At 63.9% G+C, this 115,343-nt stretch carries 87 protein-coding genes and 10 pseudogenes (1 of these 97 running past the window's edge); 72 read left to right on the top strand and 25 right to left on the bottom strand.

Translation table 11 applies throughout. From position 1 onward, the window contains the following. From D6C00_RS03710 to D6C00_RS03670, 13 genes and pseudogenes are all read left to right on the top strand, one after another. On the top strand, positions 1-858 hold the 3' portion of the coding sequence (locus D6C00_RS03710; protein ID WP_158675276.1) for an OmpP1/FadL family transporter. The gene continues 585 nt to the left of window position 1, outside the view; the window shows 858 of its 1,443 coding nt (coding positions 586-1,443); its start codon lies beyond the left edge, outside the window; it ends in the stop codon at positions 856-858. A gap of 172 nt (positions 859-1,030) precedes the next feature. Continuing rightward, the gene (locus tag D6C00_RS03705) at positions 1,031-1,942 is read left to right on the top strand and encodes a hypothetical protein (RefSeq protein WP_206609497.1); all 912 of its coding nucleotides are present in this window, start codon (positions 1,031-1,033) and stop codon (positions 1,940-1,942) included. A 287-nt stretch (positions 1,943-2,229) separates the two neighbouring features. Further along, positions 2,230-2,832, top strand: a pseudogene (locus tag D6C00_RS16540) (methyl-accepting chemotaxis protein); the annotation flags it as partial. Positions 2,833-2,899: 67 nt separating this feature from the next. After that, the gene (locus D6C00_RS16535; protein WP_317623005.1) at positions 2,900-3,274 is read left to right on the top strand and encodes a methyl-accepting chemotaxis protein; all 375 of its coding nucleotides are present in this window, start codon (positions 2,900-2,902) and stop codon (positions 3,272-3,274) included. 296 nt (positions 3,275-3,570) lie between these two features. Further along, positions 3,571-3,954 carry a HAMP domain-containing protein gene (locus tag D6C00_RS15670; protein ID WP_194073933.1) on the top strand — a complete coding sequence of 128 codons (384 nt, stop codon included), beginning with the start codon at positions 3,571-3,573 and terminating at the stop codon, positions 3,952-3,954. After that, positions 3,935-4,279: pseudogene (locus D6C00_RS16530) on the top strand (methyl-accepting chemotaxis protein); the annotation flags it as partial. The gene D6C00_RS15670 and the pseudogene D6C00_RS16530, both read left to right, overlap by 20 nt. Positions 4,280-4,346: 67 nt before the next feature. Beyond that, the gene (locus tag D6C00_RS15960; RefSeq protein WP_241546936.1) at positions 4,347-4,640 is read left to right on the top strand and encodes a hypothetical protein; all 294 of its coding nucleotides are present in this window, start codon (positions 4,347-4,349) and stop codon (positions 4,638-4,640) included. Between the two features lie 279 nt (positions 4,641-4,919). Continuing rightward, positions 4,920-5,402: an efflux RND transporter periplasmic adaptor subunit gene (locus D6C00_RS15955; protein ID WP_241546784.1), complete on the top strand. Its 483-nt coding sequence runs from the start codon at positions 4,920-4,922 to the stop codon at positions 5,400-5,402. Between the two features lie 101 nt (positions 5,403-5,503). Then, positions 5,504-5,956, top strand: a complete 453-nt coding sequence (locus tag D6C00_RS15950) for an efflux RND transporter periplasmic adaptor subunit (protein ID WP_241546783.1) — start codon at positions 5,504-5,506, stop codon at positions 5,954-5,956. Next, positions 5,953-9,172 (top strand): annotated as a pseudogene (locus D6C00_RS03685) (efflux RND transporter permease subunit). Before D6C00_RS15950 ends, D6C00_RS03685 begins: the two are co-directional and overlap by 4 nt. Before the next feature lie 132 nt (positions 9,173-9,304). Next, complete coding sequence (locus D6C00_RS03680; RefSeq protein ID WP_125180365.1) at positions 9,305-10,216, top strand: selenium metabolism-associated LysR family transcriptional regulator; 912 nt, start codon at positions 9,305-9,307, stop codon at positions 10,214-10,216. 272 nt (positions 10,217-10,488) lie between these two features. Then, positions 10,489-10,869 carry a Crp/Fnr family transcriptional regulator gene (locus D6C00_RS03675; RefSeq protein WP_125180364.1) on the top strand — a complete coding sequence of 127 codons (381 nt, stop codon included), beginning with the start codon at positions 10,489-10,491 and terminating at the stop codon, positions 10,867-10,869. Between the two features lie 11 nt (positions 10,870-10,880). After that, positions 10,881-11,965, top strand: a pseudogene (locus D6C00_RS03670) (AI-2E family transporter). A 200-nt stretch (positions 11,966-12,165) separates the two neighbouring features. Here D6C00_RS03670 and D6C00_RS03665 read toward each other — a convergent pair. The 4 genes from D6C00_RS03665 to D6C00_RS03650 are packed head-to-tail and all read right to left on the bottom strand — an operon-like array spanning position 12,166 to position 15,739. After that, entirely contained in the window at positions 12,166-13,569 is a 1,404-nt protein-coding gene (locus D6C00_RS03665; protein WP_125180363.1) for a PhoH family protein, read from the bottom strand. Between the two features lie 4 nt (positions 13,570-13,573). After that, the gene (locus tag D6C00_RS03660) at positions 13,574-14,095 is read right to left on the bottom strand and encodes a peroxiredoxin (protein WP_125180362.1); all 522 of its coding nucleotides are present in this window, start codon (positions 14,093-14,095) and stop codon (positions 13,574-13,576) included. Between the two features lie 34 nt (positions 14,096-14,129). Continuing rightward, on the bottom strand, positions 14,130-14,660 hold the full coding sequence (locus tag D6C00_RS03655) for a glycine cleavage system protein R (RefSeq protein ID WP_125180361.1): 531 nt from the start codon (positions 14,658-14,660) through the stop codon (positions 14,130-14,132). Then, on the bottom strand, positions 14,657-15,739 hold the full coding sequence (locus D6C00_RS03650; RefSeq protein ID WP_125180360.1) for a galactose-1-phosphate uridylyltransferase: 1,083 nt from the start codon (positions 15,737-15,739) through the stop codon (positions 14,657-14,659). Before D6C00_RS03650 ends, D6C00_RS03655 begins: the two co-directional genes overlap by 4 nt. A 159-nt stretch (positions 15,740-15,898) precedes the next feature. On the opposite strand from D6C00_RS03650, the gene dapA reads away from it, so the two are divergent. The 8 genes and pseudogenes from dapA to D6C00_RS15410 all read left to right on the top strand — a co-directional run bounded on the left by dapA (position 15,899) and on the right by D6C00_RS15410 (position 25,173). After that, entirely contained in the window at positions 15,899-16,780 is an 882-nt protein-coding gene (gene dapA / locus D6C00_RS03645) for a 4-hydroxy-tetrahydrodipicolinate synthase (protein ID WP_125180359.1), read from the top strand. A 26-nt stretch (positions 16,781-16,806) separates the two neighbouring features. After that, a complete protein-coding gene (gene bamC / locus D6C00_RS03640; RefSeq protein WP_125180358.1) occupies positions 16,807-17,934 on the top strand; it encodes an outer membrane protein assembly factor BamC in 1,128 nt (375 codons plus the stop codon). Positions 17,935-17,955: 21 nt separating this feature from the next. Next, positions 17,956-18,711, top strand: a complete 756-nt coding sequence (locus tag D6C00_RS03635) for an MBL fold metallo-hydrolase (protein WP_125180357.1) — start codon at positions 17,956-17,958, stop codon at positions 18,709-18,711. Between the two features lie 237 nt (positions 18,712-18,948). Further along, positions 18,949-22,846, top strand: a pseudogene (gene purL / locus D6C00_RS03630) (phosphoribosylformylglycinamidine synthase). 293 nt (positions 22,847-23,139) lie between these two features. Then, a complete protein-coding gene (gene msrP / locus D6C00_RS03625; protein WP_125180356.1) occupies positions 23,140-24,072 on the top strand; it encodes a protein-methionine-sulfoxide reductase catalytic subunit MsrP in 933 nt (310 codons plus the stop codon). Continuing rightward, complete coding sequence (locus tag D6C00_RS03620) at positions 24,072-24,296, top strand: GDCCVxC domain-containing (seleno)protein (RefSeq protein ID WP_125180355.1); 225 nt, start codon at positions 24,072-24,074, stop codon at positions 24,294-24,296. The genes msrP and D6C00_RS03620 overlap by 1 nt, the downstream gene beginning before the upstream one ends. After that, positions 24,274-24,921, top strand: a complete 648-nt coding sequence (locus tag D6C00_RS03615; RefSeq protein ID WP_125180354.1) for a protein-methionine-sulfoxide reductase heme-binding subunit MsrQ — start codon at positions 24,274-24,276, stop codon at positions 24,919-24,921. Before D6C00_RS03620 ends, D6C00_RS03615 begins: the two co-directional genes overlap by 23 nt. Before the next feature lie 75 nt (positions 24,922-24,996). Further along, positions 24,997-25,173 carry a PA3496 family putative envelope integrity protein gene (locus D6C00_RS15410; protein ID WP_158675275.1) on the top strand — a complete coding sequence of 59 codons (177 nt, stop codon included), beginning with the start codon at positions 24,997-24,999 and terminating at the stop codon, positions 25,171-25,173. Between the two features lie 18 nt (positions 25,174-25,191). On the opposite strand, the gene D6C00_RS03610 is transcribed toward D6C00_RS15410, so the two are convergent. The 3 genes from D6C00_RS03610 to ettA form a co-directional block, all read right to left on the bottom strand. Beyond that, the gene (locus D6C00_RS03610; RefSeq protein ID WP_125180353.1) at positions 25,192-26,040 is read right to left on the bottom strand and encodes a LysR family transcriptional regulator; all 849 of its coding nucleotides are present in this window, start codon (positions 26,038-26,040) and stop codon (positions 25,192-25,194) included. A 371-nt stretch (positions 26,041-26,411) separates the two neighbouring features. Next, positions 26,412-28,388 (bottom strand): multicopper oxidase family protein, encoded by a 1,977-nt coding sequence (locus tag D6C00_RS03605; protein ID WP_125180352.1) that lies wholly within the window; start codon positions 28,386-28,388, stop codon positions 26,412-26,414. A gap of 200 nt (positions 28,389-28,588) precedes the next feature. Continuing rightward, complete coding sequence (gene ettA / locus D6C00_RS03600; RefSeq protein WP_125180351.1) at positions 28,589-30,253, bottom strand: energy-dependent translational throttle protein EttA; 1,665 nt, start codon at positions 30,251-30,253, stop codon at positions 28,589-28,591. 190 nt (positions 30,254-30,443) lie between these two features. Between ettA and D6C00_RS03595 the strand changes: the two genes are divergently transcribed. From D6C00_RS03595 to D6C00_RS03545, 11 genes are all read left to right on the top strand, one after another. Continuing rightward, on the top strand, positions 30,444-30,905 hold the full coding sequence (locus D6C00_RS03595; protein WP_125180350.1) for a DUF5615 family PIN-like protein: 462 nt from the start codon (positions 30,444-30,446) through the stop codon (positions 30,903-30,905). Between the two features lie 129 nt (positions 30,906-31,034). Beyond that, positions 31,035-32,291, top strand: coding sequence for a serine hydroxymethyltransferase (gene glyA / locus D6C00_RS03590; protein ID WP_125180349.1), 1,257 nt, complete (start codon positions 31,035-31,037; stop codon positions 32,289-32,291). An 86-nt stretch (positions 32,292-32,377) separates the two neighbouring features. Then, positions 32,378-32,881: a transcriptional regulator NrdR gene (nrdR, locus tag D6C00_RS03585; protein ID WP_125180348.1), complete on the top strand. Its 504-nt coding sequence runs from the start codon at positions 32,378-32,380 to the stop codon at positions 32,879-32,881. Positions 32,882-33,129: 248 nt separating this feature from the next. Next, on the top strand, positions 33,130-34,257 hold the full coding sequence (gene ribD / locus D6C00_RS03580; protein WP_399360090.1) for a bifunctional diaminohydroxyphosphoribosylaminopyrimidine deaminase/5-amino-6-(5-phosphoribosylamino)uracil reductase RibD: 1,128 nt from the start codon (positions 33,130-33,132) through the stop codon (positions 34,255-34,257). A gap of 323 nt (positions 34,258-34,580) precedes the next feature. Continuing rightward, the gene (locus tag D6C00_RS03575; protein WP_125180347.1) at positions 34,581-35,237 is read left to right on the top strand and encodes a riboflavin synthase; all 657 of its coding nucleotides are present in this window, start codon (positions 34,581-34,583) and stop codon (positions 35,235-35,237) included. A gap of 147 nt (positions 35,238-35,384) precedes the next feature. Continuing rightward, positions 35,385-36,488: a bifunctional 3,4-dihydroxy-2-butanone-4-phosphate synthase/GTP cyclohydrolase II gene (gene ribBA / locus D6C00_RS03570; protein ID WP_125180346.1), complete on the top strand. Its 1,104-nt coding sequence runs from the start codon at positions 35,385-35,387 to the stop codon at positions 36,486-36,488. Between the two features lie 210 nt (positions 36,489-36,698). Next, entirely contained in the window at positions 36,699-37,175 is a 477-nt protein-coding gene (ribH, locus tag D6C00_RS03565; protein WP_125180345.1) for a 6,7-dimethyl-8-ribityllumazine synthase, read from the top strand. 1 nt (position 37,176) lies between these two features. Then, complete coding sequence (gene nusB / locus D6C00_RS03560; RefSeq protein ID WP_125180344.1) at positions 37,177-37,674, top strand: transcription antitermination factor NusB; 498 nt, start codon at positions 37,177-37,179, stop codon at positions 37,672-37,674. A gap of 7 nt (positions 37,675-37,681) precedes the next feature. Next, positions 37,682-38,653, top strand: a complete 972-nt coding sequence (gene thiL, locus D6C00_RS03555) for a thiamine-phosphate kinase (RefSeq protein WP_125180343.1) — start codon at positions 37,682-37,684, stop codon at positions 38,651-38,653. A gap of 247 nt (positions 38,654-38,900) precedes the next feature. Beyond that, entirely contained in the window at positions 38,901-39,386 is a 486-nt protein-coding gene (locus D6C00_RS03550) for a phosphatidylglycerophosphatase A family protein (protein WP_125180342.1), read from the top strand. Between the two features lie 274 nt (positions 39,387-39,660). Next, positions 39,661-40,290, top strand: a complete 630-nt coding sequence (locus D6C00_RS03545; protein WP_125180341.1) for a VPLPA-CTERM sorting domain-containing protein — start codon at positions 39,661-39,663, stop codon at positions 40,288-40,290. 78 nt (positions 40,291-40,368) lie between these two features. Here D6C00_RS03545 and folE2 read toward each other — a convergent pair whose 3' ends face one another. The 5 genes from folE2 to D6C00_RS03520 all read right to left on the bottom strand — a co-directional run bounded on the left by folE2 (position 40,369) and on the right by D6C00_RS03520 (position 44,731). Beyond that, positions 40,369-41,196, bottom strand: a complete 828-nt coding sequence (folE2, locus tag D6C00_RS03540) for a GTP cyclohydrolase FolE2 (protein WP_177433197.1) — start codon at positions 41,194-41,196, stop codon at positions 40,369-40,371. A 3-nt stretch (positions 41,197-41,199) separates the two neighbouring features. Beyond that, positions 41,200-41,583: a 6-carboxytetrahydropterin synthase QueD gene (gene queD, locus D6C00_RS03535; RefSeq protein ID WP_125180340.1), complete on the bottom strand. Its 384-nt coding sequence runs from the start codon at positions 41,581-41,583 to the stop codon at positions 41,200-41,202. A 46-nt stretch (positions 41,584-41,629) separates the two neighbouring features. Beyond that, on the bottom strand, positions 41,630-43,531 hold the full coding sequence (dxs, locus tag D6C00_RS03530) for a 1-deoxy-D-xylulose-5-phosphate synthase (protein ID WP_125180339.1): 1,902 nt from the start codon (positions 43,529-43,531) through the stop codon (positions 41,630-41,632). A gap of 74 nt (positions 43,532-43,605) precedes the next feature. Beyond that, positions 43,606-44,511, bottom strand: coding sequence for a (2E,6E)-farnesyl diphosphate synthase (ispA, locus tag D6C00_RS03525; RefSeq protein WP_125180338.1), 906 nt, complete (start codon positions 44,509-44,511; stop codon positions 43,606-43,608). Further along, complete coding sequence (locus D6C00_RS03520; RefSeq protein WP_125180337.1) at positions 44,498-44,731, bottom strand: exodeoxyribonuclease VII small subunit; 234 nt, start codon at positions 44,729-44,731, stop codon at positions 44,498-44,500. The genes ispA and D6C00_RS03520 overlap by 14 nt, the downstream gene beginning before the upstream one ends. Positions 44,732-45,473: 742 nt before the next feature. Here D6C00_RS03520 and D6C00_RS03515 point away from each other — a divergent pair. The 13 genes and pseudogenes from D6C00_RS03515 to D6C00_RS03455 all read left to right on the top strand — a co-directional run. Continuing rightward, on the top strand, positions 45,474-46,382 hold the full coding sequence (locus D6C00_RS03515) for a restriction endonuclease (RefSeq protein ID WP_125180336.1): 909 nt from the start codon (positions 45,474-45,476) through the stop codon (positions 46,380-46,382). Between the two features lie 133 nt (positions 46,383-46,515). After that, a complete protein-coding gene (locus D6C00_RS03510) occupies positions 46,516-47,565 on the top strand; it encodes a DUF262 domain-containing protein (protein WP_125180335.1) in 1,050 nt (349 codons plus the stop codon). Further along, positions 47,558-48,208 carry an MAE_28990/MAE_18760 family HEPN-like nuclease gene (locus D6C00_RS03505; protein ID WP_125180334.1) on the top strand — a complete coding sequence of 217 codons (651 nt, stop codon included), beginning with the start codon at positions 47,558-47,560 and terminating at the stop codon, positions 48,206-48,208. Before D6C00_RS03510 ends, D6C00_RS03505 begins: the two co-directional genes overlap by 8 nt. A gap of 721 nt (positions 48,209-48,929) precedes the next feature. After that, positions 48,930-49,349, top strand: a complete 420-nt coding sequence (locus D6C00_RS03500; protein WP_125180333.1) for a rubrerythrin family protein — start codon at positions 48,930-48,932, stop codon at positions 49,347-49,349. An 82-nt stretch (positions 49,350-49,431) separates the two neighbouring features. Continuing rightward, a complete protein-coding gene (locus D6C00_RS03495) occupies positions 49,432-50,775 on the top strand; it encodes a heterodisulfide reductase-related iron-sulfur binding cluster (protein ID WP_125180332.1) in 1,344 nt (447 codons plus the stop codon). A gap of 217 nt (positions 50,776-50,992) precedes the next feature. Next, complete coding sequence (locus D6C00_RS03490; RefSeq protein ID WP_125182344.1) at positions 50,993-51,574, top strand: DUF3501 family protein; 582 nt, start codon at positions 50,993-50,995, stop codon at positions 51,572-51,574. A gap of 76 nt (positions 51,575-51,650) precedes the next feature. Further along, on the top strand, positions 51,651-52,223 hold the full coding sequence (locus D6C00_RS03485; protein WP_158675274.1) for a CNP1-like family protein: 573 nt from the start codon (positions 51,651-51,653) through the stop codon (positions 52,221-52,223). A 24-nt stretch (positions 52,224-52,247) separates the two neighbouring features. Then, on the top strand, positions 52,248-54,140 hold the full coding sequence (gene parE / locus D6C00_RS03480; RefSeq protein ID WP_125180330.1) for a DNA topoisomerase IV subunit B: 1,893 nt from the start codon (positions 52,248-52,250) through the stop codon (positions 54,138-54,140). A 305-nt stretch (positions 54,141-54,445) separates the two neighbouring features. Continuing rightward, positions 54,446-56,698, top strand: a complete 2,253-nt coding sequence (gene parC / locus D6C00_RS03475) for a DNA topoisomerase IV subunit A (RefSeq protein WP_125180329.1) — start codon at positions 54,446-54,448, stop codon at positions 56,696-56,698. A 54-nt stretch (positions 56,699-56,752) separates the two neighbouring features. Further along, positions 56,753-56,995: a hypothetical protein gene (locus tag D6C00_RS03470; protein ID WP_125180328.1), complete on the top strand. Its 243-nt coding sequence runs from the start codon at positions 56,753-56,755 to the stop codon at positions 56,993-56,995. A gap of 202 nt (positions 56,996-57,197) precedes the next feature. After that, positions 57,198-62,006 (top strand): RHS repeat-associated core domain-containing protein, encoded by a 4,809-nt coding sequence (locus D6C00_RS03465; RefSeq protein ID WP_125180327.1) that lies wholly within the window; start codon positions 57,198-57,200, stop codon positions 62,004-62,006. A gap of 13 nt (positions 62,007-62,019) precedes the next feature. Then, positions 62,020-62,322, top strand: a complete 303-nt coding sequence (locus tag D6C00_RS03460) for a hypothetical protein (RefSeq protein ID WP_125180326.1) — start codon at positions 62,020-62,022, stop codon at positions 62,320-62,322. Between the two features lie 55 nt (positions 62,323-62,377). After that, a pseudogene (locus D6C00_RS03455) lies at positions 62,378-62,764 on the top strand (transposase); the annotation flags it as partial. Positions 62,765-62,808: 44 nt separating this feature from the next. Here the strand turns inward: D6C00_RS03455 and D6C00_RS03445 are convergent. From D6C00_RS03445 to D6C00_RS03430, 4 genes and pseudogenes are all read right to left on the bottom strand, one after another. Then, a pseudogene (locus D6C00_RS03445) lies at positions 62,809-66,247 on the bottom strand (EAL domain-containing protein). A gap of 92 nt (positions 66,248-66,339) precedes the next feature. Next, complete coding sequence (locus D6C00_RS03440) at positions 66,340-66,660, bottom strand: tetratricopeptide repeat protein (RefSeq protein WP_125180322.1); 321 nt, start codon at positions 66,658-66,660, stop codon at positions 66,340-66,342. 8 nt (positions 66,661-66,668) lie between these two features. Beyond that, entirely contained in the window at positions 66,669-67,412 is a 744-nt protein-coding gene (locus tag D6C00_RS03435) for a hypothetical protein (RefSeq protein WP_125180321.1), read from the bottom strand. Then, a complete protein-coding gene (locus D6C00_RS03430; RefSeq protein WP_158675272.1) occupies positions 67,409-68,938 on the bottom strand; it encodes an adenylate/guanylate cyclase domain-containing protein in 1,530 nt (509 codons plus the stop codon). Before D6C00_RS03430 ends, D6C00_RS03435 begins: the two co-directional genes overlap by 4 nt. 168 nt (positions 68,939-69,106) lie before the next feature. On the opposite strand from D6C00_RS03430, the gene htpX reads away from it, so the two are divergent. Beyond that, a complete protein-coding gene (gene htpX / locus D6C00_RS03425; RefSeq protein WP_125180319.1) occupies positions 69,107-69,994 on the top strand; it encodes a protease HtpX in 888 nt (295 codons plus the stop codon). Positions 69,995-70,208: 214 nt separating this feature from the next. Next, positions 70,209-71,455 (top strand): annotated as a pseudogene (locus D6C00_RS03420) (DUF1015 domain-containing protein). A gap of 35 nt (positions 71,456-71,490) precedes the next feature. Here D6C00_RS03420 and D6C00_RS03415 read toward each other — a convergent pair. Then, positions 71,491-73,581: a putative bifunctional diguanylate cyclase/phosphodiesterase gene (locus tag D6C00_RS03415; RefSeq protein ID WP_125180318.1), complete on the bottom strand. Its 2,091-nt coding sequence runs from the start codon at positions 73,579-73,581 to the stop codon at positions 71,491-71,493. A 219-nt stretch (positions 73,582-73,800) separates the two neighbouring features. Between D6C00_RS03415 and D6C00_RS03410 the strand changes: the two genes are divergently transcribed. Then, on the top strand, positions 73,801-74,322 hold the full coding sequence (locus D6C00_RS03410) for a GNAT family N-acetyltransferase (protein WP_125180317.1): 522 nt from the start codon (positions 73,801-73,803) through the stop codon (positions 74,320-74,322). A gap of 118 nt (positions 74,323-74,440) precedes the next feature. Here the strand turns inward: D6C00_RS03410 and D6C00_RS03405 are convergent, their stop codons facing one another. After that, the gene (locus tag D6C00_RS03405) at positions 74,441-76,240 is read right to left on the bottom strand and encodes a hypothetical protein (protein ID WP_125180316.1); all 1,800 of its coding nucleotides are present in this window, start codon (positions 76,238-76,240) and stop codon (positions 74,441-74,443) included. Positions 76,241-76,411: 171 nt separating this feature from the next. Next, a pseudogene (gene epmB, locus D6C00_RS03400) lies at positions 76,412-77,424 on the bottom strand (EF-P beta-lysylation protein EpmB). 35 nt (positions 77,425-77,459) lie between these two features. Here epmB and efp point away from each other — a divergent pair. The 19 genes from efp to dauA all read left to right on the top strand — a co-directional run bounded on the left by efp (position 77,460) and on the right by dauA (position 95,317). Next, entirely contained in the window at positions 77,460-78,029 is a 570-nt protein-coding gene (efp, locus tag D6C00_RS03395) for an elongation factor P (RefSeq protein WP_125180315.1), read from the top strand. Between the two features lie 150 nt (positions 78,030-78,179). Continuing rightward, a complete protein-coding gene (gene epmA, locus D6C00_RS03390) occupies positions 78,180-79,157 on the top strand; it encodes an EF-P lysine aminoacylase EpmA (protein ID WP_125180314.1) in 978 nt (325 codons plus the stop codon). Positions 79,158-79,452: 295 nt separating this feature from the next. Further along, entirely contained in the window at positions 79,453-80,580 is a 1,128-nt protein-coding gene (locus tag D6C00_RS03385) for an ABC transporter permease (protein ID WP_125180313.1), read from the top strand. Continuing rightward, complete coding sequence (locus D6C00_RS03380) at positions 80,580-81,353, top strand: ABC transporter ATP-binding protein (protein WP_125180312.1); 774 nt, start codon at positions 80,580-80,582, stop codon at positions 81,351-81,353. The genes D6C00_RS03385 and D6C00_RS03380 overlap by 1 nt, the downstream gene beginning before the upstream one ends. A gap of 12 nt (positions 81,354-81,365) precedes the next feature. Further along, positions 81,366-82,298: an MlaD family protein gene (locus D6C00_RS03375; protein ID WP_125180311.1), complete on the top strand. Its 933-nt coding sequence runs from the start codon at positions 81,366-81,368 to the stop codon at positions 82,296-82,298. Beyond that, on the top strand, positions 82,295-82,924 hold the full coding sequence (locus D6C00_RS03370; RefSeq protein WP_125180310.1) for an ABC-type transport auxiliary lipoprotein family protein: 630 nt from the start codon (positions 82,295-82,297) through the stop codon (positions 82,922-82,924). The genes D6C00_RS03375 and D6C00_RS03370 overlap by 4 nt, the downstream gene beginning before the upstream one ends. Continuing rightward, positions 82,917-83,645 (top strand): tRNA (cytosine(32)/uridine(32)-2'-O)-methyltransferase TrmJ, encoded by a 729-nt coding sequence (gene trmJ / locus D6C00_RS03365; RefSeq protein ID WP_125180309.1) that lies wholly within the window; start codon positions 82,917-82,919, stop codon positions 83,643-83,645. Before D6C00_RS03370 ends, trmJ begins: the two co-directional genes overlap by 8 nt. Before the next feature lie 77 nt (positions 83,646-83,722). After that, positions 83,723-84,538, top strand: coding sequence for a serine O-acetyltransferase (gene cysE, locus D6C00_RS03360; protein WP_125180308.1), 816 nt, complete (start codon positions 83,723-83,725; stop codon positions 84,536-84,538). Positions 84,539-84,604: 66 nt separating this feature from the next. Beyond that, positions 84,605-85,096, top strand: a complete 492-nt coding sequence (locus D6C00_RS03355) for a Fe-S cluster assembly transcription factor (protein WP_125180307.1) — start codon at positions 84,605-84,607, stop codon at positions 85,094-85,096. A 95-nt stretch (positions 85,097-85,191) separates the two neighbouring features. Then, complete coding sequence (iscX, locus tag D6C00_RS03350) at positions 85,192-85,392, top strand: Fe-S cluster assembly protein IscX (RefSeq protein WP_125182343.1); 201 nt, start codon at positions 85,192-85,194, stop codon at positions 85,390-85,392. A 128-nt stretch (positions 85,393-85,520) separates the two neighbouring features. Next, positions 85,521-85,952, top strand: coding sequence for a nucleoside-diphosphate kinase (ndk, locus tag D6C00_RS03345; RefSeq protein WP_125180306.1), 432 nt, complete (start codon positions 85,521-85,523; stop codon positions 85,950-85,952). A gap of 51 nt (positions 85,953-86,003) precedes the next feature. Then, positions 86,004-87,113, top strand: a complete 1,110-nt coding sequence (rlmN, locus tag D6C00_RS03340) for a 23S rRNA (adenine(2503)-C(2))-methyltransferase RlmN (protein WP_125180305.1) — start codon at positions 86,004-86,006, stop codon at positions 87,111-87,113. A 20-nt stretch (positions 87,114-87,133) separates the two neighbouring features. Then, positions 87,134-87,853, top strand: coding sequence for a type IV pilus biogenesis/stability protein PilW (gene pilW / locus D6C00_RS03335; RefSeq protein WP_158675271.1), 720 nt, complete (start codon positions 87,134-87,136; stop codon positions 87,851-87,853). A gap of 7 nt (positions 87,854-87,860) precedes the next feature. Then, positions 87,861-88,850, top strand: a complete 990-nt coding sequence (locus D6C00_RS03330; protein ID WP_125180303.1) for a helix-turn-helix domain-containing protein — start codon at positions 87,861-87,863, stop codon at positions 88,848-88,850. 39 nt (positions 88,851-88,889) lie between these two features. Next, positions 88,890-90,170 (top strand): histidine--tRNA ligase, encoded by a 1,281-nt coding sequence (gene hisS, locus D6C00_RS03325; protein ID WP_125180302.1) that lies wholly within the window; start codon positions 88,890-88,892, stop codon positions 90,168-90,170. A gap of 10 nt (positions 90,171-90,180) precedes the next feature. Then, complete coding sequence (locus D6C00_RS03320; protein ID WP_125180301.1) at positions 90,181-90,837, top strand: YfgM family protein; 657 nt, start codon at positions 90,181-90,183, stop codon at positions 90,835-90,837. Then, entirely contained in the window at positions 90,837-91,985 is a 1,149-nt protein-coding gene (gene bamB / locus D6C00_RS03315; RefSeq protein ID WP_125180300.1) for an outer membrane protein assembly factor BamB, read from the top strand. Before D6C00_RS03320 ends, bamB begins: the two co-directional genes overlap by 1 nt. A 133-nt stretch (positions 91,986-92,118) precedes the next feature. Continuing rightward, on the top strand, positions 92,119-93,537 hold the full coding sequence (der, locus tag D6C00_RS03310) for a ribosome biogenesis GTPase Der (RefSeq protein WP_125180299.1): 1,419 nt from the start codon (positions 92,119-92,121) through the stop codon (positions 93,535-93,537). A gap of 55 nt (positions 93,538-93,592) precedes the next feature. After that, entirely contained in the window at positions 93,593-95,317 is a 1,725-nt protein-coding gene (dauA, locus tag D6C00_RS03305; RefSeq protein WP_241546782.1) for a C4-dicarboxylic acid transporter DauA, read from the top strand. A gap of 161 nt (positions 95,318-95,478) precedes the next feature. On the opposite strand, the gene D6C00_RS03300 is transcribed toward dauA, so the two are convergent. The 3 genes from D6C00_RS03300 to D6C00_RS03290 are packed head-to-tail and all read right to left on the bottom strand — an operon-like array spanning position 95,479 to position 99,374. Beyond that, positions 95,479-96,108: a hypothetical protein gene (locus D6C00_RS03300; protein WP_125180297.1), complete on the bottom strand. Its 630-nt coding sequence runs from the start codon at positions 96,106-96,108 to the stop codon at positions 95,479-95,481. 39 nt (positions 96,109-96,147) lie between these two features. Beyond that, a complete protein-coding gene (locus D6C00_RS03295) occupies positions 96,148-98,685 on the bottom strand; it encodes an ABC transporter permease (protein ID WP_125180296.1) in 2,538 nt (845 codons plus the stop codon). Beyond that, positions 98,685-99,374, bottom strand: a complete 690-nt coding sequence (locus D6C00_RS03290) for an ABC transporter ATP-binding protein (protein ID WP_125180295.1) — start codon at positions 99,372-99,374, stop codon at positions 98,685-98,687. The genes D6C00_RS03295 and D6C00_RS03290 overlap by 1 nt, the downstream gene beginning before the upstream one ends. Between D6C00_RS03290 and D6C00_RS03285 the strand changes: the two genes are divergently transcribed. The 3 genes and pseudogenes from D6C00_RS03285 to D6C00_RS03275 all read left to right on the top strand — a co-directional run bounded on the left by D6C00_RS03285 (position 99,373) and on the right by D6C00_RS03275 (position 104,728). After that, positions 99,373-99,996: an arylesterase gene (locus D6C00_RS03285; RefSeq protein ID WP_125180294.1), complete on the top strand. Its 624-nt coding sequence runs from the start codon at positions 99,373-99,375 to the stop codon at positions 99,994-99,996. The two genes, D6C00_RS03290 and D6C00_RS03285, sit on opposite strands and share 2 nt — an antisense overlap. Before the next feature lie 95 nt (positions 99,997-100,091). Beyond that, a pseudogene (nifJ, locus tag D6C00_RS03280) lies at positions 100,092-103,713 on the top strand (pyruvate:ferredoxin (flavodoxin) oxidoreductase). Between the two features lies 1 nt (position 103,714). Further along, the gene (locus tag D6C00_RS03275) at positions 103,715-104,728 is read left to right on the top strand and encodes a dihydroorotate dehydrogenase-like protein (RefSeq protein WP_125180293.1); all 1,014 of its coding nucleotides are present in this window, start codon (positions 103,715-103,717) and stop codon (positions 104,726-104,728) included. Positions 104,729-104,813: 85 nt separating this feature from the next. Here the strand turns inward: D6C00_RS03275 and D6C00_RS03270 are convergent, their stop codons facing one another. From D6C00_RS03270 to xseA, 3 genes are all read right to left on the bottom strand, one after another. Continuing rightward, complete coding sequence (locus tag D6C00_RS03270; protein WP_125180292.1) at positions 104,814-108,068, bottom strand: sensor domain-containing protein; 3,255 nt, start codon at positions 108,066-108,068, stop codon at positions 104,814-104,816. Positions 108,069-108,197: 129 nt separating this feature from the next. Further along, positions 108,198-109,025: a peptidoglycan DD-metalloendopeptidase family protein gene (locus D6C00_RS03265; protein WP_125180291.1), complete on the bottom strand. Its 828-nt coding sequence runs from the start codon at positions 109,023-109,025 to the stop codon at positions 108,198-108,200. A 220-nt stretch (positions 109,026-109,245) separates the two neighbouring features. Further along, positions 109,246-110,637, bottom strand: a complete 1,392-nt coding sequence (gene xseA, locus D6C00_RS03260; protein WP_125180290.1) for an exodeoxyribonuclease VII large subunit — start codon at positions 110,635-110,637, stop codon at positions 109,246-109,248. Positions 110,638-110,801: 164 nt separating this feature from the next. Between xseA and guaB the strand changes: the two genes are divergently transcribed. Beyond that, the gene (gene guaB, locus D6C00_RS03255) at positions 110,802-112,262 is read left to right on the top strand and encodes an IMP dehydrogenase (RefSeq protein WP_125182342.1); all 1,461 of its coding nucleotides are present in this window, start codon (positions 110,802-110,804) and stop codon (positions 112,260-112,262) included. Between the two features lie 137 nt (positions 112,263-112,399). Continuing rightward, positions 112,400-113,974: a glutamine-hydrolyzing GMP synthase gene (gene guaA / locus D6C00_RS03250; RefSeq protein WP_125180289.1), complete on the top strand. Its 1,575-nt coding sequence runs from the start codon at positions 112,400-112,402 to the stop codon at positions 113,972-113,974. The last annotated feature ends 1,369 nt before the right edge of the window (positions 113,975-115,343 follow it).

The following is a 115,343-nucleotide window of genomic DNA, read 5'->3' as shown; positions in this document are numbered from 1 at the left end:
TCCCAGGTCATTATCGCGCCCACAGTCTCGACCAAATTGAGCGAGAATCATTCTGTTGGCGGCTCGCTGCTGATCGGCTACCAGCGTTTCCGCGCCTACGGTCTGGGCCTGTTCCAGCCCCTGTCGAGCGATCCCAATAGCGTGACCAACAATGGGGACGATGACGCCTGGGGTGCCGGCCTGCGCGTCGGCTGGACCGGCAAGGTCACGGACAGTCTGACCCTGGGTGCTCAGGCCTCGTCCAAGATCTACATGCAGAAGTTCAGCGACTACGAGGGCCTGTTCGCCGAGCAGGGCGATTTCGACATCCCGGCCCAGTTCGGCGTGGGTCTGGCCTTCACGCCCACGGACAAGACCACCATTGCCGTGGACGTGCAGCACATCATGTACGGGGATGTGGATTCCATCGCCAACGACGGTCCGACGGCGGATGAATTCTTCGGTGCTCTGACCGAGGTGTTGCAGAGCGGGGCCTATACGGGGGCGGGACGCCTGGGTGACGACGACGGCTGGGGCTTCGGCTGGGACGACATCACCGTGATCAAGGTCGGTGTCAATCACCGCTACAACGAGAAGTGGACCTTCCGCGGCGGTATCAACTACGGCGAAAACCCGATCGACGATGACCAGAACCTGTTCAACATCCTGGCGCCCGGCGTGGTGCAGACTCATGTCACGGCCGGCTTCACCTATCATCCGAGCCGTTACCAGGAGCTCTCGGTCAGCTACATGCATGCATTGGACAACGATCAGGATCATACCTTTGCCGGCACCGGCGGCTTTGCCGGCTTCAGCTATGACACCGAAATCGGCATGTACCAGAACGCCCTCGAGATCAGCTACGGCATGAAGTTCTGAGCTGAAGACCGAGGCAGGAGAGAAATGGCGTAGGGAGCGCGCCGGCACGGGGGCCATGGTGACATGGCCCCTGTTGCGTTCAGGTTCTGTTAATGGATAAATAACTAACGTTTCACGACGGGCTGCCGAAAAGGCAGACAACCACCTTGAGAATGAGGGACAGGAGGCAGGAATGAGAATGTTCAATCACCTGATGCGGGGACTGCTGCTTGCGGCATGCACCCTGCTGCCATTCGCCACCAGTGTGCAGGCGGCGGACAAGTTCAAACCTTTCGTGCTGGCCGAACGCGGCTCGGGCGATATGAAGGAGAAGGTCGCCGAGGTCAAGGAGTCCCTGCGTGACGCCGGTTTCGAGATCGTCGGTGACTATGTGCCGTTCGAGGATTCACACATCATCATCTTCACCAGTGACGCCATCAAGCAGGTGGCCGCAATGACCGAGTACGGTGGCTTCGCCATGGCGCAGCGGGCCGCGGTCTCGCGGGTCGGCAATGAGCTTCAGGTTTCCTACGTGAATCCTGTCTACATGGCTCACGCCTACCGGCTCAAGAGCGATTTCTCCAACACCGCGGAGGCCCTGGAGCAGGCGCTGGGCAGGGTCCAGGAGTTCGGTTCGGAGGACGGTCTGAGCGAGCGCAAGCTGCGCAAGTACCACTATACCTTCGGTATGGAATACTTCCCTGACGTCTATGAACTGGCCGAGTACGGCTCCCACCGGGCCGCCGTGGCCGCGGTGGATAAGAACCTGCAGAAGGACGACGGCGTCGAATCCCTGTACCGCATCGATATGCCCGGCAAGGACGTAGTGATCATCGGCGTGTCCATGTCGGCCGGCGAGGACGGTGACAAGTACATGGACGATGCCTTTCAGATGTCGGTGGTCGATTTCGGCGAGCTCAAGAACTCGGCCTATCTGCCCTACGAGATCATGATCACGGGCAATGAGGTTGTCGCCCTGCACATGCGCTTCCGCATGGCCGTGCACTTCCCGGATCTGAAGATGATGGGCTCCAACAGCTTCATGAAGCTGATGCCCAGTCCCACGGCCATTGAGAAGGCCCTGCGCGACGCCGTGAACGAATAAGCGGATTCGACAGGGTCCGATCCCGGAAAAGCCCCGCCTGTGCGGGGCTTTTTTTGTGACGTGGATCCGAGTTCGGACAGCCGGGTATTGACTTGCGCCGGGTAAAGTTTCAGTCGCCCGGGACGCTACAGGGATAGCGCGTCGAGCGGTGAAGGCTCCGGACGAGCGCGGGTGAGGGGAATCAATGGAGAGGGATGCGACGGTCATGGTCAAGACCTGGATGGAGAAGACGAAACGCAGCGCGGCCTGGCTGCCGGCCGGGCTGCTGATGGTGATGGGGGTGCTGGATGCGGTTGCATTCAACAGCTTCGGTGGTGCCGCACCGGGCTGGTTGCTGGCGCTCGGTGCCCTGGCGGCCCTGCCGCTGGCCCTGTCGCTGCGGGCCGGCCGGCGGCGGCAGCTGGCCTGGGGCAGGGCCCTGTCTGCCCTGGCCGATGGCGAGGCCGCCGAAGCTCAGCCGTCAGTGCACGTCATGCGTCATGGTCGAGGCCTTCAATCGGGTCGATGCCCGCATCGCCGAGCGCGAGGCCGCCCTGGAGCATGTGGCGGGTGGACTGCAGGCCGCGATGGATCAGCTGCAGGCCCTGTTCGGGACGGTCAGCAGTTGTGGCAACGATAACGGTCAGCACGAGGCCAGTGTGGCCGTCGATGAACTGGTGCAGGCCGTCGAGGAGATCGCTCACAACGCCGCCTCGGCCGCTGAATCGACCCACCAGGCGCTGAACGAATCCGAGACCGGCAAGGTCACCATGACCAATGCCCTGGGCTCCATGTCCAGCCTGAACGATCAGATCGGGCGCGCCGGCCAGGCGGTGGAACGCCTGAGTCAGGAGAGCACCAATATCGGTGCGGTGCTGGATGTGATCCGGGGGATCGCCGAACAGACCAACCTGCTGGCGCTGAACCGCGGCCATCGAGGCGGCAAGGGCCGGCGAACAGGGGCGGGGTTTTGCCGTCGTGGCGGACGAAGTGCGCCACCTGGCCAGCCGGACCCAGTCCTCCACCCAGGAGATCCAGGACATGATCGAGGCCCTGCAGGGCCGCGCCAACGAGGCGGTCAAGGTCATGGGCGAGGGCACCAGCCAGGCCAGTGTGGTCGAGGAGATGCTGGAAAACGCCACCATGTCGCTGGCCGAGATCGGCGGCTATGTCCAGACCATCGACGGCATGAACACCACTGTCGCCAGTGCCGCGGAACAGCAGAGCGTAGCCGTGCAGTCCATCCGCGAGGTGATCCGCAACAATCAGAACAAGGCCGAAAATGCGGCCCTGATCGAAAGCGAGCTGCAGTCGGTGATCGGTCAGCTGGAGCAGATGCGGGCCGGAGCCTGAGCCGGGGCGGGCACGACAGGCGTCGAACTGAAAATGGTCTGGATCTTGCCTGTTTCAATGAAGCGGCCAGGCAGAAGCGATTTCAAGCATTCGGGGTGGATGAGGGGATTTCCCCTGCCGGGTCCCACGGGGACAGCCGCCGGGGAAGACAACCAGGATCAAGACGAATGACGGATGGTGTGTTATGAAACCGAGCATTTTGCGTAATCTGCTCATCGCCTGTGTGGGCTTCGGTATCCTGATGGGTGCCCTCTTCCCGGTTTTCGCCCAGTTCTTTGGTGGACTGGAAAGAGGATATGTTCACCTGGTTCGTGGCCGGCTGCCTGACGGCGGGCGTGGTACTCGGCGTGGTGAACTACTGGCTGGTCAACATTATTCTGCTGAGCAAGCTGCGGCGTATCTCCGAGGTCGCCAACGCCATTGCCCAGAACGATGTCTCCCATAGCTGCACCATGGAAAGCCATGACCTGATCGGAGAGATCATCTCCAGCTTCAATCAGATGGCGGACAACCTGCGTAGTGTGATCGGCGAGATCAGCGGGGCAACCGCACAGCTGGCCTCGGCCGCTGAAGAGATGTCGGCCGTGACCGACGAGGCCAGCCGCGGCGTGCAGCAGCAGCAGTCCGAGATCGAACACGTGGCCTCGGCCATGAACCGAGATGACCACCACGGTTCATGATGTGGCGCAGAATGCGGCCAACGCCGCCCAGCATGCCCAGCAGGCCGATGCCGATGCCAAGGGCGGGGCCCTGGTGGCCACCGAGGCCCTGGGCGGGATCGACAATCTGGTCAACGAAATGGACCGGGCCGGCGGCGTGATTCACAAGCTGGAGACCGAGTCCGAGAATATCGGCATGGTGCTGGATGTGATTCGCGGCATTGCCGAACAGACCAATCTGCTGGCGCTCAACGCGGCCATCGAGGCAGCGCGCGCCGGTGAACAGGGCCGCGGCTTCGCCGTGGTGGCCGACGAGGTGCGCCATCTGGCCAGCCGCACCCAGCAGTCCACGCAGGAGATCCAGGAGATGATCGAGCGTCTGCAGGTCGGCGCCACCGGCGCGGTGAAGGTAAATGGAAGAGGCCCAGAATATGGCCAAGGAGAGCGCCGAACAGGTGGAGAAGGCTGCCGAGTCACTGGGCGGTATCGCCGCGGCCGTCTCGCAGATCAACGACATGAACACCCAGATCGCCAGTGCCGCCGAGGAGCAGAGTGCGGTGGCAGGCGAAATCAATTCCAATGTGGGCAATATCCGCGACGTGGCCGACAAGACCGCCGCCGGTGCCCAGCAGACCGCCTCTGCCTCCGAGGAGCTGGCGCGTCTGTCCTCCACCCTGCAGGATCTGATGGGGCGCTTCCGGATGTGAGCTGATCCGGATCAACCCAGCGCCATAAACCGACGACCCGCCTCCCGGCGGGTTTGTCGTTTTCAGAGCAGCGCTGTAAATTAGCACGTAGGTCGGGCCAGCCGCAGCGTAACCCGACCTGCATCCGTTTTCCTGTCATTGCGAGCGTAGCGTGGCAATCTCATGATGCAGGATCAGGTAGTTGAAGATTGCCACGGCGCTGCGCGCCTCGTAATGACGAATAAATTGGAATTTCCTCAGCAGGAATTGCCAGCGGCAGCCGGAAGGGAGAAGCAGCGGATGAGAACACTTTTCATACTGGCCCTGTCTGTGGTTGCGCAGGGAGCGCTGGCGCAGCTCCCCACGGCGCCGGTGGAGCGCAGCACGGTGCCCTATCGGCAGTGGTTCGACGGGGAGATCGAGGCGGTCCATCAGGCCACGGTCTCGGCCGAGACCAGCGGCAGGATCGCCGCCATCCACTTCGATGTCGACGACTATGTCGAGCGCGATGCCGTAATCGTGGAGCTGCGCGACACCGAACAGCAGGCCCGGCTGCGCCAGGCCGAGGCCGCCGTGGAGGAGGCCCGCGCCCGCTTTGTCGAGGCCCGAGACGAATACAACCGCATCAAGGAAATCTACGCCAGGAAACTGGGTGGCCAAGGCGGCGATGGACCGTGCCACTTCCGGGTTCAACTCGGCCCGCGCACGGCTGGAAAGCGCCCGCGCCGCGCTGGCATCGGCGCAGGAGCAGCTCGAATATACCCGCATCCGCGCCCCCTATGACGGCATTGTGGTCGAGCGCCATGCCGAGGTCGGCGAGATGGCCAGTCCCGGCATGCCCCTGATGACCGGTATCTCTGGAGCGGCTGCGCGCGCTGGTCAGCGTGCCGCAGCGCTATGTGCACGAGGTGCGTGCGCTCAAGCAGGCGCAGATCAAATGGGGGCTGGTGGATACCCAGCAGGTTGCCAGTGACAGTATCACGGTCTATCCCTATGCCGACGGCGCCAGCCACGGTTTCCGGGTGCGCGTCGGCCTGCCTTCGGCCAACGGTTACGGGCTCTACCCCGGCATGCTGGTCAAGGTCGGCTTCGTGGTCGGCGAGCAGGAGCTGCTGACCATTCCCGCTGTGGCCGTGGTGCGCCGCAGTGAACTGACCGGCGTCTATGTGGTGGACGATCAGGGACGCATCAGCCTGCGCCAGATCCGTACCGGCCATCCCTATGCCGGTGAGCGCGTCGGCGTCACAGCCGGCCTGAGCGAGGGCGAACGGGTGGTGACCGACCCGGTCGAGGCCGTGGTCGAACTCAAGCGCCGCCAGGCGGGAGCGCACCAGTGAGTGACAGGCTCGGCTTTTCCGGGCGGGTCGCCCGGACCTTTCTCGATACCCAGATCACCCCGTTGCTGGCCCTGCTGGGCTTTCTGCTCGGGGTGCTGGCGGTGCTGATCACGCCCCGCGAGGAAGAGCCGCAGATCAATGTCACCTTCGCCAATGTCTTCATTCCCTTTCCCGGTGCCACCGCGCGCGAGGTCGAGCAGTTGGTCACCACCCCGGCCGAGCAGGTGTTGTCCGAGATCGAGGGGGTCAAGCACATTTATTCCGTCTCCCGTCCCGATCAGGCCGTCCTGACGGTCGAGTACGAGGTCGGCGAGGACCGCACCCAGGCCATCGTGCGCCTGTACAACGCCATTTTCTCCAACCAGGACTGGCTGCCGCCCAATCTGGGTACGCTGCAGCCCATCATCAAGCCCAAGGGCATCGACGACGTGCCCATCGTCACCGCCACCCTGTGGACGAAGAATCCCAACCGCGGCGCCTATGAGCTGCAACGGGTGGCGCACGCCCTGGAGGCCGAACTCAAGCGCGTGCCCGGCACCCGCGAGATCGCCACCATCGGCGGCGCCGACCGGGTGGTGCATGTGCTGCTGGATCTGGCGCGGCTGGCCGGCTATGACATCGACGTCGCCCAGCTCAAACGCGCCCTGACCGCGGCCAATCATTCCAGCGACAGCGGTATGCTGGTCGGTGACAACCGCGAGATCCCGGTCCGGGCCGGGGACTTTCTCAGTCAGCCGGAGCAGGTCGCCGAACTGGTCGTGGGCATGCACCAGGGCCAGCCGGTGTATCTGCGCGATGTGGCCGAGGTGCGCTATGGCCCGGATCAGCCGGAGCGCTATGTGCGTTTCGGCACCGGCGCGGCGGCGGCGGACAAGGGTGTCGAGGCGAGCGGCGAATTTCCCGCCGTAACCCTGGCCATCGGCAAGAAGCCCGGTACCAATGCCGTGGACATCGCCAACGCGGTGATCAAACGCTTCGAACAGCTGCGCGGCACCTTCATCCCGGACGACATCGAGGTCACCTTCACCCGCGATTACGGTAAAACCGCCAACGACAAGGCCCAGACCCTGATCAAGAAGCTGACCTTCGCCACCCTGGTGGTGGTCGCCCTGGTGCTGCTGGTGCTGGGCTGGCGCGAGGCCTTCATCGTCGGTCTGGCGGTGATCATTACCCTGGCCATCACCCTGTTCGCCTCCTGGGCCTGGGGCTTCACCCTCAACCGGGTCTCGCTGTTCGCGCTGATCTTCTCCATCGGCATCCTGGTCGATGACGCCATCGTGGTGGTGGAGAACATCCACCGCCACATGGGCATGGGCGGACGCAGCCTCAAGGAGGCCATTCCGCTGGCGGTGGACGAGGTCGGCGGCCCGACCATCCCTGGCCACCCTGACAGTGATTGCAGCCCTGCTGCCCATGGCCTTCGTCACCGGGCTGATGGGGCCCTACATGAGCCCGATCCCGATCAACGCCAGCATCGGCATGCTGATCTCGCTGGCGGTGGCCTTCGTGTTCACCCCCTGGCTGGGCTACAAGCTCATCGGCGGCCACGGTACGGGTGAGGGTGGTGAAGGGGTGCCGGCCGGGCTGTACGCCTTTTTCCAACGCTTCGTCGGGCCTTTTCTGCGTCAGCGCCAGGGACGCGTCAAACGCTGGTTGCTGGGCATCATCACCCTGGTCCTGATCGTTGTGTCGCTGGGTATGGCAGCAAACCAGTGGGTGGTGCTCAAGATGCTGCCCTTCGACAACAAGTCCGAGTTCCAGGTGGTGCTGGACATGCCCGAGGGCACCAGCCTGGAGCAGACGACCCGGGTGCTGGACGAGATGGGGGCGGCGCTGGCGCAGGTGCCCGAAGTGACCGACTATCAGATCTATGCCGGTACGGCCTCGCCGATCAACTTCAACGGCCTGGTGCGCCAGTATTATCTGCGCAGCGAGGCACATCAGGGCGACATCCAGGTCAACCTCCGCGACAAGGCCGAACGCAAGCGCAAGAGTCACGAGATCGCTCTGATGGTGCGGCCCATGCTCACGGCCATCGCCGAACGCTACCAGGGCAGTGTGAAGGTGGTCGAGATGCCGGCCGGCCCGCCGGTGCTCTCGCCGCTGGTGGCCGAAATCTATGGCCTGAACTATACGGGGCAGATCGAACTGGCCGGCGAGCTGAAGCAGGTCTTCGCCGGCACTCCGCATGTGGTCGACATCGACGACAGCGTCGAGGCCGCCGCGCCCCAGTATTATATGACGGTCGATCGCAGCCGCGCGGCCCGCTTCGGGCTGGCCCAGTCCACCGTGGTTCAGGCCATCACAACCGCGCTGTCCGGCGAGGATGTGACCTACCTGCATACCGGCCATGACAAGTATCCGGTGCCGGTGCGCCTGGAACTGCCGGTGCAGGACAAGGACCGGCTGGAGCGGCTGCTGGCGATGGAACTGACCGGCGAGGGTGGACGCAGCGTGCGCCTGGCCGATATCGTCGAGGTGCGCGAAGGCCAGCGCGAGCGTGCGATCCATCACAAGGACCTGCTGCCGGTGGTCCATGTCACCGCCAATGTGGCCGGCGGCGTGGACAGCCCGCTCTATGGCATGTTCGACATCGTCGGTCAGCTGCGCGACAACACACTGGGCCGGCCCGAGCCGATCGAGCAGCACTTCATCGACCAGCCGGAGAACCCCTATAAGTACAGCCTGAAGTGGGACGGTGAGTGGCAGATCACCTACGAGACCTTCCGCGATATGGGCATCGCCTACTCGGTCGGGCTGCTGCTGATCTATCTGCTGATCGTGGCCCAGTTCCGTTCCTACCTGGTGCCGCTGATCATCATGGCGCCGATCCCGCTGACCGTGATCGGCGTCATGCCGGGGCACGCACTGCTCGGAGCACCCTTCACGGCCACCTCCATGATCGGCATGATCGCGCTCGCCGGCATCATTGTGCGCAATTCCATCCTGCTGGTGGATTTCATCAACCACGAGGTCGAGCGCGGGGTGGCCTTTGAGGAAGCCGTGCTGCGCTCCGGCGCGGTACGGGCCAAGCCGATCATCCTGACCGGTCTGGCGGCCATGCTGGGAGCCTTTTTCATCCTCGACGATCCCATCTTCAGCGGTCTGGCTATCTCGCTGATATTCGGTGTGTTTGTCTCCACCCTTCTGACGCTGGTGGTCATCCCTGTGCTGTACTATGCCGCGCGCTGGCGGCGCCATGCGCATTCCGGATAACTCCATTTTCACGCATAGCCGCATCAGAATATTTTATATTCGGGCGATTGCTGCTAGGATTAGCAGCCGCCTGAATGACAGGTGGCTGTTTTACAGAAGAAAACCGTCCCGAATCCGGTATTAGAGAGAGCCATGGCCGATCGCAGATTGCAGGTCTTTCACACAGTGGCACGTCTGCTGAGTTTCACCAAGGCGGCGGAGACGCTGCACATGACCCAGCCGGCCGTGACCTTCCAGGTCCGCCAGCTGGAGGAGCATTTCAACACCCGCCTGTTCGACCGCACCCACAACCGCATCAGCCTGACCGAGGCCGGTCGCCGGGTGTTCGAGTACTCCGACCGTATCTTCGATCTTTACAACGACATGGAAAACGCCGTCCGGGAAATGACCGGCGACATCAGCGGTGTGGTCATGATCGGCGCCAGCACCACGATCGCCGAGTACATGCTGCCGGCGCTGCTGGGGGATTTCCGCAACAAGTACCCGGACGTTAATGTCCAGCTGCGGGTGTCCAATACCGACGGCATCGTCTCCATGGTGGAGAACAACATCATCGATCTGGGCGTGGTCGAGGCGCCGGTGACCAACAAGAACCTGGTGGTCGAGATCTGCCGCATGGACGAGCTGGTGGCCATTGTTCCGCCCAGCCACCCGTTGGCCAGGAACAAGGTGGTCAAGATCGAGGAAATGCTCAAGTATCCCTACATCTGCCGCGAGGAGGGCTCGGGCACCCGCGAAGTGATCAGCGAATACCTGGGCCAGGCGGGCGTGAACATGACCGACATCAGCGTGTGCATGGAGCTGGGCAGCCCCGAGGCGGTCAAGGGCGCGGTGGAGGCCGCGATGGGTGTGTCCATCGTCTCGCGGGCCACCATCCAGAAGGAACTGAAGCTGCAGACCCTGGTTGCGTTGCAGCTCGAGCCCAGACTGGAACGGCCCTTCTCCTTCGTCCACCAGAAGCAGAAATTCCGCCACCTGGCCATGGACGAGCTGCTCGAATTCGCCCGCCATTACTGCAAGACGCATCATGATGACTGGGAGTGAACAGGTGCCAGGTTCTAGGGCCGAGGTCTCGAGAGCAGTGACGTAGGTTGGGTTAGGTGCGCAGCACCGTAACCCAACATGCCGCGAGCTGTCGGGTTACGCTACGCTAACCCGACCTACGTGCCTGACTAATTCCGTCATTGCGAGGAGCGAAGCGACGTGGCAATCTCCATGCGATTGATTTCGCATTACGAGATTGCCACGCTTCGCTCGCAATGACGGGGGTTTTTAATTAATCAGGGTTTCCATAGTAACTAGAGCCTGTTTTTATTATGCCGACAGATGAATCCAGACTGCTGGAACTGTTCAATGAACTGAACGAGGCCGACCGTCACGCCCTGATCCGTTATGCCGAGTTTCTCGCCGGCCGGCCCGTGGCGGGTCTGCCGCAGCCGCAGGCCGCAGCACCGGCCGAACCGGTGCTGCCCGAGACCCCGAAACCGATTCCGCGGCCGGAGTCCGAGTCCGTCATCAAGGCTGTCAAGCGCCTGTCCGAAAGTTATTACATGCTGGACAAGAACAAGCTGCTCAACGAGACCTCGCCGCTGGTAACCGAACACGTGATGTACGGCAAGGCGGCCGAGGAGGTGATCGACCGACTGGAGACCGTGTTCGAGGAGCACTACCAGGCCTATCTCGAGCGCTGGTCCTGAATCTTCCGCCCATGGACATCATCCGCAACTGGTTCCGGCGCTACTTCTCCGATCCGCAGGTCGTCATCCTCGCGCTGTTTCTGATCATCGGCTTCGCTATCGTCCTGACCATGGGCCGGATGCTGGCGCCGGTGCTGGCGGGCGTGGTCATCGCCTATCTGCTCGATGGACTGGTCACTCCGCTGGAACGCCACGCGCTGGGCCGGACCTGGGCCGTGCTGCTGGTGTTCATTGCCTTCATGCTGTTCCTGCTGTTCGCCTTTTTCGGCATCATTCCGCGGCTGTCCTTCCAGCTCACCCAGCTGGTGCAGCAGTTGCCCGACATGGTCAGCCGCGGCCAGTCGATGCTGCTCAAGCTGCCCGAGCGTTATCCCAACTTCGTAACCGACGACCAGATCCGCGAATTCATGATGGCGATCCGCACCGAACTGGGCAGCATGGGCCAGCGGGTGCTGTCATTGTCGGTGGCCTCCCTGGTCAGCCTGATCACCCTGCTGGTCTACCTCATCCTGGTGCCGGTGCTGGTGTTCTTCTTCCTCAAGGACAAGAACCGCATCATCGGCTGGCTGGGGTCCTATCTGCCGCGCGAGCGGCACCTGTCCACCGCCGTCTGGCACGATGTCAACGCCCAGATCGGCAATTACATCCGCGGCAAGATGTGGGAGATCTTCATCGTCGGCGGCGTCACCTATGCCACCTTTACCCTGATGGGTCTGCAGTATGCCGTGCTGCCAGCACCCTGGTCGGCCTGTCGGTGATCATCCCCTATATCGGTGCAGCCGTGGTGACGGTGCCGATCGCCCTGATCGCCTATTTCCAATGGGGCTGGGGCAGCGAATTCCTTTACGTGCTCATCGCCTATGCCGTGATTCAGGCCCTGGATGCCAACGTGCTGGTGCCGCTGTTGTTCTCCGAGGTGGTCGATCTTCACCCGGTAGCCATCATCGTGGCGGTGCTGGTCTTCGGCGGTCTGTGGGGCTTCTGGGGTATCTTCTTCGCCATTCCGCTGGCCACCCTGGTGCAGGCCGTACTCAAGGCCTGGCCGCGCAGGGAGCCCGAGCCCGCAGTGGAACCGACTGGCGCCGGCGGTGAATAACGCGGAGGGCGCAGAGGCGCGGAGGCGCAAAGGGAACTCTGATTAATTCAGTTATGCCGTCATTGCGAGCATAGCGAAGCAATCTCGAACGGCAGGATCAATCGGTTAGAGATTGCCGCGTCGCTCCGCTCCTCGCAATGACAAAATAATCAGAGATTCATTACTATTCTCTGCGTCCTCTGCGTTGATGTTGCCAAGCCTCAGAGATTCTCCGACGCGTAATCCGCCAGCCGCGAGCGCTCGCCCTGGCGCAGGGTGACGTGCCCCCCGTAGCCCCAGCCCTTGAAACGGTCGACCACGTAGGTCAGGCCGGAGGTGGTCTCGGTCAGGTAGGGGGTGTCGATCTGGGCCACGTTGCCCAGGCACACCACCTTGGTGCCGGGGCCGGCGCGGGTGATCAGGGTCTTCATCTGTTTGGAGGTCAGGTTCTGGGCCTCGTCGATGATGAGGAACTTGTTCAGGAAGGTGCGGCCGCGCATGAAGTTCAGCGAATGAATGCGAATGCGGCGGTGCAGCAGGTCATTGGTCGCCGCCCGGCCCCATTCGCCGGCGGCATCCGACTGGGTCAGCACCTCCAGGTTGTCCATCAGCGCCCCCATCCAGGGAGTCATCTTTTCCTCCTCGGTGCCGGGCAGGAAGCCGATGTCCTCGCCCACCGGGACCGTGACCCGGGTCATGATGATTTCGCTGAAGCGCTTCTCGTCCAGGGTCAGGGTGAGTGCAGCGGCCAGGGTCAGCAGTGTCTTGCCGCTGCCGGCCTGGCCGACCAGGGTGACGAAGTCGATGTCCGGGTCCATCAGCAGGTTGAGCGCGAAATTCTGCTCCCGGTTGCGGGCGGCGATACCCCACACGGAATGGCTGGGTTTGCGGTAGTCGCGCAGTACCTCGACCAGGGCGCTGTCGCCGTCGTGTTCCCTGACCATGGCCTCGAATTCGTTTTCGCCGGGCAGGTAGATGCACTGGTTGAGATGCCAGTCCCGGGTCATTTCATCGTGGATGCGGTACAGGCTGCGGCCATTGTCCTGCCAGGAATCCATTCCTTCGCCGACGTTTTGCCAGAAGTCAGCCGGCAGTTCAACCATGCCCTTGTAGAGCAGGTTGACGTCATCCAGTACCTGATCGTTGTAGTAGTCCTCGGCGTGGATGCCGACGATGGCCGCCTTGATGCGCAGGTTGATGTCCTTGGACACCAGCGTGACCCGTGCCTCGGGACGTTCCTGCTGCAAGGCCAGCGCGGTGCCGAGGATGTTGTTGTCCGGGACGTTGCCGGGCAGGGCGGCAGGCAGTTCGAACTTCATGCTGCGCGTCTGCAGGTACAGGGTGCCGGAGGAATCCAGGCCGTGGCCATTCATGTCGAAGGGGCGCTGGGACAGCTGCAGTCCGCTCTCGATGTCTTCATGCGAGGCGTTGCAGGTCAGTTCGTCGAGAAAGCGGTTGACCTGGCGCACGTTGCGGGCCACTTCCGTGACGCCCTTCTTGCCGGCGTCGAGTTCCTCCAGTATCACCATGGGGAGAAAGACATCGTGTTCCTGGAACCGGAACAGCGCGGTCGGGTCGTGCATGAGGACATTGGTGTCGAGCACGAACAGGCGTTTATGTGTCATTAAATTAAGGATTCCGCCGTGTGATATGTGTAAGTGTGCGGGAAGGATTCAGGCCTTGTCGAGCTTGCTTCACGGCCTCAAGGACCTCATCGACATGGCCCTTGACTTTGACCTTGCGCCACTCCTGCCGGAGTACCCCCTGCTCGTCGATGAGAAAGGTGCTGCGTTCCACGCCCATCACCTTTTTGCCGTACATGTTCTTTTCCCTGATCACGTCGAACTGGGCGCAGGCCTTTTCCTCGGTGTCGGAAAGCAGTTCGAAGGGAAGTTCGTGTTTGGCCTTGAAGTTCTCGTGGCTTTTCAGGCTGTCCCGCGAGATGCCGAAGACCAGGGTCTTCTGACGCTTGAATTTGCTGTAGTTGTCGCGAAAGTCCTGACCCTCGGTGGTGCAGCCCGGGGTATTGTCCTTGGGATAGAAATACAACACCACTTTCTTCCCCCTGCAATCGGAGAGTTTGAAGGTCTGGTCGCCCGTCATGGGGAGAGAGAAATCGCGGACCTTCTTGCCGACGGCGACGTTGCTCATGCAGGCCTCCTTGGGATGCTGGCGGCCGGGCGCTTCAACCCTTTGCCGGTTCGATGATGGCGTCCAGGTTGAGCTGGTCGCAGAAATCCATGAATTCCTCACGCAGACCGGCGATGTGCTGCTTGGCCGGTATCTGCACGGTCATGTGCACGGCGAACATGGGTGTACCGGTGTGTGCGGCGGCGTAGCTGCTGGTGTTCAGGTCCTGGATGTTGATGTTGCGGGCCGAGAAGAAGTGCGCCAGGTTGTGCACGATGCCGGGGTTGTCCAGGGCGACCACCTCGACCACGTAGGGCAGGGTGTCGCGGCTGTAGTGGTGCTCCTCGGTGCGGCGCAGGCTGACGGTCAGGCCCAGCTTCTCACCCAGCTGCGGCAGCTGGTCCTCCAGCTTGGCGATTGTGTTCCAGTTGCCGCTGGCCAGCAGGATCACGGCGAAGTCACCGCCCATGACCGACATGCGGCTGTCGGCGACATTGCCGCCGTAGTCATAGATGCAGCGGGTCAGTTCATCGACGATGCCCGGCTGATCGGCGCCCAGGGCGGAGATGACAAGATGGGTGCTCATGGGTCCAGGCTTACCTCGCGTAGCTGTTGGGCGGCGTCTTCCGGGCTGATGGTGTTGACGAACAAACCTGAGCCGAGCTCGAAACCGGTCGGGATGCTGGTGCGCGGACAGATCTCCAGGTGCCAGTGAAAGCCGGCCTGGCAGTCGGCATAGGCCTCGCTGCGCGGCAGCGAATGCAGGAAATAATTGTACTGCACGCCGCCGACCACCGCATCGAGGCGGGCCATGGTGCGCCGCATCACCCGCGCCAGGTCGGCGCGGGCCTCATCGGTGATGTTGAGGAAATCGCTGTCGTGCTGCAGCGGCAGGATGTGCACCTCCCACTCGTAGCGACTGGCGAAGGGCTTGATGGCGATGAAGTGTTCGCCGCGCTCGACCACGTATTGGCCGACGCTGATCTTGCGCCGGATCTCGCCGGAGACGCGGTCATAGATGGTGGCCTCGAAGGTCAGGGCCTCGTCGATCAGCGAACAGAAGATGCACTGGTTGTATTTCTGGTAGTGCTGGCGGCTGTTGAGCAGCTCGTTGTGCAGATTCTCCGGCACCACCGGCATGGCGATGATCTGGCTGTGGGTGTGGGCGATACTGGCCCCGGCGGCCGGGCCGAAATTCTTGAAGGCCAGCACGTAGCGGATGCGGGTGTCAGAGGCGTAGAGCTGGGCCATGCGGTCGCGGTAGACCCCGAACAGCAGCGCCAGGTGCGCTTCATCCATTTCGTGGATGGCGATGCCGTGACTGGCGTTGTCGATGATCACCTCGTGGCGGCCGTAGCCGTCGATGGCCTGCTGCAGGCCGAAGGCCAGCCCGCCGCCCGGGGTCTCGCCGAGCACCGGGTAGAGGTTCTCCACCATGCGGATCCGCCAGTTCTCCTCGTTCGGCACCGCCATGATGGTCGGCGGGGTCATGGCCTCGTTGCCGGGACAGAAGGGGCAGCGCTCGACGTGGCGGCGGGTGTCCCGGGGGGCGGGGTCCTCGTCCTTGCGCGGGCGCATGGCGCGGGCGGTGGCCACCAGGACGGACTCGCTGGGAACGATGGGGTTGATCCGGATCTCGCGCAGGGGGGTGTTGTCTTCGCTCATGCTGCCTCACCTTGATGATTGTACGAAGGATACTTTAGAGCCGGCGTGCATTGCCACTACGGCGACGTTGCCTTGTCAGCACCGGAGCGGACCAGTAGTATGTGGCGGTTTCAGGGGAACCCGATCCGGGTCCCGAAACAGGCTTGCGGAGTGAGTTGCATGTTCCATGGCAGCATGGTCGCGCTGGTGACCCCGATGCACGAGGACGGGGCGGTCGACTACACCAGCCTGGCGAAACTGGTTGAATTTCATATCGAACATGGCACCGACGGCATCGTGGCCGTGGGCACGACCGGTGAATCCGCCACCCTCGACGAGGACGAGCACTGCGAGGTCATCCGCCGTACCGTGGAACTGGCTGCCGGGCGGATCCCGGTGATCGCCGGCACCGGGGCCAACTCCACCACTGAGGCCATCAGCCTGACCCGCTGCGCCCAGCAGGCCGGGGCCGATGCCTGCCTGCTGGTCACCCCCTATTACAACAAGCCCACCCAGGAAGGCCTGTATCTGCACCACAAGGCCATCGCCGAGGCGGTGCCGATTCCGCAGATCCTTTATAATGTGCCCGGGCGTACCGCCTGTGACATGCTGCCGGACACCGTCGAGCGGTTGTCCCATATCTCCAACATCGTCGGGCTGAAGGACGCCACCGGCGACCTGGACCGGCTGCGTGATCTGCGCCAACGCTGCGACGGGCGTATCGACCTGTACAGTGGCGATGACCCCACGGGGATGGAATTCATGTTGCAGGGCGGGCAGGGGGTGATCTCGGTGACCGCCAATGTGGCGCCGGCGGACATGCATGCCATGTGCGAGGCCGCCCGCGCCGGCGACCGTGCAGGTGCCGCGGCCATCAATGACCGGCTGGACGGGCTGCATCATGCCCTGTTCCTGGAGGCCAATCCCATCCCGGTGAAATGGGCGCTGTATGTCATGGGCCTGATCCCGGCCGGTATCCGCCTGCCGCTCACGCCCCTGTCCGAGCCCTATCGTGAACGGGTCGCCGAGGCCCTGCGCCAGGCCGGTGTGCTGCAAGCATGACTCATCATTCAACACGGAATGCCTACATGAAACTGCCCTCAGCCCTGCGTATCCCGGCCGTCGCGACGGCCGCCCTGATCCTGACCGCCTGCAGCACGGTTCAGGAGTACTGGCCGGCCAAGGGGGCCGACTACAAGGAGAGCCGGCAGGAGCCCACGCTGGAACTGCCGCCGGATCTGCGTTCCAGTGAGATCGAGGACAGCCTGGTGATCCCCTCGGCGACCCTGTCCGAATACGAGACCGACGCCCGGACCAGCGCCCCGTCCGAGGCCGGGGTCCTGCCCCAGCCCGAGAACATCGAGGTCAGGCAGGACGGCCGGCAGCGCTGGCTGGTGGTGCAGGCCCCGCCCGAGCAGGTCTGGCCGCGGGTGCGTGACTTCTGGGTCCAGAGCGGCTTCCTGCTGACGGTGGAGGATCCGCGCGTCGGCATCCTGGAGACCGAGTGGGCCGAGAATCGCGCCGACATACCGCAGGGGCCGATCCGTCGCACCCTGGGCAAGGTCATGGATTTCGCCTACTCGGCAGCCACCCGCGACAAGTTCCGGGTGCGCCTTGAGCGCGGCAGCGAGCCCGGTATCACCGAGGTCTATCTCACCCACCAGGGCGTGGAAGAGGTGGTCGAGGGCACCGCGGACCAGGACGGCAATACCGTGTGGAAACCGCGCCCGAGCGATCCGGCGCTGGAAGCCGAAATGCTGCAGCGCCTGATGGTACACATGGGCGTGGAGGAAGAGCGCGCCCGGACCCGGCTGGCGCAGGAGACACAGGAAACACCGGCGGCACGTGCCGAGCTGATCCGCACCAACACAGGCGAGGTCGAGCTGCGGCTGGGGGATGACTTCTCCCGCGCCTGGCGCCGCACCGGCCTGGCGCTGGACCGGGTCGGCTTCACCGTGGAGGACCGCAACCGCTCCGAAGGCGTCTATTATGTGCGCTACGACGACCCGCTCAAGCAGCAGGAAGGCGAGGGGCTGCTCTCGCGGCTGGCCTTCTGGAGCGATGACGAGCAGATCGATCGCGAGGCCCAGTACCGGATCCAGCTGCAGGCCAGCGGTGCGCAGACCAGCGTGATCGTGCGCGACATGGACGGCAAGCGGGATAATTCCACAACCGCGGCCCGTATCCTCACCCTGCTGGAAGAGCAGCTCAAGTAGGGACAAGGATTCGATTCCGGCATGCGTTTCGCGTCCCTGGGCAGCGGCAGTCGCGGCAACGCCATGCTGGTGGAGACCGGGTCGACCTGTGTCATGGTCGACTGCGGGTTTTCCATCACTGAGACAGAGAAGCGTCTGGCGCGGCTGGGCCGCAGCCCGGAAGAACTTTCGGCTATCCTGGTCACGCATGAACACAGCGATCACATCCGCGGCGTGCTGCCCTTCGCCCGCCGCCACACCATCCCGGTCTGGATGACCCACGGTACCGCCGCCACCCTGCCTGAGGGTGAGCTGCCGCCGCTGCATTCGATCGCCGGCTACGCCGATTTTCATGTGGGTGATATCCACGTCCAGCCCTACCCGGTACCGCACGATGCCCGCGAACCCTGCCAGTTCCTGTTCCACGGTGGTCGTCACCGGCTCGGTCTGCTCACCGACTGCGGCAGCCTGACGCCGCACATCGTCGCCACTCTCCAGGGCTGTGACGCCCTGGTGCTGGAGTTCAACCACGACCCGGAGATGCTCGCCAGGGGCAGCTATCCACCCGCCCTCAAGCGCCGGGTCGGCGGCGACTATGGCCACCTCAACAACCACCAGGCCCGCCGCCTGCTGGATCAGATCGAACTGGGTCCGCTGCAGCACCTGGTGGCCGCGCACCTGAGCGAGAAGAACAACGCCCCCGAGCGGGTGCGCGAACAGCTGGACGTGTTCGACGGCCGGCTCGACTACAGCCTGGCCTGCCAGGACGGCGGCTTCGACTGGCGCACGCTGGAATGATCCCTCACAGGGCAGCGTAGGACGGGTGCAGGCGCGGAGCGCCGCAACCCATCGCCTGACCGCAACAATGATGGGTTACGCTTCGCTCCACCCATCCTACCCTTCTCCTCACTCCTCACTCCTCACTCCTCACTCCTCACTCCTCACCAGCCTCACTCCTCACCAGCCTCACTGGCCCCGGGGCGACGGTTTCAGTATCATTTGCCGCTTCCCGAACCCGCAGATCCAGAGGCCTCCATGCTGCACCTGCCCGGCGCCCCGGCACTTTCCGCCTTCCGTACCGACAAGCTGCTGGAGCGCGCCCGGGAGGCGGGCATCACGCTGGAGGCCCTGCACACCCGCTACCAGCATTTCGTCGATCTGGAACAGCATCTGGACGCGGCCGAGCAGCGCCGGCTGGAACGGCTGCTGGAATACGGCCCGCGCGCCCCGGCCGTGCCCGCCGGTGCCCAGCTGTTCCTGGTGGTGCCGCGTCTGGGCACCATCTCCCCCTGGGCCTCCAAGGCCACCGACATTGCCCACAACTGCGGCCTGGACAGGATTCACCGCATCGAGCGCGGCATCTCCTACCAGGTGCTCACGCCGCACGACCGGCCATTGGAAGGGGCGGCACGCCGGGGCTTCCTGGAACTGATTCATGACCGCATGACCGAATCCGTGCTGGAGAGCTTCGAGGAGGCCGAGGGCCTGTTCCGCAGCGCCGAGCCGCAGTCCTTCGCCCGGGTGGATATCCTCGGCGGCGGCCGTCCTGCGCTGGAAGCCGCCAACCGCGAACTCGGCCTGGCCCTGTCGGAGGACGAGATCGACTACCTGGTCGAGAGTTTCACTGCGCTCAACCGCAACCCCAGCGACGTCGAGCTGATGATGTTCGCCCAGGCCAATTCCGAGCACTGCCGGCACAAGATCTTCAATGCCAGCTGGGTGATCGACGGACGCGCCCGGGAGGAATCCCTGTTCGGCATGATCCGCGAGACCTACAGGGCCAGCCCGGACCGGGTGCTGTCGGCCTACCACGACAACTCGGCCGTGATCGAGGGCTTCGAAGGCCGGCGCCTGTATCCGGATGCCGACGGCCGCTACAGCGAGCACACCGGGCCGGCGCACATCCTGATGAAGGTCGAGACCCACAACCACCCCACCGCCATCTCGCCCTTTCCGGGCGCGGCCACCGGCGCCGGCGGCGAGATCCGCGACGAGGGCGCGACCGGGCGCGGCGGTAAGCCCAAGGCCGGGCTGTGCGGCTTCTCGGTGTCCAACCTGCGCATCCCCGGCTTCGAGCAGCCCTGGGAGACCGACCACGGCCGGCCCGGGCGCATCGTCTCGGCGCTGGACATCATGATCGAGGGACCGCTGGGCGCGGCGGCCTTCAACAACGAGTTCGGTCGGCCCAACCTGTGCGGCTACTTCCGCAGCTTCGAGGAAAAGGTGCCGGGCCCGGACGGTGAAGAGGTGCGCGGCTACCACAAGCCCATCATGCTGGCCGGCGGTTACGGCAACATCCGCCACGAGCACATCGACAAGCAGGACATCCCGCCCGGCGCCCAGATCATCGTGCTGGGCGGTCCGGCCATGCTCATCGGCCTGGGCGGCGGCGCGGCCTCCAGCATGGACAGCGGTGTCAGCGCCGAGGATCTGGACTTCGCCTCGGTACAGCGCGGCAATCCCGAGATGCAGCGCCGGGCCCAGGAGGTGATCGACCGCTGCTGGGCCATGGGCGCGGACAATCCCATCCTGTCCATTCACGACGTGGGCGCCGGTGGCGTGTCCAACGCCCTGCCGGAACTGGTCAACGACAGCGGCCGCGGCGGGCGCTTCGAGCTGCGCAACTTCCCGGTCGACGAACCCGGCATGACGCCCATGCAGATCTGGTGCAACGAGTCGCAGGAGCGTTATGTGCTGGCCGTCGCGCCGGAGCGGCTGGAGGCCTTCCAGGCCCTGTGCGAGCGCGAGCGCTGCCCCTATGCCGTGGTGGGCGAGGCCACCGAGGACCAGGACCTGATCGTCGGCGACGGCGAGTTCGACAACGCCCCGGTGGAGGTACCGCTGTCGCTGGTCCTGGGCAAGCCCCCCCGGATGCTGCGCGACGTGCACCACCGCACCTTCCGCAAGCCCGATTTCGACCCCGCGGGCATCGATCCCGCCGAGGCCGTCTACCGGGTTCTGCGTCTGCCCACCGTGGCCAGCAAGAGTTTCCTGATCACCATCGGCGACCGCACCGTCACCGGCCTGGTCGCCCGCGACCAGATGGTCGGCCCCTGGCAGGTGCCGGTGGCCGATGCCGCGGTGACCACCACCGATCACTACGCCTTCACCGGCGAGGCCGTGGCCATGGGCGAGCGCACGCCGGTCGCCCTGGTCGATGGCCCGGCCTCGGGCCGGATGGCGGTGGGCGAGGCCATCACCAACATCGCCGGGGCGGCGATCGCCGGGCTGGACCGGCTGCGGCTGTCGGCCAACTGGATGGCGCCGGCCGGCCACCCCGGCGAGGACGCCATCCTGTTCGACACGGTCGAGGCGGTGGGCCGCGAGCTGTGTCCGCGGCTCGGCATCGCCATCCCGGTGGGCAAGGATTCACTGTCCATGAAGACGGTGTGGGAGCAGGACGGCCAGGCGCGCAGCGTGACCGCGCCCCTGTCGCTGATCGTCTCGGCCTTCGCTCCGGTGGAGGACGTGCGCCTGAGCCTGACACCGCAGCTGCGCACCGATCGGGGCGAGACCGAGCTCATCCTCATCGACCTCGGCAAGGGCCACAACCGCCTGGCCGGATCGGCCCTGGCCCAGGTCTACAAGCAGGTCGGTCATCATGCTCCGGATCTGGACGACCCGGACGCGCTCAAGGCCTTCTTCGCCGCTATCCAGGAATTGAGCCGCCAGGGCCGGCTGCTGGCCTACCACGACCGTTCCGATGGCGGCCTGCTGGCGACCCTGTGTGAAATGGCCTTCGCCGGGCACACCGGTCTGGACATCGATCTGGACGGGCTGGGCGCGGAGCCGCTGGCGGCCCTGTTCAGCGAGGAGCTGGGCGCCGTGATCCAGGTCCGGCGCGAGGATGCCGCCGCCGTGCGCGAACTGCTGCATGAGCGCGGGTTGGGGCGTTACAGCCATGGTCTCGGCAGTCCCAATGCCGGGGACCGCCTGATCCTGCGCCACGGCGGTCGCGAGCTGCTGAATGAATCCCGGGTGGAACTGCAGCGGGCCTGGGCCGAGACCAGTTATCGCATCCAGGCCCTGCGCGACAATCCGGAGACCGCCCGGCAGGAATTCGATGCCCTGCTAAACCTCGGTGATCCGGGTCTGCACGCCGAACCGGCCTTCGATCCGGCCGAGGATGTGGCCGCGCCTTACATCCAGACGGGTGTGCGCCCGGCCATGGCCATCCTGCGCGAGCAGGGCGTGAACGGCCAGATCGAGATGGCAATGGCCTTCCATCGTGCCGGTTTCGACTGCGTGGACGTGCATATGAGCGATGTCATCGCCGGGCGGGTCGGGCTGGCCGGTTTCCGCGGTCTGGTGGCCTGCGGCGGTTTCTCCTACGGCGACGTGCTCGGCGCCGGACTGGGCTGGGCCAAGTCGATCCTGTTCAACCCCCGCGCGCGCGACGAATTCAGCGCCTTCTTCGAGCGCGGCGATACCTTCACCCTGGGGGTGTGCAACGGCTGCCAGATGCTGGCCGGGCTGAAGGAACTCATCCCCGGCAGCGAGCACTGGCCGCGCTTCGTGCGCAATACCAGCGAGCAGTTCGAGGCCAGGCTGTCGCTGGTCGAGGTGACCGACTCTCCCTCCATCCTGCTGCGCGGCATGACCGGCTCGCGCATGCCGGTGGCCGTGGCCCACGGCGAGGGCCGGGCCGAGTTCGACCGTGCCGGCGACCGCGAGCGGCTGCTGGAGCAGGGCGGCATGGCGCTGCGCTACCTGGATCATTACGGTCGGGCCACCGAGACCTATCCCTTCAATCCCAACGGCTCGCCCCAGGGCATCACCGGCGTGACCAGCCGCGATGGCCGGGTCACCCTGATGATGCCGCATCCCGAACGGGTATTCCGCACCGTGCAGCATTCTCTGGCACCCGGATGGCTGGGGCGAGGACGCGCCCTGGCTGCGGCTGTTCCGCAACGCGCGGGTGTGGGTGGACTGAGCGTATCCGTATTCCTGATAAGCATTGAACCGCAAAGGCGAAGAAGGCGCACAAAGGTTTCGTAGGTTGGGCTGAACAACGTGAAGCCCAACATTAATCCGCTGCCCCTTGGGCCTCGCTCTGCTCAGCCCAGCCTGCGTTGATAGCCCCATGTATGCCAAAGCCTTCGTGATCAATCCATTTATCCCTTCGCGCGCCTTCTTCGCCTTTGTGGTTCAGGGTTTGGGCGAACTTTTTCGGATGCCAGGAAACTAATCAAGTACAGCTCAGCGTCAGATGCGAGGGAAACCCTCATGCCCAACCGGATCCTGCCCAGCGAAATCACCCCCGAATCCGTCTATCGCCAGCGCCGGCGGCTGATGCAGGCCGGCCTGGCCGTTTTCGGCGCCGGCCTGACCGGCGCCTGGGCGCGGCTGGCCGAGGCGAAGGTGAGTCTTCCCGGCGATATCGCCAGGAGCCGCTTCAGCACCGACGAGGATCTCACGCCTTATGACGATGTGACCACCTATAACAACTTCTATGAGTTCGGCACCGGCAAGGGCGATCCGGCCGAGAACGCCCACCGGCTGCAGACCGACCCCTGGTCGGTGACGGTGGAAGGCGAGTGCGCCCGGCCCGGCACCTATGCCCTGGAGGACATCCTCAAGCCGCACGCCCTGGAGGAACGCATCTACCGGCTGCGCTGCGTGGAGGGCTGGTCCATGGTCATCCCCTGGGTGGGTTTTCCGCTGGGCGATCTGATCAAGCGCCTCGAGCCGACCAATAATGCGAAATACGTCGAGTTCCAGACCCTGCATGACCCGGAACAGATGCCGGGTCAGCGCCGGCGCATTCTTGACTGGCCCTATGTGGAAGGGCTGCGCATGGACGAGGCCATGCATCCGCTGACGATCCTGGCCGTGGGCCTGTACGGCAAGGTCATGCCCAACCAGAACGGCGCGCCCATCCGTCTGGTGGTGCCCTGGAAATACGGCTACAAGAGCATCAAGTCCATCGTGAAGATCCGTTTCAAAGAGCAGCAGCCGGTCAGCAGCTGGATGAAGGCCGCGTCGAAGGAATACGGTTTCTATTCCAACGTGAACCCGAACGTCGACCATCCCCGCTGGAGCCAGGCACGGGAACGGCGCATCGGCGAATTCCTCAAGCGGCCGACCCTGATGTTCAACGGCTACGAAGAGGAAGTCGCCGGGCTGTACCGGGGCATGGACCTGAGGGAACACTTCTGATGTCACAGGCAGGGATCGAATACCTTTCCACCCTGACCTGCCCGGAATGCGGGCACCGTGAAACCCTCACCATGCCCGACGATTACTGCCTCTGGTATCACGAGTGCGGTGGCTGCGGCGTGCTGCTGCGGCCCCGGGCCGGCGACTGCTGTGTGTTCTGTTCCTACGGCACTGTGTCCTGTCCGCCCATCCAGGCCGGCGATGGTTGCTGCAGCGGAAGCTAGTGCCAGGGGCGGTATTCCTGCTGTCTGGCAGCGCGTCATTACTTTTCTGCTCTGCCTGCTGCCGCTGGCCTGGCTGGTCCTGCGGGCGCTGACCGATCAGCTGAGCGCGAATCCCATCGAGGACATCACCGATGCCACCGGGACCTGGACCCTGCGCCTGGTACTGATCACTCTGGCCATGACACCGCTGCGCCGGCTCACGGGCTGGAAGTGGCCGTTGCGGTTACGGCGCATGCTGGGCCTGTTCGTGTTTTTCTATGCGAGTCTGCATCTCATGACCTATCTCTGGTTCGACCAGTTCTTCCTCTGGTCCGAAATCCTGGCCGATATTGTGGAACGGCCCTTCATCACGCTCGGGATGACCGCCTATGCCCTGCTGCTGCCGCTGGCGCTCACCTCCAATCAGGCCAGCCAGCGCTGGCTGCGCCGCGGCTGGAAGCGGCTGCACCGGCTGGTCTATCCCATCGCCCTGCTGGGGGTGATCCATTACTACTGGCTGGTCAAGGCCGATGTGCGTGAGCCGTTGCTCTACGGAGCCGTCTGGCTGGTATTGATGGGGCTGCGGCTGCATCTGCCCGCATCGACAAGCAGAATGAATCGTCAGGACGAAAAAAAATCGCTTTAATTTTCCGCCGACCGGCCTTAGATAGCATCGCAAATTCCCCGCCGTTGCGGGGCGCCGAAGCCGAGGGAAAATGCGATGCAGAACCTGGATCTTGAGGAAATCTTCAATCAGATCGACAGCGAGGACAGCGGCCTGGACAGCCAGGCCGGTGCCGGCGCCGGACGCGCCGTGGACCTGAAGCGGCGCCGCCGCATCGAGGACATGCAGGAGGAGCGCCGCCTGCGCCGGATACTGGAGGACCCCTGGGGCTGAGGCCCGGGTCGGGCGGGTTCAGCCCGGCGCCGGAAAGGCGGCCAGTGCCGCATCCAGCAGGGGCTGGCGCGTCATGTTGTCGCGCCAGAGCGCGTACCAGGTGCGCTCCAGCACCGGGGCGTCGGCGACCGCATGCAGCCGTCCGGCGCAGCGCGGATCCGTTTCCAGCCACTGGCGTGGCAGGTAGGCCGCACCGGGCCGGCGCAACAGCAGGTCGCGCGCCAGCAGTCCCTGGGCCAGGTGCACGGCCGGCGCCGGCAGGTCGGGGAACTGCCGGGCATGGCTCAGTGCGAAGGCCGTGCCCCAGTCAACCAGGATATAGTTCTCCGCCATCGCTTCGGCGGCGGTCAGGCCGGCCTCGGTTGCGACCAGCACCAGTTCCATCACTCCCAGCGACCGTACCGTGAACTCCGATACCTGCGGCGGATCATAGATACAGGCGATATCCAGTGCGCCATTCAGCAGCCTGTGGACGAGTTCGTCCGCGGCGCCGGCCTCGCCCCGCAGGGCGATGTCGGGCAGCGCCTGCTGCAGACGTACCAGCCAGTTCTCCAGCGCTGTCGGCCACAGGTCGGCCAGCCCGCCGATGGCCAGTACGTCACGGTAGGCCTCCCCCAGCCCGGTTTCCTGCCGGGCCCGCTCCCACTGGTTGATGATGGCCGCGGCGTGTTGTTTCAGCCGGCGTCCGGCCGGGGTCAGCTGGATGTCGTTGCGCTTGCGGGTGAACAGCTCCACGCCCAGCAGCTCTTCCAGCTGTCGGATGCGGGCACTGACCGCCGACTGGGTGATGAACAGCCGCTCCGCGGCGCGGCCGAAGTGGCGCACGCGTTCGACTTCCAGGAAGGTCTTGAGCAGGTCAATGTCCATCGGTATGGATCATCACAGATCGCTGCGGGGGCGGCAAGGTCTGGTCAGGATAGTGGCCGGCGCGGGGCAGGGCCACGGATGAACACGGATAAACACGGATCAAAAAGCTTTAAACCGCCAAGGCGAATAAGGCGCGCGAAGTTTTAAAATACGGACAGGCGCTCTGCAGCAATCCGGTTCAAACCATAGTCCACGCCTTCGCGCGCCTTATTCGCCTTAGCGGTTTATGGGATTGTATATATCAGTGTTTATTCGTGTTCATCCGTGGCTCAAAAACCATCCAGGCATGAAGCCCCTCACGCCAGCCGCTTGTATTTGATCCGGTGCGGTATCCGGCCGTCGCCACCCGTCCCGGTGATCGCGACGAGATCTCAGTAGGGTCCCGGGCCGACATGGAAGGGCCGCATCATCTCATGGTCTTCGTGCGAAAGGATGTGACAGTGCCAGACATAGCGGCCGGGCTTGTCAAAGGTCATGCGAATGCGCGTCACCTCGCCCGGCAGGGCCATGACCATGTCGCGGCGCGTCTGCTCGGAGGCGGCCGGGGCATTTTCCCTGCCGATCGTTTTGATATTCTCCAGCCGGAAGCCGCTGCCCTGGCTGCCGTTGTGCTGCTCCACAGGTTGCTCGACAAGATCCGCCCTGAAGCGCTGCCGGTTCATCACCTCGAAGTGCACCAGGTGGACATGGATCGGGTGGGCGTCGCCGGTGGCGTTGTACAGTTCCCAGATCTCGGTGTCGCCGAGGCCCGGGTTCTCCGTGATGGGCTGATGCCAGGCCAGGGTACCGTTGACCGTATTGCCCTGGACGTCGGTGACGGGTTCGGCAGTGCCCAGCAGGGGCTGGAGGCGGCCGTACTCGTCGGTGCCCTCGAACAGGGCCAGCCTGCGGGTCCGGACGGCATCCGCGACGTTCACGCCGCCACCCAGGTGGCTGCCGTCCATTATCTGGGTGTCGGGACGGCTGCTGTTGAATGGCAATTCCACATCGAAGGCCATCACCCGGTCGGTGCGCCGGTTCGGGAACAGGTCTTCCGCGGCGGGCAGCTCCCCGCCGAAGGGGGCGTCGCCCAGCAGGTTCTCTACGATCACCCGGGTGCCGGCCGGCACCTCCTTGAAGTCCACGATCAGGTCCAGGCGCTCGCCCGGGGCGAAGTCGATCTCGTCGATCCTGACTGCGGTCGCACGCAGGCTCTGATCGGATCCGATGACATAGAAAGGCAGCGGATAACCGGCGGCGGGATCGGTTGCGGTCGGATTGCCGGCGCCGCCGGGTATCACTTTCAGCCGCAGGCGCATGAAGCGGCTGTCGGTGCCGTTGAGGAGCCGTACCCGGTATTGTCTCGATTCCACGCTCGCCTTCGGCCAGATAACCCCGTTGACCAGCATGTGATCGCCGAAGAACTCCGCCAGCGCCGTGGGGCCGCCGCCCGGGAACCGGTCGTCCGGCAGATACGCGCCCTCGTCGGTGATGAAGTCCGCGTAGAAGGGATCGCCGGGGAAGGCCGGGTAGAACAATTCTCCGCTGCTGCGGAACATGCGGTCCTGCATGGCATAGCCGAGTTCGTAGGGGTCGGCGGGCAGGCCCGGCGGATTGTCGGGCCTGCCGGTGTCGGCGGCGTCGCGTACCGCGAAAAATCCGGCCAGGCCGGCGTAGACATTGAGCCGGGTGATGCCCAGCGCGTGATCGTGATACCAGTTCATGCCGGCGACCTGGTTCCAGTCGGGGCCGCCGTAATAGTACTTCCGGCTCTCCCAGCGCGGCCCGCGTACCGCCCAGGCCGGCGAGAAGAAGTACTCCGGATTGCCATCGAAGGGGCTGTCGTTGTGGCCGCCGTGCACATGCGGCACGACCGGCACCCCGTTCCTGCCGATGCTGTTGCGTCCATAGCCATGCATTGAATAGGCCCAGTGCAGGCTGGTGTCCACGGGCAGCAGATGGGGCACGTTATGGAGCTGGTTGGCCCAGGTGATCTCGAGGGGGTCGTCCGCGGTGTCGATCTCGATGGTGCGGCCCGGCCAGGTCACGTCCTGGCCGAGTTCGCCGTAGCCCCAGACCGGGGTCGGTACCGGCGTGACACCGTCGGCCCCGAGCAGGCCGGTCATCTGCGTGGCCTGTGCCATCTGGATGCGCAGCCGGTTGTTCTTCGGCACGTATTTGAATCCGCCGGACAGGGCATTCGGCACGCTGTGGGTGAACAGCGGTTGACCTGCCGGATCCGACAGGCCGGCGGCAAGGATGGCGGCATGCGAGTTGCCGGCGCGCAGCAGGGCGGCGGGGATGGACGAGCTCAGGCCGGCGGCCATGAGGGATTTGACACTGAGTGCCAGGAAGTCGCGGCGGTGCATGGTGTGTTCCTCCAGATGCTTGTTATACGTTTCTGGAGGGTGGGAGCGAATACGCCTGACAGAATCTGTTACATGTTATCCGTGACTAAACTGCCCGTACAACACGCTTCCCCCTCTGAACAACACTTAGTTCAGAGAATATGGCGCGTCAAGCTCATGCCAGCATGCGGACAGGCGGGGCTGCCGGCCGCCCGAGGATATCAGGCCAGCCGCTTGTATTTGATGCGGTGCGGCTGGTCGGCCGCGTCGCCGAGGCGGCGTTTGCGGTCTTCCTCGTAGTCGGCGTAGTTGCCCTCGAACCATTCCACCCGGCTGTCGCCCTCGAAGGCGAGGATGTGGGTGGCGATGCGGTCCAGGAACCAGCGGTCGTGCGAGGTGACCAGCACGCAGCCGGGGAAGGCCAGCAGCGCCTCTTCCAGCGCGCGCAGGGTTTCGACGTCCAGGTCGTTGGTGGGTTCGTCGAGCAGCAGCACGTTGCCGCCGCTCTTGAGCAGCTTGGCCAGGTGCACGCGGTTGCGCTCGCCGCCCGAGAGATCGCCAACCCGCTTCTGCTGCTCGGAGCCGGCGAAATTGAAGCGCCCGACATAGGCGCGCGAGGGGGTTTCGTACTTGCCGACCCGGATGATGTCCTGGCCGTCGGAGATCTCCTCCCATACCGACTTGTTGCCGTCCAGCGCGTCGCGCGACTGGTCGACATAGGCCAGGTGCACGGTGTCGCCGATGCGGATCTCGCCGCCGTCGGGCTGTTCGTTGCCGGTGAGCATGCGGAACAGGGTGGTCTTGCCAGCGCCGTTGGGACCAATGATGCCGACAATCGCCCCGGGCGGGACCTTGAAGCTGAGGTCGTCGATCAGCAGCCGGTCGTCGAAGGATTTCTTCACGCCGTCGGCCTCGATCACCAGGTCACCCAGGCGCTCGCCGGGCGGGATGTAGATCTCCTGGGTCTCGTTGCGGGACTGGAATTCCTGCGACTGCAGTTCATCGAAACGCTGCAGGCGCGCCTTGCTCTTGGCGTGGCGGCCCTTGGGATTGGAACGCACCCACTCCAGCTCGGACTTGATGGCGCGCTGGCGCGAGACCTGCTCCTTCTTCTCCTGCTCCAGGCGCTTTTCCTTGTTCTCCAGCCAGGCGGAATAGTTGCCTTCGAAGGGGATGCCGTGGCCGCGGTCCAGCTCCAGGATCCAGCCGGCGACATTGTCCAGAAAATAGCGGTCATGGGTCACGGCCACCACGGTGCCGCTGAACTCGGCCAGGAAACGCTCCAGCCAGGCGACGGACTCGGCGTCCAGGTGGTTGGTGGGCTCGTCGAGCAGCAGCATGTCGGGGTTGGACAGCAGCAGCTTGCACAGGGCCACGCGCCGACGCTCGCCGCCGGACAGTTTGGTGACGTCGGCCTCCCAGGGCGGCAGGCGCAGGGCCTCGGCGGCGACCTCCAGCTTGTGCTCCACATTGTGTCCGCCGGCGGCCTGCAGGATGTTCTCCAGCCGGGCCTGTTCGGCGGCCAGGGCGTCGAAGTCGGCGTCCGGCTCGGCGTAGGCGGCGTAGACCGCTTCCAGCTTGGTCTGTGCCTCGGCGACCTCACCCAGGCCGTCCTCGACATTGCCGCGCACGTCCTTGTCGGGGTCCAGCTGCGGTTCCTGCGGCAGGTAGCCGATGTTGATCCCGGGTTGGGCCCTGGCCTCGCCCTCGATCTCGGTGTCCACGCCGGCCATGATGCGCAGCAGGGTGGATTTCCCCGAGCCGTTCAGGCCCAGCACGCCGATCTTGGCGCCGGGGAAGAAGGACAGGCTGATATCCTTGAGGATCCAGCGCTTGGGCGGGACAACCTTGCCCACGCGGTTCATGGTGTAGACGTATTGAGCCATGGGAATGCTTCAGTCGCTGTGGCTTGGAAGTGGCTTATTATAGGGTTTCGGGAAGGACGGCTAAAGAGCAAACATGGAACGTTCCGCTGTTGTAGGTCGGGTTAGCGCAGCGTAACCCGATAGGGCCGCGGTGAATGCCGGGTTACGCCTTTCAGGCTAACCCGACCTACGTCGTTGAAGGGGCGGGGGAATGAAGCTGCTGTGCGATGCGATGCTCAAGGGGCTGGCGCGCTGGCTGCGGGCGGCCGGCTACGATACCGAGCTGCCGCACCCGGACGAAAGTGACCGCGATATCATCGAGCGGGCCCGGCTTGAGGGTCGCTGGCTGGTGACGCGCGACCGCAAGCTGCTCGAATTCCGGCATGCCGACGAGACGGTGATCCACCTCCAGGCCAATTCCCTTGATGACTGTGTGGTAGAATTAGCCGCCCGGCTGTCCATCGACTGGCAGTACCGGCCCTTCAGCCGCTGCCTGGTCTGCAACCGGCCGCTGGAGTCGGCCGCCGAGGCCCGGCGTGAAGCGGCGCCACCGGATGTCCGCGGCCAGGCGCTGTGGCAGTGTCCGGCCTGTGGCCGGCTCTACTGGGAAGGCAGTCATGTCCGCCGCATGCGCCGCCGTCTGGAGGATTTTACCCGCAAAATCAGGGGATGAGACGGTCGCCCGGAGCGGAAACCGGCGGCAAATCCTGTTATCATCGTCGTTTTATCCCGCCCGCCCGGCATCCAGACCGGGCCGAACCGCATGCGCGGGCCCCGATTTTCAGCAACTCAGAGGTAAGCGATGTTTGACAAAGATATGAAGATAGCCGGTTACGACGACGAACTCTGGAGTGCCATCCAGGCCGAGGAAAAACGCCAGGAAGAGCACATCGAACTGATCGCGTCGGAGAACTACACCAGCCCCCGCGTGATGCAGGCCCAGGGCTCGGTGCTCACCAACAAGTACGCCGAAGGCTATCCCGGCAAGCGCTACTATGGCGGTTGCGAGCATGTCGACATCGCCGAGCAGCTGGCCATCGACCGCGCCAAGGAACTGTTCGGCGCCGATTACGCCAATGTCCAGCCGCATTCCGGCTCCCAGGCCAACGCCGCGGTCTATCTGGCCCTGCTGCAGCCGGGCGATACCATTCTGGGCATGAGCCTGGCCGACGGCGGCCATCTGACCCACGGCGCCAAGGTCAACTTCTCGGGCAAGCTCTTCAATGCCGTCCAGTACGGCCTTAACGCCGAGACCGGCGAGGTCGACTATGACGAGATCCGCCGGCTGGCTCAGGAGCACAAGCCGAAAATGATCGTCGGCGGCTTCTCTGCCTATTCGCGCATCATGGACTGGAACGTCTTCCGCGAGATCGCCGATTCGGTCGGCGCCTACCTGTTCATCGACATGGCGCACGTGGCCGGCCTGGTGGCTGCGGGCATCTATCCCAACCCGGTGCCGGTGGCCGATGTCGTCACCACCACCACCCACAAGACCCTGCGCGGCCCGCGCGGCGGCCTGATCCTGGCCCGGTCCAACCCGGAGCTGGAGAAGAAGTTCAACTCCATGGTCTTCCCCGGCACCCAGGGCGGCCCGCTGATGCATGTCATCGCCGGCAAGGCGGTGGCCTTCAAGGAGGCGCTGGAGCCGGCCTTCAAGGACTACCAGCAGCAGGTGGTGAACAATGCCCGTGCCATGGCATCGACCCTGAACGAGCGCGGCTACAGGATCGTCTCCGGCGGCACCGACGACCACCTGTTCCTGGTCGATCTGATCGACAAGGGGATCACCGGCAAGGCCGCCGACGCCGCGCTGGGCAACGCCAACATCACCGTGAACAAGAACGCCGTGCCCAACGACCCGCAGTCCCCCTTCGTCACCAGCGGCATTCGCATCGGCACCCCGGCCATGACCACCCGCGGCTTCAAGGAGAAGGAAGCCAAGGAACTGGCCGGCTGGATCTGCGATATCCTGGATGATGTCGAGAACGAATCGGTGCAGGCCGAGGTGCGCGCCAAGGTGCTGGAACTGTGCAAGCGGTTTCCGGTGTATAAAGGATAGGGAGTGGGGATCAGGGGGTAGGATATGGGAGGAGGAATTGGATTTTTCCTCACCCTCATTCCCTCACCCCCATTCCCTAGGCAACCATGCACTGCCCCTTCTGCGGAGCCATCGAAACCAAGGTCATCGACTCGCGCCTGGCCAACGAGGGCGCGCAGGTGCGCCGTCGACGGGAGTGCCTGAGCTGCGGCGAGCGCTTCACCACCTTCGAGCAGGCGGTGCTGGTGATGCCGCGTATCGTCAAGCGCGACGGCACGCGCGAACCCTTCAACGAGGAGAAGCTGCGCTCCGGTATCCTGCGGGCGCTGGAAAAACGGCCGGTGGCCACCGAGCAGGTGGAGGCGGCCATCGAGCGCATCCAGAAGCGCATCAACGCCTCCGGCGAGCGCGAGCTGGACGCGCGTCAGGTCGGTGAATGGATCATGCTGGAGCTGCGCGGCCTGGACCAGGTCGCCTATGTGCGCTTCGCCTCGGTCTATCGCAGCTTCCAGGACGTCAATGCCTTCCGCGAGGAGATCGAACGCCTGGAGAACGAGCCCTCGCCGGAGGAGAAGCGCGACCAGATCCCCTTGCTGCCGGACGAGAAGTAAGGTAGTGACATATTCAACGCAGGTGACGCCAACGCAAAGTACGCAGAGACGTTTATGCCCTTTGGGGTACAGAGACACAGAGATTTTTATATTTAGGGAACCTCTGATTTATTCGTCATGCCCGCGCAGGCGGGCATCCATCTCGCTGAAACATCTGGATTCCCGCCTGCGCGGGAATGACGGGAAGAGTAATAATCAGAGGTTCCCTGAGCATTTTGCGCTTCCGCGTCTCCGCGTCCTCTGCGTTGATGCCGTGCCGCCGGAACGTGGCTGACGTGCCTGATACCGACGACATCCGCTTCATGAGCCGCGCCCTGCAGCTGGCGCGCCGGGGGCTGTATACAACTGACCCCAATCCCCGCGTCGGTTGCGTGGTGGTGAGAGACGGCCGGATCGTCGGCGAGGGCTGGCACGAACGCGCCGGCGGGCCGCACGCCGAGGTGCATGCCCTGCGCGCGGCCGGTGAACGCGCGCGCGGGGCCACGGCCTATGTCACGCTGGAGCCCTGCAGTCACCACGGCCGCACGCCGCCCTGCAGCGAGGCGCTGATCGAGGCCGGTGTCGGCCGCGTGGTGGCGGGAATGGAGGATCCGAACCCGAGGGTGGCGGGGCAGGGCCTCGCCCGGCTCGAGGCGTCCGGGATCGCGACCGAGGCCGGGGTGCTGGCGGCCGAGAGCGCGGCGCTGAATCCCGGTTTCATCCAGCGCATGCGCAGCGGCCGTCCCTTCGTGCGCTGCAAACTGGCCATGAGCCTGGATGGGCGCACGGCGCTGGCCTCGGGCGAGAGCCAGTGGATCACCGGTCCCGCGGCCCGGGCCGATGTGCACAGGCTGCGCGCGCGCAGCTCGGCCATTCTCACCGGCAGCGGCACCCTGCTCGGGGACGATCCTTCCCTGACGGCCCGGATCGAGGGGCTGGATGGGAGCGCCGTGCTGCAGCCGCTGCGGGTGGTGCTGGATACGCGGCTGGTCACGCCGCCCTCGGCGAAGCTGCTGGCTCTGCCCGGCCATACCCTGGTCCTGACCGGCAGCGATGACAGCGGGCGCCGCCGGGCCCTGGAGGCCGCCGGCGCCGAGGTGGCGGTGCTGCCGGTACGTGATGATCGGCTGGATCCGGTTGACGTGTTGACACTGCTCGGCCAGCGCGAGATCAATGAGGTCATGCTGGAAGCCGGCCCGACCCTGGCCGGCGCCGTGCTGCGGGCCGGCCTGGTGGACGAACTGGTGATCTACCTGGCGCCGCACCTGCTGGGCGATCAGGCCCGGGGACTGTTTCATCTGCCTGGGTTGGATACCATGGCCGACCGCGTGGCACTGACGATCGAGGATATCCGCGCAGTGGGGCCGGACTGGCGCATCCGCGCGCGGGTGAAGTGATTTATTAATAGCCACGGAAAACACGGAAAGCACGGACAGGATGATTGTGTACACAACCGTCAGCAATACTGATTACAACGTCATTCCCGCGAAGGCGGGAATCCATTATCCGCAGCGGTTTCTGGATCCCGGCATTCGCCGGGATGACGGATACTCTTCCAGCACCGTAGGTCAGGTTAGCCCGAAAGGGCGTAACCCGACATGTCCAAGGCGCGTGTCGGGTTACGTTGCGCTAACCCGACCTGCAGTGTTACAGGGTTTCAATTTGTCCGTGCTTTCCGTGTATTCCGTGGCCATTTAAGAACTTTATAGAAAACCGACCCATGTTCACAGGCATCATCCAGGCCGTCGGCGAGGTCGCCGCGCTGCAGCCGGGCGGCGAGGATACCCGCGTTCGGGTCCGCACCGGCAAGCTGGCGCTCGATGACGTCTCACTCGGCGACAGCATCGCCGTCAACGGTGTATGCCTGACCGTGGTGGAATTGCCCGGCGACGGTTTCTGGGCCGATGTCTCCGGCGAGACCCTGGCGCGCACCGGCTTTCGTGACCTCAATGTCGGCAGCCGGGTGAATCTGGAAAAGGCCCTGACCCCGACCACCCGGCTGGGTGGCCATCTGGTCAGCGGGCATGTGGACGGCGTCGGCGCGGTGCTGGAGCGCCGCCCCGAGGGCCGCTCGGAGCGTTTTCGCATACAGGCGCCCGCGGGTCTGGCAAAATATATCGCCGGGAAGGGCTCGATCTGCGTCGACGGAGTGAGTCTTACCGTCAATGCAGTCGATGGCGCGAGCTTCGATCTGAATATCGTGCCGCACACCCTGCAGGAGACCACCATCGGTGAGTACCGCAGCGGTACCCGGGTGAATCTGGAGGTGGACATCATCGCCCGTTACCTGGAGCGACTGCTGCTGGGCGAGCAGGCGGCCGAGCCGGGCAGCGGAATCAGCGCCTCCTTCCTGGCTGAACACGGATTTCTCAAATGAAAGTGATTTGTCCCGTCATTGCGAGCGTAGTGTGGCAATCTCTGTAATATGGAATCAGCCGGTTAGAGATTGCCGCGCTGCGTTTATGCCCTTCGGGCGCTCGCAATGACGGAAAAGGACTGAATACAGGTGGACACCAGGACAAACATGATACTGAGCACCACACAGGAACTCATCGAGGACCTCAGGCAGGGGAAGATGGTCATCCTGATGGATGACGAGGACCGCGAGAACGAGGGCGACCTGCTGATGCTGGCCGACCAAGTGCAGCCGGAGGACATCAACTTCATGGCCAGATATGGCCGCGGTCTGATCTGCCTGACCCTGACCCGCGAGCGCTGCGAGCAGTTGGCGCTGCCGCTGATGGTGCGCGACAACACCGCCCAGCACGGGACGGCGTTCACCCTGTCCATCGAGGCCGCCGAGGGCGTGACCACGGGTATCTCGGCCCATGACCGCGCGCGCACCGTCCAGGCCGCGGTGGCGCCGGCGGCGAAACCCTCGGACATCGTCCAGCCGGGGCATGTGTTTCCGCTCATGGCCCAGCCGGGCGGGGTGCTGACCCGCGCCGGGCACACCGAGGCCGGCTGCGACCTGGCCCGGCTCGCCGGCGCCGAACCCGCCGCCGTCATCGTCGAGATCCTCAACGAGGACGGCAGCATGGCGCGGCGCCTGGACCTGGAGAAGTTCGCCGCCGAGCATAACCTGAAAATGGGGACCATCGCCGATCTGATTCATTACCGGATCGAGAACGAGACGACCGTGGAGCGTACGGCCGAATGCATGCTGCCGACCGAGTTCGGCGAGTTCCGGCTGATCGCCTACGAGGATTGTATCGACGGCGATGTGCACATGGCGCTGGTTTATGGCAGGCCGGACTACGACCAGCCGGTGTTGGTGCGCGTGCATGTGCAGGGTGCGCTGTGCGACCTGCTCAGCGCGACCACCTCCGACTGCGGCTGGCCGCTGCGTCGGGCGCTGAAGCGGGTGGCCGATGAGGGCAGCGGCGTGGTGGTCGTGCTGGGCAGGCCGGAGGATCCGCAGGCCCTGATCCATCGCATCCGCGCCTATGCCGAGGGCGGCCTGGGCGAGCCGCGGCGTTCGCGCGAGGAGCTGCGCACCTACGGCATCGGCGCTCAGATCCTGGCCGATCTTGGAGTGACCCGCATGCGGGTGCTGAGCGCGCCCAAGAAGATGCACGGCATTGCCGGCTTCGGCCTGGACGTGGTCGAATACGTGGAGCCGGATTGATGTGGGCGTGAACCGCCAAGACGCCAGGTTTGGTGAACCGCCAAGGCGCCAAGAGCGCCGGTTTTGGGTAATCCGTCATTCCCGCGAAGGCGGGAATCCAGTGCCTGGTGACACCAATCAACGCTGGATCCCCGCCTTCGCGGGGATGACGTGGATAAAGCAAGTGCCATTCGGATCACAGTTCATTTATACACAGAGAACGCAGACAACATGACCGACATCACCGAAATCGAAGGCGGCCTGACCGTCCGGGATGCGCGCATCGCCCTGCTGGTGGCGCGCTTCAACAGCTTCATCGTCGACAGCCTGCTCGAGGGTGCCGTCGACTGCCTGGTGCGCCATGGCGCCGAGCGGCGTGATCTGAAGATCGTGCGGGTGCCCGGCGCCTTCGAGATGCCGCTGGTGGCCAAACGCCTGGCGGCGGGCAAACAATATGACGCCATCATCGCCCTGGGGGCGGTCATCCGCGGCGGCACACCGCATTTCGAGTATGTCGCCGGCGAGTGCACCAAGGGCCTGGCCCAGGTCGGGCTGGAGCACGACATCCCGCTGGCCTTCGGCGTGCTGACGGTGGATACCATCGAACAGGCCATCGAGCGTGCCGGCACCAAGGCCGGCAACAAGGGCGTGGAGGCGGCCATGTCGGCCATCGAGATGATCAACCTGCTGCGCAACCTGGAGACCTGAGATGGCCGCGAGCCCGGCGACCGGTAGATCCCACCCCAACGCCGCCCGCAGCCGGGCCCGGCGGCTGGCCATGCAGGCCCTGTATCAGTGGCAGTTCACCGCCATGGACGCCCATGAGATCCTGGCCCAGTTCGAGCAGGACGAGGCCGAGCTGCGCAATGCCGACCGTGCCTATTTCCGGGAGCTGGTCGAGCGCGTCACCGCCCGGGCCGTGGAACTGGATGCCTGCTATGCACCGGCGCTGAACCGGCCGCTCGAGGAGGTCAATCCGGTGGAGCGTGCCATCCTGCGCATTGCCACCTACGAGCTCATGCAGCGTATCGATATTCCCTACAAGGTTGTCATCAACGAGGCCGTCGCCCTGACGCGCAAGTTCGGGGCCGAGCAGGGACATTCCTTCGTCAACGGCGTGCTCGATCAGGTGTCGCGGCGGCTGCGCAGTGTTGAACATCCGCAGGGTGAGCCCGGCGGCGGCCTGCCGGGGGCCGGTGGCGGCTGAAGCCGGTATGCCGCTGAATGAATTCGATCTCATCGCACGCTACTTTGCCGGGCTGACGCCGGCCCGCGATGACATCCGGCTCGGCATCGGGGATGATGCCGCGGTCGTCAGTGTCCCGCCCGGCCACGACCTGGTCATTGCCACCGACACCCTGGTCGCGGGCGTACATTTTCCCCCTGATACCGATCCGGTAGCCATCGGCCACAAGGCCCTGGCGGTCAATCTCAGTGATCTGGCCGCCATGGGCGCCGATCCGGCCTGGGCGCTGCTGGCCCTGACCCTGCCCGAGGCCGATGCTGCCTGGCTCGCGGCCTTCGCCGAGGGCTTCGGCCGGCTGGCGAGCGAATCGGGAATCGCGCTGATCGGCGGTGACACCACCCGCGGTCCGCTGACCGTCACGGTGACGGTGCATGGCCGGGTGCCGGAAGGGCAGGCGCTGACCCGGAATGGTGCCAGGCCGGGCGACGCGATCTATGTGAGCGGCGGCCTGGGCGCGGCTGCGGCCGCGCTGGCGCTGCGCGAGGCCGATGCCGATCCGGATGCATTGCAGGCCAGCCGGTTACGGCTGGATTATCCCGAGCCAAGGCTTGCGCTGGGCCGCGCGCTGCGCGGGCTTGCCAGCGCGGCCATCGACATCTCTGATGGCCTGCTGGCCGATCTCGGCCACCTGTGCCAGGCCAGCGGCGTGGGCGCTGAAATCGACGTCGATGCCGTGCCCAGGCATCCGGCACTGACGCAGTTGGTGAGGGGCGATGATACGACCTGGTACGACTGGCCCCTGGCCGGCGGTGATGACTATGAACTCTGCTTCACCGTGCCGGATGCGGCACAATCCCGGATCGCGGCAGTGGCGGAGTCAACCGGCATCGCACTGACGCGGATCGGCGAGATCACCCCGGGGGAAGGCCTGGAGTGCCGGCATGCCGACGGTTCTGCCTTCCGGCCCGGCGCCGGCGGCTATCAGCATTTTGGTCCATGAGTTGAGTTGATCGGGGCAACCGGAAGAGCGCAACCCGATCTCTCCGCGTCATCCCGGCGCAGGCCGGGACCCAGGTGCCGCTGCGGTCACTGGATTCCGGCCTGCGCCGGAATGACGGGAAGAGGGGACAGACGAGCCCGTAGGTCGGGTTGGCCCGAATGGGTGTAACCCGACACAACTGCGGTACCTGTCGGGTTACTCTGCGCTAACCCGACCTATTTGCTGCCCTTGGAGCAACGGATCGCCTATGAAACAACCCACCATCCACTGGTTGAAGGACCCCCGCCATCTGCTGGCGCTGGGTTTCGGCAGCGGCCTGGCGCCGATCGCCCCCGGCACCTTCGGGACCCTGGCCGGTGCGGTGCTGTATCCGCTCATCGCCGGACTGGAGCTGCCGGTCTATCTGCTGCTGGTGGCCGCGGCCTTCCTGCTCGGGGTCTGGGTATGTGGATATACCGCCCGGGCGCTCGGCGTGCACGACCATTCCGCCATCGTCTGGGACGAGGTGGTGGGGCTGTGGATCACCCTGGCGGTCGTGGCCCCGGGCTGGCCGGCCCTGGTCCTCGGCTTCGTCCTGTTCCGCCTGTTCGACATTCTAAAACCCTGGCCGATCCGCTGGCTCGACCGCCATGTGCAGGGCGGTCTGGGCATCATGATCGACGACGTGCTCGCGGGGGTGTTCGCCGGCCTGTGCCTGTGGCTCGTGGCGGCCGCGGGCTGGCTGCCGGGATAATGCGATGAAAAATAATGATTAATGTTATAGAGACTCTGATGAATCCAATTAATCCCGTCATTGCGAGCGGAGCGAAGCAATCTCATACTGCAGAATCAAGCGCTTTGAGATTGCCGCGTCACTTCGCTCCTCGCAATGACGAATTAATCAGGGCTTTCTTATATAGGTGACCCTGTCTTTTAAATCTAACGGTTTTGTGTAATATCGAAGCGGCAGTGATCACCAGCTGACTGCCTTTATCGAAATAATAAAATAACCCCTGGAGGATAAAACAATGAACAAGCTCATCACGATGGCCTCTGCGGCTGCGATATTTTCCGTCTCGTTGCAGGCCGGTGCCCAATCCTGCTTCGCGGATGGTTATGCCTATTCAGGATCGCTCACGGCCTTGTCGAGCACCGGGGATGTGGTCTCGGTCGACACGGGGCTGAGCGGCTCAGTGAATTACGATTCATGTACCGGGTCGGGCAGTTTTGTGCTTGACAGTACGGTCGTCATGGCTGGTGTCGAGTTCAGTTTTTCGGCTCTCGGTCTGAACGCGAATGCAGATGGAAGCGTGCATATGAGCGGGACAGTGCAGCAGCTTGATTCCAACGGTGACCCGCACCTCGCGCCTTTCGACTTTTCCTATGACTTCGCTGCCGATGTGCTGCAGGACGACGCGTTCGGTGTTGAGCTTGATATTCTCGCCCTGGACGGGGATGGAGACGGCATCCTCGGCAACCAGGTTACATCAGGGGCCTGGACAGGCCTGAGTGGTATATTCGAGGGAACATTCAGCAACCTCGGCAACAACGGGAACAACTTTCCGGCCTACAGTCCGGTTCCCGTTCCGGCTGCTGTATGGCTGTTCGGAACCGGGCTCGTTGGCCTGGTCGGCATGGCCCGGCGAAAAACGAGTTGATTGAAATCCGGGGCCGCCTCGTGACCACGAGGCTGTTCCCTGACGATGACCGAGCCTGTCACCGCGCGGGTGGCAGGCTCAGGCTTTCTCAGCCTCCTCGTCCTTGATGATCATGGCGTAGGCCGAGTGGTTGTGGATGGACTCGAAGTTCTCCGATTCCACCACGTAGGAGCTGACGCGCTCGTCGGCGTTGAGGCGGGCGGCGACGTCGCGCACCATGTCCTCGACGAATTTCGGGTTGTCGTAGGCGCGCTCGGTGACATGCTTCTCGTCGGGGCGCTTGAGCAGGCCGTAGAGCTCGCAGGAGGCCTCCTTCTCCACCAGTTCGATGAGTTCCTCGATCCAGATGAAACCCTTGGTGCGTACGCTGACCGTGACGTGCGAGCGCTGGTTGTGGGCACCGTAATCGGAGATCTTCTTGGAGCAGGGGCACAGGCTGGTGACGGGAATGACCACCTTGATATTCATCTGCGGGTGGCCCTCATGGATCTCGCCGATGAAGCTGACGTCGTAGTCCATCAGGCTCTGCACCCCGGAGACCGGCGCGGCCTTCATGACGAAGTAGGGGAAGTTCATCTCGATGTGGCCGGACTCGGCGTCCAGCAGCTCGGTCATCTCGCCCAGCATGTCCTTGAAGGACTTGACGGTGATCTCCTTCTCGTGGCGGTTGAGGATGTCCACGAAGCGCGACATGTGCGTGCCCTTGAAGTTGTGCGGCAGGCTGACGTACATGTTGAAGTTGGCGATGGTGTGCTGCTCGCCGTCGGAGCGGTCGCGTACCCGCACCGGATGGCGGATGTCCTTGATCCCGACCTTGTCGATGGCGATATGCCGGGTGTCCGGGGAGCTCTGCACGTCCTCGATCTCTTTGCTGACCTTGGCGGAGGCGGGTTTCATCTGGCTCATGTCTCAGTGGTCCTCTGTATAGCGCACACAGGCACGGTCGGTCTCCCACAGCGTGACCGAGCGGACGTGTATCCTGTCATTGTTCAGTTCCGCGGCCAGCTCCCGGTAGAAATAGGCGGCGATGTTCTCCGCCGTGGGGTTGACCTCGGTAAAGGGTTCGACCTCGTTCAGGTAGCGGTGATCCAGGCGCTCGCCGATGCGGCGGGCGGCGTCCTTGATGACCTTGAAATCCACGCCCATGCCGACGTCGTCCAGGGCGCCGGCGTCGACTTCGGTCTCCACCTTCCAGTTATGACCGTGCATACGCGCGCAGGCGCCGGGGTACTCCCGCAGCGTATGCGCCGAGGCGAATTCGGTCAGGACCTTGAGTGTATAACGGGCTGCCACGGGATGAGATACCTGAATCTGTGGGGAAATTACGAATCTGTCGTCTTCAGGAGACTAAGCGATCGGCCTTGCCGGCGCAATTTTCACCAGCCTGCCAACGGTTTATTGCCTCGCGGATGCCGGCCGCGTCGAGCCCGCACTCGGCCAGCAACTCCTCGCGGGTGCCGTGCTCGACGAAGCGGTCGGGCAGGCCCAGGCGCAGCACAGGGCGCTGCAGGTCGTGCGCCTGCAGGCATTCCAGTACCGCCGCTCCGGCCCCACCGGCGGCGGCGTTCTCCTCCAGGGTGACCAGCCGGTCGTGATTGGCGGCGACCTCGAGCAGCAGGGCTTCATCCAGCGGCTTGACGAAGCGCATGTTGATCACGGTCGCATCCAGCTCCTCCGCGACCTCCAGGGCGGGCGCGAGCAGGCTGCCGAAGGCGAGCAGGGCGATGCCGTGGCCCTGGCGGCGGGGCTCGGCCCGGCCGATGGGCAGGGTGTCCAGATCCGACCCGATGCTTACGCCCGGGCCGCGGCCGCGCGGGTAACGCACCGCGGCCGGGCCGTCGTGACGGTGCGCGGTGCTGAGCATGCGCCGGCACTCGGCCTCGTTGGCCGGGGTCATGACTACCATGTTGGGAATGCAGCGCAGATAGCTCAGGTCGAAGGCCCCGGCGTGGGTGGGGCCGTCGGGGCCTACCAGGCCGGCGCGGTCGATGGCGAAGGTCACCGGCAGGTTCTGCAGGGCGATGTCGTGGATGGTCTGGTCGTAGGCGCGCTGCAGGAAGGTGGAGTAGATGGCCACCACCGGGTGCAGGCCGTCACAGGCCATGCCGCCGGCCAGCGTCACCGCGTGCTGCTCGGCGATGCCGACATCGAAGTAGCGCTGCGGGAAGCGCTCCGAGAATTCCACCAGACCGGAGCCCTCGCGCATGGCCGGGGTGATGGCCACCAGCTCCGGGTCGGCCTCGGCCATGTCGCACAGCCAGTCGCCGAACACCTGGGTGTAGGTCGGCGCGCCGGGCTTGCCGCCGCCGGCGTTGGTGCCGGTGTGCGGATCGAACTTGCCCACGCCGTGATAGGCGCAGGGGTTGTCCTCGGCCGGGCTGTAGCCCTTGCCCTTGCGGGTGACGATGTGCAGCAGCTGCGGTCCCTTGAGCGCGCGGATGTTGCCCAGGGTCTTGACCAGGCCGTGAACGTCGTGGCCGTCCACCGGGCCGATGTAGTTGAAGCCCATCTCCTCGAACAGGGTGCCGGGCACCACCATGCCCTTCATGTGCTCCTCGGCGCGCTTGGCCAGCTCGGCCACGGGCGGGAGGTTGCGCAGCACCTTCTTGCCGCCCTCGCGCATGCTGGAGTACATGCGCCCCGACAGCAGGCGGGCGAAGTAGTTGGACAGCGCGCCCACGTTGGGCGAGATGGACATGTCGTTGTCGTTGAGGATGACCAGCAGGTTCGCGCCCAGGTCGCCGGCATGGTTGAGCGCCTCGAAGGCCTGGCCGGCGGTCATGGCACCGTCGCCGATGATAGCGACCACCCGGCGTTCCGACCCGCTGTGGGCGGCGGCGATGGCCATGCCGGTGGCGGCGCTGATGGAGGTGCTGGAATGCCCGACGCCGAAGCTGTCGTAGGGGCTTTCGCCACGCTTGGGAAAACCGGCCAGGCCGTGGCGCTGGCGCAGGCTGGCCATGCGCTCGCGCCGCCCGGTGAGGATCTTGTGCGGATAGCTCTGATGGCCCACGTCCCACACCAGCCGGTCGTCCGGGGTGTTGTAGACATAGTGCAGGGCGAGCGTCAGCTCCACCGTGCCCAGCCCCGCGGCCAGGTGGCCGCCGGTCTGGCTGACCGAGGCGATCAGGAACCGGCGCAGCTCGTCGGCGAGCGCCACCAGCTCGGCTTCCGGCAGCTGACGCAGGTCGGCCGGGGAATCGATCCGCTCGAGCAGGGGATAGGGCTGGGAGTAGGGCATCAGGCGACTACCAATATAAACGGTACATTATCCGGTGTCCGGCGGGGTGATTCAAGGATACCGCGGGCAGGGGATCAGTGGCTGCGGGTCAGCAGATGGTCGGCCAGACCGTGCAGCGGGGCGGCCTCGGGGCCGAATTCCCCCAGTGCCGCGCGGGCCTCGTCGATCAGTTCCCGGGCCCGCTGTCTGGACTCGGCCAGGCCCAGCAGGGCCGGGTAGGTGGGCTTGTTGCGGTCCTGGTCGCTGCCGGCGGGCTTGCCCAACACGGCGGTATCGCCCTCGACATCGAGGACATCGTCCTGGATCTGGAAGGCCAGGCCCAGGCATTTGGCGTAGCGGTCCAGGGCCCGCAGGGCGGATTCCGGACAGTCCGGCCGGCTGAGCGCGCCCAGCAGCACGCTGACCCGGATCAGGGCCCCGGTCTTGTGGATGTGCATGTCCTCCAGCTCCAGCAGGCTGAGCTCCCGGCCCACCGCGGCCAGGTCAATGGATTGGCCGCCGACCATGCCGCGCGAGCCGGCAGCCTGGGCCAGCTGCTCGATCATGCGCAGCCGGGTGGCGGCGTCGGCCCGGATGTCGGGGTCGTGGGCCAGAGTGTGGAAGGCCAGCGCCTGCAGGGCGTCGCCGGCCAGGATGGCCTCGGCCTCGCCGAAGACCTTGTGGCAGGTGGGATTGCCGCGGCGCAGGTCGTCGTCGTCCATGGCCGGCAGGTCGTCGTGGACCAGGGAATAGGCGTGGATGAACTCCACCGCGCAGGCCGGGGCATCGAGCGCCTCGGGCGCCGCCCCCACCGCCTGACCGGCGGCATAGACCAGCACCGGCCGGATGCGCTTGCCGCCATTCAGAGTGGCGTAGCGCATGGCCTGATGGAGAGATTGCGGATGGATGTCCCCGGCCGGCAGGCGGGCCTCCAGCGCGGCCTCGATCCGCCGCTGGCAGTCCGCGAGAAAGGCCGGAAAGCCGCCGTCAGCCTTCGTCACGTTCCAGCGGGACGGGCTCGCCGTCCTTGTCCAGGAGCTGCTCGACCTTCTGCTCGGCCTCGGAAAGCGCCTGCTGGCAGGTGCGGATCAGCTCGATGCCGCGCTCGAACGAGGCCAGCGAGGCCTCCAGGGACAGGTCGCCCTGTTCCATCTTCTCGACCAGGCCCTCCAGCTCGACCAGGGTCTTCTCGAAATCGGGTTGTGCTTTCTTGCGTGCCACGGTGGTGCGGGTGTCCTTATCCGGGAGCCGGCTACGGTAGCGTGACGGGGCGGGGTGGTCAATCTGGGGCAGGGAGGGAGAGGGGGGGCGTCGGCCGCCCCTGTCAGCATTTGCTTACAGGAATTTCAGCTTTATTAATGGCTTGGCCGCTTGAGCCGCAGGCGGGAGGGCGGGGTATAGACGACCTGAGGCCGCAACCCGGCCTGGACACGGGTGGTCCACCCAGCCTCAAGAACAAGATTAACAAGGCCCTACAAGATCAACGAAGCCGAGCCGGAGCAGTTGCGTACCACCATGATCGCTAGGAGTAGTCGCTGCGTCATGCAGTGCGATACGCAGCTATCCGATCCGGATACGGGGTTGTTTCCCAGCGTTGTCTTGTTCATTGCCTCTGACCGCTGTCTCACGGAGTACAAGATGCACTGCCTGTGTTGCAGCGACCGGTTGAAGTCATAGCATGGAACTTCTGCGGTCAGGGTGGTGCGATATTCCGATTATCATTGTTGCAGCGCTGAATCAGTCAGCTTTCGACCTGCCCTTGACGGCCTATCACGATTCGAGATAACGCAAGTCAGATTAGGTAATCCTGTTGATATTTATAAGTATTTAGGCGAAGATCGCTGCGAGGATATGTCACAATATCCGGAATCGGGGATATTGGAATAATAGGCAGAATCTGCATATTACCAATAATATGGATTCCGTATAACACACTGTTAGCCTTACAAAATTAAAAGAGCACATGAGTTTTCCGAACGACATCAAGCTGGCCATGCGGGACTGCATTCTGAAACTGTTCTGGCCCAAAAACGACATTATTGCCTTTTTTGAGAACAACAGCTGCACAAAGAACGACGTCAGGGCTATTGGCGACTTCAAGACAATGCACAGGTACGCTGTTGTGGACGCCATGTTCAATCACCTGAGCGGGAAACCAGACAAGGGTCTCGGGCAGTTTCGTGCCATGCTCCAGTCGCTTATCGCATGGAAGCATTTCGACACGTACTACTTCGATAAGCTCAAGAAACTTAATCGCGCTGAAGCGGAACGCTCAATTAACCATCTGAAACAACTTCAAGAGATCAGAGATCATAAAATCCAGGAGCAACGGAAGGAGCGGGAGCGCAGAGAGGCAGATGCGCGTGCTCCAGGCGCAGCACTTCCAGAACTTAAGGCCAAGTTCATCGCTTTGCTTCAGGGTGAGATTACAGGCGCTAGGAGAGGGTATGAACTTGAGAGTATTCTCCAAGCATTGGCAAAGCTCGCGTCGCTTGAGGTAACTGAGCCTTTCCGTGTGAATGGTGAGCAGATCGACGGCGCAATCAAATACGATGGTGAGCACTACATTATTGAAGCGAAATGGCAAGACAAAGCTGCCGCTAATGAGGCTGTATATCAGTTTGCCGGTAAGATCGAAGGGAAGATGTACGGGAGAGGGCTTTTCTTCTCGATTCACGGGTTCAGTGAGCACGTTGTCGGCTCTCTTGTGGCAGGCAAAGCCATCAAGACCGTGTTTATTGACGGTGGAGATCTAGTCTTAGTTCTCGAGGGTCTCGTCAGCTTCACGGAGATGCTTGACCGCAAGATTAAGGCCGCGCAAACAAAAGGTTTGATCTACATCGATGTTATTACGGGAAAGGTCAAGGCGTGATGGCTAACAATCGGTTGCGCTCCGACCCGAAAAAGCGGTGCGATTTCGGTGGCAACAGTCGGCCTCGCACGGCCGCTTTTTCGGTCGGGTGAACCGAAGCGTTATGGGAAACTAGTATAAAATCGGAGAAAAAATGAGCAACTTAGAAGATCAGATTTTAAGCGGAAGGAATAGTTTGTCTGCTGATAGGCTCGACATGTCATTTGGCGAGCTTATGAATATGTATTCAAATGAGTTGGTAATCGACCCGGAATTTCAACGCTTGTTTCGATGGGATTTGGAGCAGAGGTCTAGGTTTATCGAATCTCTCCTCCTGGGTATCCCGATACCATCAATTTTTGTTGCCGAAGATACAGATGGCAGGTGGGAAATTGTAGACGGCCTACAAAGATTATCCACAATACTATCTTTCTTTGGAATGCTTAAACATACTCCTGAAAAGAATGGATGGACTCTCATGGCAGGAGATGTCGTTGAATCACTGGAAGGACTTGGAATTTCAGACCTGCCAATTAAATATCAGTTGAATATCAAACGTTCGGTTTGCCGAATTGAAGTAGTTAAGTGGGATAGCAACTATGATATGCGGTATGAGCTCTTTAACCGATTGAATACCGGGGGGTCTCCACTGACTGATCAAGAAATACGCAACTGCATCTTCCGAGGTATTTCTGTTGAGTTCACTAACTTAATAAAGCATCTCTCATCAAAAGACGATTTTATCGAATTGGTCCAGCCAACGCAGAAGCAGCAAGATGAACTTTATCTAGATGAGCTGGTCCTCCGATTCTTTTCTCTCTTTCAGAATCATGAGAATGTCAACAAGAATCTTTCTGAGCATATGACTGAGTATATGAAGATGGCCACAAAAGATGAGGTCGATTATGAAGGAAAGGTGGAGGTTTTCAATCGAGTTGTTGAAATCGTCAGTTCTCTTGGGCGGAGTGCCTTGAGTGGTAGAAATGGCCAGTTCTCAACCAGCCTGTATGACGGTATCTTTAACGGAGTGGCTGGGAATATTGAATATTTTGAGCAGTCAGACCGGAGTAAACTTCAAGAGAAAGTTGAAGCTCTAAAAGATGACGAAGAGTTCAAGAAGGTTTCTGGTGTGGCATCTAACTATAAGGAGAGGGTAAAAAAGAGAATTGAAAGAGCCCTCGAGGTTTTCTCCCCAGATGAGTAACTTGCAGTCACTTCTTTTTTGCGAGCTAGATTCATTGCAAAACAAGATGTACAAGTGTAAGACTGTGCATCTTCGCTATTCAATGTTGCCGGAGCATAAATATTTCCTACTTCGTCAGTCAGTCTTGGGGATCTATGCTGAATGGGAAGGATTTATAAAAAAAGCAATTGCTCTTTATTTGCAGGAAATAAATAAGATGCGTCTGCCATTTTCTACCTTGCACGACTATTATATATCTTATCAAACAGACAATGTGGCCAAATTCAAGTCGCCAAAGACTAATTTTGGAGCAATTGCAAAACTGTCGAGGAGCCTATTTGAGATGTATCAGGGTCCCGTTGTCTTTAGCACAGGAGTAAATACAGAGTCGAATGCCAACTTAAAAGTAACTAACTCAATTTTGGATAAGCTTTGCTTGAAATGTCTGAGCCCAAATTATGAGGGCCCGCTTAATAAGCTGCTAAAATTTAGAAATTCTATCGCTCACGGGGATGAAGGCATCCCAGTGACCCAGAGTGATATCGATAGTTTTAGCCTGCTTGTTCAAGACTTAGCGACTGATTTTGCCCTTTCCGTTAATGAAGGATTCGAAAGCAAAGTCTATTTGTCCCATAACAATGCCATGCACGCGACAAGCGCGTGATAGCATAAGGGTCAGGTCTTGCAATGCGACAAGCGAATGTTTGATTGCAAGACCTGACCCCGTTTACGCAATTCTTTGACGAAGACATGTTCCTCTTTATGTTGATCCGTTTTTGTTATGGAAATCACCATCCCAACAAGATCAGGCGCTGCATACGGCGATAACAAATTCATTTAACCACTTAAACTACTTGATCAAGAAAAGCCGAACAGATGATGCGATAGCAACGCTAATTGCAATATCTGAATGCCAAGAAGTCGGTCTTGGGATAGCATAAGCAGAGCATAAGGGTCAGGTCTTGCAATGCGACAAGCGAATGTTTGATTGCAAGACCTGACCCCGTTTACGCTGACCCCGTTTACGTGACCCCGTTTACGGACCCCGTTTACGCGTGTGGATCTGTCGCAGGAGCGGCAGAATCTGTCCTGTCTCGAACTACCGGTAACCTGGCAGTCTGCCTGACAGCCGGACGCCCGGTCCGGATCGGATTTTCCGGAGTAGGGCAGGTCAATCCGGCACAGGCCGGATATTGACCGGAATCCGAACGAGGACAAGGACTTGCTTCCTTCCCCCCTTTACCGCGCTGTCACCTGTTCTTCCTCATCCCGTCCACTACACTTCGGCTTGACTCCCGGCTGGGAATTGGATTAAAGTCTCTCCACATTTAGACAGAGTCTAAATTTGCGGCAACTGCTATAACCCTGAACAGGAGGAAGTCATTATGGAACTGAAAGGCACCAAGACCGAACAGGCACTGAAGGACGCCTTCTCCGGCGAGTCCCAGGCTAACCGTCGTTATCTGTATTTCGCCTCCAAGGCGGACGTCGAGGGCTACAACGACGTCGCCGCCGTGTTCCGCTCCACCGCCGAAGGCGAGACCGGCCACGCGCACGGTCACTTGGAGTACCTGGAAGCCGTCGGCGATCCGGCCACCGGCCTGCCCATCGGCGGCACGGCGGACAACCTCAAGGCGGCCATTGCCGGCGAAACCCACGAGTACACCGACATGTACCCCGGCATGGCCAAGGATGCGCGCGACGAGGGCTTCGACGAGGTCGCCGACTGGTTCGAGACCCTGGCCAAGGCCGAGCGCTCACACGCCAACCGCTTCCAGAAGGCGCTGGACAACCTCGACGACTGAGGTTGCCGGCCTCGGCTGAAGCACTGAAGCGGGGCCGGATAATCCGGCCCCTTTTTGTTCCCGGATTGACAGGAGCAGCAGTATGAGCGCGCCACGCGAAGGCAGCCTGGAGGCGCCGCAGCGCCATCCCCTGGGCTGGAAAGAGGAATCCTTCTACGACGAATCCGCCCTGTTCAGCGAACTGGAGCGGGTGTTCGACATCTGCCACGGCTGCCGCCGCTGCTTCAGCCTGTGCAACGCCTTTCCCACCCTGTTCGACGCCATCGACGAATCCGACACCATGGAGCTCGACGGGGTGCCGAAAAAGGTCTACTGGGACGTGGTCGATCACTGCTACCTGTGCGACATGTGCTTCATGACCAAGTGTCCCTATGTGCCGCCGCATGAATGGAACGTGGATTTTCCACATCTGATGCTGCGGGCCAAGGCGGTCAAGTACAAACAGGGCAAGACACGCTCGCGCGACAAGCTGCTCACCTCCACTGACCTGGTCGGCCGGCTGGCCGGCATCCCGGTGGTTTCCGGTGTGGTCAACAAGGCCAACAGAATGCCGGCGGCACGCAAGCTGCTGGACAAGACCCTGGGCGTGCATCCCGATGCCTTGCTGCCCGAGTATCACAGCGACACCCTGCGCAAGCGGGCGAAGGGACATCAGTCGCGGCACAGCAGCGCGGAGGAGGCCGGCCCGACCCGTGGGAAGGTTGCCCTGTTCGCCACCTGCTATGGCAACTACAACGAGCCGGACGTGGGCGAGGACCTGATCGCCGTATTCGAGCACAACCGCATCCCGGTGCGGCTGGTGGAGAAGGAGCAGTGCTGCGGCATGCCCAAGCTGGAACTGGGCGATCTGGAGGCGGTGGAGAAGGCGAAGGACGCCAACATCCCGCAGCTGGTCAAGCTGATCGACGAGGGCTGGGACATCGTGGCGCCGGTGCCCTCCTGCGTGCTGATGTTCAAACAGGAGCTGCCCCTGATGTTCCCGGACGATGCCGATGTGGCGAAGGTGCGCGACAATATCTACGACCCGTTCGAATACCTGGCCCTGCGGCACAAGCACGACAAGCTGGATACCGACTTCAAGCAGCCGCTGGGTAAAATTGCCTACCAGGTGCCCTGCCACCTGCGGGTGCAGAACATCGGCCTGAAGACCCGCGATATACTGCAACTGGTGCCCGACACCGAGGTGCAGGCCATCGAGCGCTGCTCCGGCCACGACGGCACCTATGCCGTGAAGTCCGAGTTCCACGAGGTCTCGATGAAGATTGTCAGGCCCGTGGTCAACCGGGTGAAGCAGGCCGAGGCCGACCACTACAGCAGCGACTGTCCCATGGCCGGCCACCAGATCGAGAACGGCCTGCAGTCGGGCCAGGGGCCGGAGCATCCGCTGACCCTGCTGCGCAAGGCGTATGGATTGCCGGGTGCATGAATTGACCGTGGAGGTGTATCACCCACGGATAAACCAAGGAACCTATGATTATTCCCTTTTCCGTCATTCCCGCGAAGGCGGGAATCCATGAACCGCCGCGGCCACTGGATCCCCGCCTACGCGGGGATGACGGTAGCTTCGGGGTTGTAGCCAATATTTCAGACCGATGTGTAACAAACGCAAATCCTGAACAAACCGAATCCAGAAGGTAACCATGATGGAAAAGCTGACCCGCGACGATCTCTACTCACTGGAACAGTACGCCGAGGTCCGGCCCGAGTTCCGCACCAGGGTGCTCGCGCACAAGAAGAACCGCAAGCTGCCGCTGGGCCCCAACGCCACCCTCTATTTCGAGGACCGGCTGACCATGCACTACCAGGTCCAGGAGATGCTGCGGGCCGAACGCATCTTCGAGGCCGCGGGCATCGAGGACGAACTGGCTGCCTACAACCCGCTGATCCCCGACGGCAGCAACTGGAAGGCCACCTTCATGATCGAGGTGCCGGACCCCGAGGAGCGCAAGCAGCTGCTGGCGAAACTGGTCGGGGTCGAGGACAGGGTCTGGGTGCGTGTGGGTGAACATCCTGCGGTCTTTGCCATTGCCGACGAGGACATGGAGCGCGAGACCGAGGAGAAGACCTCCTCGGTGCATTTCCTGCGCTTCGAGCTCACCCCGGAGATGGCCGAGGCCGTCAGGAAGGGCGCCGGTGTGAGCGCCGGCATCGACCACCCTGAGTTTCCCCATCAGGTGGAGCTGCCGTCGGCCGTGGTCGAGTCCCTGGCCGCCGATCTGGACTGACGGCGGCCGCCCGGCGTGGTGGCCTTGTCAGCTTCAGGGGCTGTACAATGTCGCCACCATGCCGAACGGAGACGCCGTGAACAGTTCCCGCTTCCCCTCCCTTGCCCGCCCGGCCGCCGCTGTGTTGGCGCTGCTGCTGGCGGGCGGCCTCGCCCCGGCCCAGGCCGTCGATGAGGACGTCTATCCCCAGCACGAGTACGTGGGACCGGACGATGATGATAAATGGCAGGAGCTGGAGACCCGCCTGCCGGCCTTCCCCGATCCCGGGCAGTTCCGCGCCCTGCCGTCCCAGCTGCCGGATACCCGGCTGGAGATCCAGCTCGATCCCGATTCCATTCGGGTCGACGAGGACGGCGTGATCCGTTACCTGTTGCGTATCCAGTCCCCGGGCGGGGCCGGCAACCTGTTCTACGAGGGCCTGCGCTGCGAGACCGGCGAGTACAGGACCTACGCCTACGCCACCAGCGGCGACAGCTGGCAGCGGATGCGCGGCGCCGACTGGCAGGGCCTGAACTCGGGCGGAACCGCGCGCTACCGGCGGTTTCTCCATCAGCACTATTTCTGCGAACCGACCGAGGGGAGCCTGTCAGTGGACGAGATCCGCAAACGGGTCCGCTACGGTGCGCCGCGTTTCTACGATGATCCCTGACCCGACCTTACTGATCCTTTTCCCATGAGCCAGCAAGCCTACGATTCCGCCTCCATCGAGGTGCTCAGCGGTCTGGACCCGGTGCGCAAGCGCCCGGGCATGTATACCGACACCACCCGCCCCAATCACCTGGGCCAGGAAGTGATCGACAACAGCGTCGACGAGGCCGTCGCGGGCCATGCCAAGCGCATCGATGTCACCCTGTACAAGGACGGCTCGCTGGAGGTCAGCGACGACGGCCGCGGCATGCCGGTGGACGTGCATCCGGAGCAGGGCGTGCCGGGGGTGGAGCTGATCCTCACCCGCCTGCACGCCGGCGGCAAGTTCTCCAACAAGAACTACCAGTTCTCCGGTGGCCTGCACGGCGTGGGCGTGTCGGTGGTCAACGCCCTGTCCAAGCACCTGGAGGTGTGGGTGCGCCGTGGCGGCAAGGAATACAACATGGCCTTTGCCGGCGGCGACAAGGTCTCCGAGCTGGAGACGATCGGCACGGTCGGCAAGCAGAACACCGGCACCACCCTGCGTTTCTGGCCGGATCCCAAATACTTCGATTCCCCGAAATTCTCCCTGCCGCGGCTCAAGCACATCCTGCGGGCCAAGGCCGTGCTCTGTCCGGGTCTGCGGGTGCGCCTGCATGACGAGGCCAGCGGCGAGAAGCTGGAATGGCAGTACGAGGGCGGACTGCAGGATTACCTGACCGAGGCGCTGAACGGCGCCGAGCGCCTGCCCGAGCCGCCCTTCACCGGCGATCTGGCCAGCAGCCACGAGGCCGCCGAATGGGCCCTGTGCTGGCTGCCCGAGGGCGGCGAGCCGGTGGCCGAGAGCTACGTCAATCTCATCCCCACCGCCCAGGGCGGCACCCACGTCAACGGCCTGCGCACCGGGCTGACCGAGGCGCTGCGCGAGTTCTGCGACTTCCGTAATCTGGCGCCGCGCGGCGTGCGGTTGGCGCCCGAGGATGTCTGGGACAGGTGCAGCTATATCCTCTCGGTCAAGCTGCAGGACCCGCAGTTCTCCGGCCAGACCAAGGAGCGCCTCTCTTCGCGCGAATGCGCGCCCTTCGTCTCCGGCGTGGTCAAGGACGCCTTCAGCCTGTGGCTGAACCAGCACACCGAGGCCGGCGAGCGCATCGCCATGCTGGCCCTCCAGGCCGCCCAGAACCGGCTGCGGGCCGGGAAGAAGGTGGTGCGCAAGAAGGTCACCTCCGGCCCGGCGCTGCCGGGCAAGCTGGCCGACTGCACGGCGAGCGATCCCAAGCGCACCGAGCTGTTCCTGGTCGAGGGCGACTCGGCCGGCGGCTCGGCCAAGCAGGCGCGCGACCGCGAGTTCCAGGCGGTGATGCCGCTGCGCGGCAAGATCCTCAACACCTGGGAGGTGGACCCGGCCGAGGTGCTGGCCTCGCAGGAGGTGCACGACATCGCGCTGGCCATCGGCGTGGACCCCGGCTCGGACGAGCTCAAGGGCCTGCGCTACAACCGCATCTGCATCCTGGCCGACGCCGACTCCGACGGCCTGCACATCGCCACCCTGCTGTGCGCCCTGTTCGTGCGCCACTTCCGTCCGCTGGTCGAGGCCGGGCACATTTACGTGGCCATGCCGCCGCTGTACCGCATCGACGTCGGCAAGCAGGTGTTCTATGCCCTGGACGACGCCGAGCGCCAGGGCGTGCTCGACCGCATCGCCGCCGAGAAGCTCAAGGGAAAGGTCAATGTGCAGCGCTTCAAGGGCCTGGGCGAGATGAACCCCATGCAGCTGCGCGAGACCACCATCAACCCCGACACCCGCCGCCTGGTGCAGCTGGTGCTGGAGGCGGGCGACGACACCAACGCCCTGATGGACATGCTGCTGGCGCGTAAGCGCGTCCCCGACCGCCGCGCCTGGCTGGAAAGCAAGGGCAACCTGGCCGATGTGCCGTGAAGATCAAGAGCGCCACGGAATACACGGAAAACACGGACAATATAATGGCAAAAACTGCCGAGACTCCGCCCGACTTGATGCCCGTCATTCCGGCGCAGGCCGGAATCCAGAAACCGCCGTGGTCAATGGATTACTCGCTGCGCTCGCCCTACGGGCCGCCCTTTGGGCGTTCAACGCGCTGCGCGCTTTTGTCCGGCCTGCGCCGGAATGACGGGAAATGTTTAAGAATTCTCAGGCCCAATTTCACTAATGTCCGTGCTTTCCGTGTTTTCCGTGGCTATCGATTTTATTAAACGACTATCCTTATGAAAAACGACGAACTGAATTTCGAGGGCGTTGAACGCCTGCCGCTGAAGGAGTTCACCGAGAAGGCCTACCTGGACTATTCCATGTACGTCATTCTCGACCGTGCCCTGCCCAACATCGGCGACGGCCTCAAGCCCGTGCAGCGGCGCATCGTCTACGCCATGTCCGAGCTGGGGCTGTCTGCCACCGCCAAGTTCAAGAAGTCGGCCCGCACCGTGGGCGACGTGCTGGGCAAGTTCCACCCCCACGGCGACAGCGCCTGCTACGAGGCCATGGTGCTGATGGCCCAGTCCTTCTCCTACCGCTACCCGCTGGTGGACGGGCAGGGCAACTGGGGCTCGCCGGACGATCCCAAGTCCTTCGCCGCCATGCGCTACACCGAGGCGCGGCTGGCGCCGTATTCCGAGGTGCTGCTGCGCGAGCTGGGGCAGGGCACGGTGGACTGGGAGCCCAACTTCGACGGCACCCTGGACGAACCCTCACTGCTGCCGGCGCGGCTGCCGAACATATTATTGAACGGCGCCTCCGGCATCGCCGTGGGCATGGCCACCGACATCCCGCCGCACAACCTGCGCGAAGTGGCCGCCGCGGCGGTGAAGCTGCTGGAGAAGCCCAAAACCACGCTCGCCGAATTGTGCGAGGACGTGCTGGCGCCGGACTTCCCCACCGGCGGCGAGATCATCACGCCGCGCGCGGAACTGCGCAAGGCCTACGAGACCGGCAGCGGTTCGCTGCGGGTGCGGGCCCGCTTTGAGCTGGATCAGGGCGACATCGTCATCACCGAATTGCCGCACCAGGTGGCCGGGTCGCGCATCCTGGAACAGATCGCCCAGCAGATGCAGGCCAAGAAGCTGCCCATGGTGGAGGACCTGCGCGACGAGTCCGACCACGAGAATCCCACCCGCCTGGTCATAGTGCCGCGTTCCAACCGGGTCGATGTCGAGGCCCTGATGTCGCACCTGTTCGCCACCACCGATCTGGAGCGCAGCTACCGCATCAACCTGAACATGATCGGCAACGACGGCCGACCCCAGGTCAAGCACCTCAGGCAGATCCTGGGTGAATGGCTGGAGTTCCGCACCGCCACCGTGCGCCGGCGTCTGGAATACCGCCTGGACAAGGTCGACAAGCGCCTGCACCTGCTGGAAGGCCTGCTGATCGCCTTCCTCAACATCGACGAGGTCATCGCCATCATCCGCAGCGAGGACGAACCGAAACCCGTGCTGATGAAGCGGTTCAAGCTCAGCGAGGTGCAGGCGGACTATATCCTCGACACCAAACTGCGCCAACTGGCCCGGCTGGAGGAGATGAAGATCCGCGACGAGCAGAAGTCGCTCCAGGAGGAAAAGGACTGGCTGGAGAAGACCCTCGGTTCGGCCCGCCGGCTGAAGACCCTTATCCGCAAGGAGATCGAGGAGGACGTGGAGAAATACGGCGATGAGCGCCGCTCCGTCCTGGTCGAGCGCGAGGCCGCCCAGGCCCTGGATGAGACCGCGCTGATCCCGACAGAGCCCATGACCGTCATCCTGTCCGAGAAGGGCTGGGTGCGCGCCGCCAAGGGCCATGAGGTGGACGCCAGCACCCTGGCCTACAAGTCCGGCGACGGCTATCTGGCCAGCGCCCGCGGCCGCAGCAATCAATTGGCCGTGTTCCTCGATTCCACCGGCCGCACCTATGCATTGCCGGTACACAACCTGCCCTCGGCCCGCGGCCACGGCGAGCCCCTGAGCGGCCGCGTCAACCCGCCCGACGGCGCCACCTTCGCCGGCCTCATGCTGGGCGACCCGAACGACGAATACCTCATCGCCAGCGACGCCGGCTACGGCTTCGTGGCGAAACTGGAGGATCTGTATGCGAAGAACAAGAACGGCAAGGCCGTGCTCAATCTGCCCAAGGGCGCGAAGGTGCTGCCGCCGGTGCAGGTAACCGATTACGACAGCGACCGTCTGGCCACCATCAACAGCACCGGTCAGATGCTGGTGTTCCCGTTCAAGGACCTGCCGCGCATGGCAAGAGGCAAGGGCAACAAGATCCTCGGCATCCCGGCCAAGAAGGCCGCCGCCCGCGAGGAGTACCTGATCGGCATCGCCAGCATCCCGGCAAAGACCGAGCTGATCGTCGAGGCCGGCAAGCGCCACCTGCGCCTCAAGCCACCCGAGCTCGATGAATACATTGGTGACCGCGGCCAGCGCGGCAAGAAGCTGCCCCGCGGCTTCCAGAAGGTCACCCGTATAACCACCGATGAAAAATAGCTCTTCCCCTCTCCCCCTTCAGGGGGAGAGGAACAGGGTGAGGGGGAACGCATCATGAACACCACCAACCAGAATCATCCCACCAAGAAATACGGCATCCGCGGCCGTCTCCCCGAAGGTGATCCCATGGCCCTGCCACACCTGCTCGGCGAGGACTGGCACTGGGAGCACTGGTACGCCACCAAGGCCGAACGCGACGCCGTTTTCGAGGAAATGCAGGCGCACTTCGACTACTACCGCTCCGGCGACTGGCCGAGTCAGGTGCTGGAGAAGGTTGAACGGAACAATAATTCATAATTACGAATTATATGGTTACTCCTTCCTGGGCCTCATGCCTTTATTCCCTGTCCCGGCCTGTTATCCGTCCCACGCAAATACTCCGACACGAAGCTCTCGTAAGCATTGGATTACAGAAAAAGTCGAGGTTTTGCCGTTGATACAAGATTAGCGGCGTGATTAAGTTAGGCGACCGATAAGAATTGATAATAAAGAGGCGCCTGTGATTTTTACGATCATAAAGCCATCTTTCGCTTTATCACGCTCACTTGTTTTTGTCCTGCGTTACGTATCTCGGATTAGCCCAAAAGGCGCAATCCGAAACTCACGTCCTGGCTCTGTCGGGTTACGCTACGCTAACCGAACCAATGAAAATTTCCCCATCCCCTTATGTGTAAGATATTTCGCTGCCGCCGCCGTTCAAGTGGTCTTTTTTGGTTATTCGTTTGCCGATACCTCAATCAATACTAGGTCGGTTTTTTCGCTTGATGAAACAACTACATCTGAAACGCCTATAACGGAATGGTACCGACCGAGCCAGTCAGAACTGGCGATTGAGAAGCTTTTTAATGTTCTGAATAGCCTTTCTGGTGATGGTGGTGAATATTTGGCGTCCAGTTTTATTTCCAGTCAACTAAAGGCGCAGAATGGGGAAGGGCTGCTCTTTTTGGATGTCTATGATGTCCAATCGACAATAGGGAGTTCTGAGGTTCCAACAGTAAGGATCGTTTGTGGAAACGGATATGTGTTTGACAATAGTAATAACAAATCATGGTGGGATTCCAATCCAAATCCTACCAAATCTTTTGATTTTCCTTATGGCCAAGCGATTTATGAGGCTTGCTTGGCGAATCCGTGTGTAGACGGTCAAGTCTATGATTCAGAATCGGGTCTATGTGTAGCAAATCCAAAGAACGCGCCCAACGGTTGCCCGACAGCAGGCAACCCGGTGGCTATGGCTACAGGCAACAAGTTTTCCAGCGTCTATCTTGGTACAGTGGGCGAAGACATAGAATTAATGTATATACACTCGGGTATCCCGGGTTCAGAGGTTGCCCATGGGATGGGTCAGCTTGGTAGTTTGGGTTCATACCGTTCGTTAGACGTCAATATGCGTGAAAGTCAGGTGATTGCGAAACGACCGAACGGCCAGGAGATAGTCTTTATCAATGTATCTGAAGTGTGGGTGGCTGATCCGGATCTGCAGTACGTATTATCTGAAGTGTATGAGGGCAATAATAGCCAGACGGGATGGACTTTAACTGGAAATGGTTGGGAAGAAAATTACACACTGGACGGTCGGATAACGGAAGTCATGCGCAATGATCAATTGATATTGACTTTCGGGTATGACCCGGATAATAGGCTGGAAAGCCTAACCAATAAATATGGGCAGTACATCAATATTTATTATGGTGTAGAAGGTCTAGTATATCAGATATTAGACCATTCCGGAAGAGCATGGGGCCTTTCATATGACGTCAGCAATAATTTGGAGTATGTATCCCTTCCGGACGGAAACGTCAAACAATTTCATTATGAACATGCTGGCATGCCCCACGTACTAACCGGGATTACCGACGAACGCGGCATCCGCTACGCCACCTACGAGTACTACACCGATGGCCGCGCCAAGGCCAGCTACCACGCCGGCAACGCCCAACGGGTCGATATCACTTACGACGACACCACCGGTACCCGCACCGTCACCAACTCCCGCGGCCAGACCACCACCTACACCACCGACGTCAACCTGGGCACCGCGCTTGTCACCGGCATCAGCGGCCCCGGCTGCAGCGCCTGCGCCAACGGCGGGGACACCAGTTATACCTACGACTCCGCCAACAACAACCTGTTGTCCAAGACCGAAAACGGTCTCACCACCCAGTACGGCGACTACGACGCCAAAGGTCAGTACGGCTACAAGGTCGAAGCCGTCGGCACACCCGAAGAACGTCGTATCGAATATGACTACGATCCGCGCTTCTACAACAAGATCACAGAAATCCGCGAACCTTCGGTCTACTCAAGCGCGCAGAAAATCACCAGCCGTACCTACGACGACTGGGGCAACCGCCTCACCGAGACGGTCAATGGTTTTGATCCCGACGGCAACCCGGTCACCCGCACCACCCGCTACGAGTACAACGGCCCCCTGCACCAGCTAAGCCTGATCGACGGCCCGCGCACCGACGTCAGCGATGTCACGCATTATCGCTACTACCCCAACGATCCGGCCTATGGCAACAATCGCGGCCGCCTGAAGGAGATCGAAAACGCCCACGGCGTCCTGATCCGCCGCGATATCCAGTACACTGCCACCGGCAAAGTGGCCTCGGAAACCCGTCCCAACGGCCTGCAGCTTGGCTTCACTTACTACATCGGCAACGACCGACTCCACACCCGCACCGAGACCGACACCTATACCGGTAAGACTCGCACTACCCGCTGGACCTACCTGCCCACCGGTGAGGTCGAGACCATCACCCAGGCTGATGGCGCTCCCGAGGCCACCGTGCTCAGCTTCGGCTACGATGATGCCCGCCGCCTGGTCCGGATCACCGATGGACTGGGCAATTACATCGAGTACACCCTGGACACCGAAGGCAATCGCGAGGCTGAGAAAATCTACGACAATGCCGGGGCCCTGAAAAAGCAGCTCACCCAGGCCTTCGACATCTACAACCAGCTCGATACCACGACCCAGGCCAACGAATCAGACGACTATGACTATGCTCCGGATGGAACCCTGAACCGCCGGACCGATGGCCGGGGCACGGTCACCGATTACAGCTATGACGCCCTGCGCCGCCTGACTCACACCGTTCAGGATGACGGCGGCAGCGATCCGACGACCGCTGATGCCGCCACCATCTACGATTACGATGCTCAGGACAATCTGACCACCGTCACCGACCCTATCGACGGCACCACCACCTATGCCTACGACGATCTGGGGAATCTGATCAGTCAGGCCAGCCCCGACACTGGCACGACCACCTTCCGTTACGATGCCGCCGGTAATCGGATCGAGAAAGCCGATGCCAAGGGCCAGGTATTCACCTACAGCTACGATGCCCTGAACCGCCTCACCGCCATCGACGGCCCCGGCGCGGAGAGCGACGTCAGCTATGTCTACGACACCTGCTCCAACGGGCAGGGTTTGCTGTGCCGGGTGACGCGTGGAAGCAGCGTGGTGGAGTACAGCTATACCGCCTTTGGCGAGGTGGCTGAGTCACAGGGCCTGGCCTACAGCTATGATCGCGCGGGGCGGCTGGCAGAAATCACCTATCCCTCTGGAGCGAAGGTCAGTTACGAGTATGACCCGGCAGGAAACGTTCAAACCCTTAAGATGACAAAGGATGGCAACAGCCTTCTTCTGGCAAGCAACATCCAATACACGCCCTTCGGCGATGTCAGCCATCTTGTCTACGGCAATGGCATCACCCTGTCGCAGGGCTACGATATCGCCCATCGACTGCAGAGCCAGAATGTTGACGGCACCCTGCAGATGGATTATTCACTCTATGACGGCAACGGGAACCTGCAGCAGCGCAACGAACTCATCAGTGGACAGTCAAGCACCTTCGGCTACGATGCTCTGAATCGACTGGATACGGCCGCAGGCAGTTTCGGACAGCATGATTATGTCTACGATCCCAATGGAAACCGCACGCAGCTGACAACCGATGCGGGAATGACCCAATACGGTTATACGCCACGCAGCAACCGCCTGACCTCATTGGACGGGGACAGTGGCGCGATCCAGCTTGACCCCAACGGCAATACGACCGTACTGCGTGGCCAGGTGCTGGACTACACGCCTGACAACCGCCTGAAGGAAGTCGGGGGGGTGGCAGTCTACAGCTACAATGGCCTCGGGCAGCGGACACGCAAGAATCGGCTGAACGAAAACCAAAGCATTGCCTACCTGTATGATCAGGCCGGGCAGTTGCGAGTCAAACGCACGGATGCGGGCGTGATCCAACGGGAATATGTGTATCTCAACGGCCGCCCACTGGCGGTAATTATCGCGGATCACGACGGCGACGGCGTCCCCGATAGTCAGGATAATTGCGTATATCATGTCAATCCTGATCAGTACGACAGCAACGGGGATGGATACGGTAATCGGTGTGATGCTGATCTCAATGATGACGGTTTTGTCAACTTGACAGATTTTTCACTATTCAGGCAGAGCTATGGATCAACCGACGAAGATGCTGATTTTGATGGGAGCGGATTTGTTAATCTGGCGGACTTATCTATTCTAAGGCAGTTCTATGCGGCGTCTCCTGGCCCTTCTGCTATAGAAGAGTCTGTGCCTGCGCAAAAAACTTACTATATTCACAATGACCACCTGGGTACGCCCAAGGCCCTGACCGACGAGAATGGGGCCAGGGTCTGGTCGGCGACCCATACGCCGTTCGGGAAGGCCACGGTCGACGAGGATCCGGACGGGGACGGGCGGGTGGTGATGTTCAATCTGCGGTTTCCGGGCCAGTATTATGATCGTGAGACGGGGCTGCATTACAACTACTTTAGGTATTATGATTCAAGCACGGGGCGGTATATTACTGCGGATCCCCTTGGCTTGAAAGGTGGGCTGAATGCATACGCATATGTCGGGAATAATCCGGTCAATTGGTATGACCCACATGGATTATGGGAGATGTACGGGAACTGGGGTGGCAGGAATTGGGCCGGTGGACAAAGTGGAAATAATATTCCAAATGATCCGCTTCCTCCGGTGGATAGCTTGGACGAGTGTTTTATGTATCATGATTACTGCTATGAGCAAAAAGAGAACACATGCAAACCGGATAGTCCACTAGACAATAAAATTGAGAGAATATGTGATGAGGCTTTATTACGTTGCATGCGAAACTTGCCATCAAATACTACAGAATGGCCTAAGCCTCCACAGAATTCGCCACCCAACCCCTTAACGGGTATGCCTGGTCACAACTCGTCAGCAGACGATTTTAGGGAAAAGGCTGATATGTTCTTTCGGCATAAATTGAATAGATGATTAGGGTAATGGAATGGCAGATAAAATAATAAAATGGGGGTTAATATCATCGTTACTATTCGTAAACCTTTATTTGATTTACTCATGGATTCTTGGTGGCGGGTTATTTGGTCGTATTGAAGCGCAATCCGATTTTGAGTTTGCATACGAGCTTTTTCGTTTTGGCGTTCCAGTTTTTATTATTTCATGCGTAGCGCTATTTATTCTGGTTCTGGCCCATAAAGAAAAGAGCGTTAATGAAGTGTTGAAATTGCCGGAATCAATCTCATTTATTATTAATGCTTTGATTCCCGTTGCGCTCTTTATCCTTCTGTAAGGGGGTGACGGGGTCAGGTCTTGCAATCCAACACCAATGAGCCAGGGAGGGCTCTATGGCGCGGCCGTTACGGATCGAGGTCGCAGGCGGGCTGTACCATGTCACCGCCCGTGGCGACAGACGCGAGGATATCTATGCCGATGAGGCGGATCGTCTGCATTGGTTATCCATCTTCGACGGTGTCTGTGATCGATTCAACTGGCGCTGTCATGGCTATTGCCTGATGACGAATCATTACCATCTGGTGGTGGAGACGCCCGAGGCCAATCTCTCCCGTGGGATGCGCCAGCTGAATGGCGTCTATACGCAGACCTTCAACCGACGTCATGGGTTGGTTGGGCACCTCTTCCAAGGTCGGTTCAAGGGGATACTGGTGGAACGCGAAGCTTACCTGCTGGAACTGTCGCGGTATGTTGTCCTGAATCCGGTCCGGGCCGGGATGGATTGCAAGACCTGACCCCTATGCTCGTGACCCCCATGCTCGGATTACTGAATCATCGCGAAGAGTTCATCCGCGCTCATCGGCCTGCCGAAGAGATAGCCCTGGGCGTAGTCGCAGCCCTGTTCCTTGAGTATCCGGCGCTGGTCTTCGGTCTCGACGCCTTCGGCGACGACCTTCAGGCCCAGGCTGTGGGCCATGGCGATGGTGGCCTTGACGAGTTCGAAGTCGTTGTTGTTGCCGGTGATTGCCTGGACAAAGCTGCGGTCGATTTTCAATACGGTGAAGGGAAACTCACGCAGGTAGCTCAGCGAAGAATAGCCGGTGCCGAAATCGTCCATGGCCAGCGACACGCCTTTTTCGCTCAGGGCTGACAGGGCCGCCTCGATATAGGACAGGCCGGTCATCAACACGCCCTCGGTGATCTCGATTTCGATCTGATCCCAGCCGATACCGGTATCCTCGACGCAGCGGGTGAAGAAGTCCACCAGGCCGGGATCGCGGAACTGCCTGCGGTGAGAAGTTGATGGCGATCGAGAACGGCTGGTCTGATCGCTGGTTGTGCCGGGCGGCGGTTTTCAGTGCCTCGGCCAGCACGAACTCCCCGATGGGGACGATCAGTCCCGTCTGCTCGGCGATGGGGATGAACTCGGCGGGCGAGACCTGCCCCAGGTCCGGGCTGGTCCAGCGCAGCAGGGCCTCCGCGCCGATGATAATCTGTCCTCCGAGTTCGATCTTCGGCTGGAATTCCAGGTGGAATTCGCCGCGTTCCAGGGCGCCGTTCATCTTTTCCTCGAGACTCAGCCGGCGTGACAGGCTTGCGTTCATCGCCTCGGTGAAAAAGGCAAAGGTGTTGCGGCCATGGGCCTTGGAGTGGTACATGGCGGAGTCGGCATTCTGCAGCAGCTTGAGTGCGCTGTCGGCATCGTCGGGATAGATGGAGATGCCGATGCTGGCGGTCAGCATGAGGTCCCGTCCGTCCAGGCGGAATGGGGTGCGGAAGCCTTCCAGTATCTGTTCGGCGACCTGGATGATGTCCCTGTCCGCATGCAGATTGCCGGCGAGCACGATGAATTCGTCACCGCCCAGGCGGCCGATGGTATCGACACCGCGTATGGCCTGACGCAGGCGTTTGGCGGCATCGACCAGGATCCTGTCGCCTGTGTCATGGCCCAGGGTGTCGTTGATTTTCTTGAAATCGTCCAGATCGATGAACAGGACACAGATCTTTTCGTCGCGGCGCCGTGCGTCCAGCAGCAGCTGGGACAGGCGGTCCAGGGTGAGGAAGCGGTTCGGGAGCCCGGTCAGCCCATCATAGTGGGCCTGGTAGAGTATGGTTTCTTCCGCCTGCTTGCGGGCGGTGATGTCGAGGTGGGTGCCGCTCATGCGCACGGGATCGCCATCGCCGTTGCGCTCCACCACCTTGCCGCGGGCGTTGATCCAGACCCAGTGACCGTCCTTGTGACGCTGGCGGAATTCAACATCGAAGTAGTCACTGTCACCGCTGAAGTGGGCGTCCAGTGCAGTCTGTATCTCACCCCTGTCGGCATCGTGGACGCTTTCGAACCAGGTGTCGATATCCACCGGCTCCAGTTCTTCCAGTCGATAGCCGATGATATTCGCCCAGCGCTCATTGACCACGAGCCGGCGACTGGGGATGGTCCAGTCCCAGGTGCCCGCATTGGTGCCTTCCAGGATATAGTTTCTGGCGGCCAGAATATCGCGTATCCGGGTTTCGTTTTCCTGGAGTTCCGCGGTGCGTGCCTTGACGGTCCGGTCCAGGATCCTGTTCCAGTAGAAACTGGCCGCCAGAACCAGCGTGGCGATGGCGGCAAGCCACCAGAGCATACGGTAGTCCGGTGTATGCTCGAAACGGATGGACATCCAGCGGTTGTATATGCTCTTGTGTTGCTCGGCGCTGATCGAGTCCAGGGCCTTCTGCAGGATACCGGTGAGTATCGGCCAGTCATTGCGCACGGCCATGGCCTGGGAGTTGAAATAGGGCGTGTCACCGGCAACACGCACATTGTCTATCTGGTGTCTGCCCATATAGTAGGTTGCTGTCACCACATTGCCGATGAATGCATCGATGTCTCCGGATGCGACCCGCTTGAGACCTTCGGCCGGGGTTGCCACCGTGATCAGATCGAGGCGGGGATAATCATTGTTCAACCAGTCCTGGATGGCATATCCCGCCACGACGGCCACCCGCATGCCTGAAATGTTCTCCAGATCGCCGATATAGGACACATCGTCCCTGGTGAATATGCGAATGGGCATTTCCAGATAGGGATGGGTGAATCGCAGGTACTCCTCCCGCTGCGGTGTTCTGGCGACGGAGGCGAACATGTCCGCCTGACGTGCTTTGAGCGCATCCACGCCCTGCTGCCAGCTGAGTCCTTCCATGATGCGGAAATCGATTCCGAGTCTTTGTTCGAGTTGCGTCAGGTAATCCAGTGATATCCCGCTGTACTTCCCGGCCTCGTCCCGGTATTCCACCGGTGCCCAGCCAGGATCAAGGGCCACCCGGATCTCGGGATTGGCTTCCAGCCAGTTGCGTTCCTCCGCTGTCAGGTGAAGTGTGTTTGCCGTCCCGCTTCTGTACAGCCACTTGTCCTTGAGCCGGTCCAGCTCCTTGTTCTCCATCATCCGGTTCAGGGTTTTCTGGATGGCTGAATGCAACAGCGGGTGGCGTGTCGAGACGGCGAAGTGGAGCTTGAGCCGGCCGATTTCATCCGCAGGGAGCTCCCCGGCGATCCCGAGATCGGTGATCATGTGGTGACGCAGGTAATAGCCGGCATGCGTGGCGTTGTCGATGTAGTAGTCCGCGTCCCTGGACCGCAGGGTACGATATGCCTGGTCGATACTGTCCACCAGGACGAAATTCAGCCCGGGGTAGCGTTCCATTATGATGCGGGTCTGCTGGAAGCCGGAGACCAGTACCAGCCGGGCCTGACGCAGGTCTTCCATGCTGCGTATCGGTTTCGAGTCGGCGCGGCCGATGGCGACGAAAGGTGAAATCAGTACCGGATCGCTTTCGAGCAGATACTCCGAGCGATCACCGAAGCTGGAATAATCATTCAGCAGGTCCGCGGTGTTGTCGCGCAGGGCCTGGATGGACCCGGTGTAGCTCGCGTCGAAACGACGATAGCTGAGCCCCAGTTTGGTGCTGATGACCTCCAGCAGTTCGTTCAGGTAGCCCCGCGGTGCCCCGTTTTCAATGAAGCTGAGCGGCGGCTGGCCGCGGATCAGGGGGACACTCAACTCCCCGATCTGCTGCAGATAGCGGGTCTCGGCCGGACTCAGCCGTAGTTCACTGTGCGTTGGTCCGTCCGCGTATTCCGGGTCAAACGGGTGTGCATACACCTTGCCGCAGGCAAGGCTCAGAAAGAGGTAGAGAATCGTGGCGGAGCCTGGAAAGCAACGGGCCCGCCGAAAGACCGGCCACCGGGGTGGCCGGTAGTGCAGGGCAGCGGGTAATCTCATGATGCGGAGAAGGCGTGAGTGCTGTGGTTCATGGGTCGTCGGGTCAATAGTGGGCTATGCGGCCCTGAGCATTATCGCACTGTCCGCATGGCTCACTGGGCGGCGGCGGCCGGGTTCCCGTCTTCCTGGTGCAGCGATTCCAGTTTCTGGATGACCCGGTCGGCACGCTCGATCAGGGCGCGGGCCTGGGGGTCCTGCGGATCCAGTTTAAGCACCTCTTCCCAGGTCGTTCGGGCTTCCTGGTAACGCTGTGAGCGGTAATGCTCGTTGGCAAGCTTGTGCAGGCTGTCGATCTGTACCTGGATGGCGGTGTCGAGGGAACGCTGCAGGTCGCGCAGCTGCGGGGTGCGGCCCTTGAGCTCGATCAGCTCACGGGTGATGGCGCGTGCCTGGGTCAGGTCGCCCGCGTTCATGGCACGGGTCAGGCGGGCGCGCAGCTCGCGTTCCTGCTTCTGTTGTTGTTGCTGGTCGTGGTGCGGGTCTGTGCCGGCGCGGGCGCAGGCGCAGTGACTTCCGTTGTCGCCTGTTCCGCCGATGTCCGCCTGGCTTGCAGGGCCTGGAGGGTGTCCTGTACGAAGTCTTCGCCGCGGATCTGGCCGGCCAGTTCCAGGCAACGTTCGGCCAGTTCCAGGGCGTCGCGTTCCAGGTTGCGCCGGGCGCAGTTGCGCAGCGGCTCGGCCAGCGCTTCGAGCCGGCGGGTGTTCCGGCTCAGACGCCAGTCATGCAGGTAGTCGGTTTCCTGCAGGCGGACCTGTTCCCGCAGGGCCGTCCTGCGGGCCAGTTCATACTGCGCTTCGGCTGCCAGGGCCTGGTCCCGGGTGTGCTGCATCTGTGCCTGCCGCTGCCGGGCGGTCTCGTCCAGGGCCTGTTGCAGGCGGTCGTGTTCCGGCAGGTAGGTCAGGGCATGCTCCAGGGTGCGCTCGGCGGCATACCACTCGCCTTCCTGGCGCCGGTGCTGTGCCAGGGTCAGGGAGAGTTCGACCAGCCGGTCGCGGTAGAGGTCGATGATGGCGGGATCTTCAGCATAGAGCTCGCGCGCCTGCTCGTACTCGGTGCCGGCCCGGGTCACGGGGGAGAGGATGTCGGTGTCACGCGACGGGGTAACACTGCAGCCGCCGGCCAGCAGCATTCCCGTCACCAGCAGGATAACCAGCCACTGCCTCATGCGCTCTGCAGCCGTCCCTGGTGCCAGATCAGCTCGATCTGCTGGTCAAAGGCTTCGCGGTATTCGGGTTTGAGATCCAGGATACGGTAGGTCATGACCGGGCGGGAGATGCCGCGCAGGGTGACCGCCTCGTGGGCCTCGGCGATCACGCGGCCCTGCACCTCGTCGCGTGCGTACACCGATTCCGACACCAGCACCTGGCCGGCTTCGGCGCAGGCCGACAGCCTGGAGGCCAGGTTGACGTTGTCGCCGACCACCGTGTATTCCATGCGTTCGTCCGCGCCCATGTTGCCGGCCAGCATCTCGCCGCTGTTCAGACCCAGCCGGAACCGCACCGGCGGCTGGCCGCGGCGTTCGCGGGCCTGGTTCTCCAGCCCGACCAGGCGCTGGATCATCAGGGCGCAGATTACGGCGTTGAAGGCATGATCGGGATCGGACTGGGGCACGCCGAAGACCAGCATGGCGCAGTCGCCGATGTACTTGTCGATCATGCCGTGGTTGGCGTCGGTGGCACGGAAGATATGAGCGAAATACTGGTTGAGCAACTGGGCGACCGCTTCCGGGGCCATGCGTTCGGACATCTCGGTGAAGCCGACGATGTCGGCGAACAATACGGTGGCATCGACGCGCTGGCCGCCCAGGCGGGTGCCGCGCGCCAGGATTTCCTGCGCCACATGGGGCGAGAGGTAGCGCGACAGGGTACGCTCGACCTGGTTCTTCTGGTGCAGGCCCTCGGCCAGCCGGTTGAAGGAGGACATCAGGTTGCCCAGCTCGTCCTTGCGCCGCTCCGGGAAGCGCAGGTGGTACAGCCCTTCGTCCAGTGCCTGGCTGGCGTGGATCAGGTCATAGATGGGCTGGGACAGCCGCCGGCTGAGGGCGACCGTGAGCACCGAGCCGATCAGCACCACGATCAGACTGGCCAGGATGATGTGCTGGTTGGCGGTGAACAGGGAGTGCTCCCAGGGTGTACGGTCCAGGGTAATGACCACGTGGCCGGCAACCACGTCCTGGACCCGCACAGCGCTGGTGAAGGCGACCAGATCGTAGGAATATGCCTGACTGGCGTCCCGACTCTGCCATTCGTAGCCGCGCAGGCGGTTGGGGTCGGGCGCGGTATCGCCCTGGGGCTGGTCGAAGGGCGTGATGCCGGCCTGGGTGAGGATCTCGCCTTTCGAGCTGAGGATGGCGGTGCCCAGGACATTGTCGTCCTGGATCAGGTTGGTGGTCAGCACGTCCAGCGCCAGACTGTCGTCGGCCAGCAGCGGCTCGGCGGAGGAACGGGCGAACTGATGGGCCAGGGTGCGGCCCAGTTCGTCGACCTGTTGACGCAGGATCTGGTTCTGGTGCTGGACCACCAGGCTGGCCAGCAGGCCGATACAGGTGACCATCAGAACGGAGATCACGAAGGACAGCTTGTAGGCGATCGGGATATGGCCCGGCAGGGACCGGCGCAGCCGCCGCCAGGCGCTCCCGCGGCGGCGGGGGCGTTTGCGCGAGGTCTTATCCTGTGTCGGGATCTCGGACATGATTGAAGACTGGCGTAATCCTGTGTCTGGCTTGAAAATACCCGCCGGCGCCCCCATAAGGCAATCGCCGTCGTGGCGCGAACACTGAATGCAAGTATAACGCCATTATACGTTGGATTTTTGTGCTGGCTTGTCAATGTTGCCGGAAACGGTCGAGGAAACCCATAGATGAAACGTGTTTTTCTGTTTCTCGCCACCAACCTGGCGATTATCGTCGTCCTCAGCATCACCCTGCGCCTGCTCGGCGTGGAGCGGATCCTGGACGAGCAGGGGGTGGGGCTGGACTTCACTGCCCTGCTGATCTTCTCCGCCGTGATCGGCTTCGGCGGTGCGCTGATTTCGCTGATGATTTCCCGCTGGACGGCGAAGCGCATGACCGGCGCCCGGGTCATCGAGCGGCCGCGGGACGCCACCGAGCAGTGGCTGGTGGAGACCGTCCAGCGCCAGGCCCGCCAGGCCGGCATCCCCCTGCCGGAGGTGGCCGTCTATGACGCGCCCGACATCAACGCCTTCGCCACCGGCCCCAGCAAGCGCCGCTCGCTGGTCGCGGTCAGCACCGGGCTGCTGCGCGGCATGCGCCGGGAGGAGGCCGAGGCGGTACTGGCCCACGAGATCAGCCACGTGGCCAACGGCGACATGGTCACCCTGGCCCTGATCCAGGGCGTGGTGAACACCTTCGTGATCTTCCTGTCGCGGGTGATCGGTCATGTGGTCGACCGGGCGGTATTCAAGGTCGAGCGCGGCCACGGGCCGGCCTTCTGGATCACCGCCATCATCGCCGAGATCGTGCTGGGGATACTGGCCAGCGCCATCGTCATGTGGTTCTCGCGCCGGCGCGAGTTCCGCGCCGATGCCGGCGGCGCGCGGCTGGCCGGCCGCGGGTCCATGATCGCCGCGCTGGAGCGGTTGCGCCAGTCGGCGGACCGGCCGCATCTGCCGGACCGGATGGCCGCCTTCGGTATCTCCGGGCCCATCGGCCGGGGGCTCAAGCGCCTGTTCATGTCGCATCCGCCGCTGGAGGAGCGCATTGCTGCGCTCAAGGCCGCACAGGACTAGGGAACCTCTGATTTTTCGTTATGTCCCTATCGGCCTGCGCCGGCACAGGCTCCAGGTGGAGCCATGTCTCTGCAACGCCTGCATTCCCGCCTTCGCGGGAATGACGGGAAGGATAATAACCGGAGGTTCCCTAGGCGCTTGGAGCGGACCTGAAACCGCCGGCCCGATCCAGTACAATACGCGGCTTTCCACGAGCAAGCATAAGGAAGCCGTAATGAGCCTGATCCGACCCTTTGCCGGCCTGCGCCCCGTCGACGGCCGCGCCGGCGATGTCTGCGCCCCGCCCTATGACGTCCTCAACAGCGCCGAGGCCCGCAGCCGTGCCGAGGGCAGACCCTACAGCTTTCTGCACATCTCCAAGCCCGAAATCGACCTGCCCGAGGGTACCGATCCCTATGCGCCCGAGGTCTACGCCAAGGCGGCGGAGAGCTTCCAGCGCATGCGCGAGGAGGGCGTGCTGGTGCAGGACGACAAGCCCTGCTATTACGTCTACCGTCTGCACATGGGCGATCACACCCAGACCGGCCTGGTCGCGGTGGCCTCGGTCGAGGACTACGACAGCAACCGCATCCGCAAGCACGAGTTCACCCGCCCCGACAAGGAAGACGACCGGGTGCGCCAGATCGACGCCCTGGACGCCCAGACCGGCCCGGTGCTGCTGGCCTATCGCTCCGAAGCGCAGGTCGATGCCCTGCTCGAATCCGCCGCCACGGGCGCGCCGGACGTGGATATCGTGGCCGACGACGGCATCGGTCACAAGCTGTGGGTGGTGCGGGATCAGGGCATCATCGATGACATCACCGCCCGTTTCGACGCCATGCCCAATCTCTACATCGCCGACGGCCACCACCGCTCGGCCTCGGCCTCGCGCGTCGCTGCGGCCCGCAGGGAAGCCAATCCGAATCACACCGGCGAAGAACCCTACAACTACTTCCTGTCCGTGATCTTCCCGCACGAACAGATGGCATCTTTGACTACAACCGGGTAGTGAAGGACCTCAACGACCTGTCCCCGGATGAGTTCCTGGATGCAGTGAGCCAGTCATTCGAGGCCAGTCCCAGTGACGCGCCCGTCAAGCCGGCGCACCCGGCCGAGTTCGGCATGTACCTGGAAGGGCGGTGGTATCGGTTGCGCATCAAGGACGACCTGATCCCGAAGGACGACCCGGTCAGGCGCCTGGATGTGAGCCTGCTGGCCGACAACCTGCTCGAACCCGTGCTCGGCATCACCGATCCGCGCCGCGACTCCCGGATCGACTTCGTCGGCGGTATCCGCGGCCTGGAGGGTCTGCAGCAGCGGGTCGATAGCGGCGAGATGGTCGTGGCCTTCTCCATGTACCCCACGCCCATGTCCGAACTGATGGCGGTGGCCGATGCCGGCGAGGTGATGCCGCCCAAGTCGACCTGGTTCGAGCCCAAGCTGGCCGACGGCCTGGTGTCGCATCTGCTGGAGAGCCGCTAGTCGGGCGGCGTTCTCTGTGTTTCCAGCGCGAAGGCCTAGATCGACTCCTCGGTGAAGTCGTAGTCCATCCCCGGGTGCGGCTCCTGCAGGAAGTAGCCCTGGATGAAGGGGATGCCGAGCTGGAACAGCACGGTCAGGCTGCTGGCGTCCTCGACGAACTCGGCGATGCATTCCTTCTGCATGGAGGCGGCCATGTCGACGATGGAGCGGACCATGGCCTGGTTGTTCTCGTCCGAGGCCAGGTTGTGGATATGGGCGCCGTCGATCTTGAGAAAGTTCACCGGCAGGTGCTTGAGCAGCTGGAAGGAGTTGGGTCCGCCGCCGAAGTGCTCCAGCGAGGTCTTGCAGTGGATGCTCTCCATGGACTTCATGAAGGCCTTGGTGTGCTTGAGGTGATCGGCGGCCTCCTTCTCGGCGATTTCGAACACCACGGATGAACCCGACAGGTGGGCGGACTTGAGCTGTTCGTTGATCCACAGCGGCAGTTCGGGATCGTCCAGGGTCGGACCGGACAGCTTGATGAAAAAGACCGTGTCGTGACCCTCGCGGCGACGCTCGGCCAGCCGGGCGATGGCCTCGCGGATGACCCAGCGGTCGATGTCCACGATCTGCCCGGTCTGGCGGGCGACCGGCAGGAACTGTCCCGGCGGGACCTCCTCGCCCTCGCCGTCGCGCATGCGCAGCAGGATCTCGTAGCGCTCGGCCGGATCGCCGTGCAGGCTGACGATGGGCTGGTACATGAGGCTGAAACGGTCCTGTTCCAGTGCCTCGCTGATGGACTGCTTCCACTGTTGTTCGCGTTCGCGCCCGAGCTGTTCGTCGGTGACCGGGTTGTGCAGATGCACCCGGTTGCCGCCTGCCGAGCGGGCCACCTCGCAGGCCAGGTCGGCGCGCGAGATCGCCTCGTGGGCGTCCGGCACGCTTTCGGTGACCGGGCTGATGCCGATGCTGGCGGTGAGGGTCAGGGTGCGTCCCTCGATGTCGAAGATATGCTCTTCGATGGCGTGGCGCAGGGCCTCGGCCAGTGCCTGGGCGGCGTTGAGATCGCCCTGGTTGAGCAACAGGGTGAAGGAGTTGTCGCCGAAGCGCGCAGCCAGGCCCTGCTCGCCCAGCTTGACCCGGATCAGGTCGGCGATATCCTTGATCACCAGGTCGCTGCCGACCAGGCCTACCGTGTCCTTCACGCCCTTGAAGTTGTCCAGCAGGAGATAGAGCAGGTGTGATTCGGTGGAGCCGGCCTGGGCGTCGGATACGGCCAGTTCGACCTCCTCGAGGAAGTACTGGCGGTTGTACAGGCCGGTGAGGATGTCCTGCTTGCTGAGAAACTGCAGCTTCTGCGCCAGCTCGGGGTCGCCGACGGCCTGGTCGCGGATCACGATCTGGGTACAGATTTCACCCTCGATCGAGGCCGGCGAGAATTCCATCACCGCCTTGAAATTGCCCCGCGGGACGCTGATGCACTGCACCTCCAGGTCATCGACCTTCTGCTCCTGCCTGTTGTAGTTGCGCAGGAATTCCTTGAAGCGGCTGGTATCGTCGGGGGCCACCATGTCCATGATGGGATGGCCCTCGATCTCCTCGATGTTGTCGAAGCCGAACATTTCCAGGTACGACTGGTTGGCGTAGATGTGCATGCCGTCGTGGACGTAGGCGATGGCGTCGCGCGAGCTGTCCAGCAGCGAGCGGCAGCGTTTCTCGCTCTCCTCGTGACAGATGCGGAATCGCTGCAGTTCGCGGCGCATGAGCAGGTTGGCCTGCTCGCGGGCCACCACCAGGCGCAGGTGGTCGGGCTGGTCGTAGCTGACCAGGTCGGCAGCGCCGGCCTCCAGGGCGGCGATGGTCTGCGGCTCCTCGGCAGTGTCGCCGATGAACACGACGGGGGTCTCGGGGCCGTGTTGCTCGAGCAGACCCTGCAGGTCGCTCATGGGCACCGCCGCCTGGCCCTGGGCCAGGATGATCAGATCGGGCAGCTGCTGTTCCAGCGCCTCGGCCGTGGCCTCGAGGCTGTCCGCGTACTGGTAACGCACGACGTGGCCGGCATTGCGCAGGATATTGGCAATGGCCTCGGCGTCGTTCTGGGATTCCTCGATGATAATCAGGCGCAGTACATCTTCGTTGCCAGTCACGCTCCCTCCGGCTTGTCAGTCCATTAGAGCCCGGGGCGGTCGCATGGGCCGCCGTGGCCGGGTCCACTAAACTACCCCTTATCGGCAGGAATGTGAATTCTCTTGACCGCCGCGGCCGCCGGCGGAATCGCGCATTTTTACGGCCGGATGACTGCCCCGGCCGCGGGCGGCGTGCTAAGGTAGAAGGCAGGACAAGCGAAAACAAGGGGAGTGATTCGGATGGAAGAGGTCATCGTCCGCGCGGAAAGCCCTGAAGACGTCAAGGCCATCGATGTAGTCAATCTCAGCGCCTTCGAAGGCGACGCCGAGACGCAGCTGGTCGATGCCATGCGACGGTCGCCGGATTTTATCCGCGACCTGTCGTTGGTCGCCGAAATCAACGGCCGCATCGTCGGGCACCTGCTGCTGTCCAGGGCGGTGCTGGAAGGCGAGGGCGGGCGCAAGTCGGTGCTGGTGCTCGGTCCCATGTCGGTGGTGCCGTCCCAGTCCCACCGCGGCATCGGTGTGGCCCTGATGCAGGCCGCCGTCAACCGCGCCCGCGACATGCGCTACACCGCCATCGTCATTGCCGGACGGCCGGATTACTACGAGCGCTTCGGCTTCAAGTCCGGCAGTCAGTTCAACATCACCACCAATCTGCCCGTCCCGGAGGACGCCGTCACCGCGATGGAGCTGGTCGAGGGAGCCCTCGCCGGCGGCGGCCGGGTGGTCTATCCGGCGGTGTTCGAGGCGATTTATTGAATCAGGAACCCCCGTACCCCACCAGTGGGTAGGTCGGGTTAGCGTAGCGTAACCCGACAGTCCGCGGATGTCGGATTACGCCCTTTGGGCTAATCCGACCTACGCTACGATCCCTGCTTTATATTTCTTTCCACAGGGACGCGAAGTCTTCCGGCGACATGGCCGGGTAATCCGGCTCGCTGCGTTCGGTCTGTTCGTCCAGGGCGGTGAACTGGAACTGGGCAAAGGATCCGGTGTTCTCCAGCAGCTTGGTCAGACGTACCTGCGCCAGCTTGCCGTGCGAGTGCACATTGACCTGGTCGCTGGCCTGGTAGGGCAGGGTCGGGGTGATCAGGGTGGCCGGCTGGTTCAGCTGACGGATCTCGGGCAGCAGCAGGCTGCGCATGAAATGCATTTCCCGGTTTTCGCGCACGACCTGGGTGGCCACGGCCACGGCTCCGGGCGAGAGCATCTGCACCCCCATCTCCACCCCCTGTCCCGGCGGGCATTTCATCCAGCGGATAATGCCCAGTGCCAGTTGCGGGAGATCGCCTTCCTCGTCATCGCCGGCCGCCTCATGGATGCCGATCAGCTCGCCGACCTGGGCATCGGTACTGTCGTGGCTGTCCCATAGCAGACAGTAGCCGCCGGCGCTGACATTGACCATGCGCCAGGCATGGGTGGCGTATTCCGCCTGCGCGTCCCTGCCCTCAGGGGGTTCGGTGGCGGGCTCCACGTCTGCGGTCATTTCCACCATGCGCACGCTGAACTCGTCGGTCTGCCAGCGCCGGGTGGCGCGCAGGTCCCACACGTCGGGCAGCTCGTTGCGCTGGTCGCTGGGTTCGGTGGCGGTGAACCTGGCCTTTTCCTCCAGCTCGGCTTCGGCGCGGGGACCGGACTCGAAGGCCGCGCCGCCGCTGATGAAATGGTGTACCGGGCTCAGGCCGATGGCGACGACCGCCTTCGAACCCTGCTGCATGCGGCTGAAGCGGCGCTTGGGCATCACGCCCCAGGCCAGCATCAGCCGACGCAGGGTGTCGGCGCGCAGATCGGTGCTGCGCCGGCCGCCCTGCTGGAGCGCATCCAGTTCGGCCCGGGCGGCCTCGGCCAGTTGCGCCGTGTCCAGCAGCCGGCAGTTGCGGCGGTGATAGTTCTGGTGACGCAGGACCAGGTAGGTGGGCGGATCGTCACTGTCCAGGCTGACAATGAAGATCTGGTCCGGGCTCTTGGGCTGGACATAATCCTCCAGGCTGACCAGTTCGGCCCAGTGCCTCAGCGCGGTGTGGATGGCGCTGACCTCGCCCTGGCGCAGTCGGTAGGGTGAGGTCAGCGCGAGCAGCAGCAGCTGTTTGTAGACGCCGCTGATGGTTTCGGCGACCGTCTCCCCGTCCCCGGTGCGCACGGGCGAGTGTCCGAGGGAACGTTCCTCGGCCAGAACGTAGAGCTGGTGCAGGGTTCGCCACAGACCGGGCGGGCAGGGCGCATAGACCAGGTAGGCGCGCAACAGGCTGTCGCCCAGCGCGGTCAGGGCGCGGTGAACGGCCAGGGTGAACAGCTTCTTGTCCTTGCGCAGCACATTCTTTGTGTCTTCGTCCGCGATGCAGATGCGGTAGCCGGAGGCGAGCTGGTTGAGCAGGGCCTCGCTGAGCTCCAGCACCTTGCGGCCCTTGTCCGACAGCGGCAGCGGCTGACCGACATAATGCTTCTGCATGGCCTCGACCGCATTCAGGATGCAGGGTCGCAGCAGTTCCAGAGCCCTGAAGCGCTGTTGGACACCGATGTCGAGCTGGTTCATTTCGATCAGGGCGGAGAACAGCTGGCGGGTGGTTTCCCCGACATTGAGCACCGGCAGCTGGCTGATCCATTGCTCGAGCTGGGCAGGGCGGGTGTCGAAACTGCTTGCTTGCGGTGGCGTGCGCGTGGGCAGGTGAGGCTCCATGGCTCCCTTCTCTGGTTGGCTTGGTTATATTATGGGCATTACCGAATTATTGTCGGCGGAACGGCCCTGTTCTTGATCTGAGGCTGCCATGCCAAGCGGTTGTTTGGAAAAATAATATGTTATTTCGTGGCGCAGGGGAAACCGGGCGCTTCCGGTTCCGGCCGCCGGTCCTCACAGCGGGGTCTTGCCGGGGTCGCCGGGGATTTCCCGCACCAGGCGGGGGATCAGGTAACCGGAACACTGTGCCTGTAAGCGGGTGATGAGTTCCCGGGCCCGCGCATCGCTGACGGCGAAGTGCGCTGCCCCCTGTACCGGGTCGAGCTGGTGCAGGTAATAGGGCAGCACGCCGGCCGCGATCAGTGCCCGGCCGAGCTGCTCCAGCGCCTCCACCGAATCGTTCACACCGGCCAGCAGCACCGCCTGGTTGAGCAGCAGTGCGCCGCTGCCGCGCAGCGCCTGCAGGGCGTCACGGGCCGGTGTATCCAGCTCATTGGCATGGTTGACGTGCACCACCACCAGGGTCTGGAAGCGGGTCCCGCCCAGCCAGTTCAGCAGCGCCGGTGTGACCCGCTCGGGCAGTACCACCGGGGTGCGGGTATGCAGGCGCAGGCGCTGCAGGTGCGGCACGGCCTCGAGGTCGGCGACACAGGCGGCCAGCCGGCATCGGCCAGGGTCAGGGGGTCGCCGCCGCTGAGAATGATCTCCTCGACGTCCGGATGCGCCCGCAGGTGGTCCAGCACCGCCTGCCACCGGGCGCCGCGCGGACTGGCCTCGGCATAGGGGAAATGGCGACGGAAACAATAACGGCAGTGGATGGCGCAGGCGCCGGTCAGGGTAAGCAGGGCACGGCCGGGGTATTTCTGCAGCAGTCCCGGTACGGCCATGGCCTCCTGCTCGGCCAGCGGGTCGGTGGAGTAGCCGGGCTGGACCGCGTCCTCGCGCGGGTCGGGAAAGACCTGACGCAGCAGCGGGTCGTCCGGATCGCCGGGGCGGATGCGGTCCAGGAAGGCTTCGGGTACCCGGACCCGGAAGTCCCGGGCGGCACCGGCGGCGGGGCGCGGCGCGAGGCCGAGCCGCCGGTCGAGTTCGGCAGGGCTGTCCACCGCGCCGGACAGCGCCTGCTGCCACTGGCGGGCGTGCTTTGCACGGGAGGTTCGCGGTATGATACGCGCCGGTTTGTTCATGATTTCCGGTCCGGATTGGAAGTGGAAGGTTTTTTATGGCGACTTACAGCACCAACGAGTTCAAGCGCGGCCTGAAGGTCATGCTCGACGGCGATCCCTGCACCATCATTGAAAACGAGTTCGTCAAGCCCGGCAAGGGGCAGGCGTTCAATCGTACCAGACTGCGCAACCTCAAGACCGGCCGGGTCTGGGAGAAGACCTTCAAGTCCGGCGAGAGCCTGGAGGCGGCGGACGTGCTGGACGTGGACATGCAGTACCTCTACAGCGACGGCGAGTTCTGGTACTTCATGGATCCCAATACCTTCGAGCAGGTCGGCGCCGGCGACTCCGCCGTCAGCGACGCGAAGAACTGGCTCAAGGAACAGGACGTGTGTGTGGTGACCCTGTGGAACGGCGAACCGATCTCGGTCACGCCGCCCAATCACGTCATCCTCCAGGTCACCGAAACCGACCCGGGCGTGCGCGGCGACACCGCCACCGGCGCGACCAAGCCGGCCACCCTGGAGACCGGCGCCGTGGTGCAGGTGCCCCTGTTCGTCGACGTGGGCGACACGCTCAAGGTCGATACCCGCAGCGGCGAGTACATCTCCCGCGCCAAGGAATAGGGAAACCCTGATGAGATCCTGTCATTGCGAGCGCAGCGCGGCAATCTCGTGATTTGGCATCAGCCGGTTGGAGATTACCGCGGCGCTGCGCGCCTCGGACAGGTATCCTTGCGCTGACAGGGTGTTCCGGGGTTTGAGCCGCCAGCATCAATGAACGAGAACCCCTGGCAACCCGCCGCCGGCCTGGACGTCCTGCGTCTGCGGGCGGAGCTACTCACGCGTATCCGCGCCTTCTTCGCCGAACGTGACGTGCTGGAGGTCGAGACCCCGCTGCTGTCGCATGCCGGACTGCCCACTCCCCAGTTAGAGAGCTTCGCCGCGCATCCGGCCTCGCGGCCTGAGACGCCCACGGGTTATCTGCATACCTCGCCCGAATTCCCCATGAAGCGGCTGCTGGCCGCCGGCTCGGGCCCGATCTACCAGATCTGCAAGGTGTTCCGTGCCGATGAGTGCGGCCGGCGCCATAACCCGGAGTTCACCCTGCTGGAATGGTACCGGGTGGGCTTCGACGCGCCGGCCCTGATGACCGAAGTCGAAACCCTGCTGGAATCCTTGTTCGACGACACCCGCCCCGTGGGCGGCATCCAGCGGTTAAGCTATCGCGAGGCCTTCCTGCAATACGCCGGAGTCGACGGGCTGGAGGATGCGATCGCGCCCCTGCGCTGGGCCCTGGACGAACACGCCATACCGGTCCCCGACGGCATGCCGGCCGATGACCCCGACCCCTGGCGCGACCTGCTGTTGACCCAGGTGATCGAGCCGCGGCTGCCGCCGGCGGTGTTTCTGTACGATTATCCCGCCAGCCAGGCCGCGCTGGCCCGCATCCGCCCCGGGCGGCCACCGGTGGCGGAGCGCTTCGAGCTCTACCTCGACGGTGTGGAGATCGCCAACGGCTTCCATGAACTGACCGACGCCGTTGAGCAACGCCGGCGTTTCGAGGCCGAGAACGCCCGGCGCATCGGGCAGGGGCTGGCGCCGGTACCCCTGGATGAACACCTGCTGGCTGCGCTCGAACACGGCCTGCCCGATTGTGCCGGTGTGGCCGTGGGACTGGACCGGCTGTTGATGCGGACAGCAGGGGTGGAGGATATCGACGCGGTGCTGGCCTTTCCCTGGGAGAGGGCGTGAGGCGTGTTATTGATGGGTTAGTACAGCCTGATCCCGCGTAGCGCGGTGGCTGTCGTGGCTATGCTGAAGCTGGTTCAGCCTCTCCGTCATCCCCGCGCAGGCGGGGATCCAATTACCTTCACCAGCGGCGCGAACGACGGCTATCCGTCATTCCCGCGCAGGCGGGAATCCAGAATCCGCCGTGGTCACTGGATCCCCGCCTGCGCGGGGATGACGGGTGGAGGGGAATGACAACCATCATCCGGTATTCTCCTCCTCCTCACTCCTTCCCACGAAATTGAGTAGACTTGCCCGCATGGACCCGAGTCCCGAATCTGAACCCGCCGGCCTGGAACAGGTTGATAGCACCACCTGGCGCTGCCATGGCCGCTGGACCGTGGACGGGCTCGGCCGCCTGACGCGGGAACTGGGGCTCCGGACCTTTCCCGGAGCGGGAAAGCTGGTTCTGCAGGGTGGGGGTGTGCAGGCCATGGACACGGCCGGGGCCTGGCTGCTGCGCTCGCTGCTGGAGCGTCTCGATGCGCAGGGCCGCCAGGTCGAAACCGAGGGTTTTCCCGAACACCATATGGACCTGCTGGCACGTCTGGATGAGCTGGCCGAGCCGGCCGCGCCCGCGCCGCCCAAGCCCCTGCGGGGTGTGTACCGCATCGGCAAGGCCAGTCTGGATGTCCTGCAGGAACTGTTCGAGCTGCTGTCCTTTGCCGGCGAGACCTTTGTCTGCCTGCTGCGGGCCCTGGCCCGGCCCTGGCGCATCCGCTGGAAGGCGGTGTTGGCGGACATGGAAACCGCCGGCATGCGCGCGCTCGGCATCGTCGGCCTGCTGTCCTTTCTCATGGGCGTGGTGATCGCCTATCAGGGCGCGGTGCAGCTGCGCGCCTACGGCGCCAATATCTATGTCGCCGATCTGGTGGGCCTGTCCATGCTGCGCGAACTCTCCCCACTGCTGGCGGCCATCATCGTCGCCGGGCGTACCGGTTCGGCCTATACAGCTCAGATCGGAACCATGCAGGTGACCGAGGAGGTGGCCGCCCTGCGCACCATCGGCATCTCGCCGTTCGAGGTCCTGGTTCTGCCCAAGGTGATCTCCCTGTGTCTGGCGCTGCCGCTGCTGACGGTGTTCGCGGATGTGATGGGCGTGCTGGGCGGCATGGTGATGGCCAAGTTGCAGCTGGGGCTGGGCTTCGTGCCCTTTCTCGACCGGCTCAACGAGGCCGTGGGTCTGCGCTCATTCCTGCTGGGGCTGGGCAAGGCGCCGGTGTTCGCCCTGATCGTGGTACTGATCGGCTGCTTCCAGGGCTTCAAGGTCTCCGGCAGCGCGGCCAGCGTGGGCCATCACACCACCCTGTCGGTGGTGCAATCGATCTTTCTGGTCATCGTGGCCGATGCCTGGTTCTCGGTCATGTTCAGCTGGCTCAATATCTGATGAACGCAGCTGACACGGTCCTCGAACTGCGCCAGGTGCAGACACGCTTCGACGCTTTCGTCGTGCATGAAAACCTGGATCTGGACGTGCGCCGGGGCGAGGTGCTGGCGCTGGTCGGCGGGAGCGGCAGCGGCAAGACCACCCTGCTGCAGGAGATGATCATGCTGCACCGGCCCAGCGCCGGGCACATCCGCATGCTGGGCGTGGACGTGCTGCGGGCCGGGGAGCGCGAGCGCCAGGCCCTGCGGCGGCGCTTCGGCGTGCTGTTTCAGCACGGGGCGCTGTTCAGCAGCCTGACCCTGCTGCAGAATATCGGTGTGCCGCTGCGCGAGCACACGGACTTCGATCCGGCCTTCATCGATCAGCTGGCCTATCTCAAGCTGCGCCAGGTCGGGCTGCCCGCCGAGGCCGCGCACCGCTACCCCGCGGAACTCAGCGGCGGCATGATCAAACGCGCCGGGCTGGCGCGGGCGATGGCGCTGGATCCGGAACTGCTGTTCCTGGACGAGCCCACCTCGGGCCTGGACCCGGCCAGCGCCGACGGCTTTGACGCCCTGCTGCTGCAGTTGAAACAATGGCTGGGACTGACGGTGGTGATGATCACCCACGATCCCGACAGCCTGTGGCAGGTGGCCGACCGGGTGGCGGTACTGGGGGACAAACGCATCGTGGCGGCGGGGCCGATGGTGGAGCTGGCTGACGTGGAGCATCCGGCGGTGCGCCAGTATTTCGAAGGGGCCCGTGCCGGCCGGGCACGGACGGACAAGGGCTGAGGGCACACCGGGATGGAGACACGGGTACAGTATGTTCTGGTGGGGCTGTTCGTCATCGTACTCAGTGCGGCGGGCGTCGGCCTGAGCCTGTGGCTGGCCTTCGGCGATATCACCACCGATTACCGCACCTACCGGATTCACATGACCGAATCCGTCTCCGGCCTGTACCGGGATGCGCCGGTGCGTTATCACGGCGTGGAGGTCGGCAAGGTGCGTGAACTGGAACTGGATCCCACCGATCCGGAACGGGTGATCGTCACCGTGGACATCGCAAGTGACACCCCGGTGCGGGTCGACACCCTCGCCACCCTCAAGGTGCAGGGCCTGACCGGCATCGCCTCGGTGGAGCTGACCGGCGGCAAGGTCTCCTCGCCGTTGCTCACCGCCGGGCCGGGCCAGGAATATCCGGTCATCGACACCGGCCCGTCGCTGTTCTCGCGCCTGGACAACACCCTGTCGGAAATGGCCGACAATCTCAACCGCGTGGCCAAGGATCTGCATGAACTGCTCGGTGCCGACAACCGCCAGGCCTTCAGTACGACCCTGGACAACCTGGCCGCCCTGAGCGAGACCCTGGCCGCCCAGCGCGATACCCTGGCGCAGGGCAGTCGGGACGCGGCGCGCTTCTTCGGCGCGGCGGCCGAGGCCGGCGAGGCGCTGCCGCCGCTGGTCGAACAACTGCAGGCCGGCACCCGTTCGCTGGAAATCATGGCGGAGGATTTCACCGCCACCAGCCAGGCGCTGCGCCGCCAGGTCGAGACCGGCGGCCAGGGCCTGGACCAGGTCACCGACCGGCTGCTGCCCCGGGTCCAGCGTCTGCTGGAGGACATGCACGGCCTGTCGGGCGACATGCGCCGTCTGATCGGTAATCTGGAACAGGACCCGGGCCGGCTGCTCCACGGCGAGCCCGAGCGGCCGCCCGGGCCGGGGGAGGACAGGCAATGAGACCGCAGCGCAACACCCGGATCGGCCTGGCGGCTGTGCTGGTCCTGCTGCTGGCGGGCTGTTCCGTCCTGCCCGAGCCCCGCCCGCCTGTCGCCTACGATCACTACACGCTTGCGGTGGCGCCGGCCGGTCAGGCCGCGGCGGTGGAGCGCGTGCCGCTGACCCTGCTGCTGCCGCCGCCGCGCATCCGCGCTGAACTGGCCGGTACGCGGATGGCCTATCGTCAGGCGCCGGGCCGGCTGGAATTCTTCGCCCGCAGCCGCTGGGCCGATGCGCCGCAGCGCCTGCTGCACGACCTGCTGCTGGAGCGCTTCACCCGGGAAGGCCCGTATGCCTACGTGGTGCGCGAGGCCACACCGGCCAGCGCCGATCACCGCCTGGAGATCGAGGTGCTGGAGTTCGTCCAGGACTTCACCGTCACACCCAGCCGGTTCCGGGTGCGACTGCGCTGGCAGTTGCTGGACCTGGGCAACCGCCGGGTGCGGCTGCAGGAACTGATCGAGGCCGAGGTGCCGGCACCGGCCGATTCCCCGCAGGGCGGCGCCGCCGCCGCCGGTACGGCGGTCAATGAACTGTTCGAGCGCATCCACCGGCGCCTGAGCCGGGAGCTGCGGTCCGATGCTTGAGCGCATCCGCATCGTGCTGGTCAATACCTCGCATCCGGGCAACATCGGTGCGGCGGCGCGGGCCATGAAGACCATGGGACTGAATGACCTGTGTCTGGTCGACCCGGCCGCCTTCCCCGATCCCGAGGCCAGCGCGCGTGCCTCGGGCGCCGAGGACCTGCTGACCGGCGCCCGGGTGGTCGGGACCCTCACCGAGGCAGTGGCCGATGCCGTCTGGGTGGTCGGGACCAGCGCCCGTCTGCGGGCCATCCGCTGGCCGCTGCTGGAGCCGCGCGCCTGTGCCGCCCGGGCGCTGACCGAGGCCGGGCAGGGGCCGGTGGCAGTGGTGTTCGGCCGTGAGCGCAGCGGCCTGACCAACGAGGAGCTGGATCTGTGCCACGCCCTGGTCAGTATCCCCGCCAACCCCGATTATGCCTCGCTGAATCTCGCCCAGGCGGTGCAGATCCTGAGCTACGAGCTGCGTACCCGCTGGCTGGGGGAGGGTGCGCTGGCGCAGCAGTCGCCCGAGCATCCACCGGCCACGGCGCAGGAGATGGAAGGCCTGTATGCTCATCTGGAACAGACGCTGTACGAGCTGGAATTCATCAACCCGGAACAGCCGGGACAGATGATGCGGCGGTTGCGGCGGCTGTTCACGCGCGCCCGGCCGGATAAGAACGAGGTCAACATCCTGCGCGGCATTCTCAGCGCGGCGCAGGCCAAGGCAGGTACGGGCGCCTGAGCTGTCAGCGGGCGGCTGTCGCGCCACGCCCGCCAAAGGTACAATGCCGGTTATACCGACACGGACTGGACCCGATCATGTCCCTTGAACAGCTGCGCGAGGACATCCACTGCGTATTCGACCGCGACCCGGCCGCGCGCAATGTCTTCGAGATCCTGACCACCTACCCGGGTGTGCATGCCGTGCTCATGCACCGCCTGAATCATGCCCTGTGGAAGCGGGGCATGAAGTGGTTCGCGCGCTGGCTGTCGGGGCTGACCCGCTGGTTCACCGGCATCGAGATCCATCCGGCCGCGGCGATCGGCCGGCGCTTTTTCATCGACCACGGCATGGGCGTGGTGATCGGCGAGACCGCCGAGATCGGCGACGACTGCACCCTCTATCACGGGGTGACCCTGGGCGGGACCAGCTGGGACCGGGGCAAGCGTCATCCGACCCTTGGCAACAACGTGGTCATCGGCGCCGGGGCCAAGGTGCTGGGGCCGATCCGCATCGGCAACGGCGTGCGCATCGGCTCCAACTCGGTGGTGCTCAAGGACATCCACGACCTGGCCACGGTGGTGGGCGTGCCGGGCCGGGTGGTGGAACAGCGCACCGCGCCCAGCGAGAGCCAGGCCGCCATTGCCAGGAAGATGGGCTTCGATGCCTACGGCCTGACCAAGGACATGCCCGATCCGGTGGCCTCGGCGATCAATGCCATGCTCGAGCATGTGCATGTGATGGACCAGCGGCTGGAGGAGGTCTGCAACGGCCTCAAGAGCCTGGGGGCCGAAATGGGCGATCTGCAGCTGCCCGAACTGGGCTCGTGCGAGATCAAGACCGCTTCACCGGTGCAGGAACTCGAACCGGGCAGTCCCGAGGACGAGGACACGGAGACCCGGGGTAATACTTGATTAAAATAGTAGGGTATGGGATAGTGTAGAGATGACCCTTATCCATGTATCAGAGGGGCCGATCCTATGAAATTGACGACCAAAGGGCGCTATGCCGTGACCGCCATGCTGGACCTGGCGCTGCATGCCGGTCATGGCCCGGTCAAACTCGCCGAGATCTCCGAACGCCAGGGGATCTCCCTGTCCTATCTGGAGCAGCTGTTCACCCGGCTGCGGCGGGAGAAGCTGGTGGTCAGCACCCGGGGGCCCGGTGGCGGCTATTCGCTCAGCCGCGGCTCCGATGACATCCCGGTCTCGGCCGTTATCATGGCGGTGGACGAGAATGTCGACACCACCCGCTGCGGCGGCCTGGCCAACTGCCACAACGACCAGCGCTGCCTGACCCATGAGCTGTGGATGGAGCTGAGCAGCCAGATCCGCACCTTCCTCGACCAGATCACCCTGGGTGAGTTGATGCGCAACGGTGGTGTACTGGAAGTGGCTGAGCGCCAGGAGCGCGAGGCCCGGCAGCGCCATACCGGTGACGTCCCCGTGAACTTCGACCCCGTCCGCGCCTGAGCCCCGGCAACGGGGTGGATGCCCGGCGCGGGCTTGTTTGTTCCCTGAAATCCTTGTATACCCCAACCAGCTGGCCGGGAAAAGGAATCATGGACATGGGGCTGAAGTGGACGGACTCGCTGGCGATCGCGGCCGCGCTGAACCTGGCGCATCCGGAGGCCGATCCCAAGTACGTGAACTTTGTCGAGCTGCGCCAGTGGATCCTGGAACTGGACGAATTCGACGACGATCCGCGCCGCGGTGGGGAAAAGGCCCTGGAGGCGATCCAGCTGGCCTGGATCGAAGAGTCGGTCTGAATCACATTGCCCGTCCCGCGGGGATTTGGGTAAACTGTATCCCTTTTCCGGCATAAACCCGCGTGACCACGCGGGTTTATGTTATATTATCCAGTCAAAATCAACCTGTTATTCGGAGAATTCGGTCAATGGCGGTGGAACGCACCCTTTCGATCATCAAGCCCGACGCCGTGGCCGGAAACCTGATCGGCCGGATCTACAGCCGTTTCGAGGACGGGGGGCTGCGGATCGTGGCGGCCAGGATGATGCACCTGTCCCGGGAACAGGCCGGGGCCTTTTATGCAGTCCACAGGGAGCGTCCCTTTTATAATGAGCTGGTTGATTTCATGACCTCCGGCCCGGTCATGGTCCAGGTGCTGGAAGGCGAGGACGCCATCAACCGTAACCGCGAGATCATGGGTGCGACCAATCCGAAGGACGCCGCCCCCGGCACCATCCGCGCCGATTTCGCCGAGACCGTTGACGAGAATGCCGTGCACGGCTCCGACGGTCCGGATACGGCAAAGACCGAAATCGAGTTTTTCTTCAAATCCGACGAGCTGTGCCCGCGCACACGTTGAGGGAGTGAAATCCGCTGGCGGCGTCTGTGGCGCCTGCCGCGGGATACCGGCATGTCCGACCCGAGCACAACCAATCTGCTGGACCTGGACCGCAAGGGTCTGGAAGCCTTCTTCGCCGGGATGGGTGAGAAGGGCTTTCGCGCCCAGCAGGTGATGAAGTGGATCTACCAGCTCAATGTCGACGACTTCGCCGGCATGTCCAATCTGAGCAAGGCCCTGCGCGAGCGCCTGCACGACGAGGCCCGGGTGGAACTGCCGCGGGTGGTCATGGACCGGCTCTCGAGCGACGGCTCGCGCAAGCTGCTGCTGGAACTGGCCGACGGCAACTGCATCGAGACGGTGTTCATCCCGGAAAAGGAGCGGGGCACCCTGTGCGTCTCCTCCCAGGTCGGCTGCATGCTCAACTGCAGCTTCTGCTCCACCGCCCAGCAGGGGTTCAACCGCAATCTCACCACGGCCGAGATCATCGGCCAGGTGCTGCTGGCCAGCCGCGCCCTGGGCGGTGACGTTCAGCACCGGCGCGCCATCACCAATGTCGTGATGATGGGCATGGGCGAGCCGCTGCTCAATTTCGACGCGGTGGTGCGCGCCATGCAGATCATGCGCGACGACCTGGCCTTCGGTCTGTCCAAGCGCCGTATCACGCTCAGCACCTCCGGCATTGTCCCCGAACTGGATCGACTCAGGGCCGAATGCGACGTCAGCCTGGCGGTCTCGCTGCACGCGACCAACGACGAGTTGCGCAACGAGCTGGTGCCGATCAACAGGAAATACCCCATCGCCGAACTGATGGAGGCCTGCCGACGCTACGTGGCCGACGAGCCGCGGCGGCGGGTGACCTTCGAATACGTCATGCTGGCCGGCGTGAACGACTCCGATGCCCATGCCCGTGAACTGCTGCGGCTACTGCGCCGGGTGCCGGCCAAGGTCAACCTGATTCCGTTCAATCCGTTTCCAGACACCACCTATACGAGCAGCGACCCGCAGCGCATCCTGGAGTTCCAGAACATCCTGATCAACGGTGGCATCGTCACTGTCACCCGCAAGACCCGCGGCGATGACATCGCCGCCGCCTGCGGTCAGCTGGCCGGCGAATTCCAGGACCGCACCCGGCGCCGGGCCGGGCGTATCGTGCCGCTTGTGCAGGGGGTTCAGGGGTGAGGGCAAGGCTGATAACTCTGTTGTTGACCGCCGCGCTCACCGCTGCCTGCGGTTCAGCCAATGTCCGCGATGAAGAGGCCCGCAGTGCGGCCCAGTACAATGTCGAGCTGGGACTGCAGTACATGCAGGAAGGCATGAACCAGGTGGCCATGGAGAAATTCAGGAAGGCCCTGCGCCAGGATCCCTCACTGGCCGCGGCGCACAACGCCATTGCCGTGCTGTATGAGTCGCTGGGCGAGATCGATCAGGCCGACCACCATTTCCAGCGCGCGGTGCGCCTGGACAGTAAGGATTCGCGCGCGCACAACAACTACGGCGCCTTTCTGTGCCGTCAGGACCGCTGGGAGGACGCCGAGCCGCATTTCGTGGCTGCGGCCTCGGACCCGCTCTACGAGACACCGGAAATGGTCTACACCAATGCCGGCATCTGCGCCCAGCGCGCCGGCGACCTGGACAAGGCGGAAATCTACCTGCGCAAGGCACTGGAGGCAGCCCCCGAGTATCCCGTTGCCCTGCGCCGCATGGCGCAGGTGAGCATGGAACAGGGCAATTACCTCAAGGTGCGGGCCTATCTGCAGCGCTATCAGGCGGTGGCCCGGCATACGCCGCAGACGCTCATGCTCGGCATCCGGGCCGAGGAGCAGCTCGGAGACAGGAACGCCGTGTCCAGCTACCGGTTGTTGCTGAAGAACAACTTCCCCGATTCGCCCGAGGCCAGGGAGCTGTCTGGACAGCCCTGACATTGCCATGACCGAGACGCCGGAATCCACAGAGTCGGAACCGACTGCCACGACCGCCGATACCGCGGGGGTGGGCGCGCGTCTGCGCGAGGTGCGCGAGCACAAGGGGATCAGCCCGGCCGAGGTCGCCGCCCAGCTGCATCTCAACGAACAGACCATAGTCGCGCTGGAGCAGGATGATCGCAGCCGCCTGCCGGCACCCATCTATGTACGCGGCTATGTGCGCGCCTATGCCCGGCTGCTGGGGTTGGACGAGGAAGAGTTGCTGGCCCGGTACCAGCCGGCCGAGTCTCCCGAACTGCGCACGGTGGGGATGCCGCCGCAGGCGCAGCCTGCGCTGAGAAGCGCCCGTATGCCCTGGCGGCTGCTGGGCACGCTGGTGTTGCTGGTCGCGCTCGCGGGTCTGGCCGTCTTCGTACTCCCGGGGTTGTGGGAGCGGTTCACTACCGCCGGTGACCCGGAAGCCTCGACGGCCGGCGAGGTGTCGGATCTCGAACCGCTGCCGGTGCCGTCCGGTTCCCCCCGGAGCGAAGCCGGGGATTCGCGGGTCCGCCTGCCGGCGCTGACCGCACCGTCTGATCCGCGGCCGGCACCCGGGACTCCGGGCCGGCCCGAGTCCATGCCGGAGCCGCCGCCGGTACCGGAGCCACCGCCCGCGTCGGAGTCGCCGCCCGTGGCGGAGTCACCGCCTGCGGCCTCGGCGCCGGTTGCACCCGCCCGGCCCGAAGTGCCGCCGGCGCCGGCCGAAGCCGGGCCGCAGCAGCTGCAACTGCGGCTGCAGCTGAGCCAGGACAGCTGGATATCCATCCGCAACGCCGCTGGCGAGCGCCTGCTGGTGGGCCTGTACCAGGCCGGCAGCGAGCACCGGATCAGCGGCCGACCGCCGTTGCAGGTGGTGCTGGGCAATGCCGCCGGGGTGGAGCTGACCGTGGACGGCGAGCCTTATTCCCTGTCCGGCTATGACCCGGGCAGTGTGGCCCGTTTCACGCTCGAATAACCGGATGCGCCCGGCGCATCCCTTCTGATCCGATACACAATGGCAAAGAGTTCGAATATTCAGGCCGTGCGGGGGATGAACGACATCCTGCCGCAGCAGACCCCCACCTGGCAGCATGTGGAGGCGGTGGCACGCGCCACCCTCCAGGATTACGGCTACCAGGAAATCCGGATGCCGATCCTGGAGAAGACCGAGCTGTTCAAGCGTTCCATCGGCGAGGTGACCGACATCGTCGAGAAGGAGATGTACACCTTCGAGGATCGTAACGGCGACAGCCTGACCCTGCGTCCGGAGGGCACGGCCGGCTGCGTGCGCGCCTGCATGGAGCAGGGGCTGCTCTACAACCAGGTCCAGCGGCTGTGGTACGCCGGTCCCATGTTCCGTCACGAACGGCCACAGAAGGGGCGTTATCGCCAGTTTCACCAGATCGGCGTCGAGGCCTTCGGCATGGAAGGCCCGGATGTGGATGCCGAGCAGATCTTCATGACCGCACGTCTGTGGCGGGCGCTGGGCCTGGCTGAGGTCCGGCTGGAGGTCAATTCGCTGGGCAGCCAGGAGGCGCGGGCCGCCTACAAGGCCATCCTGGTGGAATACCTGGAAGCCCACCATGACCAGCTCGACGAGGACAGCCGGCGCCGTCTGCACAGCAACCCGCTGCGTATCCTGGACAGCAAGAACCCGGACATGCAGGCGCTGATCGAGGCCGCCCCGCAACTGGCCGATCACCTGGACACCGAGTCCCGTGATCACTTCCAGACCCTGTGTGGCTACCTGGATGCCGCCGGGCTGGAGTACCGTATCAACCCGCGCCTGGTACGCGGGCTGGACTACTACAGCCGCAGTGTGTTCGAGTGGGTCACCGACCGGCTGGGCGCGCAGGGCACGGTCTGCGCCGGCGGGCGCTACGACGGCCTGGTCGGCTGGCTCGGCGGCAGGCCGACCCCGGCGGTGGGCTTCGCCCTGGGCATGGAACGCCTGATCGCCCTGCTGGAGACGCTGGAGGCGGTGCCGCCGCCGCCCACCCCGCACGTCTACCTGGTGGTGGCGGGCGAGGCGGCGCTCACCCAGGGACCGGTGCTGGCCGAGCGCCTGCGCGACGCGGTGCCGGGACTGCGGCTACAGATGAACTGCGGTGGCGGCAGCTTCAAGAGCCAGTTCAAGAAGGCGGACAAGTGTCAGGCCGCCTACGCCCTGATCCTGGGCGAGGAGGAGGCCGCGCGCGGCGAGTACGGACTCAAGCCCCTGCGCGAGACAGGCGAACAACGGGTACTGCCCGAGCCGGAGCTCGTCAACTATCTAACAGAAATCGTCAACCAGTGAGGGCTGCAGCATGGCCGAGAGTTTCAAAACCGACGACGAACAGGCGGAAGCGATCAAGAAATGGCTGCGCGAGAATGGCAGTGCCCTGCTCACCGGTATCATGCTGGGCCTGGCCGCCCTGTTCGGCGGCAAGGCCTGGCTGCAGTACCAGGAACAGCAGTCCATGGCCGCTTCCAATCTCTATGCCCAGCTGAGCAATGCGGTCTCCCAGGGGGAGTCAGCCGTCGCCACCTCGGTTCACGAGAACCTGCTCAATGAATACGCGGGCAGCAGCTATGCCGTGCTGGCTGCCCTGCAGATCGCCCGGCTGCAGCTCGACGAGGACAATCCCGAGGCGGCGCAGGCCCAGCTGGAGTGGGCCTACGAGCGCGCCGGTGACGGGCCGCTGAAGCACACGGCGCGGGTGCGCCTGCTGCGGCTGTTGATTGCCCGGGACGAACTCGACCGGGCCCGCGCCCTGCTCGACGAGGTGAGCGAACGCGGCAGCTATGCCGTGGTCTATCTCGAACTGGAAGGCGATCTGGCCATGGCGCACGCGGACTATGCAACGGCCCGCACGGCCTATGAAGCCGCGCTGGCGGCCTATCCGGGGGATCTGCCCGGCCGGTCGCTGCTCGAAGCCAAGCGTGACGATGCCGCGCGCGTCGGTGGGGAGGGCGCAGCCTGATGCGTGTTCTGCTGCCCCTGCTGTTGCTTGCTCTGGCACTGCCCGGCTGCGCCTGGCTGCGCGGCGGTGACAATACCGAGCCGCCCACTGAATTGCAGGACATCGAGGCCGGGATCGAACTGCAGCGTCAGTGGTCGCGTGACATCGGTGCCGGCTCCGGCGGGAAGTTTCTGCGCCTGCAGCCGGTGGTCGACGGTGGCCGCATCTTCGCCGTCGACCACAAGGGCCGGGTGATGGCACTCGAGGCCGGGACCGGCGAGCCGGTGTGGGAACGCGATACCGATCTGCCGATCAGCGGCGGCGTCGGGACCGGCGATGGCCTGATCCTGGTCGGCAGCATCGAGGGTGAGGTGCTGGCCCTGGACTGGCGTGACGGCAGCGAGGTCTGGCGCGCCCGCGTCTCCGGCGAGGTACTGGCCCCGCCCCAGGCCGCGCGCGGGGTGGCAGTGGTGCAGTCGGTCGACGGTGACGTCACCGGCCTGGACTCGGCCACCGGCGAGCGACTCTGGGTATTCGATCGTACCGTGCCTGCGCTCAGCCTGCGTGGCACCTCAACCCCCGCCCTGGTGGAAGGCTTCGCCATCATCGGCCAGGACAGCGGCAAGCTGGCCGCGGTGGAGCTGGAGCGCGGCCTGCCGGTGTGGGAGACCGCCATCAGCCGTCCGGCCGGACGCTCGGAACTGGAACGCATGGTCGATATCGACTCGCCGCCGCGCATTCAGGGCAATGCCGTCTACACCGTGACCTACCAGGGGCATGTGGCTGCCGTGGAGGGGAACAGCGGCAACAAGTTCTGGGACCGGGAGATGTCGTCGGCCGTCGGTCTGGGCGTGGATTTCCGCCATGTCTATGTCACCGACCAGGACAGTCGGGTCTGGGCCCTGGACCGGCGCAACGGCTCGGCCATCTGGCAGAACGAGCGTCTGCTGCACCGCCAGCTGACCACGCCCGTGGCGCTGGATGATCATGTCCTGGTGGCCGACCTGGAGGGCTATCTGCATGCCCTGTCGCGGTTCGACGGCGCCATCGTGGGCCGTACCCGGGTGACCGGCGATCCGGTTCTGTCCATCCCGGTGGTGGACGGTGATACGGTCTATATCTATGCCAGCGACGGCACCCTCGCGGCATACAAGATAAGCGGGCTCTAGATGCTGGCACCGCAGGTCGGGTCAGCATAGCGTGACCCGACCCGACATGGCCCGGTGTCGGATTGCGCCCCCGGGCTTACTCCGGCCTGCCGACTGCAGCTTTTTTCTCGAACCCTGGAACCCTGAATCAGCCATGCTCCCCGTCATCGCACTGGTCGGACGCCCCAATGTCGGCAAATCGACCCTGTTCAACCGGCTCACCCGCAGCCGGGATGCCCTGGTGGCGGACCTGCCGGGCCTGACGCGCGACCGCAAGTACGGCGAGGGCAAGCTGGGCGAACGGCCCTACCTGGTCATCGACACCGGCGGCCTGAGCGGCGAGGCGGCCGGTATCGATGTCCTGATGGCGCAGCAGTCCTGGCAGGCGGTGGAGGAGGCCGATGCGGTCATCTTTCTGGTCGAGGCCCACAGTGGCGTGACGCCGACCGACCAGCAGATCGCCGAGCGTCTGCGCCGCACCCATAAGCCGGTGTACCTGGCCGTGAACAAGGTCGATGGGGCCGATCCCGACACCGCGGTGGCCGAATTCTATGCCCTGGGCCTGGGCCAGGCCTTTCCCCTCTCGGCCGTGCACGGCCACGGCGTGCACGACCTGATCGACCCGGTGCTCGAGGCCCTGCCGGAACCGGCGGAGGAAACACCGGACAAGGCCGCCGACGACAGCATCCGCATCGCCCTGGTGGGACGGCCCAACGTGGGCAAGTCCACCCTGCTCAACCGCATCCTGGGCGAGGAACGGGTGGTCGCCTTCGACCAGCCGGGCACCACCCGCGACAGCATCCTGGTGCCCTTCGAACGCGACGGCCAGCCCTATACCCTGATCGACACCGCCGGGGTGCGCCGGCGCAGCCGCATCGATGCCGTGGTCGAGAAGTTCAGCGTCATCAAGGCGCTCAAGGCGATGGAGGCTGCGCACGTGGTGATCCTGGTGCTGGATGCCCACGACGGCATCACCGATCAGGACGCCACCCTGGCGGGACTTGCCGCCGACTCGGGCCGGGCGCTGGTCATCGCCATCAACAAGTGGGATGGCCTGGAGACGGATATGCGCGACCGCATCAGGAGCGAGGTCGACCGCCGCCTGCCGTTCGTGAACTTCGCCGAGTTCCACTATATCTCCGCGCTGCACGGCACCAATGTGGGCCACCTGTTCGAGGCCGTGCAGCGCTGTTATCAGTCGGCCACGGCGAAGTTCTCCACCCCGGAACTGACCCGGATGCTGGAGGTGGCCGTGCACACCCATCAGCCACCGCTGGTCCGCGGCCGGCGCATCAAGTTGCGTTATGCCCACCAGGGCGGCCACAACCCGCCGCTGATCGTGATCCATGGCAACCAGACCCAGTCCATCCCGGATGCTTACAAGCGTTATCTGGTAAACTTCTTTCGCACCCGGCTGCAACTGGTTGGCACCCCGATCCGGCTGGAATTCCGCACCGGCGAGAACCCGTACAAGGACAAGCGCAACAAGCTCACGCCGCGCCAGCAGCACAAGCGCAAGCGGCTGATGAAGAAGGTCAAGTCAAGCGCGGCGAGGAAGAAACGCAGGCCGTAGTTGTGCGTGACGACCACATCCATCGCTCCACTTCACTTCATATCCAGGCAGCATGATGTTCGAGTACTGGAACCGGAACGCCCTCATCGCATCCCTCCGGGGCTACCGCCTCGCCGATCTGCGCGCCGATCTCATGGCCGGCGTGACCGTCGGTATCGTCGCCGTCCCGCTGGCCATGGCGCTGGCCATCGCCAGCGGTGTGCCGCCCCAGTACGGCCTCTATACCGCCATCATAGCCGGGCTGATCATCGCGCTCAGCGGCGGCTCGCGCTTCAGCATCTCCGGGCCCACTGCTGCCTTTGTCGTCATCCTGCTCCCCATCACCCATGAGTACGGTCTGGGCGGGCTGCTGCTCACCACGGTCATGGCGGGCGTGATTCTGATTATCATGGGCGTGGCCCGCATGGGGCGGCTGATCCAGTACATCCCCTATCCGGTCACCATCGGCTTCACCGCCGGTATCGCCGTGGTCATCGCCGGGCTGCAGATCAAGGATTTTCTCGGCCTCACCACCGGCGAGCTGCCCCAGCACTTCCTGGAGAAGCTGGCCATGCTGCTGCAGGCCCTGCCCAGCGCGCGCTGGCCGGACCTGGTCATCGGGCTGATCACCCTGTCGGTGCTGCTGCTGTGGACCCGGCTCAAGACCCGCATCCCCGGTCACCTGGTCGCGCTGCTGACCGGAGCGCTGGCCGCCTGGGTGCTGGGATGGTTCCTGCCCGATTTCTCGGTCGCGACCATCAACTCCCAGTTCAGCTACATGCTCGATGGCGTGACCCGCCAGGGCATCCCGCAGGCCCCGCCGCTGCCGCTGCTGCCCTGGGCGCTGCCGGGTGGCGACGGCAATCCGATCGGGATCTCCTGGCAACTGATCCGCGAACTCCTGCCCGCGGCCTTCACCGTGGCCATGCTCGGGGCCATCGAATCCCTGCTCTGCGCCGTGGTGGCCGACGGCCTGACCGGCGCCCGTCACCAGCCGGATACCGAACTCATCGGCCAGGGCCTGGGCAACCTGATCGGGCCCTTCTTCGGCGCCATCCCGGCCACCGCCGCCATCGCTCGTACCGCCACCAACATCCGCGCCGGCGCGCGCAGCCCGGTGGCCGCCATCGTGCATGCCCTGGTGATCCTGGTCGTGGTGATCAGCCTCGCCGGCCTGCTGGGCCAGTTGCCCATGGCCGCGCTGGCCGCGCTGCTGCTGGTGGTGGCCTGGAACATGAGCGAGGCCCGGCATTTCGTGAACATCGTGAAGGTGGCGCCGCGCTGCGACGTGGTGGTGCTGCTGGCCTGCTTCGGCCTGACCGTGGTGTTCGACATGGTCATTGCCGTGGCCGCCGGCCTGGTGCTGGCCGCGATCCTGTTCATCCGCCGCATCTCGGTCCTGACCGGCACCGAGTTGATGGACACCAGCGCCCACCAGCACCTGGGCGAGCTGCCGCCGCACGTGGCCGTCTACGACATCAACGGCGCGCTCTTCTTCGGCGCCGCCGAGAAGGCCATGAGTGCCCTGCGCAGCACCAGCCGCGATGTGCGCATCGTGATCCTGGACATGAGCGACGTGCCCATGATCGACATGACCGGCATCGTGGCGCTGGAATCCCTGCTGGAGAACCTGCACCAGCGCGGCATCGCCGTCATCATCGCCAACCTCAAGCCGCGCATGCAGGACAAGCTGCTCCGTGCCGGCATCCGGGAGCAGGCCGGCCGGCTCGAATTCGCCGGGGGTCTGGACGAGGCACGCGAACGGGCATTATCGCTACCGGCTCAGACAGCGACAATGTGACTGTTCTTTAAAAGGGTTTCGGAATCCGGACCAGCTGTTCGCGCGGCCGCGGTTAAAAAGGGGTCGGTGACAAATGATAATGATTGCGTTTTGTCACCGACCCCTTTTCCGGTTCCTTTTCCGTTATGGCGGGCCGCGGCGGCCCGCCTTCACCTTGGGGTTCAGGGCGCGACGATGCGCAGCTGCCCGGTGCGGATGCACTCCATCAGATTGTCGCGGTCAGTGATGTTGAGCATGGAGACGGGCTTGTCCTTGATGGCCATGCAGATTTCGTTGCGGACTTCATGGCCGCGTCGGGACTCAAGCACCTGGTGTTTGGAGACCAGGCGCATGCGCAATTCGCTGGGTTTGCGACCGGGCAGGAGCGACTTCTTCGCCCAGGTATCCAGGATGGCCGCGTCGTTCTCGTAGGTCAGGTTCCAGTCGTGGTCCGGGTTGCCCATGCGCTTGTCCGGTTTACCCCACTGCTTGATCCATGTGTCGCGCTCGGCGTCAGGATCGACCTGGTCGTTGAGGAAATGCGCGACCTCGACCGAGATCACCTCGCCGCCGGGATTGAGCTTGAGGCCGACATAATGCATGCCATTGCGGTCTTTTTTCTCGAAGCTGGTTTTCTTGACCTGGGTATAGCCGCGGTTGTCGAGGGCGGCGCCGGCCTCGCGGGTGCTCATGCCCAGGCGTACGCCCTCGATGTCCAGTCCGACCAGGTCCACTTCGGTTGCCTGGCCCGGGGATACTGCCAGCAGGCAGGTACCGAGCAGCCAGGCATACCGTTGCCAGAGTCGCTTCATTGTCATTCTCCCTGTTCAGCTCCGTGTACCTTATTGAGGTTAGTCGAAGGCTCCGGGAATGCCAGCGGGCGGCGTCAGTCCGGATTTTCGCGCAGCAGCAACATGGGCGATCGGGTCAGGATCCTGCGGGTGGACCAGACGCCGGTGATGCCCAGGGTGAGCATGGTAGTGGCCAGGATGCCGGCCAGCAGAGTGAGACTGGGCTGGTAAGGCAGTTCGAACACCCGGCTGAACAGGCCGTATCTGGCGTTCCGTTCCGGTCCAGGCCAGCAGGCCGGCAAGAAACCCCAGTGACAGGAATTCCGCGAACTGGGCCTGGCGCAGTTGCCGGCTGCCGGTGCCGAGCGCGCGCAGCAGGGCGTTCTGCTGCAGCCGCTGACCGGCGCTGGCGACCACGGTGGCCACCATCAGTACTGCGCCGCTGGCCAGGATCAGCACCAGGATGGCGGTGATGGCGCGGCTGCCCTGGTCGAACAGGCGCCGCGCCTCGGCCAGCACATAGTCCACGTCCAGCAGGGTGACGGAAGGAAACTCGCGCAGCAGTTCCGGCAGCAGCCGGCGCCGCTCATCGGGCAGATGGAAGCTGGTCATGTAAGTGGCCGGATACTCCTCCAGCCGGCCGGGCGGGAAGACGATGTAGAAGTTCGGCCGGAAGGATTCCCATTCCACGCTGCGCAGGTTGACCACCTCGGCATCGAAGGTATCGCCGCCGATGAGAAATCCGAGCCGGTCGCCGATTTCGATGCCGAGCTGTTCAGCCAGCTGAGATTCCACCGAGATCACGTCATTGCGCTGCGGCGTGCCTTCCCACCAGTGCCCGCTCAGCACCTCGTTGCCGTAGGGAACGGCCTCGCTCCAGGTCAGGTTCAGCTCGCGGCGCAGGGCGTTGTGGTCGTCGGCCTCCTTGCTGATGGCCTGGCGGATGGGCTCGCCGTTGAGTTCGATCAGGCGCCCGCGCACCAGCGGATAGACGGCGTCATAGTCGATGTCCAGGCGCTGCAGGGCGGCGGCGAAGGGTTCGGCCTGCTGCGGCTGGATGTTGATGGCGAAGTGGTTGGGGGTCTGCGGCGGCAGCTGGTTGTTCCACTGGTCGAACAATTCCTGGCGCACGGCGATGAGCAGGGCGAAGCACATGAAGATCAGGCCGAAGGCGATGCCCTGGGCGGTGGCGAAGCGGCGCCGGCGCCACAGGTTGGCCACGCCGAAGCGCCACCAGATGCGTCGCGAGCGGACCCGACGCAGTACCAGCAGCAGCCCCTGGAACAGCGCGGCGGCGATCAGCACCAGCGCCAGCGCACCCAGGGCGAAGCGGATGACCAGTACCGGCGAGCCGGTCTGGTACCACATCAGCAGCAGCAGGGCGCCGCCGGCGCTGAAATAGGCCAGCCAGCGGGAGGGGGACAGGGGCGTGGGCAGCCGCCGCAGCACCAGCAGGGCCGGGACGCTGCGGATGGCCAGGATCGGGGCCAGGCCGAAGCCGAGCAGGGTGACCAGGCCGGTAAGCAGGGCGATGAGCAGGTTGTGATCGAGCAGGGTGAACAGCGGCGGCGCGCCGGCCGGGTCGATCAGCTGCAGCAGCGCCTGGCCGCCGAGCCAGCCGAGCAGGGCGCCGGCGGGGCTGGCCAGCAGGCCGAGGATGAGCAGTTGCAGCAGGAATAACATGACAATGCGCCGACTGTCCACGCCGTAGGTGCGCAGCAGTGCGCTGGCCGGGATGTGGCGGTCGGCGTGACGGCGCGCGGCCACGGCGATGGCAATGCCGGCCAGTAGCAGGGCACTGGCGCTGCCCAGGTGCAGGTACTGCTCGATGCGTCCCAGCGCGCGGCCCATGGCCGGGCGGCCGCTGTGGATGTCGATCAGCTTGTGATTGTCCCGGAGTTCCGGTTCCAGCCAGACCTTGAAGGCCTCGAGGGCGCTCGCCTCACCGGCAAAGCCGGTGCGGTAGTGGGCCCGGCTGCCGGGCTGGATCAGTTCGGTCGCCGGCAGGGCGTCGCGGTGCATCAGGATATGGGGCGAGAGGTTGAAGAAGTCCCCGCCGCGGCTGGGCTCGAAGGCGAGCGCGGCGCCGATGCTGAACTGCTTTTGTCCCAACTGGATAGGGTCCCCGATGGCCAGATCCAGGAGATCGAACAGGCGCGCCTCGACCCAGACCTCGTCGGGCCCGGGCATGCCCGGGGCGGGGCGGGGGTCGCCGCGCACGGTGTCGGCGATCTCGATCCGCCCGCGCAGGGGATAATTGTCGGCGGCGGCCTTGATGCTGGCGAGCTGTACCCGCTCGCCGTGTACCACCACGCTGGCGAACTCCACACCGGGGCTGACCTGCAGGCCTTCCCCGGCGGCCCGTTCCAGCCAGGCCGCGGGCGGGGGGGAAGGGGTGTCCAGGATCAGGTCGGCGCCGAGCAGTTCCACGCCCTGGGCCAGCAGGTTGTGGTTGATGTGGCTGGTGAAGCGTCCGGTGAGCGCGGCCACGGCGGCGGCCAGCAGGGTGGCAATGAAGATCAGGCTCAGCTCACCATGGCGGCGCTCGCGAATCAGCCAGCGCCAGGCCAGCGGCAGCAGGGCAGGGGCAGCGGCCATCAGACCAGCCGGCCCGCGTCCAGCGTGAGCCGGCGCTGGCAGCGGTCGGCCAGGGCCGGGTCGTGGGTGACCAGCACCAGGGTGGTGTCATGCGAGGCGTTGAGCTCGAACAGCAGGTCGGCCACCTGGGCGCCGGTGCGGCTGTCGAGGTTGCCGGTGGGTTCGTCGGCGAACAGAATGCCGGGCTCGACGGCGAAGGCGCGGGCGATGGCCACCCGCTGCTGCTCGCCGCCGGAGAGCTGCGCCGGGGTGTGATCCAGGCGGTCCTGCAGCCCGACCCGCCTGAGCCAGTCGGCGGCACGGGCCTCGGCATCGGGCAGCTGCAGCAGTTCCAGCGGCACCATGACGTTCTCCAGCGCGCTCATGGCGTCCAGCAGGTGAAAGGACTGGAACACGAAACCGACCCGGCCGGCGCGGTGGCGCGCGCGCCCGTCCTCGTCCAGGGCCGTGATCTCATGGCCGTCAAGCCAGATGCGGCCGCGGGTCGGCAGGTCCAGTCCGGCCAGCAGGCCGAGCAGGGTGGACTTGCCGGAGCCGGAGGCGCCGACCACGGCCACCGCTTCCCCGCGGTTGATCTGCAGCCCGATATCCGACAGGATGGACAGAGCGCCCTTGGGCGTTGTCACTTCCTTGTCCAGCCCTTCAGCCCGGATGGTCGCCGTGAATTCCTCGCTTGCCTGTGCCTTCATGCGTCTCCTGAAACTGCTTGTGTGTCTGCTGCTGGTCGCGGCCGGCCCGGTGCGTGCTGAGGAGGCGCCGCGCATACTGGTGCTGGGCGACAGCATCAGCGCCGCCTATGGTATGGAACTGGAGCAGGGCTGGGTCCATCTGCTGCAACAGCGCTTGCGTGATCAAGGGTATCCACATCGGGTTGTCAACGCCAGCATCAGCGGCGAGACCACGGCCGGCGGCGCGGCACGGCTGCCGGCGCTGCTGCAGGAACATACACCCTGCCTGGTGGTGATCGAACTCGGCGGCAATGACGGCCTGCGCGGACTGGGATTGCAACAAAGCCGTGACAATCTGGCCGGCATGACCGAGCGGGCCCAGGCCGCCGGGGCGCGGGTGCTGTTGCTGGGCATGCGCCTGCCGCCCAATTATGGCCCGGCCTATACCGATGCCTTCGCCGATATCTACCACGAACTGGCGGACAGTTACGAAACCGCGGTGCTGCCCTTTCTGCTTGAGGACGTGGCGCTGGAGGACGGCCTGATGCAGGCCGACCGCATTCATCCCACTGCCGCCGCCCAACCGCGGCTGCTGGACAATGTGTGGCCGGTGCTCGAGCCGCTGCTGGAATTGCGCGATTGATGCCGGTCAAGTCGCCTGACATTGGCTGTGGCGGGCCCTGCCCCTGGCCACTATGCTGGCCTGAACAGGCTTGATCATGACAGCTGGAGGAACACATGGCCGCAGCGACCCGGCTGACCGTCGACGGTAACGAAGCCGCCACCCGCATTGCACACGCCGTCAGCGATGTCTGTGCCATCTATCCCATCACCCCGGCCTCGCCCATGGGCGAACTGGCCGATGCCTGGTCGGCCGCGGGCAGAACCAATATCTGGGGCAGCATCCCGACCATCGTGGAGATGCAGAGCGAGGGCGGGGCCGCCGGCGCCATCCACGGCGCGCTGCAGACCGGGGCGCTTGCATCCACCTTCACCGCTTCCCAGGGCCTGCTGCTGATGCTGCCCAACATGTACAAGATCGCCGGCGAGCTGACCCCGGCGGTGTTTCATATCGCCGCCCGCTCACTGGCCGTGCAGGCCCTGTCCATCTTCGGCGATCACAGCGATGTCATGGCCGCGCGCAGTACCGGTTTCGCCCTGCTGGCCTCGGCCTCGGTGCAGGAGGCGCACGACCTGGCGCTGGTCGCCCATGCCGCCACGCTGAAAGGACGCATCCCGGTACTGCATTTCTTCGACGGCTTCCGCACCTCGCACGAGGTGGCCAAGATCGCCGTGGTGGACGAGGACACCATCCGGGCCCTGATCGACAACGATGCCGTGGCCGCCCATCGCGCCCGGGCCCTGTCCCCGGAGCATCCGGTGCTGCGCGGCAGCTCGCAGAACCCGGATGTCTATTTCCAGGGTCGGGAGACGGTCAACCCGTACTATGACGCCTTCCCCGGCATTGTGCAGGAATGCATGGACCGCTTCGCCGAACTCACCGGCCGGCACTATCGCCTGTATGACTACGAGGGCGCCGAGGATGCCGAACGGGTGGTCGTGCTGATGGGCTCGGGTGCGGAGACGGTATCCGAGACGGTGGACTGGCTTACACGCCAGGGCGAAAAGGTCGGCGTGCTGCGGGTGCGGCTGTACCGGCCCTTCGATCCCGGGGCGCTGATCGCGGCCCTGCCGGAGACAGTGCGATCCATCGCCGTGCTCGATCGCACCAAGGAACCCGGCGCCGACGGCGAGCCGCTGTACAAGGATGTCATCACCGCACTGGCCCGGCACCAGTGCAGCGGCGGCGGAAGATTCACCGCCCTGCCGCGGGTGATCGGCGGGCGCTACGGCCTGTCGTCCAAGGAATTCACGCCCGGCATGGTCAGGGCCGTGTTCGATGAGCTCGACAAGCGCGAGCCGAAGCACCTGTTCACCATCGGCATTCATGACGATGTGAGCCATACCTCGCTGGACTGGGACCCGGGCTTTCGCACCGACGCCCACCAGGAGGCGGTGCAGGCCATTTTCTATGGCCTGGGCTCGGACGGCACCGTCAGCGCCAACAAGAACTCCATCAAGATCATCGGCGAGTCCACCGACCTGCATGCCCAGGGCTATTTCGTCTACGACTCCAAGAAGGCCGGCGCCGTGACTGTCTCCCACCTGCGCTTCGGCCCGCGGCCGATCCGCTCCAGTTATCTCATCGACGATGATGCGGCGCAGTTCGTGGCCTGCCATCAGCCGGTGTTCCTGGAACGCTATGACCTGCTGGATAAGGCCCGCCGAGGGGGCGGTCTTCCTGCTCAACAGCCCGGAGCCGCCGGACCGGGTCTGGGACAGCCTGCCGCGCAAGCTGCAGCAGCAGATGATCGACAAAAAGATCCGCTTCCACTGCATCGATGCCTACCGGGTGGCGCAGGATGCCGGCATGGGCACGCGCATCAACACCATCATGCAGACCTGCTTCTTCGCCATCTCCGATGTGCTGCCCCGGGATACGGCCATCGCCGCCATCAAGACCGCGGTGGAGAAGACCTATGGCAAAAAGGGTGCGCGCATCGTCGAGTTCAACTTCCGCGCCATCGACATGGCGCTGGAGAACCTGCACGAGGTGGCGGTGCCGGACAAGGTCACCAGCGACTTCGAGCGTCCGGCCACGGTGGCGGAGACGGCGCCCGAGTTTGTCCAGCGGTTCACGGCGAAACTGATCGCGGGCAGGGGCGACGAGGTGCCGGTCAGCTTCATGCCCAATGACGGCACCTTCCCGCTGGGCACCGCCGCCTATGAGAAGCGCAACCTGGCGTTGGAGATCCCGGTATGGGAGACGGATCTGTGCACCCAGTGCGGCAAGTGCCCGCTGGTCTGTCCGCACGGGGTGATCCGCAGCAAGCTGTTTCCTGAGGGATACCTCAAGGACGCGCCTCCCGGCTTCAAATCCATGCCGGTCAAGGGCAGGGACTATCCCGAGGGTTATCACATCGCCTACCAGGTCGCGCCTGAGGACTGCACCGGCTGCGGCCTGTGCGTGGACATCTGCCCCATCCGCGACAAGTCCAATGCCAGCCGCAAGGCGCTGAACATGGCGCCCATCGACGCGCTGCGCGAACCGGAAAAGGCCAACTGGGATTTCTTCCTGAGTCTGCCCGAGTACGACCGGCGCGAGGTCAAGCTGACCACCCTCAAGGGCTCGATGCTGCTCCAGCCGCTGTTCGAGTTCTCCGGCGCCTGCGTGGGCTGCGGCGAGACGCCCTACATCAAGCTGGCCAGCCAGCTGTTCGGCGACCGCATGGTGGCGGCCAACGCCACCGGCTGTTCGTCCATCTACGGTGGCAATCTGCCCACCACGCCCTGGGCAGCCAACGCCGAGGGCCGCGGACCGGCCTGGTCCAATTCCCTGTTCGAGGACAATGCCGAGTTCGGCTACGGCATGCGGGTAGCCATCGATCAGCAGCGCGAGCATGCCCTGGACCTGCTGCATGCCCTGGGAGACGCGCTGGACACCGAACTGGTGGCCGGGATCGTCAATGCCGACCAGTCGGATGAGGCCGGCATCCATGAGCAGCGCGAACGGGTTGCGCGGCTGCGCCGCCAGCTGGATCTGCTCGACGACCCGCGTGCCCGCCAGCTCGAGCGGGTGGCCGAGAACCTGGTGAAGAAGAGTGTGTGGATCATCGGCGGCGACGGCTGGGCCTACGACATCGGCTATGGCGGCCTGGACCATGTGCTGGCGGCCGGGCGCGACGTGAACATCCTGGTGCTGGACACCGAGGTCTATTCCAACACCGGCGGCCAGACCTCCAAGGCCACGCCGCGCGGTGCGGTGGCCAAATTCTCCGCCGGCGGCAAGCCGGCGGTGAAGAAGGATCTGGGGTTGCTGGCCATGGCCTATGACAATGTCTATGTGGCGCACGTGGCCTACGGCGCCAAGGACGTGCAGACGCTGCGCGCCTTCCTCGAGGCCGAGGCCCATCCGGGACCCTCGCTGATCATCGCCTACTCGCCCTGCATCGCCCACGGCGTGGACCTGTCGCACAATCACCGCCAGCAGCAGCTGGCGGTCGACAGCGGCCACTGGCACCTGTTCCGCTACGATCCGAAGAAGATCGAGCAGGGGAAAAACCCGCTGCACCTGGACTCCGGCGAGCCGAGTATACCCTACCGCGAATATGTCGAATCCGAGACCCGCTTCAGCATGCTCTGGCGCACCCACCCCGAGGCCGCCGAGGCCTTCCTGAAGCAGTCTCAGGAAGAGGTGCTGGCGCGTTATCATCACTATAAACAGCTGGCCGAGATCTCCTGGGAAGAGCCGGAAGCGCCGGATTTCAGACAGGACGGCGATACCGAGGGGGAGGAATGAGATGGTGGACCTGAGTACCGATTATCTGGGCATGGAGCTGAAAACCCCCCTGGTCCCCTCGGCCTCGCCCCTGTCACGCGACCTGGACAGCGCCCGCCGGCTGGAGGATGCCGGCGCCGGGGCGCTGGTCATGTATTCACTGTTCGAGGAGGAGGTGCGCCAGGCCGAAGAGTCCACTGCACGGTTTCTGCACGAGCAGGCCATCGGCTTCGGCGAGGCCGACAGCTTTCTGCCCGAGCCGGACAGCTATATCAACAATGTTGATGCCTATCTGGAACAGCTGGCCCGGCTCAAGGCGGCACTGGACATTCCGGTGATCGCGAGCCTCAACGGCGTGAGCGACGCCGGCTGGGTGCGCTATGCCCGGCTGCTGGAGGAGGCCGGGGCCGATGCGCTGGAGCTGAACGTCTATTATATCGCCGCCGATATCCACCAGTCGGCCGCCGAGGTGGAGAGCCGCTATATCGAGATGTTGCACGCCGTGCGCCAGCAGGTTTCGCTGCCGGTGGCGATGAAGCTGTCCTCGCAGTTCAGTTCGGTCGGCCACCTGGCCGGCAGCCTGGAAGCGGCCGGTGCGGCCGGGGTGGTGCTGTTCAACCGCTTCTACCAGCCCGACATCGATCTGGAGACGCGCGAGGTGGTGCCCAGTCTGACCCTGTCCTCATCCCACGAGACGTTGCTGCGCATCCACTGGGCGGCGATTCTGCACGGCCGCACGCGCCTCGCCCTTGCGGTGAGCGGCGGCTTCCACACTGCAGCCGACAGTCTCAAGGCCATCATGGCCGGGGCCGACGTGGTACAGCTGTGCAGCGTGCTGCTGCAGCAGGGCCCGGAGGAGCTGGGCCGTATCCACCAGGGGATGCTGGAATGGATGGAAGCGCACGAGTATGACTCCGTCCGCCAGATGCGCGGCTGCGTCAGTCACCGCAATGCCATCGACCCGGCCGCCTACGAGCGGGCCAATTACGTGAAGGTGCTGGAGAATTACACCGCGCCGCGCGGGGTGTGGCGGTGATGGGAAGCCCGGCGCTGGAAACACAGAGTTCGCAGAGACACGGAGACGCAAAGATTTTATATATTCAGTTCTCTGTGTCTCTGCGTTATTGCCGCCCCGGCCCGTCGTCAGAAACCGGGCTGAACAGCCGCGCGAACTCAGCCGCCGGCATCGGCCGGCCGTAGTAGTAGCCCTGGACCACGTCGCAGCCCAGGCTCTGCAGAAATTCACTCTGCTGCTGCGTTTCCACCCCCTCGGCCACGATCTTGAGCTGCAGGCTGTGGCCCATGGCGATGATGGCGCGGATGATAGCCTCGTCGTTGGGGTCAGTGGCGGCGTCGTTGATGAAGGATCGGTCGATCTTGAGCTTGTCTATGGGCAGGCGCTTGAGGTAGCTCAGTGACGAATAGCCGGTGCCGAAGTCGTCGATGGCCAGTTCCACCCCGAGGGTGCGCAGCGATTCCAGTGAGGCGATGGCCTGGCCGCCCTCGTGCATGAGGGTGCTTTCGGTGATTTCCAGCTCCAGGTTGCAGGGGTCCAGGCGGGAATAGTTGAGCGCGCGCTTGATCGCCTTGCTGATGTCGCCGCGCAGGACCTGGATGCCGGAGATGTTGACCGCGATCTTCTCCAGCGGCAGGCCGATGTCCAGCCAGTAACGTGCCTGCTCGCAGGCAGTACGCAGGACCCAGTTGCCGATGGGTACGATCAGGCCGGATTCCTCCGCCAGTGGTATGAAGCGATTGGGCGCGATCAGCCCCATGTCGGGGTGGTTCCAGCGGATCAGTGCCTCGGCGCCGATGATGCGGCCGTTGGCCAGCGATATCTGCGGCTGGTAATAGAGCACCAGGTCCTCCTCGTCCAGGGCCCGGCGCAGGCTGGTTTCGAGCAGGATGCGCTCGAAGGCGCTGTTGGTCAGCTCCTGGGTGTAGAACTGGAAATTGTCACGGCCCTGTTCCTTGGCCCGGTACATGGCGGCGTCGGCATTCTTGATCAGGGTATCGGTATCGCGGCCGTCCTCGGGATAGACGCTGATGCCGATGCTGGCGGTCACGTGCAGGGTGTGCAAGCCGAATACGAAGGGTTCGCGGAACAGCTCCATGATCCGGCTGCCCAGGGTGATCACGTCCTGACTGTGTCCGACCTCGTCGAGGATGACGATGAACTCGTCGCCGCCGAGGCGGGCCACGGTGTCCTCTTCGCGCAGCAGCTGTTTCAGCCGCCGGGCCGCCTCGATGAGAATCTCGTCACCCATGCTGTGACCCAGGCTGTCATTGATGTTCTTGAACCGGTCCAGGTCGATGAACAGAATACCGACACGGTACTGTTCCCGGTGCGCATGTTGCAGAGCATGTTCCAGCCGGGCGTTGAGCAGCAGGCGGTTGGGCAGGTCGGTCAGGGGATCATGATGGGCCAGATGGTCCAGTTTTTCCTGTGAGCGCTTGATGGTGGTGATATCGGAGAAGATGTAGACATAATTGGCCGGCCGCTGGCTCGCGTCCAGGACCATGCTCACTGTCAGCCAGGCCGGGAACAGCTCGCCATTGGCGCGGCGCAGCAGGGCCTCGCCCTGCCAGCGCCGATTGCGGTCCACGGCCGCCCAGTCCACGCCGTTGTCGGGGGCATTGTCCAGTTCCGGCTCCAGTCGTTCCAGGGTCTGGTGGAGGATGACTTGCTCGTCATAGCCGGTCAGCTCGCTGAAGGCGCGGTTGACGGCCTGAATGCGGCGTTCGGTGTCCAGGATCAGGATGCCCTCGGCGGTGTTGTCGAAGGCCACGGCAGACTGGCGCAGCTGTTCCTCGGCCTGCCTGCGTTCGGTGATGTCCTCGGCGATGCCGGCCACGCGGATCGGCCGGCCCTCCTGATCGCGCACCGGATAGGCCCGGGCCGAGATCCAGCGTATCCCGCCGTCGCGGCGCACAATGCGAAACTCGGGAAACAGGACCTCCTCCTGGTCAATGGAGACCTGGCTCAGAAAATCATGGATCCGGTCACGATCGTCCGCATGAACCCTCTCCGCCCATGACATCGGACCGGCATACAGCGACTCCACGCTTTCACCCCATATCGCTTCATAGGCGGGGCTGATGTAGTACACCTTCTGCCAGTCGAGCGCGACCAGCCAGAATACCTCGTTGATGTTCTCGGCGAGATCGCGGAAGCGCTCCTCGCTGGAACGCAGGGCGGCCAGGGATTGGATCTGCTCGGTGACATCCTGCATGGTGCCGACCATCTGTCCCGGCTGCCCCCGGGCGTTGCCGATCAGTTCGCCCCGGGCGTGCACGAAGCGGACCTCGCCGGAGGGACGCAGGATGCGGAACTCACTGTCCAGGCAGGCCTCGCCCCGGAGGGCGGTATTGATCGCATCCTGCACCCCCGGCCAGTCCTCGGGGTGGACCCGTTCGGCCAGCAGCTCGTAGCCAGGTGTGCGGCTGCCGGGCTCCAAGCCGTGAATGCGGAACATCTCGTCCGACCATTCCATTTCCTCGGTGACGATGTCGCAGTCCCAACTGCCGACATGGGCGATGCGCTGGGCCTCGGCCAGGTTCCGGCGGCTGAGCTGCAGGGCGGTTTCCATGCGTTTGCGTTCGGAGACATCGCGAACCGATGCCAGCAGATGGGGTGTTCCGCCCAGGTCGACCCGGTTCAGGGTCACCTCTGCATGGAACGGCGTTCCGTCGTGCTTGATGTGCGTCCAGTCGAAGTTCTGTGGGGCGCCCTCGAAGGCGGCCATGATCTTCTCCAGCGCCTTTTCCTTCGACAGTCTGCCGTCTGGCTGGTATTCGGGCGAGAAGCGATACGGCGGCTGGTCGATGATCTGTTCGCGGGTACAGCCGAACATCACCAGTGTCATTGGGTTGCAGTCGATGAAACGGTCGTCCTGCAGCAGGAAGATGGCATCGCCGGCGCTGTCGAACAGGGCCTTGTAGCGCTCCTGGCTTTCGCGCAGCGCGATCTCGACCTGATGGCGTTCGGTGATGTCGCGTATCGTGCCCTCGACCCCGATGACCTCGCCCGCATCGTCATGGAGCAGATGGGCGCTGGTGGCCACCCACAGTTCGGTCCCGTCCTTCCTGCGCAGGCCGGCCTCGTAGCCATGGACCTGGCCGTCGTTGTCGGCCAGTGCCTGGAGAAAATCCGCCCGCGCGGCGGAATCCAGATAGAACTCGGTAACGTTGCGGCCGATGACCTCTTCGAGTCGGTAGCCGCTCAGGGCCTCGATCGAGCGCGAAGCGAGCAGGATGCGTCCATCGATATTGGTGCGGAAATAGGCGTCGGTGAGATTGTCGATGATGGAGCGCAGCTCCGCCGCTTTGGGCGCTGCTGAGGAACCGGATAATGTGCGGAACAGACTGCTGGACATGATGCCGCTCCTTTCGCGCCGGCTCGAACGGTCAGTGCGCCGTACGGCTGCTTACTTGAACAGTCTAGTCAAGAATCTTCCGGGCGGAAAGTCGAGGCCGGGCAGGAGGCGGGAAGCGTGACGCGTTGCTCAGGGCGTGGGAGTGGGCAGGAACAGCAGCGGATCGACCCGGGCGTCGTTCAGGCTCACGCTCCAGTGCAGATGCGGGCCGGTGACGCGGCCGGTCATGCCCACAGTGCCGAGTGTCTCGCCCTGTTCGATGCGATCGCCGACCCTGACGTCGATACGGTCCAGGTGACAGTACATGGTCACCAGACCCTGGCCGTGATCGATGAACACACTGTTGCCGTTGAAGAAGAAATCACCGACCTCGATGACTGCGCCGGCGGCGGGCGCGCGGATGGGCGTGCCCTCGGGGGCGGCAATGTCCAGGCCGCTGTGGGGCTTGCGCGGCTGTTCGTTGAAGAAGCGACGCAGTCCGAACGGACTGCTGAGCCGGCCGTCGACCGGCCAGTTGAAATCGAGCTGGACGGCCTCGGCGGGATTGAACGCGGCCAGCGCGGCACGGATGCGCTTTGACTCCTTCCGGATACGTTTGAGGTCGTCCGGGTTGGGATTGACCTGGCGCTTGTTCTTGAGAGTGATGTACTGAGCCTCGTATTCCTTGGACTGGACCGTGAAGGCGATGCGCTGCTTGTCGCCGCTGCCGTTCGCTACCTGTATCCGATGCTCGCCCGGTTCCAGGCCGAGCGGCAGCCCGACCAGGGCGTGCCAGCGGTTGTCGTGCCGGACGGTCAGGGTGCGGTTGCCGTTGAAGGTCACCTGCGGCGGCTGCGGTTGATCGGGGAGGGCGATGACCGCCACTCCGCCCGGGACCGGATCGGCCTTCGGCAGCTGGGCGGCAAACAGGGCCTGACTGAACAGCAGGCTGAAAAACAAGAGGAATATGCGCATCATCTGAACCTTGCTTCCAGGGACTTATCCTGCACGGTAGCGCAGATTGGCACTGAGCACAGCGGGGATGTCGGGTCACGCCTTTCAGGCTGCCCCGACCTGCAACTACCGTTTTTTTCGTCATCCCGGCGTATGCCGGGATCCAGAAACCACTGCGGTCACTGGATTCCAGCATACGCTGGAATGACGGCAAACAAACGCGGATTCACAGCCAGGACGGTACCTACCTTTCCGTTTTGTCATCGACTGTCTGCACTTCCGCGTTCAGGCGGCCCCGCGCCAGCCGTACCTCGAGGGTATCACCTGGCCTGACGCCTTCCACCGAGCGCAGGATACGACCATCCGCGCCATGGCGCACGATGGCATAACCCCGGTCCAGCGTGGCCAGCGGGCTGACGGTGTCGAGCTGGCGCATCAGGCTGCCCAGGTGGTCGCGGTCGTGTTGCAGGCGGTGACGCATGGCCAGCCGCAGCCGGCGGGCCAGTTCCGACTGGCGCTGGCGGGCCGCCTCCAGCCTGGGGACCGGGTTGTGCCGGTACAGGCGGGCGGCCAGCTCACTCAGGCGGCTGCGGGCGTGACGCAGCCGGACCTGCTGGCTGCGTTGCAGGCGGCTTTCCAGCTCGTCCAGGCGTTGGCTCCACTGGGCCAGGCGCTGGCCGGGGTGCTGGCGCTGCAATCGCTGCGCCAGCCAGCCCAGGCGCTCGCGGCGGCGTTCCAGCTGCTGGGTGAGGCGCCGGGTCAGTTTCTGCTCCCGGTCCTGCAGGCGCAGCAGCCAGTCGTCCCGGCTGGGGGTGACCATTTCGGCGGCCACCGAGGGGGTGGGGGCGCGCCGGTCGGCGACGAAATCGGCGATGGTGAAGTCGATCTCGTGGCCCACGCCCACCACCACCGGCAGCGAGCAGGCGTGTACGGCGCGGGCGACGATTTCCTCGTTGAAGGCCCACAGGTCCTCCAGCGACCCGCCGCCGCGGGCCAGGATCAGGACGTCGCAGTCCTTGCGGGCATCGGCCAGGGCGAGCGCCTCGGCGATCTTCGCGCCCGCCCCTTCACCCTGCACCGGCACCGGATAGACCAGTACCGGGATGGCCGGGAAACGCCGGCCCAGTACGCTGAGAATGTCGCGGATGGCCGCCCCGGTGGGGGAGGTGATCACGCCGATGCGCCGGGGCAGGGACGGCAGCGGCTGCTTCTGCTCCTGGGCGAACAGGCCTTCGGCGTCCAGCTTGTCGCGCAGCTGCTCGAAGGCCCGGCGCAGGGCCCCGGCGCCGGCCTCCTCCATGTGCTCGACGATCAGCTGGTAGTTGCCGCGGGCCTCGTACAGGGAGACGCTGGCGCGCACCAGCACCTGCATGCCTTCCTGTGGCTGGAAGCGCACATTACGGTTGCGGCCGCGGAACATGGCGCAGCCGACCTGGGCGCGGGCATCCTTGAGGCTGAAATACCAGTGCCCGGAGCCGGGCCGGGCCAGGTTGGACAGCTCCCCCTCGACCCAGATCAGCGGGAAACGGCTCTCCAGCAGGTCGCGGGCCTCGGCATTGAGCCGGGAGACGGTGAAGACGTCGCGTTCGTCCCGGGACGGGACAGGGGACGGGGGCGGAAGGTCGGGGCGCTGCATGGGTCGATCATACCCCAGGCGGGCAGGGGAAAACACACCGCGAAACAAGGGGCTGTTCCCGCGTGGCCGGGCCGGCCAAAAGCGTGATTGCGGTTTACCGGCCGGGGCGCAAAACCTATAATTGCGCCCTTGATGAGCTGACTATGGCACGGACCCCCTCCATGATACGCATCCTTGAAGAAGCCCTGACCTTCGACGACGTCCTCCTGCTGCCCGCCCATTCCGATGTGCTGCCGCGCGACGTGGATCTTTCCACCCAGCTGACGCGCGAGATCCGCATGAACATCCCGCTGCTGTCGGCAGCCATGGACACGGTCACCGAGGGCCGGCTGGCTATCGCCCTGGCCCAGGAGGGCGGCATCGGCATCGTGCACAAGAGCATGAATGCCGAGCAGCAGGCCGCCGAGGTCCGGCTGGTCAAGAAATTCGAAAGCGGCGTGATCAAGGATCCCATCACCATCCGTCCCGATGCCAGCATCCGCGACGTCCTGGAACTGACCCGGGCGCACCGCATCTCGGGCGTGCCGGTGGTCGACGGCGAGGACCTGGTCGGTATCGTCACCAATCGCGACGTGCGCTTCGAAACCCGCTTCGATGCCCCCGTCTCCAGCATCATGACGCCCAAGGACAAGCTGGTGACGGTGAAGGAGGGCGCGGAGAAGGACGAGATACTGAAACTGCTGCACCAGTACCGTATCGAGAAGGTGCTGGTGGTGGACGACGATTTCCGCCTGCGCGGCCTGGTCACGGTCAAGGACATCCAGAAGGCCTCCGACAAGCCCAATGCCTGCAAGGACGATCAGGGTCAGCTGCGGGTCGGGGCCGCGGTCGGCGTCGGCGCCGGCACCGACGAGCGGGTCGAGGCCCTGGTCGCCGCCGGGGTGGACCTGGTGGTGGTCGATACCGCGCACGGCCATTCCCAGGGCGTGCTGGACCGGGTGAAGTGGGTCAAGCAGAACTTCCCCCAGGTGCAGGTGATCGGCGGCAACATCGCCACCGCCGAGGCAGCCCTGGCGCTGAAGGCGGCCGGCGCCGATGCGGTCAAGGTCGGCATCGGTCCGGGCTCGATCTGCACCACCCGTATCGTGGCCGGCGTGGGTGTGCCCCAGATCAGCGCCGTGGCCAATGTGGCCGCCGCGCTGAAGGATTCCGGCATCCCCCTGATCGCCGACGGTGGCATCCGCTATTCCGGCGACATGGCCAAGGCCATCGCCGCCGGCGCCTATTCCATCATGGTCGGCAGCATGTTCGCCGGCACCGAGGAGGCGCCCGGCGAGGTCGAGCTGTTCCAGGGCCGCTCCTACAAGTCCTACCGCGGCATGGGGTCGCTCGGCGCCATGTCGGGCCAGCAGGGCTCCAGCGACCGTTACTTCCAGGAGGGCAACGAGGCCGAGAAGCTGGTGCCCGAGGGCATCGAGGGTCGGGTGCCCTACAAGGGCCCGCTCAACCCGGTGATCCACCAGCTGCTGGGCGGGTTGCGCTCCAGCATGGGCTACACCGGCTGCCGCACGGTCGACGAGATGCGCACCAAGCCCCAGTTCGTGCGCGTGACCGGCGCCGGCATGAAGGAGTCCCATGTCCACGATGTGCAGATCACCAAGGAAGCGCCGAACTATCGGGTATGATCACCGGGCTGTAATCGCCGCGCCCGTCATTGCGAGCGGAGCGCGGCAATCTCGTGACCGTTTCCGCCCAGATTCAGAGATTGCTTCGTCACTGCGTTCCTTGCAATGACGAAGTCCTGTAATTCAGAGAACCTCCCATGACCGACATCCACGCCCACCGCATCCTCATTCTCGACTTCGGCTCGCAGTACACTCAGCTGATAGCACGCCGCATCCGCGAAATCGGGGTCTACTGCGAGATCCATCCCTGCGACATGGATCCGGAGGATCTGCGTGTCTTCAGCCCCATGGGTGTGATCCTTTCCGGCGGGCCGGAGACGGTCACGGCCGAGACCTCGCCGCGGGCGCCGCAGCAGGTGTTCGAGCTGGGCGTGCCGGTGCTGGGGATCTGCTACGGCATGCAGGCCATGGCCTTCCAGATGGGCGGCAGGGTGGAGAACGCCGAACACCATGAATACGGCTATGCCCAGGTGCGCGCCCACGGCCATACCCGGCTGCTGAAGGATATCGAGGACCACACCAGTCCCGAGGGGTACGGGCTGCTGGATGTGTGGATGAGCCATGGCGACCGCGTGATCGAGATGCCGCCGGGCTTCAAGCTCATGGCCAGCACCGCCGGCGCGCCGATGGCCGGGATGGCCGACGACGAGCGCGGCTTCTACGGCCTGCAGTTCCACCCCGAGGTCACCCACACCCGCCAGGGCGGACGTATCCTCAGCCGCTTCGTGCTGGATATCTGCGGCTGCGAGGCCCTGTGGACGCCCGGCAACATCATCGAGGATCACATCGAAACCATCCGCGCCCAGGTCGGTGACGACGAGGTGCTGCTGGGCCTGTCCGGCGGGGTGGACTCCTCGGTGGTGGCGGCGCTGCTGCACCGGGCCATCGGCGACCAGCTCACCTGCGTGTTCGTGGACAACGGCCTGCTGCGCCACCACGAGGGCGACCAGGTGATGGCGACCTTCGGCGAGCACATGGGCGTGCGGGTGATCCGGGTGGATGCCGAGGACCGCTTCCTCAAGGCCCTGAAGGGCGTCGACGATCCCGAAAAGAAGCGCAAGATCATCGGCAACATGTTCATCGAGGTGTTCGACGAGGAGGCCGGTCGGCTGACCAACGCCAACTGGTTGGCGCAGGGCACCATCTATCCCGATGTGATCGAGTCCGCCGGGTCCAAGACCGGCAAGGCGCACCTGATCAAGTCACACCACAATGTGGGCGGTCTGCCGGATAAAATGAAGCTCAAGCTGGTCGAGCCCCTGCGCGACCTGTTCAAGGACGAGGTACGCAAGCTGGGCACCGAGCTGGGCCTGCCCTTCGATATGGTCTACCGTCATCCCTTCCCGGGGCCGGGGCTGGGGGTGCGCATCCTCGGCGAGGTGAAGAAGGAATACGCCGACACCCTGCGCCTGGCCGATCACATCTTCATCGACGAGCTGCGCAAGCATGACCTCTACGATAAGGTCAGCCAGGCCTTCGCCGTGTTCCTGCCGGTGCGCTCGGTGGGCGTGACCGGCGACGGCCGGCGCTACGACTATGTGGTCGCCCTGCGCGCCGTGGAGACCATCGACTTCATGACCGCGCGCTGGGCGCATCTGCCCTATGAATTCCTTGACCATGTCTCCAGGCGCATCATCAACGAGATACCGCGCATCTCACGGGTGACCTACGACATCTCCGGCAAGCCGCCGGCGACTATCGAGTGGGAGTGACTGGAATTGGCAGGCAATGTCTGGTACTGACCGGCATCACAGCTGAGACTTCAAGATCCTGCGGTTGAGCGATAGACTGTATAAAAAGGGGCCTTCCCCGCCAACAAGGGTTCGAGCACGGTCTCCGAATAGCTCTTGTGGACGCGAACATAAAAGTCTCGGTCGTCTGGTGTTGTTCCGCGCTTTTCATGAATAATATCCCGGATTCTTCCTGTGTCGTCCCGGCGATATTGTGTCCTGCACTGAGTCATCGAGCCGCAGTCGCGCCATCCAGTGTCGTAATCAGCGTCCTCACTGCTTTCGCGTTCACCGGGATCTTCTCCGTCCGGATGGTCCTGGGCTGCAGGATCTGTACACTCGGCCGGACGGGCGAATGCCGAGCGCGTTGAGTGCCGTGGGGCTGTCGCCATGCCCTTGGCAGATTTCCTGCGCGGCGGTTCTGATGTCGCGCAGATAGGAGCGAATCTCTCCCGGCTCCGCTCCCAGGTAAAGGTACACGCCCCGCCACAATGGCTCGCGTTCAGCGTGGATTTGAAGGACGTTGCAGTCGATGTAGTCTCGGCTGAATACAAGATTTGGGACGAGTAGGCTCGTGATGATCTTAGCTCTTACTTCTCGCGGTAAATCGTACAACAACGGCAGCCACATAGTGTCTGTTGAGCGGGGCTCTGGAAGCGGCGTAACGACGGGCTGAGATCTGGCATTGGCCACGAAAAAAAAGCGAAAACAATAAGAACGGCAAAAACGGCTTTTGTCGCAATACCGACACCGGTCTCAATGTATTCGATGATCATTTCCATCATTTCCCCGTAGTCGGCCAGAGGTATGGCGCTGCTTTGCGCTGATGGACCTAATCAATAGTTTAAAACCCTCCGAGTGCGATAGGCTAAGCTCCGGAGAGTATATGAAGATATAGACGCCTTTCCCGCGTCGGTCAACGGCAACAAAGATACAGGCCGTGATGTGGAACAGGCCGTCACACGGGGGTTGCTGTCCAGGTTGCGCACGCTGTCGGCTGGATAACCCGCCGAGATGAGGCGGTTTTGCAGTCCGCAGTCCCAGTCCCTGGTGCGAGGACTCTGGTGCACAGCAATTTGCAGACCATCGTTGTGTCGCTGTAAGGTACCGCCAGGGTGGTTTTCGCGGCTGCAGGGGGGTGGGATATGGATCTGAGAGTAGATCGGTATCGCGCGAACGGCGTCCACCCGACCGCTCCCGGGACCTGAACCGGTGTGATATGCCGCGCATCCAGCTGAAGGCGCGAATGTTGCTGACAATTGGGCTGGTAATTCCAGCGGAACAAGGTGTTCAGCCTCAGCAACCCCTGAATCAGGCCAGGCATGGTATGTGCTACGTCTAAGATAACGTT

It is taken from the genome of Thiohalobacter thiocyanaticus, from assembly GCF_003932505.1.
GTDB classification, from domain to species: Bacteria; Pseudomonadota; Gammaproteobacteria; order Thiohalobacterales; family Thiohalobacteraceae; genus Thiohalobacter; species Thiohalobacter thiocyanaticus.
This window is presented reverse-complemented; position numbering and strand designations above follow the sequence as displayed.

Excerpts from the sequence above, each read along its gene's own strand:
- D6C00_RS03705 (WP_206609497.1), top strand. The coding sequence starts at position 1,031 with ATGAGAATGTTCAATCACCTGATGCGGGGACTGCTGCTTGCGGCATGC.
- D6C00_RS15670 (WP_194073933.1), top strand. The coding sequence starts at position 3,571 with ATGTTCACCTGGTTCGTGGCCGGCTGCCTGACGGCGGGCGTGGTACTC.
- D6C00_RS15960 (WP_241546936.1), top strand. The coding sequence starts at position 4,347 with ATGGAAGAGGCCCAGAATATGGCCAAGGAGAGCGCCGAACAGGTGGAG.
- D6C00_RS15955 (WP_241546784.1), top strand. The coding sequence starts at position 4,920 with ATGAGAACACTTTTCATACTGGCCCTGTCTGTGGTTGCGCAGGGAGCG.
- D6C00_RS03680 (WP_125180365.1), top strand. The coding sequence starts at position 9,305 with ATGGCCGATCGCAGATTGCAGGTCTTTCACACAGTGGCACGTCTGCTG.
- D6C00_RS03675 (WP_125180364.1), top strand. The coding sequence starts at position 10,489 with ATGCCGACAGATGAATCCAGACTGCTGGAACTGTTCAATGAACTGAAC.
- D6C00_RS03665 (WP_125180363.1), bottom strand. The coding sequence starts at position 13,569 with ATGACACATAAACGCCTGTTCGTGCTCGACACCAATGTCCTCATGCAC.
- D6C00_RS03660 (WP_125180362.1), bottom strand. The coding sequence starts at position 14,095 with ATGAGCAACGTCGCCGTCGGCAAGAAGGTCCGCGATTTCTCTCTCCCC.
- D6C00_RS03655 (WP_125180361.1), bottom strand. The coding sequence starts at position 14,660 with ATGAGCACCCATCTTGTCATCTCCGCCCTGGGCGCCGATCAGCCGGGC.
- D6C00_RS03650 (WP_125180360.1), bottom strand. The coding sequence starts at position 15,739 with ATGAGCGAAGACAACACCCCCCTGCGCGAGATCCGGATCAACCCCATC.
- dapA (WP_125180359.1), top strand. The coding sequence starts at position 15,899 with ATGTTCCATGGCAGCATGGTCGCGCTGGTGACCCCGATGCACGAGGAC.
- bamC (WP_125180358.1), top strand. The coding sequence starts at position 16,807 with ATGAAACTGCCCTCAGCCCTGCGTATCCCGGCCGTCGCGACGGCCGCC.
- D6C00_RS03635 (WP_125180357.1), top strand. The coding sequence starts at position 17,956 with ATGCGTTTCGCGTCCCTGGGCAGCGGCAGTCGCGGCAACGCCATGCTG.
- msrP (WP_125180356.1), top strand. The coding sequence starts at position 23,140 with ATGCCCAACCGGATCCTGCCCAGCGAAATCACCCCCGAATCCGTCTAT.
- D6C00_RS03620 (WP_125180355.1), top strand. The coding sequence starts at position 24,072 with ATGTCACAGGCAGGGATCGAATACCTTTCCACCCTGACCTGCCCGGAA.
- D6C00_RS03615 (WP_125180354.1), top strand. The coding sequence starts at position 24,274 with ATGGTTGCTGCAGCGGAAGCTAGTGCCAGGGGCGGTATTCCTGCTGTC.
- D6C00_RS15410 (WP_158675275.1), top strand. The coding sequence starts at position 24,997 with ATGCAGAACCTGGATCTTGAGGAAATCTTCAATCAGATCGACAGCGAG.
- D6C00_RS03610 (WP_125180353.1), bottom strand. The coding sequence starts at position 26,040 with ATGGACATTGACCTGCTCAAGACCTTCCTGGAAGTCGAACGCGTGCGC.
- D6C00_RS03605 (WP_125180352.1), bottom strand. The coding sequence starts at position 28,388 with ATGCACCGCCGCGACTTCCTGGCACTCAGTGTCAAATCCCTCATGGCC.
- ettA (WP_125180351.1), bottom strand. The coding sequence starts at position 30,253 with ATGGCTCAATACGTCTACACCATGAACCGCGTGGGCAAGGTTGTCCCG.
- D6C00_RS03595 (WP_125180350.1), top strand. The coding sequence starts at position 30,444 with ATGAAGCTGCTGTGCGATGCGATGCTCAAGGGGCTGGCGCGCTGGCTG.
- glyA (WP_125180349.1), top strand. The coding sequence starts at position 31,035 with ATGTTTGACAAAGATATGAAGATAGCCGGTTACGACGACGAACTCTGG.
- nrdR (WP_125180348.1), top strand. The coding sequence starts at position 32,378 with ATGCACTGCCCCTTCTGCGGAGCCATCGAAACCAAGGTCATCGACTCG.
- ribD (WP_399360090.1), top strand. The coding sequence starts at position 33,130 with ATGCCGTGCCGCCGGAACGTGGCTGACGTGCCTGATACCGACGACATC.
- D6C00_RS03575 (WP_125180347.1), top strand. The coding sequence starts at position 34,581 with ATGTTCACAGGCATCATCCAGGCCGTCGGCGAGGTCGCCGCGCTGCAG.
- ribBA (WP_125180346.1), top strand. The coding sequence starts at position 35,385 with ATGATACTGAGCACCACACAGGAACTCATCGAGGACCTCAGGCAGGGG.
- ribH (WP_125180345.1), top strand. The coding sequence starts at position 36,699 with ATGACCGACATCACCGAAATCGAAGGCGGCCTGACCGTCCGGGATGCG.
- nusB (WP_125180344.1), top strand. The coding sequence starts at position 37,177 with ATGGCCGCGAGCCCGGCGACCGGTAGATCCCACCCCAACGCCGCCCGC.
- thiL (WP_125180343.1), top strand. The coding sequence starts at position 37,682 with ATGCCGCTGAATGAATTCGATCTCATCGCACGCTACTTTGCCGGGCTG.
- D6C00_RS03550 (WP_125180342.1), top strand. The coding sequence starts at position 38,901 with ATGAAACAACCCACCATCCACTGGTTGAAGGACCCCCGCCATCTGCTG.
- D6C00_RS03545 (WP_125180341.1), top strand. The coding sequence starts at position 39,661 with ATGAACAAGCTCATCACGATGGCCTCTGCGGCTGCGATATTTTCCGTC.
- folE2 (WP_177433197.1), bottom strand. The coding sequence starts at position 41,196 with ATGAGCCAGATGAAACCCGCCTCCGCCAAGGTCAGCAAAGAGATCGAG.
- dxs (WP_125180339.1), bottom strand. The coding sequence starts at position 43,531 with ATGCCCTACTCCCAGCCCTATCCCCTGCTCGAGCGGATCGATTCCCCG.
- D6C00_RS03515 (WP_125180336.1), top strand. The coding sequence starts at position 45,474 with ATGAGTTTTCCGAACGACATCAAGCTGGCCATGCGGGACTGCATTCTG.
- D6C00_RS03510 (WP_125180335.1), top strand. The coding sequence starts at position 46,516 with ATGAGCAACTTAGAAGATCAGATTTTAAGCGGAAGGAATAGTTTGTCT.
- D6C00_RS03505 (WP_125180334.1), top strand. The coding sequence starts at position 47,558 with ATGAGTAACTTGCAGTCACTTCTTTTTTGCGAGCTAGATTCATTGCAA.
- D6C00_RS03500 (WP_125180333.1), top strand. The coding sequence starts at position 48,930 with ATGGAACTGAAAGGCACCAAGACCGAACAGGCACTGAAGGACGCCTTC.
- D6C00_RS03495 (WP_125180332.1), top strand. The coding sequence starts at position 49,432 with ATGAGCGCGCCACGCGAAGGCAGCCTGGAGGCGCCGCAGCGCCATCCC.
- D6C00_RS03490 (WP_125182344.1), top strand. The coding sequence starts at position 50,993 with ATGGAAAAGCTGACCCGCGACGATCTCTACTCACTGGAACAGTACGCC.
- parE (WP_125180330.1), top strand. The coding sequence starts at position 52,248 with ATGAGCCAGCAAGCCTACGATTCCGCCTCCATCGAGGTGCTCAGCGGT.
- parC (WP_125180329.1), top strand. The coding sequence starts at position 54,446 with ATGAAAAACGACGAACTGAATTTCGAGGGCGTTGAACGCCTGCCGCTG.
- D6C00_RS03470 (WP_125180328.1), top strand. The coding sequence starts at position 56,753 with ATGAACACCACCAACCAGAATCATCCCACCAAGAAATACGGCATCCGC.
- D6C00_RS03460 (WP_125180326.1), top strand. The coding sequence starts at position 62,020 with ATGGCAGATAAAATAATAAAATGGGGGTTAATATCATCGTTACTATTC.
- D6C00_RS03440 (WP_125180322.1), bottom strand. The coding sequence starts at position 66,660 with ATGAACGCGGGCGACCTGACCCAGGCACGCGCCATCACCCGTGAGCTG.
- D6C00_RS03435 (WP_125180321.1), bottom strand. The coding sequence starts at position 67,412 with ATGAGGCAGTGGCTGGTTATCCTGCTGGTGACGGGAATGCTGCTGGCC.
- D6C00_RS03430 (WP_158675272.1), bottom strand. The coding sequence starts at position 68,938 with ATGTCCGAGATCCCGACACAGGATAAGACCTCGCGCAAACGCCCCCGC.
- htpX (WP_125180319.1), top strand. The coding sequence starts at position 69,107 with ATGAAACGTGTTTTTCTGTTTCTCGCCACCAACCTGGCGATTATCGTC.
- D6C00_RS03410 (WP_125180317.1), top strand. The coding sequence starts at position 73,801 with ATGGAAGAGGTCATCGTCCGCGCGGAAAGCCCTGAAGACGTCAAGGCC.
- D6C00_RS03405 (WP_125180316.1), bottom strand. The coding sequence starts at position 76,240 with ATGGAGCCTCACCTGCCCACGCGCACGCCACCGCAAGCAAGCAGTTTC.
- efp (WP_125180315.1), top strand. The coding sequence starts at position 77,460 with ATGGCGACTTACAGCACCAACGAGTTCAAGCGCGGCCTGAAGGTCATG.
- epmA (WP_125180314.1), top strand. The coding sequence starts at position 78,180 with ATGAACGAGAACCCCTGGCAACCCGCCGCCGGCCTGGACGTCCTGCGT.
- D6C00_RS03385 (WP_125180313.1), top strand. The coding sequence starts at position 79,453 with ATGGACCCGAGTCCCGAATCTGAACCCGCCGGCCTGGAACAGGTTGAT.
- D6C00_RS03380 (WP_125180312.1), top strand. The coding sequence starts at position 80,580 with ATGAACGCAGCTGACACGGTCCTCGAACTGCGCCAGGTGCAGACACGC.
- D6C00_RS03375 (WP_125180311.1), top strand. The coding sequence starts at position 81,366 with ATGGAGACACGGGTACAGTATGTTCTGGTGGGGCTGTTCGTCATCGTA.
- D6C00_RS03370 (WP_125180310.1), top strand. The coding sequence starts at position 82,295 with ATGAGACCGCAGCGCAACACCCGGATCGGCCTGGCGGCTGTGCTGGTC.
- trmJ (WP_125180309.1), top strand. The coding sequence starts at position 82,917 with ATGCTTGAGCGCATCCGCATCGTGCTGGTCAATACCTCGCATCCGGGC.
- cysE (WP_125180308.1), top strand. The coding sequence starts at position 83,723 with ATGTCCCTTGAACAGCTGCGCGAGGACATCCACTGCGTATTCGACCGC.
- D6C00_RS03355 (WP_125180307.1), top strand. The coding sequence starts at position 84,605 with ATGAAATTGACGACCAAAGGGCGCTATGCCGTGACCGCCATGCTGGAC.
- iscX (WP_125182343.1), top strand. The coding sequence starts at position 85,192 with ATGGGGCTGAAGTGGACGGACTCGCTGGCGATCGCGGCCGCGCTGAAC.
- ndk (WP_125180306.1), top strand. The coding sequence starts at position 85,521 with ATGGCGGTGGAACGCACCCTTTCGATCATCAAGCCCGACGCCGTGGCC.
- rlmN (WP_125180305.1), top strand. The coding sequence starts at position 86,004 with ATGTCCGACCCGAGCACAACCAATCTGCTGGACCTGGACCGCAAGGGT.
- D6C00_RS03330 (WP_125180303.1), top strand. The coding sequence starts at position 87,861 with ATGACCGAGACGCCGGAATCCACAGAGTCGGAACCGACTGCCACGACC.
- hisS (WP_125180302.1), top strand. The coding sequence starts at position 88,890 with ATGGCAAAGAGTTCGAATATTCAGGCCGTGCGGGGGATGAACGACATC.
- D6C00_RS03320 (WP_125180301.1), top strand. The coding sequence starts at position 90,181 with ATGGCCGAGAGTTTCAAAACCGACGACGAACAGGCGGAAGCGATCAAG.
- bamB (WP_125180300.1), top strand. The coding sequence starts at position 90,837 with ATGCGTGTTCTGCTGCCCCTGCTGTTGCTTGCTCTGGCACTGCCCGGC.
- der (WP_125180299.1), top strand. The coding sequence starts at position 92,119 with ATGCTCCCCGTCATCGCACTGGTCGGACGCCCCAATGTCGGCAAATCG.
- dauA (WP_241546782.1), top strand. The coding sequence starts at position 93,593 with ATGTTCGAGTACTGGAACCGGAACGCCCTCATCGCATCCCTCCGGGGC.
- D6C00_RS03300 (WP_125180297.1), bottom strand. The coding sequence starts at position 96,108 with ATGAAGCGACTCTGGCAACGGTATGCCTGGCTGCTCGGTACCTGCCTG.
- D6C00_RS03295 (WP_125180296.1), bottom strand. The coding sequence starts at position 98,685 with ATGGCCGCTGCCCCTGCCCTGCTGCCGCTGGCCTGGCGCTGGCTGATT.
- D6C00_RS03285 (WP_125180294.1), top strand. The coding sequence starts at position 99,373 with ATGCGTCTCCTGAAACTGCTTGTGTGTCTGCTGCTGGTCGCGGCCGGC.
- D6C00_RS03290 (WP_125180295.1), bottom strand. The coding sequence starts at position 99,374 with ATGAAGGCACAGGCAAGCGAGGAATTCACGGCGACCATCCGGGCTGAA.
- D6C00_RS03275 (WP_125180293.1), top strand. The coding sequence starts at position 103,715 with ATGGTGGACCTGAGTACCGATTATCTGGGCATGGAGCTGAAAACCCCC.
- D6C00_RS03270 (WP_125180292.1), bottom strand. The coding sequence starts at position 108,068 with ATGTCCAGCAGTCTGTTCCGCACATTATCCGGTTCCTCAGCAGCGCCC.
- D6C00_RS03265 (WP_125180291.1), bottom strand. The coding sequence starts at position 109,025 with ATGATGCGCATATTCCTCTTGTTTTTCAGCCTGCTGTTCAGTCAGGCC.
- xseA (WP_125180290.1), bottom strand. The coding sequence starts at position 110,637 with ATGCAGCGCCCCGACCTTCCGCCCCCGTCCCCTGTCCCGTCCCGGGAC.
- guaA (WP_125180289.1), top strand. The coding sequence starts at position 112,400 with ATGACCGACATCCACGCCCACCGCATCCTCATTCTCGACTTCGGCTCG.